The following is a 92,165-nucleotide window of genomic DNA, read 5'->3' as shown; positions in this document are numbered from 1 at the left end:
GACCGGCTGCACGGCGCACCCGAGGCCCTCGCCTACATCCGCTCCCTCAACGCCATCACCCCGCCCGACGCCGCCTTCGACGCCGCCTTCTCCTCCGAGAGCTGATCTCTCTCCCCGGCTCTCGCGAGGCCCGGGCCGGGCGCACCCCCCAGGTGCCGCCCGGCCCTCCGGCATGCTGACGGCGTGCTACACGGTACGGCGTGCTACACGGTGCGGCGGGGTGGGAGGAGGGCGTTGACGCGGTCGGAGCCGGGCCAGACGTAGGGGAGGTCGTCGGGGTCGCCGGGGAACTTCGGGCCGTAGAACTCCGGGTCCTTGCGCAGCAGGGCCGAGCGGTGACTGAGGTGGAGGGCGGGGTCGCCGAGCCAGGGCGGCAGCTCGCCCGCCTCCGCGAGGGCCTCCTGGACGCGGGGCGTCTCGATGCCCCGGCAGCCGAGCAGCTCCCTGGTCATGGTCGCGGCGCAGGTGTCGGCGCGGCCCAGGTCGCACCAGGCCGCCACGATCTCCAGGCCGTAGCGGACCAGCGCCTCCTCGTATCCGGCCCACATGTGCGCCACCGGGTGGTGCCGCCAGCCGTACCCCGGAATGGTCAGCGTGCGCAGCACCTGCAGGGCCTCGACCCGCTGTTTGCCGAGGCGGAGCGGGTCGAGGACGCGGGCGGTGGCCGCGAAGCCCGGATAGGGCAGGAACGTCTGCATGTCGCCGCTCGGGTTACCCCGGCCCGCCGGAGATATCCCCCGCGCCGGGGAGATCTCCGGCGGGCCGGTGGCCTCAGTCGAACAGCACGATCTGCCGGAGCACCTCGCCGCCGCGCAGGGCGTCGACCGCGTCGTTCAGATCGCTGATCCTGATGCGAGAGCTGATCATACTGTCGAGATCGAGTTTGCCCGACTTGTAAAGGTTTACGAAGCGCGGGAAGTCCCTGCGGACGTCGGCGTCGCCGTACAGCGAGCTGAGGAGGTTCTTGCCCTCGAACAGCAGGTTGAAGGCGCTCAGCGGCACCATGTCGTCCATGGCGCCCGCGCCGACGACGATGACGTCGCCGCCGCGCCGCGTCGCCTGCCAGGCGGTCATGATGGCGGCCGACTTGCCGACCACCTCGAAGCCGTGGTCGAAGCCCTGGCCGCCGGTCAGCGTGCCGATGGCGTCCATGAGCTGGTCGGGGGTGCAGGCGTGGGTGGCGCCGACCTTCTTCGCGAGCGCGTGCTTGGACTCCAGCGGGTCGATCGCGAGGATCGTGGTCGCGCCGGAGATGCGGGCGCCCTGGATCACCGACAGGCCGACGCCGCCGCAGCCGACGACCGCGACGGTCGCGCCCGGGCGCACCTTCGCGGTGTTGAGCACCGCGCCGACGCCCGTCGTGATGCCGCAGCCGATCAGCGCCGCCGCCTCGTACGGCACGTCGGGGTCGACCTTGATCGCACCCTGCCACGGCACGATGATCTCCTCGGCCCAGGTGCCGCACCCGGCCATGCCGAACGCCGGGGTGTCGCCGCCGAACAGGAAGCGCGGCTCGGTGAAGCTCTTCATCATGTACGTCATGCAGAGATTCGGCTGACCGCCCACGCAGCTCGGGCAGTCGCCGCAGGCGGGCGTCCAGTTGATGATGACGTGGTCGCCCGGCTGCACGGTGGTCACGCCGTCGCCCACCTCGACGACCTCGCCCGCGCCCTCGTGACCGGGGATGATCGGGAGCGGCATGGGGAGCACGCCGTTGAGGACCGAGAGGTCGGAGTGGCAGACGCCGGTGGCCTTCACCCGCACCCGGACGTCACCCGGGCCCACCGGCGTCAGCGTGAAGTCGTCTCTGATGTCGAGCTTTTCGTCGCCGACCGCGTGGAGAAGCGCGCCGCGCATGGGGGACCTCCCGGTCTTTCAGGCTGGTCTTTCAGGGGGGCGCCGCGCGTCACTCGTCTTCGAGCGACAGCGCGGCCTTGGGGCAGGACCGGACCGCATGGCGGACCCGGTCGAGCAGTTCGGCGGGCGGCTCGGGCATCAGCACGTGGAGGTCGTCCTCGTCGTCGACCTCGAAGACCTCGGGCGCCAGGCCCATGCAGACGGCGTTGGCCTCGCACACGTCGTAGTCGACCTTGATCTTCATGGCGCGTCCTCCTCCTGTGCGTCACATCGCGCTGGAGCTCACGTTAGGGCCTGTCCCGCGGATCTTGCGCCTATCGCGGTCGTCCGGAGCCCTCGCCGCCGAGCTTGCGGTGATCCCAGGAGACGACGCGGACCGGCTCGACCAGATAGGCCACGCGCTTGCGCGCGGTGTGCTCGACGTAGGCCCGCGCCTCGGGGCCGTCGACGGGCACGCCGGTCATCCGCCGCGTGACGTCCAGGCCGACCTCCAGGACGGCCGCGGGGTCGTCGATCGGCCGCGCCTTGCCGTAGACGAGCACGCCGCGAAGCCGCGCGTACTCGTCCCCGGTCTCGATCAGGCAGCTCACGCGCGGGTCGCGCTCGATGTTGCGGGCCTTCTGCGACTTGGCGTACGTCCAGAACGTGACGCGGCCGTCGTCGAGTCCGTAGAACATCGTGACCAGGTGGGGCGTGCCGTCGGGGTTGATCGTGCCGAGCTGGAGTTTGCGGGCGTCCCGCAGGAGCTCCGCGACCTCTTCCTCGCTCATCGCGATGCGGGCGCGCTGGTTCACGAAGCAAAGTAGAACACGTTGCATCAGGGTGGACAAGGGGCAGTCCCGAACATCATTCGGCTTGTTGGATAGGGTGCCGGGCATGGTGACCCCGATGCCCGACGACCTGCGCCGCGCCGCCGAGAAGGCGCGTGGTTTCATGCCCTCCGCCGAGGGCGAGGCGCTGTACGAGACCGCCTGCGCGTACGGCTCCCGCGGGCCGATCTGCGAGATCGGCACCTACTGCGGCAAGTCGGCGATCTACCTGGGCGCCGGGGCGCGGCGGGCGGGCACGGTGGTCTTCACGGTGGACCACCACCGGGGTTCGGAGGAGATCCAGCCGGGCTGGCCGCACCACGACCCCGAGCTCGTGGACCCGGAGACCGGGCGGATGGACTCGCTGCCGTTCTTCCGCGCCACGATCGCCGCCGCCGGCCTGGAGGACGAGGTGATCGCGGTCGTGGGCGCGTCGGCCACGGTCGCCCGCCACTGGTCCACTCCGCTGGCCGTGCTGTTCATCGACGGCGGCCACTCGGAGGAACCGGTGACGGCCGACTACGAGGGATGGGCGCCGCACGTGATGAAGGGCGGCGCGCTGGTCTTCCACGACATCTATCCCGATCCCGCGGACGGCGGGCAGGCGCCCTACCGGGTCTACCTACGCGCGCTGGAGTCGGGCGACTTCCGCGAGGTGCGGGTCGTCGGATCGCTGCGCGTGCTCGAAAGAGTGTGATCAGGCGCGGGCGCGCTCGCAGCCGCACTCGCCGGTGATGCGGGCCTCCCGGCCGCCGGCGTCGCGGAAGATCCCCGAGCCGGGGGTGGCGCGGGAGAGGGCGTCCGCGGCGAGCACCACCGCGGCGGCCGTGTAGGCCGACCGCTCGTTGGGGAAGTGCCGCTCGTTCACGAACTGCCACCCGGTCCAGTAGGAGCCGTCCTCGTGGCGCAGGTGCTGCATGTCGGCGAACACCGCCAGCGCGCGCTCCCGCAGCCCGGCCGCGTCGAGCGCCAGCACCAGCTCGCACGACTCCGCGCCGGTGACCCAGGGCTGGTCGGAGACGCAGCGCGCGCCGAGCCCGGGTACGACGAAGGTGTCCCACTCCAGGTCGAACCGCTGTGCCGCCGCGGCCCCGCGTACGGCGCCGCCGAGCACGGGGTAGTACCAGTCCATCGAGAACCGGCTCTTGTCGGCGAACGCCTCCGGGTGGCCGGCGATCACGTGGCCGAGCTGGTCGGCGGCGAGCTCCCAGTCGGGCTGTGGGTCGCCCAGCCGTTCGGCGAGCAGCGCCCCGCACCGCAGGCCCTGGTGGATGGAGGAGCACCCGGTGAGCAGTGCGTAGTCCGCCGGGCTTCCTTCGGCGTCGCGCTGCCAGAGGATCTCGCCGCGCGCGGTCTGCAGGCCGATGACGAAGTCGAGGGCCCGCGTCACCATCGGCCACATCGACCGGGCGAAGTCCTCGTCGCCGGTCACCAGCAGGTCGTGCCAGACCCCCACCGCGACGTACGCCGCGTGGTTGGACTCCCCGGCCGCCTCGGCGGGCTCGCCGTCGCGGACCTTCATCGGCCAGGAGCCGTCCGGGCGCTGGTGCCGTACGAGCCAGTCGTAGCCCCTGCGGGCCTCGTCGCGCAGCCCGGCCACGGTCAGCGCCATCAGGCACTCGATGTGGTTCCACGCGTCGATGTGGCCCTCGGGCCAGGGGACGCCGCCCTGGTCGTCCTGGACCGCGGCGATGCTCTCGGCCGTACGGACGACCTGCTCGGCGGTGATGATCCCCGGAACGTCGGGCACCCGCGTCATGCGGGCTTCCGCACGTAGACCACGACGCTCTTGCCGATCAGGGGGTTGAGCACGGCCTCGGCCAGCCGGGTCGCGAGGGGGCGCTTCATGATGTCCCAGACGAGCAGCTCGTGGTAGGCCTTGGCCAGCGGGTGGTCGTCGTCATTGACCCCGACCGCGCACTTGATCCACCAGTACGGCGAGTGCAGGCCGTGGGCGTAGTGGTGGCCGCCGACCTCGAGCCCGGAGGACTTCAGCTTCGCCTGGAGCTCCGCCAACGTATAAATCCGGATATGTCCGCCGGGGGCGGTGTGGTAGTCCTCCGACAGGGCCCAGCAGATCCGCTCCGGCAGGAAGCTCGGCACCGTGATCGCGGCCCGGCCGCCCGGCTTCAGCACGCGGACGATCTCGCGCATCGCGGCCATGTCGTCGGGGATGTGCTCCAGCACCTCGGCGGCGATGACGCGGTCGAACGACGCGTCGGGGAACGGCATGTGCAGGGCGTCGCCGACGACGGTGTCCCCGGTCGCGCCCGCCGGCACCTCGCCTTCCTTGTCCATCGCCGCGAACATGGCCGCCACGTTCTCCATCTCGGCGGCGTCCATGTCGAAGGCGACCACGTCGGCGCCCCGGCGCAGCACCTCGAAGGCGTGCCGGCCACCGCCGGCCCCGAGGTCGAGGACGCGGTCGCCCGGTCCGACGGGCAGCCGGTTGAAGTCGACGGTCAGCACTCGGTGCCTGCCTTTCGTGGGGTCTGGGGAGTCACCGGGGGACGTTCATCGGGGGACGCCTAGCGGGAGACGCTCATCGGGACAAGCGCCGTGCCGCGATGGCCTCGTGGTAGGCCTCGACCGTGCGCTGGGCGACGACCGGCCAGGCGTACCGCTCCATCACGCGGTCGTAGCCGCGCCGGCCGAACTCCGCGCGTTCCTCGGGGGAGTCGAGCAGGCGGCGCAGCACGGCGGCCAGCTCCTCGGGGTCGCCCGGGGTCACCTGTACGGCCGCGTCGCCGACCACCTCGGGCAGGGCGCCCGTACGGGAGGCGACCAGCGGGGTGCCGCACGCCATGTGCTCGACGGCCGGCAGCGAGAACCCCTCGTAGAGCGAGGGGACCACCGCGACCTCGGAGGTGGCGATCAGCTCGGCCAGCTCCTCGTCAGGGATGCCGTGCACGAACCGCACGCGGTCGTGCAGCGACAGCTCGTTGACGAGCTGTTCTGTGGGGCCTCCGGGGGTGGGCCTGCTCACCACGGTGAGGTCGACCTCGCGCTCGGTGGCGAGCTTGGCAACCGCCCGCAGCAGGGTCGCCACGCCCTTCATGGGCGAGTCGGCGCTGGCCACGGCCACGATCGAGTTCGGCCGCTTCGGCAGCTCGGGCCGGGGGTGGAAGAACCGGGTGTCCACGCCGAGCGGGATCAGCCGCATGTTCGACTGCGGCACGTTGAAGTCGCGGTGGATGTCGGCGAGCGACGACTCGCTGACGGTCAGGATCGGGCTCAGCCGGGGCGCCACGATGCTCTGCATGCGCACGAAGCCGTACCAGCGGCGCATCGACAGCCGCTTCCAGCCCTTGGCGGCCTTCAGCTCGATCCGCCGGTCCACGCTGATCGGGTGATGGATGGTGCCGACCACCGGGAACAGCCGCTGGATGCCGAGCAGGCCGTAGCCCAGGGTCTGGTTGTCCTGGACGACGTCGAAGTCGCCGCGCCGCCTCTTCAGCTCGCGGTAGGCCCGCAGGCTGAACGTCAGCGGCTCGGGGAAGCCGGCCGTCCACATCGTGGCGACTTCGAGCACGTCGATCCAGTCGCGGTATTCGTCGCGCTTCGGCGTGCGGAACGGGTCCTCGTCGCGGTAGAGGTCCAGGCTCGGCACCTTGTTGAGGATCACGCCCTCGTCCAGCTCCGGGTAGGGCTGGCCGGAGAAGACCTCCACGTGGTGGCCCAGGGCGACGAGCTCGCGGCTTATATGGCGCAGGTACACCCCCTGGCCGCCACAGGTGGGCTTGCTGCGGTAGGACAGCAGCGCGACGCGCAGCCTCTCCGCCAAGAGGCACCCCTTTCCAGCCGGTTTCCCGCCGTGCCCCCGTGGGGCTGCTGCCAGGAACACTACCATTTGACCTTAGATGGGGTAGGTGAGGTGGAAAGGGTCCTCGATTGACCCTCACCCTGCCCGACCTGGGCTGTTAGCTTACCCGAACGCGATTCTGTGTAACACGTTCTAGTGGCGCGTCTATAGGCATGGCCGGGCAGGGCGGTACATTCGCCTCTCATAGGCCAAGTTGGGCGCTACGAGGAGGATCCGTTGGCCAGGCGTGCGCTGATCACCGGCATCACCGGTCAGGACGGCTCCTATCTCGCAGAACACCTGCTGAGCGAGGGATACGAGGTCTGGGGCCTCGTCCGCGGGCAGGCCAACCCCCGCGTCCCGCGCGTGCGCCGCCTCCTCCAGGACGTACGGCTGGTCCGCGGCGACCTGCTCGACCAGGGGTCGCTGATCTCGGCGGTGGAGAAGGTGCAGCCCGACGAGGTCTACAACCTCGGGGCCATCTCGTTCGTGCCCATGTCGTGGGAGCAGGCCGAGCTGACCGCCGAGGTGACCGGCATGGGCGTGCTGCGCGTGCTGGAGGCCATCCGCGTCTGCTCGGGGATCACCGCGTCGCGCGGCTCGTCGGCCGGGCAGATCCGCTTCTACCAGGCGTCGTCGTCGGAGATGTTCGGCCAGGTCAGGGAGACGCCGCAGACCGAGCGCACCCCCTTCCACCCCAGGTCGCCGTACGGCGTGGCCAAGGCGTACGGGCACTTCCTCACGCAGAACTACCGCGAGTCGTACGGGATGTTCGCGGTGTCGGGCATCCTGTTCAACCACGAGTCGCCCCGGCGGGGTGCCGAGTTCGTCACCCGCAAGGTCTCGCTCGGCGTCGCGCGGATCAAGCTCGGCATGGCCACGGAGCTGCGCCTGGGCAACCTGGAGGCGCGCCGCGACTGGGGGTACGCCGGCGACTTCGTCCGGGCCATGCACATGATGCTGTCGGCCGACGAGCCCGAGGACTACGTCATCGGCACCGGGCGCACCCACTCGGTGCGCGAGCTGGTCGAGGCGGCGTTCGCCGCCGCCGGGCTGGACTGGGAGCGGCATGTCGTCTGCGACGCGTCCCTGCACCGCCCGGCGGAGGTCGACCTGCTGTGCGCGGACCCGAAGAAGGCCCGCACCCAGCTCGGCTGGGAGCCGACGGTGTCGTTCGAGGAGCTCGTGGCGATGATGGTCGAGGCCGACCTGCGCCTGCTCGCCGACGGCGGCGACCCGGAGCAGGACTCCTCCTGGGCCTGATCGGACAGGGCCTACGGCGGATCGAGCGCCCGTCCGACCGCCTCCGCGACCTTGCCGATGCCGTATTCCAGACGGCGGAAATAGGTGGCCCTGGACAGGTGGAGGCGGTGCGCGAGCAGGTCGTGGCCTCCGGCGCGGCTCAGGTAGTAGAGGCGCAGGATCTCCCCGGCCTCGGCGTCCACGGCGGACGCCGACGACGCGAGCGCCTCCACGGCCCCCCGCAGGAGGACGGCCGGCGCCTGCGGGCCTGAGGCGGCCGCCCGGCCCCGCCTGCGTAGGTCCCGCAGCGCGGTGCGGACGAGTTCGGCCGCCCGGCCCGGTCCCTCGGCGTACGGGTCCCGCATCCGGTGCAGCCACGCGGGCAGGTTGCGTCCGGTGAACGTGCGGGCGTAGAGGGCGCTCGGCCGGCCGCACCGGTAGAGGTCGTGCCGGGTGTCGCCCACGCGGCGCAGGCCGAAGCGCGCCGACATCTCCTGGTAGGGGACCCACGGCGTGGACACGACGAGCCGCCCGCCGGCGATTCCCGTGGTGAGGATGTGGCGGACGAGCGCGGCCTGGGCCCGGGCGGCCCGCGGCTCGACCGCCATCATGCCGACGACCGATCCTCCGAGGTCCAGCAGCGTGTCCGCGTGCTGCTGGAGCAGCGGCTCCAGCGCCGGTGCGCCGACGGGATCCAGCGGCGTGAGGTTGACCATGCCCACCGGGTGATCGTCGGTGTCCACCGCGAGATGGAAACCGTGGTCGGCGCCGGAGAGCCACAGCTCGCGCATCCGCTCGACCTGGCGTTCCGCCAGCCCCTCGTGCTCGCCCCACAACCGCATCAGGCGGCCGATCGCCTCGTCGTCGCCGTCCACGGCGCGCCGGACGGAGAACTCGGCGCGCTCGTCGGCGTACAGGTCGCGGCGCGCGCGCCGGCTCCCCGACAGATAGAGGACCTGGTCGGCGAGCCGGGCCCGCAGCGGCGGATCGGCGGTGCGGGCCAGCTGGCGGTGCCGATGCTCGGCGGCCCGGGCGGCCAGCTCGTCGCGGCGGACCGGATGACGCCAGCGATAGGCGAGATCGAAGAGCGTGCGGTAGGGCTCGGCGACGGTCAGCCCGTGACGATCAGGGCGGATCACGCTCAGCCGTCTCAGCCGCGTGAAGGCCTTGGGCCGCAGCCCGATCAGGGCGGTGAGGAGATCCTCGTCCGCCCCGTCGACGGCGGCCACGATCGGCAGCGCCTCGGGAGGGATGCCCCGGGACTCCGCGCCCAGGCGGCGCAGCACCTCGGTGGCGGCCGCGTCGGCCAGCGCGCCCTCCGGCGGCTCCGGTTCGGCGTCCCTGCGGATCGCCCGGCACAGCGAGTCGGTGACGAGCGGGATCCCGCCGCTGAGCCGTACGACGAGGCCGGCGTGCGCCGGGCCGGTCACGCCGAGCGCGGCGGCCAGCGCGCGGATGCCGGCGGGCGGCCACGGCCCGAGCTCGACGGTGACGAGCGGCCGGTGCGCCCATCCGGGCCGCGTGGCCAGGGGCAGCCGACCGGCGATCACGAACCGGCCGTGCCCGGTGCGGTCGACGAAACGCGCCGCCGCGGCCGCCCGGTGGTCGGTGTCGACCCCGTCGATGGCGAGCGGCCCGCGCCCCCCTGCCGGTGTGCGGTCGAGGTCCACGAAGTCGTACGCCAGCGTCGCGAGCAGCCGGCTCTTGCCGACCCCGAGCGGGCCCACCACGTTGACGATCGCCGCCCCGGGCCCGCCGTCCGCCTCGTCCAGCGCCCTGACGACGCACCGGGCGGGGTCGAGGGGGTTGAGACCCGGTTGAGACTCCGCCGGGGACGAGCGCGGATACGTTCGGATCACATCGAACACGGAGAGGTGACCATGTTCAGTGTCCTCCGCGCACGTGCCGGTGCCGCCGCCGTCGCCATCGGCGCGATGAGCGTCCTCACGGTGACCGCCGGACCCGCCCAGGCCGCCGTGAACCCGGCCAACTGCCAGTTCAGCTACAACCTGTCCATCGGGCGCGTGGCCGCCGACTGCTGGAACCCCACCCAGTCGGGGTGGCAGCTCCAGCTCACCTGCTCGCGCTTCAGGAACGGCAGCCTTTACTACGCCAGGGGATCGATCGTCTACGGCAGCGGCGTGTCGGCCGCGCAGTGCGACGCGCACACCTCGGAGATCGCCGGCGTCGACATCGTCAACCTCTGAGCCGGCGCTCACCGGCGGCTCTCCGGGCGACCAGGAGCCGCGGCGGACGACGTGCGGGAAGAGCGCATGGATTCCCCTTCGGGACGCACACCCGCGATGCGGGAAGATGGGGCGGGAAGGGTGGTTCCAGCGCATCGTGAGCCGCCTGACAGGCGGTGTCAAGATCTCCCGCACGCTCGTCCGGCCACGCTGGGCCGGCCTGCTCAGGAGGGTGGCCGGGCCAGCAGGATTCCGGCGCCGAGGGGAACGGCGACGGATGGGATGCGGATCGGCACCTTGCTCTCGCCGATCTTGAATCCGTCCACTCCCCAGCTCACCGCGACCTCGCAGTCCCCGCCGGGACGGAGAGTCACCAGCCGCCCGTCGCGGATCGCCGCGCTCAGCAGCCCGATCGTGAACGTCAGGTCGACGGAGAACGTGATCGTGAACACCTTGCGCTCGTCGGCGTAGACCTCGACGTACGGGCGGTGCTCCGAGGTGATCGAGTGCGTGGCCAGGGAGACCGGTTCGATCTTCCCCCGGCGGCCGTCCTCGTGACTGCGCACCGCGGCGGCCCGCAGCTCGCGGGATTTCTGCCACCCGGCCGCCAGGACCGTCCCGAGGGTGATCCCGTGGAGCAGGCCGGCGCCGGCCTCGGGCAGCTGGGCGACGAGTTGCCCGGCGAGGGCCGGGGCGTCGCGGCAGATCGTGCTCATCACCTGGGGGTCGCGGACGACGCGTGCCGCCGCCGCCACCGCGCCGCGCGCGCTGTCGTAAAGCGCGAGGGCGGCCGTGCCCGGATTCGGGTTGATGGTCAGGTTCATGACAGGCCTTCCCGGATCTCCTGCCGCCCCGGGTCGGGGACGACGTGAAGACGTACGGCCGGGCGGGGGCCGCGGCTCTCGTGGATCCGCACGCTCGGGGACGGGTCGGCGCGGGAGACGAGACGCACCGCCCGGCGGCGGTCCTGGTCCCGGTCGGGCGCGCGCCGGCCGCCCCGGGCCTTCCACCCGGCGAGGCCGAGGAGTGCGGCGGCGACCGCGACGAGGGCGAGCCCCGGCGGCACATCGAAGCCGGAGCCCGTCTCCTTGCGGGAGAGCTCGGTCGGCACAGCCTCAGGGCTCTCCTCGGGCGACTCCTCCGGCCGCGGCGACTCCGCTGGACTCGGTGAGGGGCTGTCCTCCGGGCTCGCCGGTGGACTCACAGGCGGACTCGCAGGCGGGCTCACCGCTGGGCTCACGAGGGACGCTTCGCTCAGGACGACGTAGATGGCATCGCCGATGGTCAGCTCGCCTCCGCCTGGAGGGCTCTGGTCCTCGACGATCTGGTCGTCGCGCGCGTCGTCCGCTCCGCCGAGCGTCAGCCCCCGGTCCGCCGCCATCTGCCGTGCCTCCTCGACCGTACGGCCGATGAGGTACGGCACCTCGGTGGAGCCGTCGAGGAGCAGGCTGACGGCCTGCCCGTAGGCGAGCCGCCCGCCGGGTGCGGGAGTCTGCTCGGCGACCTTCCACTCGCCGGTGGCCTCCGGCTGCCCGGTGGTCACGCCGAACCCGGCCTTCTCCGCTTCGGCGGTGGCCGTGGTCAGCGTCATCCCGGTCAGGTCGGGCACCTGCCCTTCCAGGTAAACGCGGACCCCCGTGATTTTGAACTCGATGCACGACAGCGTCTCCGCGCCGCTCACGTAACTCGTCCCGGGAGGAACGGGATCGGGCACGGTCACGATCCCATAGCCGAAATGGTTGTGGAGCGTCTCGTACGCCTGCTCGTACGTCTGACCGATCACGTTGGGCGGGGGCGGGCATTTCGCGGCCTGCGCCGGGGTGGCCCAGAACGCGGCGACGGCCAGGGCGAGGGCCGCGATCAGGCGTACCGGCATCATCGTCTCCGGAGCGAGTCGAGGTTGTCCGAGAGGAACGGGGACGGGCTTCCCGAATGATGGGCTTCCCGAATGATGGGCTTCCCGAATGATGGGCTTCTCGAGAAAAGGTGCGAAGAATCGCGGCCGGCTCGCCTGAGTATCCCCCTACTCATATGCGCGAGCGCAATTCCCCGGTCCGTTGAGCGGACCGCAGGACGTCGTGGTCACCGGGCACGTGCCGGGCAGTGCCGGGCGACCGCCCGCCACTCCGCCTCGCGCGGCGCCTCGTCCGTAGTGATCGTCGTGACCAGCACGAGCCGCCATGGACCTCAAATTGACATAAAACCTACCAATTGTGCATGCTTTGGGCATGCGGCAAATCACGCCAGAGGTCGTGCCGCCGGCGCGACGCGGGCACGAGCAGGCCGTGCTGGGCCTGCTGCGCGCGTACGGCCCGCTCAACCGGGGCGAGCTCAGCCGGCGGTGCGGCCTGTCGCGGACGACCCTGCACGACACGCTCAGCGGGCTGCTGGCCGCGGGCGCGGTGGTCACCGCGACGCCGGACGCGACGCCGGACGAGGCGCCGCGCGGCCGGGGCCGTCCCGCCGAGCGGCTGGCACTCAACCCCGCGGCCGGACAGGCACTCGGCATCGACTTCTCCCGCCGCGCGGTGCACGTTGCCGCCGTCGGCGTGACGTACGAGATCGTGGGCACGGCGGGGGAGGCGCACGCGCCCGGCCTGCCGTGGCCCGACCGGGTGGCGCTCGCCGAGCGCCTCGTCCGCGGGCTGCTCGGCGGCGGGTTGTGGCGCATGGCGCTCAAGGGCGTCGGCGTGGGCGTCGTGGGCCCCCTGGCCGGGGACGGAGCGCGGGACGGCGCCCTGTCCGGCGTCGCGGCCCTGCTCGGGGAGCGCTTCGGCGGGCCGGTGCTGCTGGACAACAACACCAGGCTCGCGGCGCTCGCCGAATCGACGTGGGGCGCGGCGGCCGGTGACCAGGACGCGCTCTATCTGCGGCTGTCGTACGGCGTCGGCGGCGGCGTGGTGGCCGGAGGAGTGCTGCACCGCGGGGCCGACGGAGTGTCGGGGGAGATCGGGCACGTTCCGGTGGACCCGGCCGGGAGGCCCTGCGAGTGCGGCGGCACGGGATGCCTGGAGACCGTGGCCTCGATCAGGGCGGTGCTCGACGCGTACCGCGCCAGGGGCGGCAGGGGCGACGACCTGCCCGCGCTGAGGACCGCCGTGGAGGCGCGCGACCCGATCGCCCTCGGTCTGCTGTCCGAGGTGGGCGGCCAGATCGGGCGGGTGCTCGCCACGCTGTCCAACGCGATCGGGCCCAGGGTGATCGTCATCGGTGGCGAGCTGGCCGAGCTCGGCGCCCCGCTCCTGGAGCCCGTGCGGAAGGCCCTGGACGCGGGGGCGGTGCCGATCTCGCGCCATCGGCTGACCCTGCGCCGGGCGGCGCTCGGCGACGTCGCGGGCGCGCTCGGCGGCGTCGCCCTGGCGCTCGGGGAGTCCCCGCTGCTGTCGCGCTACCCGACGGCGGAGCCGGAGCCCCGCCCCGCGGCTACACCCGCCAGCGGTCCTGCCGACTCATTGGCGGGCGGTCCCGCGGATTCACGGGCTGGCGGCCTTGTGGAGTCACCCGCCGACAGACGCGGCGGGCACTCGTCCCGCACCACCCGCGGGCGGGGCACGGCGCAGGCCCGGCCGCGCCTGCCCCTGACTCCGCTGCCGACGCTGCCGGTCAGCCGAGGGCGACGGGCAGCGTCTTGATGCCGTTGATGAAGTAGGACCTCAGCCGGGTGGCCTCGCCGGTCTGCCGGATTCCGGGCAGGCGCTCGGCCAGCACCTCGAACAGCACCCGAAGCTCCAGCTTGGCCAGGTGGTTGCCGAGGCAGAAGTGCGCCCCGCCGCCGCCGAAGCCGATCTGCGGGTTGGGGTCGCGGCCGATGTCGAACTCCTCGGGCCGCTCGAAGACCTCCTCGTCCCGGTTGGCCGACGCGTAGAAGACCACCACCTTGTCGCCCTCGGCGATCTTCCGGCCGCGGATCTCGGTGTCCGCCGTGGCCGTACGCCGGAACAGGTTGACCGGGGACACCCACCGGACGATCTCGTCGGCGGCCGTCCTCGCGAGAGAAGGGTCGTCCACCAGGCGCTTCCACTGGTCCGGGTGCTCGAAGAGGGTCAGCATGCCTCCGGACGCCGCGTTCCGCGTGGTCTCGTTGCCCGCCACGATGAGCAGCAGGACGAACAGGTCGAACTCGTCCTCGGTCAGCGTCTGCCCGTTCTCGTCGGGCTGCAGGAGCCTGGTGACGATGTCGTCGCGCGGCTCCTGCCTGCGCGCCGCGGCCAGCGTGTGGGCGTACGAGTAGACCTCGAAGGCGGCGGCCTGCCCCTCCTCGGGGCTGCCGGCGTAGTCGGGGTCGTCGCTGCCGATCATGCGGTTGGACCACTCGAAGATCTTGTCCCGGTCCTCGACCGGCGCGCCGAGCAGCTCGCAGATCACGTACAGCGGGAGCGGCGCGGCGATGTCCCGCACGAAGTCGACCTCGGGCTTGCCCTGCACCTCGTCCACCAGGGCGTGGCAGATGTCCCTGATGTGCTCCTCCAGCCGCCCGATCTGGCGCGGGGTGAAGCCGCGGTTGACCAGCGAGCGGCGCCGGGTGTGGTCGGGCGGGTCCTGGTTGAGCATCATCAGCCGCTGGAACTGGCGCTGCTCCTCGGGCATCTCGTCGAACAGGGCCAGTTTCCGCGCGGAGGAGAAGAGGTCGGAGTGACGGGAGACGTGGACGACGTCCGCGTGCTTGGTGACCGCCCAGAATCCGGGCCAGTCGCCTTCTCCCTCGTGCCGGTAGACGGGCGCGTTGTCCCTCAGCCAGCGGAGCTGGTCGTGCGGCACCCCGCTGCGCGCGTAGCGGTCCATGTCGACGAGGTTGATTTCCATGGCCTCACCTAATCGGGTTTTGGCTGCCCGTGGTAATAGAGACGGTCGTCCCGGTCGCGCGCTTGCCCGCACTGTTTCTGAAACGTGTTCTATTACGGAGCCGACGGCGCGTCAAGCGACCCTCGGGTGAAGGATCGCTGCCGCGAGGCTAAATGTCGGTGGGCTCTGGTACGACTGGGCGCATGGGTGTGAGCGTCGAGGAGTTCCTCTCCATGCTGGGCCGGTTGCCCGAGGTCAGCCAGGGTGAGGGCGGCGACTGGGTGTCGTTCAAGGTGCGCGGCAAGGGCTTCGGCTACCTGTGGGAGCGCACCGAGACGGTGGGCCTCAAGGCGACGATCGAGGAGCAGATCGCGCTAGTGGCCGAGCGGCCCGAGGTGTTCGAGCCGCAGTTCACCGCCGGGCGTTTCGGCTGGGTCGTGGTCCATCTGGCCAAGATCGACGCTGACGAGCTGTTCGAGCTGGTGACCGAGGCATGGTGCCTGACCGCGCCGAAGACCCTCGTCGAGGCCTACGAAGCCCGGTCATAGCCCAGGTGGTTCACCGCCGCAGCCCGGGCCCTACGCCTCCTGGCCGGGCGATCGGTGCCGGCAGGGTCTTGGTGCGTTGTCCGCCAATGTTCACTGGGGGTGGAGGGAGCGGAGCGGAAGGGAACGAGGACCGCAGCGAAGGCCCAGCGAAGCGGGTTTCGCGAGGACCGGAGTTTCCTTGCGGCGCAGTGACCGACTTGCTCAAGGTCCGCCGACCTGTCCGCCAGGCATCACCGAGGACTTCCGGTGCGGTGACCGACGTACTCAAGGCTTGTGGACACGTCCGCCAGGCGTCCTATCCGAGACCCGTGGCCTAAGCGTCCTGGTCGGGCCATTCCTCCTGGTCGGGGCCGTGGACGTGGCCGTGACCAGGGGCGGGGCGAGGCTCGGCCGGGTGTTCGCGGAGCCGTCTGACGACCTCCGCGAGCTCGGCGCGGGTGTGGATGCCGAGCTTGCGGTAGATGCGGGCGAGATGAGTGTCCACGGTCCGCTTGCTGATGGACAGCTCGTTCGCGACCTGGAGGTTGCTCATGCCGCGCAGGACCAGGTCGGTGACCCGCATCTCCCCGGCGGTCAGGGGTGACGGGCCGTCGGACTGCGCGCCGCGGGCCCGGCTGCCGATCGTGGCGAGGTTGCGCTCGGCGAGCGCGGCGAGCCGTACGGCGCCGCAGCCGTCGGCCAGGTCGTACGCCTCGCTGAGGGTGTCGTGGGCGCGGCGTGTCTCCCCGGCGGCCCGGAGGGCGATGCCCAGGCGCACCATCGCCCGGATGCGTTCGATGCCGCCGGGCCCGTCGAGCACCGACAGCGCCTCGCTGAGCAGGTCGAGGCGGCGGGTGCCCTCGGTGGTCGTGCTCGCGGTGCTCAGCGCGCGGCCGACGCAGTCGGGAGCGCCCCAGGCCCGGGCGAGTTCGAGCTCCTCCTCGGCCAGGCGGTGGGCCGGCCCGCGCTGGCCGATCCGCAGGTAGGCGAGGGCAGCCTGGCCGCGCCAGCCCGCGCACGCCGGGTTGACCACCCCCGCCGACAGGAGCTGCCGCCCGGCCTCCAGCAGGGCCGGCAGTCCCTCGCGTACGTCGCCCCTGGCGATCGCCACGCGGCCCTGGGTCTCAAGCAGGGCCGCCTGCAGCAGGGGGTGCACCGGTTCGCGTGTGGTGACCTCGTCGAACAACGCGTGGGCGACGTCGAGTTCGTCGCGTTCGAGGTGCACGCGGGCCATGCACGACACGGCGGCGACGTGCAGCCCGGAGGCGTGCGAGCCGCGGGCGAAGTGGACGGCCTCGCGGGCGTGCGCCAGTGACGCGCGCAGCTCGCCTCTGCGGTAGGCGATGTCCGACTGCAGTGTGACGGCGAGGGCCTGCCCGGTCATCGAGGCGCGCGCTCGCGCCTCGGCGGCCACCTGTTCCGACCAGTACGCCGCCTCGTCCACGCGGCCCGCCCACACCAGCGCCATGACCAGCGTCGGCGGGATCGAGCCGCCACCGTCGAGGCAGCGCCGGGCCAGGGCCAGCGTGCGGCCGCGGTTCCTGCCCCTGGCCGCGCCGGACAGCGCGGCGGAGGCGAGGTAGTCCTGCGCTCCCGCACCGGTGGCGGCGCCGGGCTCGGCGTTGAGCTGCCGCATCGCCGCGCGCGAGCCGTACGACTGGCCGGTCAGCAGCGCCTGCGCGCTGAGCCGCAGCAGCACCTCGCGGTCGGGGAGCCCGCCGGGCGGGTCCTCGTCGAAGCCCCGGGCGATGTCGCAGAAGGCGGCGGCGGCCTCGGAGGAGTTGAGCGTGAGCAGGGCGGTGGCGAAGGGCGCCAGGGAGTCCGCCCGCTCACCGGCGTCGCCGGCGAGCGCGGTCACGGTGCGCAGGTGCCGCAGGCAGGCGGGGATGTCGAGGTGCACCTCGACGGCGCCCAGCTCGGCCGTCACCTGGAGGACGGTGTGGTCCTTGGCCGTGGCGAGCGCGCGGTGGAGATAGCGGGTCGCGTCCTCCCAGGCGTTCTCGGAGACCGCCTCCCGCGCCGCCTCGCGCAGCACCGACACGGCCCACGGGTCGCCGGTGGGGCTGGCCGACAGCAGGTGCCGGGCCGACCGTTTGGGGGGCGAGCCGAGGCGGTGCAGCAGCGAGGCGGCCCGCCGGTGCATCTCGTCGCGCGTCCGGGGGTCCATGCGGGCGAGGATCGTCGACTGGACGAGGTCGTGCGTGAACCGTTGCGGCGGGCTGCCCTCGAGCAGGCCCGCCCCCGCGAGCGCGTGGCCCGCCTCCTCGGCCGCGACCGCGCCGTAGCCGGCCAGCATCGCCGCCGTCTCAAGCCCGGCGTACGGCGCGATGATGGCCAGGCTCTGCAGCAGGGCGAGCAGGGACGGATATCGGCCGCTGAGCCATTCCAGGACGGTCTCCGACAGGGCCGTCGCGCCGATCCGCATCACCCGGGGCAGCTCGGACCGCTGGGGCAGGACGTCGGCGGCGGCCAGCCGTCCGGCCGTCTCCAGCAGGAGCAGCGGGTTTCCCTTGGTCAGGCGGTGACAGGCGGCGACGATCTCGTCGTCCACCGGGGCGCCGAGCGCCGACTCCAGGAGCGTGGCGGCGCATCTGCGGCACAGCGCCGAGGGCCGCAGCGAGCGCGCGTACGGCAACGCCAGGATGTCGCGTACCGCGTCGCCGCCGGTGCGGTCCTCCACGTCGCAGGTCAGGATCATCGCGATGGGCAGGCCGTCGAGCCGCCTGGCGATGTAGGAGCACCACTGCGCCGACTGCGGGTCGGCGTGGTTGAGGTCGTCGACCGCGATGATCAGCGGCTGTCCCGCGGTCAGCGAGCGGGTGGCCCGATAGAGGTCGTCGAGCAGCGTGGCGGGCACGGCGGGCGCGCTCCCGTCGTACGGCACCGCCGTCAGCGCCGGCGCGCGCGCACCGCCGTCGAGGACGGCGGCGGGGGCGCCGGGCTCGGCCCGTCCCGAGCCGCTCATCATCGGGTCGAACAGCTGCCGGACGATGCCGAACGCGAAGGAGCGCTCGTCGGTGTGGCCGCGGGCGCTCAGCACGACGCCGCCCGGCCTGCGCGCCAGTGCCGCGTGCAGCAGCCGGGTCTTCCCGATCCCTCGCGTGCCCTGAATGACCAGTACGGCCGGTCTTCCTTCTTGAAGCCCGGCCAGCACCTCGTCGACGACCCCTAGCTCCTTGTCTCGGTGCAGTAGTACCGGTCGCCCTGAGGCCATCCCTACCCCCGGACCATGTACTGATTTTTCTCGACATAGGGATCATGCCGGACAGGGCCAGCGGGTTGTCAATACTTGAAATCGCGACTAGTAAACATAATGATACTGACCGCTTAAGTGACATGGCGTCAGGATTTCCGGTCAATCGGATGGGGATTTCCGCCCCACTGTGTCAAAACCCCTATGGCGTAGGCAATCCGGGCGGCCGAATCATAGCGGCAGGTCGGCGGGCGCGGCCCTGAGGGGTGGTGCGCATACGTATTCCGCCGTGCCGCCGGCGATACGCATCATCGTACGCACAGGTCCGGATCGCGCTTTGTGCGCGCCGGTTGTACGTATGCGTCCGTGAACCGACAAATACGTCTTTACTTTTTCCACAAGTCAATGGAATTCTCCGCTCATCGGCTAATCGCGGAGTGAATGGCGGAGGGCATGGAACGGCCACGGCTCAAGGCGCACTTCACCACCGAAGTCCTCGACGACGCGAAAGTCTTCCTATTGGCGGAAGGCCAGCACTATCTCGTACGCGGCGCGGGCTCGGGCCGCGTCCTCCCCTATCTCGACGGCCGGCACACGGTGATGGACATCGTCCAGGCCCTCGCCGGTGAGCTGTCCCCGGCCCAGGCGGTGCTCGCCGTACGGCGTTATGAGGCCGCCGGCCATCTGACCGAGGGCAGGCCGCCCCTGGCCGATCCGGTGCTCGCCTTCTGGGACGCGCAGGGCATCGACCCCGCGGCCGTCGTCGCGGCCCTGGAGCGGACGTCCTTCCGGCTGTTCGCGGGCGAGGGCGTCGACCCCCGCCCGATCGAGGCGCTTCTGCACGAGCACGGGCTGCGCACCGCCCCGGACGGCGACGGCCCGGTCGTGGCGGTGGTCCACGACTACCTCGACCCGGGCCTGGCGGAGCTCAACGCCGAGTGCCTGGCGGCCGGGCGGCCCTGGGTGCTGGTGAGGCCGGCCGGCACCGTGGCCTGGCTGGGGCCGCTGTTCCAGCCGGGGGAGACGGGCTGCTGGGCCTGCATGTCCCAGCGGATCGAGGGCAACCGGCAGGTCGAGCGCTATCTCGCGGGCAAGCGGGGCGACGGGCGGCCGACGCATCCGGTCCGCGAGGCCCTGCCGGGCGGTGCGGCGGCGGTGGGCGGGCTGCTCGCGGCCGAGCTCGCCCGTACGGCGGCCACCGGCAGGCCCTCGACCCTCCAGGGCAAGATGATCACGCTCGACCTGCGCACGCTCACCAGCGCCGAGCACCAGCTCGTCCGGCTGCCGCAGTGCCCGTCGTGCGGCGACCCCTCGCTGATCCGCGACCGCGAGCCGAAGGTGGCGCTGGCCGCGCGGACCGCCCGCCACGCGACCGACGGCGGCTACCGGGTCGAGCAGCCCTCGGCGACGTACGCCCGGCTGGAGCGGCACATCAGCCCCTACCTGGGCGCGGTCACCCGGCTGCGGCCGTGGGCCGACGAGGACAACGGCGTGACCTACAGCTTCACCGCCGGTCACAACTTCGCCATGCTGGGCGACAACATGGACCTGCTGCGCCGCAACCTGCGCGGGCAGAGCGGCGGCAAGGGCCGCACCGAGATCCAGGCCAAGGTCAGCGCCGTGTGCGAGGCGATCGAGCGTTACTCGGGCGTGTGGCGCGGCGAGGAGCCGGTGATCAAGGCGGCCTACGCCGACCTCGACGAGGGTCTCGCGGTGCACCCGGCCGACCTGCTGCTGTTCTCCGACAAGCAGTACGGCGACAGGGACGCCTGGAACAGTGACCCGTCCCCCCGGCTGCACCTGGTGCCCGAGAGGTTCCGTACGGACCTGCCGCTCGACTGGTCGCGGGCCTGGTCGCTGACCGCCGACGAGGAGCGGCTGGTCCCCGCCGGCTACGCCTGGTATGGCCATCCCGACCTCGAACGCCACTTCTACTGCGTCGGCGACTCCAACGGCAGCGCCTCGGGCAACACGCTGGAGGAGGCGATCCTCCAGGGGTTCTGCGAGGTCGTGGAGCGGGACGCGGTCGCGCTGTGGTGGTACAACCGGGTCCGGCGGCCCGCCTTCGACCTCGACTCGCTCAACGACCCGTACGTTGACACGCTGCGCGAGTTCTACGCCGACATGGGCCGGAGCCTGTGGCTGCTCGACCTGACCAGCGACCTCGGCGTCCCGGCCTTCGCCGGTGTCTCCCATCGGCTCGACCACCCGGTGCAGGACATCATCGTGGGGTTCGGCGCCCACCTCGATCCCCGGATCGCCGCGCTGCGCACGCTTACCGAGGTCAACCAGTTCCTCCCGTCCGTACGCCGCAGGGACGAGAACGGCGAGACGATCTATCACGACGACGACATCGCGACGCTCCGCTGGTGGAAGGAGACCACGCTCGACAGCGACCCCTGGCTGCTGCCCGACCCCGCGCAGCGGGCCCGCACGCTCGCGGACTATCGGCTGCCCGAGGGGGCAGACCTCGCGGCCGACGTCGAGACCTGCGTCGCCAGGGCCGCCGCCTGCGGCCTTGAGGTGATCGTCCTCGACCAGACGCGGCCGGATCTGGAGCTCAACGTCGCCCGGGTGCTGGTCCCCGGCATGCGGCACTTCTGGCGACGGCTCGGCCCGGGCCGCCTGTACGACGTGCCGGTGGCCCTCGGCTGGCGGACGGAACCGGCTCTGGAGGAGGAGCTCAACCCCACCAGCGTCTTCTTCTGACCCGATAGGGGGAGCAATGCACACCGTTCAGGTGCGGCTGCGCCGCGACGCCGGCCTGTCCGAACCGGAGGAGACGCCGGGGGTGGTCACCCTGGCCACGCCGTTCGGCCCCGCCACGCTGCGGGGCCTGCCGCCCGGCGCGGTCGCCGCGCTGCGCGCGCTGGCCCGCGGCGGCACGAGCGAGGACGAGCTGGCCAGGACCGTCACCGAGCACGACGGCGAGGGCGGGCTGCTGCGCTGGCACCTGCTGCTGCGCAAGCTGTCGGCCGGCGCGCTGCTGGAGCGGGCCGTCCTGTTGGTGCCGTCCGGCGGAGAGGCCGTGGTGCCGTCCGGCGGAGAAACGGTGCCGTCCGGCGGAGAGATGGCGACAGCCGGGGCCGAGCCGGTGGCCGTGCTGCGCCCCTTCGGCGGCGGCCCGCTGCGCCCGGCCGCGCCGCTCGCAGCCGACGCCCGGGTCCGCCTGTCGAGGTTCGCCATCGCGGTGCCGGAGGACGGCAGGCTCGTGGTGCGCGTGCCCCGCAGCCCCCTCGGGGTCGAGCTAGCCCCGGCCGCCGCGCCGCTGCTCGGCCTGCTCGCGGACTGGACGACCCCGGCCGGTCTCGCCTGCCCCGGGCTGCCGGCCGAGACGACGGCGGCGGTGCTCGGTCTGTTCGCCGACGCCGGGCTGCTGGTGCGGCCGACGCCGGAGGGGGAGGACCCCGAGCGCGGCGCCGCCCCGCTCGCCCAGTGGTCGCCGGCCGACCTGTGGCTGCACACCCGCACCCGGGAGCCGCGTACGACCGGGCGCTACGGCGGCACCTATCCGCTCCGGGGCGTGCAGGATCCGCTGCCGGTGGCGCCGCCCGCCTTCGCCGGCCCCCGGAGCGCCCTGGAGCCGCCGGACCTGGACGCGATAGCGAAGACCGAGGCGAGCCTGACCGACGTGCTGGAGGCCCGCCGCTCGATCCGCGAGCACGACGCCGCCGCCCCGATCACCCTCGACCGCCTGGGCGAGCTGCTCTACCGCACGATGCGCCAGCGGCGCACCTTCACCGGGGAGGACGGCCAGGAGCTGGCCGACCGGCCCTACCCGTCCGGCGGCGCGGTCCACGAGCTGGAGGTCTATCCCCTCGTCGTCTCCTGCGAGGGCCTGGAGCCCGGCCTGTGGCACTACGCCGCCCACGCGCACGCGCTGGAACGGGTGGCCGATCCCGGCCCGGCGACCCGTACGCTGCTCGACCGGGCCAGGTCGGCGGCCATGATGACCGAGGACCCGCAGGTCCTGCTGATCGTGACGGCCCGCTTCGGGCGGGTGATGTGGAAGTACGAGACCATCGCCTACTCGCTGATCCTCAAGCACGTGGGCGTGCTCTACCAGACCTTCTACCTGGTGGCCACGGCCATGGGCCTGGCGGTCTGCGGGCTCGGCGGCGGTGACGCGGCGGAGTTCGCCGCGGCCAGCGGGCTCGACCCCCACGCGGAGGGCAGCGTGGGCGAGCTGCTGCTCGGCAGCAGGAAGGGCGGTGTGGCGGGGACGCCGCCGGGATGGTCCCCGGAGGTGCCGTCATGAAGTTCCGGTTGAAGGCACTGCAGCGGATGCGGGAGCCCGACGAGCTCGACTCCCCGACCCTGCTCGCCTCCCCGCGCGGCTGGATCGCCACGTTCGTCGTGCTCATCGTGGTCGTCGCCGCGGGGGTGTGGTCGTTCGTCGGCAGGCTGCCGGTCACCGTCACCGCCAAGGGGCTGCTGACCCATCCGGCGGGCACCGCCCAGTTGCAGAGCCCGTACACCGGGACCGTGCGGACGATGATGGTGAGCCCCGGCCTGCGGGTGGTGCGCGGGCAGGCGGTGGCGGAGGTCCTGCGGGCCGACGGCACCGTGCGCACCGTGAGCAGCCCGTTCTCCGGCGAGGTCGTGACCACCTCGGCGAGCGAGGGCGCGATGGTCCGCGAGGGCGACGGGCTGCTCGCGATGGAGCGGACCGACGCCCCCCGCGACCGCCTGGTCGCGATGCTGTTCGTGCCGGGCGACCACGCGCTCGGCATCGCCCCCGGCCGTACGGTGGACCTCGCGGTCTCCGACGCCCCGCCCGGCGTGTTCGGGCTGCTGCGCGGCAGGGTGACCTCGATCAGCCCCTATCCGCTGATGGCGGAGGGCGTCGCCGCCCTGGTCGGCGGCGACCTCGCGGCTCGCGGCTATCTCACCGCGGAGCCGCCCCGCCTGGTGGTCGTCGATCTCCTGCCCGACCCCCGCACGATCTCCGGATACTCCTGGACGACCGAGACCGGTCCCCCGATGGAGCTGCGGTCGCAGGTCACGGTGACGGGCACCGTCACGCTCGGCAGCCAGACGCCTTTCAACCTGCTCCTCGGACGTTGAGAAGGAGACGGATGAGCCAGGTCACGGCCTCTCGCGCCGACGCCCCGCCGCCCGACGCCCCGCGCCGGCGCGAACCCCGCAGACGGGGGCGCGTGAGCACGCCGACCGTGATCCAGATGGAGGCCGTCGAGTGCGGGGCCGCCGCCCTCGCCATGGTCCTCGGCCATTACGGCAGGTTCGTGCCCCTTGAGGAGCTGCGGGCCGCGTGCGCGGTGTCCCGGGACGGCGCGAAGGCGTCCAGCGTGATCGCCGCCGCCCGCAAGTACGGCCTGAACGCCAAGGGCTTCCAGATGGAGCTGGAGGACCTGCGCGACGTCGTCAAACCGGCGATCATCTTCTGGGCGTTCCAGCACTTCATGGTCGTCGAGGGCATCCGCACCCGTTTCGGCAGGCCGGTGGTGGCGGTCAACGACCCCGCGAGCGGCCCGCGCCTGGTCGACTGGGACGAGTTCGACTCGGGCTTCACCGGCATCGTGCTGACCTTCGAGCCCGGGCCCGGGTTCCGGCCCGGCGGCCGGCCCACCCGGGTGGCCGAGGCGCTGCTGTCGCGCCGCATGCCCTCCGGCCGGGCGCTGCCGCTGGTGCTGCTGGCCAGCCTGCTGCTGGTCGTGCCCGGGATCATCGCGCCGGCGTTCAGCCGGGTGTTCATCGACCACATCCTCACCGGCCGCGATCCCGGTTTCATCCTGCCGCTGCTGGTGGCGATGTCGGTGACCGCCCTGGCGATGTTCGTGCTGACCTCGGTGCAGCGGCACTACCTGCTGCGGATGGAAATACGGATGGGGCTGGTCAGCTCCGCCCGTTTCTTCCGGCATCTGCTGCGCCTGCCGGTGGAGTTCTTCCTGCAACGCAGGCCCGCCGAGGTCGCCAGGCGGGTGTCGGCCAACGACATGGTCGCCGAGATCCTGTCCAGGGACCTGGCGGTCACCGTCGTCAACCTCGTGCTGGTGCTCTTCTACGCGGTCGTCCTGATCCGCTACGACGTGCTGCTCGGCCTCATCGGTGTGGGCATGGCGCTGCTCAACATCCTCGTGCTGCGGCAGGTGTCCAGGGCGAGGACCGACGCCGTGGCCGCGCTGCGGGCCGATCTCGGCAACCTCACGTCGGCCACCTTCAACACGCTGCAGCTCGTGGAGACCGTCAAGGCCACCGGCGCCGAGCCCAGCGCGTTCCAGCGGTGGGCGGGCTTCCTGGCCAAGGCCGTGACCGCCCGGCAGCGGCTGGGCGTGCCCAGCGCGGTCATCACGGTCGTGCCCCCGCTGCTCGCCGGGGTCAACAGCGGGCTCATCCTGCTCGTCGGCGGCCTGCGGGTGGTGGACGGCGCGGTCAGCGTCGGCCTGCTGGTGGCCTTCCAGAGCCTGCTCGGCGCGCTCTCGCGGCCGGTCACCCAGCTCACCAACCTCGGCGGGCGGCTGCAGGACATCTCGGCCGACATCACCCGGCTGTACGACGTGGAACGCCACCCCCGCTCGCCCGTCTTCGACCGCCCGGACCGGCCGTCCGGAAGCCGGCTCGACGGGTCGATCACCTTCGAGGACGTGACGTTCGGCTACAACCCGCTGGCCAAGCCGGTCATCAAGAACGTGTCGTTCTCGGTGGTGCCGGGCCGGCGGGTGGCGATCGTCGGGGGCTCGGGAAGCGGGAAATCGACCATCGGCCGCCTCGTGGCGGGGCTCTACCGGCCGGCGTCGGGCCGGGTGCTGCTCGACGGGCGCGACCGCGAGGAGATCTCCAGGACCGAGCTGGCGGCCTCGGTCGCGTACGTGGACCAGGACATCTCGCTGTTCGAGGGCACGGTGCGCGACAACCTCACGCTGTGGAGCGACGACATCTCCGACGAGGTCGTCACCGCCGCGCTGCACGACGCGGCCATCTTCGACGTCATCTCCGCCCGCCCCGGCGGCCTCAACAGCCGGGTGCGCGAGGGCGGGCGCAACTTCAGCGGCGGGCAGCGCCAGCGGCTTGAGCTGGCCAGGGCGCTGGCCGGGCAGCCGACCCTGCTCGTGCTCGACGAGGCGACCAGCGCCCTCGACCCGGAGACCGAACGGGTCATCGCCGACAACCTGCGCCGCCGGGGATGCGCCTGCCTGATCATCGCCCACCGGCTGTCGACCGTACGCGACGCCGACGAGATTCTCGTGCTGCACCAGGGCGAGGTGGTGGAACGCGGCACGCACGACGACCTCATGCGCCTGGGCGGCCACTACGCCCGCCTGATCGAGAACGCCCGGCCGGGCGGTGAGGGGATGGACCGATGAGCGTCTCGACCGCGACGCCGTCCTCGACGTTCTCGGCGTTCTTCACCGACGCGGCCACACCCATCGACTACTCGGCCGACCGGCTGCTCGTGCTGGCCGACCTGCGCGAGGTGCTGCTGGTCGAGCGCGGCGCGGTCGACCTGTTCGCCGTACGCCTGGAGAACGGCAGGCCGGTCGGCAGGTGGAACTACCTGTGCCGGGTGCGGCAGGGCGCGCTGGTGCTCGGCTCGCCGCGCGGCCCCAGGCACAGCATCGTCGGGCGGCCGGTGCTCGGCGCCCGCGTGTCGAGCCTGCCGCTGGCCCGGCTTGAGGGCCTGTCGGCCCGGCGCGTCGACGGCCCGTCCGCGTCGGGCAAGGCGGTCCGCGCCCTGCCCACCCGCGAGTACGGCATGGCGGTGCGCGAGTTCGTCCAGGGCCTGGAGGCCGGCGTGGTGGCGCTCGCCGCGTCGATGCGCGACACGCTGCCCCCGCGTGACTTCGTCCCCCTGTCACCGGACGAGCCGACCGTCGTCCGCGAGGGCGAGGCCGTACGGTCGGTCGACGGACTGCGGTGGATCACCGTCGAGGACGGCGTGGTCGAGATGCCGGACGGCGTCGCCGGTCAGCTCAGCGCGGGCGCCGAGGTGTGCGTCACCGAGCGGGACTGGCTGGTGGCGCTCGGCCCGGCCCGGCTGCGCGCCCGCTCGACCCTCGACCTGCTGGGCGCGGGCGAGCTGTGGCACCGGTGGGTCGAATACACCACCCGCTTCCTCTACATGATCGACCGGCGGATCGAGCGCCGGAACTCGACCGAGCTGAGGGCGCTGACGAGCCGGGCCGAGCGGGGCGGCGACGTGCTGCGCGCCACCGCCCGGGGGTTCGACACGCTGGTGCGCGACACCGAGGCGCGGGTGCGCCTCACCGATGTGGCCGGGGACCCGCCCATGCTGGCCGCCGCGCGCCTGGTGGCCTCGCACGCCGGGTTCTCGGGGGTCGCGCCCCCGCCGGGAACGGCGCACGGCGGCCGGATCGACCCGCTGCAGGCCATCGCGCTCGCCTCGGGCGTACGCACCCGCCGGATCAGGCTGGAGGATCGCTGGTGGCGGCGGGACATCGGGCCGATGGTGGGCTACCGCTCCTCCGACGGTGAGCCGGTGGCGCTGCTGCCCATCGGGTCGCGCTATGTCATGGCCGCGCCGGGGGAGGAGCGCGTCACCCCGGTCACCGCGGCGGTCGCCGGCACGCTGACCCGGCACGCGGACGTGCTGTACGAGCCGCTGCCGCCGGCCGTCACCGGGGTGGGCGGGCTGCTGCGCTTCGGCCTGGCCAAGAACCGCAAGGACCTGTGGACCCTGCTCAGCCTCGGGACGCTGGTGGCCTGCATCGGCCTGCTGGTGCCGGCCATGACCGGCCTCGTGCTCGGCACGTACGTGGCCAGGGCCGAGCGCGAGATGATCGTGCAGGGCGCGCTGCTGGTGATCGCGGGCTCGCTCGTGGCGGCCGCGCTGTCCGTGGTGCAGAACTTCGCCGCGCTGCGCATCGAGGGCAGATCGTCGGCCCGACTGCAGGCGGGCGCCTGGATGCGGCTGCTGTCGCTGCCCGCGACGTTCTTCACCGACTACTCCACGGCCGAGCTGGGCACCACGGTCCTCGGCGTCAGCGTGGTGCAGGAGACGCTGTCCGGTGTGATGACGACGGCGGCCCTCGGCCTGTTCGCCGGCCTGGCCAACCTGGTGCTCGTCTACTTCTACGACGTACGGCTCGCGCTGATCGCGACGACGCTCGTGCTGGTAGGGGTGCTCGTGTGCGCGGTCGCGGGCTACTTCGAGGTGCGGCTGCAACGCCGGCTCTACACCCAGGAGCAGCGGCTGTCGTCGCGGGTCTTCCAGCTTCTGACGGCCGTGCCGAAGCTGCGGGTGGCGGCGGCCGAGGAGCGGGGCTTCGGGGTCTGGGCGGCGGAGTTCCTCAAGGCGCGCAGCATCGGCGTGTCCGCACGCCGGGTGCAGAACCTCGTCACGACCTTCAACGCCGGCTTCCCACTGGTCGCCTCGGTCATCGTCTTCGCCGTGGTGGCCGGGCCGATGCTCGGGGACGTGTCCGTCTCCGCGTTCCTGGCGTTCTTCGCCGCGTTCAACCTGCTGCTGGCCTCGGTGCTGCAGTTCACCGGCGCGGCGATCACCGCGATGAGCGTGGTGCCCATGCTGGAGCGGCTGCGGCCGATCCTGGCGGCCGAGCCGGAGGAGCACGCGGGCAAGGCCGACCCGGGCGAGCTGTCGGGCCGGATCGAGCTGTCGCGGGTGTCGTTCCGCTATGGCGAGGACGGCCCGCTCGTCCTGGACGGGGTGGACCTGTCGGTCGAGCCCGGCGAGTTCGTCGCGATCGTCGGCCCGACCGGCAGCGGCAAGTCGACGATCCTGCGGCTGCTGCTCGGCTTCGAGTCGCCGAGCTCGGGAACGGTGCTGTACGACGGCCAGGACCTGGGCGAGCTCGACATCGGCGCGGTGCGCCGCCAGTGCGGGGTGGTCCTGCAGAACAGCTCGCTGCTCGCCGGCGACATCAAGGCCAACATCATCGGCAGCACCGACCACACGATCGACGACGCCTGGGACGCGGCCGCCATGGCGGGCATCGCCGACGACATCGCGAACATGCCGATGGGCATGCACACGGTGCTGTCGGAGGGCACCAACACGCTGTCGGGCGGTCAGCGGCAGCGCATCATGATCGCCCGTGCCCTCGTCTCGCATCCCCGCATCGTGCTGTTCGACGAGGCGACCAGCGCATTGGACAACCCCACCCAGAAGATCGTCACGGAGAGCACCCGCCAGCTCAACGCCACCCGCATCGTTATCGCCCACCGGCTGTCCACGATCACGGACGCCGACAAGATCGTGGTGCTCGATCGCGGGCGCATCGTCCAGCAGGGCCGATATCAGGAGCTGCTCGAGGACTCCGACGGCCTGTTCGCCCGCCTCGCCCGCCGCCAGATCTGAGCCCGCCGCCAGATCTGAGCCCACGGAAACGATCAGTTCCAGCACGTAACCTCGGTGCCATGACGGCTGCCGCCCCTGAAGAGTACGAGGACATGCACCGGCTGGTCGACCAGCTAACCGGAGACCAGCTCCGGGAGATCCGCGCGCACACGCTGCGGCTGGTGCACTCCTGCCCTCCGGGTTCGTGCGGCCTCGTCGGCTGCGGGGGCCAGGAAGGCAGAAGAGGCCCCGGAGGGCCTCTCAGCTGCTGTTCTGCTGGTGGCAGGTCCAGGGTGCGAACCTGCGTTGGTGTCGCCGGCGGTTGGTGTGCGGTCAGTAGCGGGGCCTGCGGCTGAGCACGGTTCCGGCGATGAGGAACACCACGCCGAGCCCGCCGTACACGAAGGCGTGGGTGGTGGCGGGCGGCTTCACGCTGGCGTTGGCGACGGCCAGCCCGAGGCCCACGATGCCGCTGATGTAGCAGAAGATCGCGACGAAGATCTTCCAGAAGGGGCTCATGACGTACTCCGTTCGGATGCGGCGGGACCACCCGGTGCGGTCCCGGCGACGACGAGGCCGAGCAGCATGACCCAGGCGTCGGGGTCGGCGCGGAAACGCCGCCACCGGTCGGCCGCCAGGGCGAGCTCGGGCAGGGTCAGGGCACCGGAGGCGACCAGCGGCGCCAGCCGCTCCGGGCCCAGGTGAGGGGCGAACGCCTCGGTGGGGCGGTCGTCGTTGGTGGTGGCGAACGGGCGCAGCACCACGCCGCCGAAGCCCGCACGGCGCAGGAGCCGGGTGAGCTTGCGCCCGATCAGCCGGTCGCCGCCGGCCTGCCGCTGCGCGCCGGTCATGCGGTTGTGCACGCCGGCCATCTCGGGATACATCGGGTCGGCCAGGCCCCACAGCATCGCGTCCACCTCGACCACGACCAGCCGCCCGCCGGGCCGCAGCACCCGCAGCGCCTCCGCCACCACGGCGGCGGGGTCGGCCACGTGCTGCAGCACGTATCGGAGCAGGACCGTGCCCACGGACGCGTCCGCCAGCGGCAGCCGTACGGCGTCGCAGCCGAGCAGGGGGGCCCGGGCGTCCGCCGCGTGCGCGAGCAGCGCGGTGTCGATGTCGGCGGCCACGACGGGCAGGTCCGGCAGGGCGGCCCGCAGCCGCCGCGTGACCGCGCCCGAGCCCGCCCCGAGCTCCAGCAGGGGCGCCGGGACGCCGACGTCGAGCAGGATCCGCAGCTCCTCGTCGAAGGAGAGCTCGGCCTGGGCCTCCAGGCGGGCCAGCTCGCCGTGCAGCCCCCCGGCGGTCGTCGTGGCCGGGTCGTACGACCCGGCGCCCGTCGCGGCGGTCACGGCTCGCTCCGCCCGTCCCGGGGGCGCGGGACCATGAGCATGCCGTGCCGGGGGCGCAGCGTGACCAGGGCCTCGGGCTCGACCGGGAAGCCGGGGACGAGCTCGGGGCGCACGGCGCGCAGCAGCACGGCCAGCACGAGCGTGGCCTCGACCAGCGCGAAATGGCGGCCGACGCACACCCGCGGGCCGCCGCCGAAGGGGAGGTACTGGTGCCCGGCGTGGGTGTGCTCGGCCGCGAACCGGTCCGGTGCGTACGTCTCCGGGTCGGGCCAGTACCGAGGATCCCGGTGGAGTACGTATGGGCTGACGCACACCAGCGTGCCCGAAGGTATGGCGTATCCGCCGACGACGTCGGCCTCGACGGAGCGCCGGGAGATGAGCCACACGGGCGGATACAGCCGCATGGCCTCCTTGATCGCCCGCTGGCAGGCGGTCAGCCGGGGCAGGTCGGCGGCGGTGGGGGTGCGGCCGCCGCCCAGCACCTCGTCCACCTCCGCGCGTACGGCCCGGGCCGCGCCGGGATGACGGTCGAGGAGGTAGAGCGTCCAGGTCAGGGCCTTGGCCGTGGTCTCGTGGCCGGCCATGACGATCGTCAGCACCTGGTCGCGCAGGTCGGTCGCGGTCATCGCGTGCCCCGAGGCCAGCATCGCGCCGAGCAGGTCGTCGTTCTCCTGGCCGGTGGCCCGGCGGGCGGCCACGATCGTGCGGGTGACGGCGTCGAGGAACGCCTTAGCCCGGCGGAACCCCTCCCGTCCGCCGCCCTCGGAGGCGGGGTCGAAGTGCCCGATGAAGCGGTTGACCTCGTCGACCGCCCGCCCGAAGCCGTCGCCGACGCCCGCGATGTCCGCGCCGAGCATGGCCCGCGCGATGACGGTGAGCGTGAGCGCGGTCAGGTCGTGGTCGACGCGTACGGCCTCGCCGTTCTCGCCGGCCCGCCGCCACCGTTCGGCCAGGTGGGCCGCGGCGTCGGTCATGATCTGGTCGAACCGCTCGACCTCCGTCGGGCGGAAGGCCGGGGCGATCATCTTGCGCTGCCTGGCCCACTCCTCGCCGCCGCTGGTCAGCAGGCCGTTGCCGAGCAGAGGGCGCAGCATGTCGTCGTCGGGCGTGCGGTCCTTGGTGTAGTTGGCGCCGTTGTCCTTCAGCACGTGCCGGGCCAGGTCGGGCCGGTGCAGCATGTAGACGGGCGCGCCCTCGGCCTCGTGTCTCGTCACGTCGCCCCAGGCGGCCATCTCGGTGACGAAGCGCAGCGGGTCCTCCCGCATGCTGCGCAGACTCTGGGCGCCGTCCGGACCCGGCGGCAGGGATACGTAACCGCTGTGCGTATCGGCCATGCCCACCCTCACTTTTTCTGAATACGTATTCGCTTATGAATTGCGCATGCGATCGACTGCGAATACGTACTCGGTGATATTTCCTGATCGGAGCATAGTCCGCGCCGTTCGAGGCCTCAATACTTATGCCGGCGGCGGGAAAATTAAGTCTGTGCCGTTCCCGCATCGCCGTGTAAGACTTCATTTCGAAAGCGGCGGACATCGCCGTAAAGAAAGCCGGGAGGCAGGCAATGTCTTTGGACCCCAGACAGCGCGCGGAATTCGTGAACGCCTACACCCGCGTTCTCATCACCGCGTGGTCGAGTGAGGAATACTCGGCGCGGCTGGACTCCGACCCCCGCGCGGCTCTCGCCGAGTCCGGGCTGGAGCTGCCCGCTGGAGCCGAGGTCGTCCTCGTCCGCAACATTCCCGAAGGCCACCACGACAGCAACATCGAGGTGCAGGTCGCGCTCTGGGAGAGGGGCCTCGAGACGGGCCGCTTCGAGCTGCACATCCCCGAGACGCCTCAGGTCGACATGGCCGAGCTGAGCGAGGGCGACCTCGACTCCATCGCCGCCGGCGCGTCCGCGGTCGAGGCGATCGACATCAACTGCTGCTGCTGCCCCTGCTGCTGCTGCACCTGATCGTCACCTGACCGTCACCACCACCACTCGGAGGGCTAGGCCATGTCCATGGTCGCCGAGCAGGCGAACCCCGTCCACGTGCGCTCCCTGCGCAAGCGGTACGGCCCGGTGAACGCGGTCGAGGAGGTGGACCTCGACGTGCGGAGCGGCGAGGTCTTCGCCCTCCTCGGGCCGAACGGCGCCGGCAAGACCACCACGGTGGAGATCCTGGTGGGGGTTCGCCGGCGGACATCCGGCGACGTGCGCGTCCTCGGCCGCGATCCGGCCGAGGACGCGCCCGAGTGGCGCGCCAGGATCGGCGTCGTCCCCCAGACCACGGGCGCGTACACCGACCTGACCGTGCGCGAGGTGGTCGAGCACTTCGCGGCGTTCTACCCCGCGCCGCTGCCGGTGGCCGAGGTGATCGACATGGTCGGCCTCGGCAAACAGGCGCGCAAGCAGGCGCAGTCGCTCTCCGGCGGGCAGGCGCGGCGGCTCGACGTCGCGGTCGGCGTCGTCGGAGACCCCGATCTCATCTTCCTGGACGAGCCGACGACGGGACTCGACCCCGTCGCCCGCAGGGAGGCGTGGGACCTCGTCCGCTACTTCGCCGACCGTGGCAAGACGACCGTGCTCACCACCCACTACCTGGACGAGGTCGAGGCGCTCGCGCAGCGGGCGGCCGTCATCGTCGGGGGGCGGGTCGTCGAGTCGGGCCCGGTCGCCGAGCTGGGCGGCAGGCGCGCGACACCCGCCGCCGTCAGTTTCACCAGGACGGACGGGCTCGCCGCGAGCCTGCCCACGCTGCCGGACGACGCCGTGGTGGAGGAGGCGGAGGGCCTGGTGGTCGTACGCACGCACCACCCCACCGAGGCCATGGCCGCGCTGCTGCCCTGGGCGGCCGCCTCCGGCGTGCGCGAGCTGCCGGACCTGCGCATCCACCGGCCGTCGCTGGAGGAGATCTACCTGGACCTCATCCGGAGCAACCAGGAAGGCGGTGTCGTGTGATGAACGCTCCCGACGCGGTCCTCACCCAGGAGAGCGGGATGGTGCTGAATCCCGCCCGCTCGATCCTGTGGCGGGCGGCCGTCTCGCGTTCGTCGGTCGAGCTCAAGTCGTTCTTCCGCAACCGGCAGTCGCTGGTCTTCACGCTGCTGCTGCCCATCGTGCTGCTGGTCGTGCTCGGCTCCATCTTCTCGGGGACCGTGCCCGGCACCCACACGGACTTCAAGCAGATGTTCATCGCGGGCATCATCGCCTGCGGCGTGATGAGCGTCAGCTTCAACGGGCTGGCCATCAGCGTCGCCATCGAGCGCGACACCGGGATGATCCGCCGGCTGGCCTCCAGCCCGATGCCGAAGTCGGCCTACTTCGTCGGCAAGGTGGTCAGGGTGGCCGTGACCGGCACCCTGGAGACGGTGCTGCTGCTCGCGGTGGCCGTGCTGGCGTTCGGGCTGCCGCTGCCCTCGACCGCCGCCCGGTGGGAGACGCTCGTGTGGGTGCTGCTGCTCGGCGGGGTGGCCTGCACGCTGCTGGCCGTGGCGTTCAGCTCGGTCATCCCCAACGCCAGGTCGGCCTCGGCCATCGTCACGCTGCCGTTCCTGGTGCTGCAGTTCATCTCGGGGGTGTTCTTCCCCTACAGCCAGTTGCCGGCGTGGATGCAGACGGTCGCGGCGCTGTTCCCGCTCAAGTGGATGACCCAGGGGCTGCGCTCGGTATTCCTGCCCAACGACTTCGCCCACGTCGAGCCGGCGGGCGTCTGGGAGCTCGACCGCGTGGCGCTCGTGCTGGCCGCGTGGTGCCTGGCCGGGCTCGCGCTGAGCTTCCTGACCTTCCGCTGGCGCGGGCCCAACGTCCGCTGACGCTCAGGAGAGCCGGACCCGGAACTCGCCCAGCCGGCGCGGCACGAGCACGGGCGCCCAGGCGGGCGGGGCGCCGTCCGCGCGGATCGCGGGGAAACGTCCGGCCAGGCCGCGCAGCAGCAGCGCGCCGGCCTGCCGGACGAGGGGCGCGCCCAGGCAGAAGTGGGTGCCGGCGCCGAAGGCGAGGTGGGGATTGGGAGACCGGGTCGGCACCAGGTCGTGGGGGTGGTCGAAGACGGCCGGGTCCCGGTTGGCCGCCGCGACCACGGCGAGCACCCGCGCGCCGGCGGGGATGACCGCGTCCCCGAAGGACACCTCCGCCGTCGTCACCCTCGCCGTGAAGGGGATCGGCGCCTCCAGCCGCAGCAGCTCGTCGACCGCCGTACGGGCGACGTCGTCGCCGCCCTCCCGCAGCGCCGCCAGTGCCTCGGGGCGCGGCAGCAGCCAGAACAGCGCGTTGCCCACCATCTCGGCCAGCGGGCGCCAGCCGCCGACGACGGCCAGCGAGAGGATGCCCAGCATCTCGGGCCGCGTCAGCCGTTCGTCCGCGGCCAGCCGCGCGATCGACCCGCCGGGCCCGCGCGCCACGTGCGCGTCGAGAAAACGGGTCAGCTCGCCCATCGCGACGCGGCCCTCCCGCGCGGCCTGGGGCCCCGCCAGCGGGTCGAGGTTGACCGAGGCCCGCCGCGCCAGGTCGGCGAAGGCCGCCTCGTCCTCGCGCGGCACGAGCAGCGTCCGCGCGAGCACGCCGGTCGCGAACGGCTCACCCAGGTCACGGGTGACCTCGATCTCGCCCGCCAGCCCGTCGAGCAGGCCGTCCACGACGGCGGTGATGCCGGTGGCGAGCTCGCGCACCGCGGCGGGGCCGAGCAGGGCCATGCCGGGGGCGCGCAGCCGGTTGTGGTCGGGCGGGTCGGTGGTCAGCATCGAGGCGGGCAGGTCGTCGTCGCGCACCCGCTCGCGCTGCCCCAGCTCGGCCGAGAACCGGGGGTCCTTGAGCGCGCTCGCGACGTGCTCGTGTGCCGTGAGCAGCCACATCCGGGTCGTGACGTCGAAGTGGACCGGATCGTTGGCCCGCAGCCAGTCGTACGCCGGATACGGGTCGGACCTGCCGGCCGGCGAGAACGGATGGGCCAGACCGGCCGGAAGCCGGCGGAAAGCGGTCATCGGCGATCCCCTGGGGCTGAGGTCACAAGATCACGAGTCGCACGATCACAAGTCACAAGATCACGGCACGGCCACGCTACTACAGAGCCGTCGCCGCCGGGATGAATGCGAACAACTGCGGACCGGACGGGCGCATGGGAGGCAGCGATGCGGGTCGATGTAGTGGTTGTGGGCGCGGGCGTCAGCGGCCTGACCGCCGCGCGGCGGCTGCGCGCCGCCGGTCTGACCGTCACGGTGCTGGAAGCCAGAGACCGCGTCGGCGGGCGGGTGCGCACCCACCGGCCCGCCGACGGCGGGCCGGAGATGGAGCTCGGCGCGCAGGTCGTCCACGGCGACCGCAACCCCGTCTGGGACGTGCTCGAACCGGACGCGGCCGAGCCGGTGCGGCCCGGCAAGGCCCTCGTCGCCGCGGAGGGCAGGGTGCTGCCGCTGGGCGTGCTCGCCCGGCGCGGACAGCCGCCGTGGGCCGTCGAGCAGAGCCTGCTGCGCGACCCGGGCGAGGACGTGCCCGTCGCGGGGCGGCTCGTCTCCGGAGACCAGGCCGAATGGCTGCGGCAGAACTGGGCGGCCGACCCCGAGTCGCTCAGCGCGGCGGGCATGGCCGCCGGACGCCTCGCCGACGACGTCGGCGAGGGCCGCTACGCCATACGCGGCGGATTCGACCGGCTGCCCGGCGCGCTCGCCCACGGCCTCGACGTACGGCCCGGCTGCCCGGCCAGGAGCATCGCCTGGTCGCCTGGCCGGGTGGAGGCCCGTCTCGACGACGGCGCGGTGACGGCCGCGGCGGCGGTGGTGACCGTGCCCCCGCCCGTGGTCGCGGACGGGACGCTCACGATCGCGGGCCTGCCGGACCGCAAGCGGGCGGCGGCCGAGTCGCTGCGCCTCGGCGACGCCTGGTGCGGGGTGGTGACGCTGTCGCGGCCCGCCCCCGAGTCGGCCGTCGTGTTCGACGCCGAGGGCGGCCTGGGCTTCGTCACCTGCACCGCGGGCAGCACACGCGTCCTGGTGGTGGCCAAGGCGAGGGCCGCCGCGCGGGCGCGCGAGGCGGCCCGCGAAGGGCCGCCCCCGCTGGGCCGGGTGCTGCCCTGGGCCGGGAACGCCCGGCCCGAGCACGTCGAGGCGGCCGACTGGGGAGCGGACGCCTGGGCGACCGGAGCGTTCACCTATCCCCGGGTCGGCGCGCTGTGGGCGCGGGCGGCGTGGGCGGAGCCGATGGGCGCGACGGTGTTCTTCGCCGGAGAGGCCACGGCCCCCGGCGTCCCGATGGTGCAGGCGGCCATGGCCAGCGGTGACCGCGCGGCCGGAGAGGTGCTGGAGGCGGTAGGGCGATGAAGGTGCACACGGGCTGGTATCTGCTGGCGTTCGAGGAGGAGCTCGCCGAGGGGCTGAACCCCCTGATGCTCGGCGGGCGCAGGCTGCTCGCCGTACGGGAGGGGTCGCGCGTCCGCGTGTTCGACGGGTTGTGCCCGCACCGGGGCGCGGCCCTGGGCCACGGCGGCACCCTGGACGGCGACTGCGTGATCTGTCCCTTCCACGGCAAGCGGGTGTCCCTCGGCGACACGGCGCGGCGCTGGTCGGTCGCCGAATACGCGGTCGAGCGGGCGGGCGCGGCCGTGTTCGTACGGCTGTCCGCGGACGACGACCGCGGTTTCCAGCGGGCCATCAAGGAGGTGGCCGACGGCAACATCGTGGTGAGCGCGGTGATCCAGCCGGTGGCGGTCCCTTCGGAATACGTGGTGGAGAACGCCTTCGACGCCGAGCACTTCCACCAGGTGCACCTCGTGCCCCGGGTGGTCGGCATGCGGGTCTCGCCCGGCCCGGACGGCGAGATGGCGATCGAGGGGGAGTTCCGCACCAAGGCCCCGCCGTGGGAGCGGGAGCGCCGGCTCGACTTCGCCTCCCGGTTCTACGCCCGGGCCTTCAGCCCCAGCCTCGTCATGACCGAGCTGGGCACCGCCGACGCGCCGTACACGATCATCACGGGCGCCGTGCCCACCCGTGAGGGCTGCGTGGGGCGGGTCGCCATCGCCCTGCGGCCGGAGCGCGCGGAGGCGCTCGACGCGCTGGTCCACGGCGCGAAGTACGCCTTCGAGCAGGACCGCGTCGTCTGGGACCACCTCGATCCGGACGCGCCGCAGCGCTACGACGCCGGAGACCGGCCGGTGCTGGCCTTCCGCCGGTTCTGCGCCACCTTCGGCGCCGTCCCGCCGGCCGGAACCCCTTCGGCGACCGGGGAGCCGTCGTGATGCGGGTGCACGCGATCGGGAGCGGCCCGGCCGTGCTGTGGATCCACGGCTACACGATGGACTCCACCACCTGGCGCGACCTGTGGGCGCTGCTGCCCGGACGCCGCCACGTCGGCATCGACCTGCCGGGCCACGGAGGGTCGGGCCCGATGCGGCCCGGCACGACGCTGCCGGGCCTCGCGGCCGAGATCGCGGATGTCGCGCGGGCCGAGGGCGCGCACGACGTCGTCGCCCTGTCGTTCGGGTCGCTGGCGGGCATCCAGCTCGCCGTCGACGCCCCCGACGTCGTACGGCGTCTCGTCGTGGCGGCCCCCACCATCGCGGGCGCCCCCAGCGAGCCGGGGACGGCCCCGCGTTATCGCGAGCTGATGGCGCTGCGGCGGATCGGCGCGGACGGCGCCGCGCTTGCGGACGTCTGGATGTCCTCCCCGCCCGACATCTTCCGCGGCACCGAGGCGCACCCCCGGCTGCGGGCGAGCCTGCGGACCGTCATCGCCCGGCATGGCTGGGACGAGCTGCGCACCGGCGCGATGGCGGCGTTCCACCGGCACACGCACACCGACGAGGCGCTCGCCTCGATCAGGGCCGACACCCTGGTGCTCGTCGGGGACGCCGAGATGCCGACGTTCGCGGCCAACGCCGAGCGGCTGGGCGCGCTCGTCCCCCGCTGCCGGGTGGCCGAGATGGCGGACGCCGGTCACCTGTGCCTGATCGAACGCCCGGAGGCCGCCGCGCGGCTCATCCGGTCGCATCTGGAGAGGAGCCCGGTGGATGCCCAGGCGTGAGACGTACGCGCAGGGCTCGCCCTGCTGGGTGGACTACATGGCGGCCGACCCGGAGGGTGCGCGGGACTTCTACGCGGCCCTGTTCGGCTGGACCTTCGACGAGCCCGAGGAGTACGGCTACCGCCTGGCGCGGCGGGCCGGGGAGGGCGTCGGAGGGTTCGGCCAGGTGCCGCCGGGGCGGGGGCTGACGGCCACCTGGAACACCTACCTGGCGGCCAAGGACGCCGACGCGGTGGCCGCGCGGGTGAAGGAGCTCGGCGGCGCGGTGGTGCTCGGGCCGCTCCCGGCCGGGGAGAACGGGCGGTTCCTGTTCGCCGTCGACACGACGGGCGCGTCGGTCGGCTTCTGGCAGGGGCACTGGGCGGAGGGCATCGTCGTGGTCGACGAGTGCGGCGCGACCTGCGGCCACGAGCTGAGGGTGGCCGATCCCGGCGGCGCCCGCGCGTTCTACGCCGGGCTCTTCGGGGAGGAGGCGGCGCCCGGACGGGAGCTGCGCGGCGTGCCGGCCGGCGCGTCCCCTCAGTGGGTGTCCTACTTCCTCGTGGACGACGTGCACTCGGCGGCCCTGGCCGCGCGACGGGCGGGCGGCGGGGTCGCCGAGGCGGCGGACGACGGGCGGGAGGCGGTGTTGCGCGACCCGTGGGGCGCGCTGTTCGGCGTCAGGGACGGCCGGTGCCGCTCCGGGGACGGAACCAGATGAAGAACGCCGCCACGAGGAGCGCGCCGACGATCACGACGACCGTGCCCACGGTCGTGTCGATCATCAGCGACACGACGACCGCGACCGCGTAGACCAGCGGCACGATGAGGCGGATGTTGCTCAGTCCCATGACGGCTCCCCGGAAAGAAAAGAATGCGCCGAACGCATCATCGGCCATCTTTCCGGGGGCCGTCCAGCGCGGTTCCGGTTATTACGTATTCCGATGCGGGAGCGTACGTATACGTATTGCGGGGGTCAGATATTCAGGCCGGGCCGCAGCACGAGCAGATAAAACGCCACCACGGCGGCGTAGCCGGCGAACGCCCACAGGGGAAGCCGCCAGCCCGCGTCCGTCCGATTCTCGCGTTCGTACGGCCGGCCCGCATTGACCGTCATGAATCCGACCAGCGCCATTCCCGGCCCCCAGCAGCCGAGAATGCCGTAGAAGACCACCTCGGGGTCGCCGCCGAGCCCGGCGGGCACCAGCAGCGCCAGGCCGATCAGGTAGGGGATCCACAGGCGGGTCACGGACGCCTTGCGGTCGCGCGGCGTGTCCAGCGGCACGCTCGCGGGCAGCGAGTCGAGGTACATCCGGCTGAACGGCCGGGTGACCAGATAGAGCAGCCCCATCCCGGCGGCGGTGACGAGGAACTGCACGGCGACGGGCACGTTGTAGAGCCGGGCGATGACGCCGGTGTCGCCCACTGTGAGCAGCGGCATGACCACCAGATAGCCCAGGAACGCCGTGATGCCGGTCATCGCCAGCCACATGAGCAGCAGGCGCGGATAGGAGGGCCCGCGCCGGCGGTAGAGCGCCCAGCAGACGAGGCCCGTGACGAGGCTGCCGATCGGGCCGCCCGCGGCCACGAGGGCCTCGTGCGCCCGTTCCGGCGAGGGCACGTGCAACTCGACGAACTGGCCGATGGCAGGATGGAATCCCAGCGCGCGGGCGGCCAGCGCGTGCGACCCCTCGTGCAGGAACACCTCGACGAGTTGTGCCGTCGCGTACGACAGGGCAAGCGGTCCCCAGGCCGCGCGGACGGAGGGAGTGGGGGGAGCGGCGGCGTCCTGCCGGGCCGCCGGGATGTCAGGGGGGCTCGTCATCCTGTCATGGAACCAGAACCCGCAGACCCGGTCCAAGCGCTTTCGGGCAATTGGAATTTCAATCCAGTTGGAGTGGAACTCGTTCTAGCAGGAGACGACGGCTCACCCTATCGTGCATATCCGTCTTACCCGAGGGCGTGGCCGGTGTATCGCCGGATTTCATCGGGCGACGGAAGGAAATTCTAGAACCCCGCCAGCAGCCGATCGGCCGCGATCTCGATCCGGTGCTGGATCTGCTCGTAGGTGCGCCGCCCGCGCAGCATCTCCAGCAACTCCTGCACCCAGACCCCCGCCAGGGAGCCGGTGAGGGCGAGCTGGTCCTCCGGGGGAAGGCTCACCGTGCGGCCCTCGGTCGCGACCCGCAGCAGCAGGCTCGCCATCCGGTCGCCGAACGGCGCCTCCACCTCCGCCATGATCAGGGAGCGGATGAGCGCGTCGGCGAGCTCCGGCTCGCGCATCAGGCCCCGCGTGGCCCGCATCAGCACGTCGACCGCGCGGCCCGCGGGGTTGGCGGCCTGCGGCGGACGCCGTTCGATGCTGGACTCCAGCAGGTCGATCTCCTCGCCGACCACCGCCACGACCAGGTCCATCTTGGACGGGAAGTAGCGGTAGAGCGTTCCCAGGGCGACGCCCGCGCGCTCGGCGACCGTGCGCATCTGCATCGCCTCGACGCCTCCACGGGAGGCGAGGGCGGCCGCCGCCTGGACGATGCGCCGGCGCCGTTGGTGCTGGCTCCGGGTGCGGACCCCGGGAGCGGCCGGAGCCGGATGGCCGCCGGCAGAGGAGGGGCCCTCGGGAAGTGGTGGTGGAGCGTCGGCGAGTGCATGCGAAGTGCGCATAGGAACACGTTATCTGATTTCCGCCCCTTCCGGATGGTTACCCGCCGGTCACAAAAGGCGCTGGCGGCTTTATGACTTTCTTGTTTCGGCCGTGCGTCGCTACCGGTTCGTGAGCCCTACCCTGGACACAGGTTAGAATCCGTTCTAGTTTGCGGTTCTGGGCGGATTCCCGCCCCGCAGGCAGGTCCGTGGAACACGCGGGAGGTCCGGTGGACTTCGACCTCGACGAGACCCATGCCGAGGTGCGCGCGCTGGCCGCGTCGGTGCTGGACCGGGAGGCGGACCAGGCCAGGATCGAGGCGCACGAGCGCGGCGGCCGGCCGTACGACGCGGGGGCGTGGAAGGCGCTGGCACAGGCGGGCCTGCTCGGGGTGTGCCTGCCGCCAGAGGCGGGTGGCGCCGGGCTCGGCCCGCTCGCGATGGCGGTGATCCTGCGCGAGGCGGGGGCCCGCGTCGCGCCGGTTCCCGCGCTGCCCGGTCTCATCGCCGCGCTGACCGTCGCCGCGCACGGCACGGACGCCCAGCGCCGGGCGCTCGCGCCGTTCGCCGAGGGAGACGAGGTGCTCACCGTCGCCTTCCGCGAGGCCGGGGCGGGCACGGGCGACCCGCCCGCCGCGATCGCCGAGAACGGCAGGATCACCGGGCGGCCCGGTGTCGTCCCGTACGCCGCCGAGGCGTCGGCCGTCCTCGTGCCCGCGCGGTCGGCGGACGGGACCGCGCTGTTCCTGGTGCGGCCCGCGGACGCGCGGCTGCTGCCGGCCTCGACGGCGGCCGGGGAGCCCGCGGCCGCGGTCGTCCTGGAGGACGCGCCGGGCGAGATGGTGGGGGAGCCGGACGGCGCGGCCGTCGCCGCGCTGCGGCTGAACACCCTGGCCGCGGTCACCGCGGCCGCCTCCGGAGTCCTCGCGGGCGCGCTCGCGCTGACCAAGGGGCACATCGCCGCGCGCCGGCAGTTCGACCGGGTGCTCGCCGAGTTCCAGGCCGTGACCATGCAGATCGCCGACGTCTACATCGCCGCACGCGCGCTCGACGTCGCCATGTGGACGGGAGTGTGGCGGCTGGGCGAGGGGCTGCCCGCGGAGCGGGACCTGGCCGTCGCCGCTCACACCGCGGCCGGGGACGCCGTACGCGCGCTCTACACCTGTCAGCACCTGCACGGCGGCATCGGTCTCGACGTGACCTATCCGCTGCACCGCTACTTCGGCCTGGGCAAGCACCTCGCCCACCTGCTGGGCGGTGAGCGGGCCCAGCTCGACCTGATCGGAGCGCTGATCTGATGTTCATAGAGCTGACGGCGGACCAGCGGCGGCTCCGCGACGACCTGCGCGACTACTTCGCGTCGTGCCTGACCCCCGAGCAGCGCGCCGAGATCGCCCGCGACCCGTTCGGCGAGGCGTACCTGGCGCACTGCCGCAGGCTGGGCCGCGACGGCAAGCTCGGCCTCGGCTGGCCGAAGGAGTACGGCGGGGGCGGATACGGCCCGGTGGAGCAGCAGATCTTCGCCAACGAGGTCGCCCGGGCCGAGGTGCCCTACCCGCTGATCACGCTGCAGACGGTCGGTCCGACGCTGATGCGCTACGGCACGGACGCGCAGAAGGAGTTCTTCCTGCCGCGCATCCTCGCCGGGGAGTGCCACTTCGCGATCGGCTACACCGAGCCCGAGGCGGGCACCGACCTCGCCTCGCTGCGGACGACGGCGGTGCGCGACGGCGACCACTACGTGGTCAACGGCCAGAAGGTGTTCACCTCGGGCGCGCACCACGCCGACCACATCTGGCTGGCGGCCCGCACCGATCCGGCGGCGAAGAAACACCGCGGGATCACCATGATGATCGTCGACTGCACCGACCCCGGGTTCTCCTGGACGCCGATCGTCACGATGGACGGCCGCCATCACACCAACGCGACGTACTACTCGGACGTGCGCGTCCCACTCGACATGGTCGTCGGCGAGGTGGACAAGGGCTGGGACCTGATCGTCAGCCAGCTCAACCACGAACGCGTCACGCTCGGGCCCGCCGGCGCCATCGGGCACACCCTCGACCGGTTCGCCCGCTGGGCGAAGACCGGCCGGGGACGCGACGGCGCGCCGCTGTGGGATCACCCCGACGTACGGCGGGCCGTCGCCGGGGTGTACGCGTGCTTCCGCACGAACGAACTGCTCAACTGGCAGGTCGCGGCGTCGATGGATCTCGGCTGGCTGGGCGCCCCCGACGCGTCGGCCACCAAGATCTACGCCTCGGAACGGGTGCAGGAGGTCGGCCGGATCGTCGGCGACACGCTGGCCCGCTTCGGCGACCCGTACGACGAGGAGACGCGCGACCTGATAGAGCGGGTGGACCGGGGCGTCAAGGGCGGCCTCGTGCTCACCTTCGGCGGCGGCGTCAACGAGGTGCAGCGGGAGCTGATCGCCATGCTCGGGCTCGGGCTGCCCAGACCACCCCGCTGAGCACGCGCCCGGCAGCGGTTTTCGGGGGGTGCGCGCGTTCCGGGTGTTCGGGGTGTTCCGGGTGTCCCGGGTGTTGCGGGCGTTCCGGGATCAGGGCGTGAAGACCGTCGGCACGTTGAAGAAGACGATCAGCGCGATGATCAGGCAGATCAGGATGCCGACGGCCTCCCACAGCCAGTCGTAGTGCCGGTCGCCCTTGCCCCGGCGGCTCTTGCGGGTGCCCGTGCCTGTGCCCTTGCTCTTGCGCGTCGCGTTGCCCGTGCTCTTGCCGGTGCTCTTGCTCTTGTTCGCGCCGCTGCCGCCGGACGTCCGGCCGGCGTGCTTGCGGGCGGGACGGCGCGGGGCGGCGGGCCGGGGCACGGAGAGCGCGGCGACGGCCGGGTGGATCAGGACGTCGTTCTCCGTCGAAGACGCCTCGACGGCCCGCGCACCGTACGTCTCCACCGGCTTCACCGGCTCCGCCGTCTCCACCTGCGGCTCCTCGGCCGGTCGCGCGGCCTCCCACGGCGCGGGAGCGAACGCGTCCACAGGGGAAGCGGCAGGGGAGGGAGCGGGGAAGAGCGCCTCGGCGGGCGGCGTCAGCGGAGGTTCGTCGGCCGGCTCCTCGACCCGGGGGAAGCCGGACGACTCCTGGGTCCCAGGGAAGCCTGGCGCCGCCTCGGTCGTCGGGAACGTGCCGGTGGACTCGCCCTGTCGCGACGTGTCCGCGGGATCGGCCGTACGGAACGCGTCGAAGGGCACGGCGAAACGCAGCGTGTCGAACAACGCGTCCAGCGGCTCCGCCGGGCGGGACGGGCCGGCGGCCCCCGAGGCGTCCGAAGGCACCGCGGGACGCGGTGCGGTGCCGAAGGCGTCGAGGGGCTCCGCGTGACGAGGCGTGCCGGACGTCTGCGGCGTGGCTCCGAAGGCGTCGAACGGCTCGGTGGGCCGCGCGGTGCCGAAAGCGTCGAACGGTTCCGCAGGGCGGTGTGCCGTGCCGAAGGGATCGAAAGGTTCCGTGGGCGGCGCGCTGCCGAAAGCGTCGAACGGTTCCACCGGACGGGGCGTGCCGGACGTCCCGAAGGCGTCGAAGGGGCGCGCGCCCGTGCCGAAGGCCTCGAACGGATCCGTACGGGGAGGGGCGGTGCCGAAGGCGTCGAACGGCTCGGGAGCAGGCGCGACGTCCGGAGCGGGCGGCGGTGCGGCGGGTGCGATGGGCGTGATCTGCGTGCTCTGCGGGCTCTGCGCGGCTTCCGGAGGGGAGGTCTGGGGGGACGCCTGCGGCTCCACCGGCGCGGTCAGGGCCGCCGGGCGCTCGGCCGGCCGCTTGTCCGCGCGCTCGTCCGGCCGCTCTGTGGGCGCGGACCGTGCGGCGCGCTTCCTGCGCAGCCGGCCCTCGCCGAGCGAGTTGAGCAGCGCCCCGCGCAGCCGGGGCATGGGCTCGGTGGCCGCCTCGTGCTTCGCCTTGCGCCGGGAGCCCTGCGGCTGCCCGATGGCGTCGGCCTTGACCACGCACGTGTTGGTGACCTGGTCGGGGTCGCTGAGCGGCAGCGGCCAGGTCGGGGTGGTCGGCCACAGCTTCTTGGTGACCAGCCCGGAGGACTTCTCCGTCGTGGCGCTGCCCGGCTCGTCGTACGGCAGCGCCGCCAGCACCCGGTCGCGTACGGACGCGGCCGGGCGGCGCCAGGGCAGCCGGGCCAGCACGTCGCCGAGAGGGGAGACGCCGATGGCGTCGTAGACCTCCGCGACGCCCGGCGGCACGAACGGCGCCGACCTCGCGGCGGTCACCGCGGTCTCCAGCGTCTTGGCGAAGCGGCGCGTCGCGCCCGCGATCAGCTCCTCGGCGGTGTCGGCCGCGACGTCGAGGACCACCGACAGCTCGTGCGCCGTCAGGCCGCACACCTCAGCCAGCAGCAGGACCTCGCGCTGGTGCGGCCGGATGTCACGGAAGACCCGCTCGATCAAGGAGGTGGCGGGGTCGGCGACGGAGTCGACGGCCGGCATCGCGTAGCTGACGTCGCGGCGGTAGATCTCCCGCCGACCCAGCGCGTACAGCGCGGCGCGCGAGGGCGGCTCGGCGGTCGGTACGGTGGTGAAGACGGCCACCACGGCGTCGGCGGCGGACGCCGTCTCACCGAGCTGGTCGTGGCAGTACGCGAACAACCCCGCCGCGTGACGCTCGTAGAGCTCGGCGATGAGCTCGCTCCTGGAGCGCAGACCGGTGAGCGGTGCAGTCACGACCGGCTCCTCTGAGTTTCTTGGCTGGTCCGTTCTGAGGGACGCGGCGGAGGGACGGGAGAGGCGTGAGAGTAATCATGCCAACACATCACCGCGTCACGCATCATGAGATGCCCTATTGATAGATATCTAGGCCCGGATTTCGGGTGATCCCGCCGTAGGCTGACCGGCGGGTGTTGTGTCCGGATCGGGGCGCGTGGGATATCCGAGGGGTTCGGAGGGAAGAGCGAGGGGGCCTCCCGGTGTTGGGTTGATCGCACACTCTTTCGAAGGGCGAGATGGCGTGATCACGTTCGAAGACGTCACCAAGCGCTACCGGGATGGGACGGTGGCCGTGGACGAGCTCAGCCTGGAGGTGCCCACCGGTGCGATCACCGTCTTCGTGGGCCCGTCCGGCTGTGGCAAGACCACGTCGCTGCGGATGATCAATCGCATGATCGACGCCACCTCCGGCCGCATCACCCTGGATGGTCAGGACGTGCGCGAGATCGACCCGCCGACGCTCCGGCGCGGCATCGGGTACGTGATCCAGCAGGCCGGCCTGTTCCCGCACCGCAAGATCGTGGACAACGTCGCGACGGTGCCGTACCTGCTGGGCTGGAACAAGAAGAAGGCGCGCGCCCGCGCGATGGAGCTGCTCGACCTGGTCGGGCTCGATCCCGGCCTGGCCGGCCGCTATCCCTTCCAGCTCTCGGGCGGGCAGCAGCAGCGCGTCGGCGTGGCCCGGGCGCTCGCGGCCGATCCTCCGGTGCTGCTCATGGACGAGCCGTTCAGCGCCGTCGACCCGATCGTGCGGGCCAGTCTCCAGGACGAGCTGCTGCGGCTGCAGTCGGAGCTGCGCAAGACGATCGTGTTCGTCACCCACGACATCGACGAGGCGGTCAAGCTCGGCGACACGGTGGCCGTCATGCGCGTCGGCGGGCGGCTGGCCCAGATGGCCGGCCCGGCCACGCTGCTCACCGAGCCCGCCGACGACTTCGTCCGCGAGTTCCTCGGCCGCGACCGCGGCATCCGGCGGCTGTCGTTCATCTCGGCCAAGGAGGTGCGCCTCCGCCCGGCGCCGCCCGATCTGGTGACCGACGAGGACGGCAGGCCGCTCGGCTGGCGTACCGCGGAGGGGCTCGCCGCCCACGGAACTTTCAACCCGGAGACCGACTCGCTGCGCGCGGCGCTCGACGCGGCGCTGCTGTCCCCCAACGGCACCGCGATCGCCGTGGACGAGGAGGGCCGCGTGCGCGGCGTGGCCGGCCGGGACGCGATCGACGAACTGCTCGCCGAGTACGCGCCGCCCGCCTCAGGCCCCGCACCCGGAGCTTCGAGCGGCGGCGCCTCCGAGGGGGCGCCCACGTGACCGACGAGCCCCTGGTCCGCTGGGACTGGATCGCGCGCAACTGGGACAACGGCGGCCCCACCGCGATCAGCGCCCTGCTGGAGAACCACGTCGTCATGGCCTTCCTGCCCGTGCTGTTCGGGCTGGTCGTGGCGCTGCCGCTGGGCCTGGCCTGCGTACGCTGGCGCTGGCTCTACCAGCCGACCGCCGCGCTGATGAACGTCACCTACTCGCTGCCGTCCCTCGTCCTGTTCTCGATCTTCCTGTCGATCACCGGGCTCACCCGGTCGACCGTCGTCATCCCGCTGACGTTCTTCGCGCTCGCGGTGCTGATCCCCGCCGTGGTGGACGGCCTGGCCTCGGTGCCCGACTCCGTACGGCAGTCGGCGGTGGCGATGGGGTTCCGGCCCGCGCGCCGGCTGCTGCGGGTCGAGCTGCCGGTCGCGGCGCCGGTGGTGCTGGCCGGGCTGCGGGTCGCGACCGTGTCCAGCATCAGCCTGGTCAGCGTGGGCGCGCTCATCGGCCAGGGCGGGCTGGGCAACCTGTTCATCGACGGCTGGCAGCGGCAGTTCTACACGCCGATCGTGGTCGGGATCGCGCTCATCGTCCTGCTCGCCGTGCTCGCCGACGGGCTGCTCGTGCTCGCCCAGCGGCTGCTGACTCCCTGGTCCCGGGCGAGGAGGACGGCGTGAACTGGCTGGCCGACTTCTTCGGCGACGCGGGGCACTGGTCGGGCCCGGACGGCATCCCGGTCCGGCTGCTCGAACACCTGGAGTTCTCGGCCGCGGCCTTCCTCATCGCGGCGCTGATCGCCGTGCCGCTCGGCATGCTCATCGGCCACACGGGCCGCGGCGCGCTGCTCGTCGTGGTCGCGGCGAACGCCGCCCGGGCGCTGCCGACGCTCGGCCTGCTCGTGCTCGTGGTGCTGCTGGCGGGCGTGGGGACCGTCCTGCCGGTGCTGATCCCGCTGGTCGTGCTGGCGGTGCCGCCCATCCTGGTGAACACCTACGAGGGCGTGCGGGGGGTGGACGCCGACCTGCGCGACGCGGCGTACGGCATGGGCCTGCGCGGGCGTCAGGTGCTGTTCCGCACGCTGACCCCGGTCGCGCTGCCGCTCATCCTGCTGGGCCTGCGCCTCGCCGCCATCCAGGTCGTCTCGACCGCCACCGTGGCGGCGTTCGTCGGGCTGGGTGGTCTCGGCCGGTTCATCATCGACGGCCTGGCGACCAAGACCTACGCGGACGTGGTCGGGGGAGCGGTCCTGGTGGCCGCGCTCGCCCTGGCCGTCCAGTTCGCCTTCGTCCTGCTCGACCGGGTGATCGTCTCGCCCGGTGTCCGCCAGGTCCGCTAATCTCGATTTTATCCCCCTATAATGAAGGGATTTTCTGTTATGAGGCGTATCTTCGGCGTCGCGGCGGTCGCTCTGACCGCGGCGCTCACGTTATCGGCCTGCGGGAGCTCCGACCCGCTCTCCACGACCGCGTCCGCCGCCCCGTCGGAGTCGGGCTCGGGCGACGCCGCCGCCACGAAGGTCGTCGTCGGCTCGTTCAACTTCCCCGAGAGCGTCCTGCTCGCCTCGATGTACGCCCAGGCCCTCCAGGCCAAGGGGGTCACGGTCGAGGAGAAGCCCAACATCGGCAGCCGCGAGGTCGTCTACGACCAGGTCAAGAGCGGCGGCCTGACCGTGCTGCCCGAGTACGCCGGGTCGCTGCTGGCCTTCGTCGACAAGTCGAGCACGGCCAGGACCAAGGACGAGATCCTCGCGGGCCTGAAGGCCAAGCTGCCCCCGGAGCTGGAGATCCTGGAGCCGGCGGCGGCCGAGGACAACAACTCGCTCACGGTCACCAAGGCCACGGCCGACAAATACCAGCTCACCACCATCGAAGACCTCGCCAAGGTGGCGAAGGACTTCGTGGTCGGCGGGCCGCCGGAGTTCAAGCAGCGTCAGGAGGAGAACTTCAAGAACGTCTACGGCCTGGAGTTCAAGCAGTGGAAGCCCACCGGCGACACCACCGCTGACGCGATCAAGAGCGGCACGGTCCAGGTGGGCAACGTGTTCACCACCGACCCCAAGATCGTGCTGAACGACCTCGTGCCGCTGCAGGACAACAAGAACGCCTTCGGCTCCGAGAACGTGACGCCCCTCGTCTACAAGGCCGGGGTCAACGACACCGTGACCTCCACGCTGAACGCGGTCTCCGCCAAGCTGGACACCGAGACGCTGGTCACCCTGATGAAGCGCATCGCCGTCGACAAGGACGACCCGCCCGTGGTGGCCAAGGACTGGCTCACCCAGAACGGCCTGGTCTGACGGCGGCCACGTAGCCGAACGCCTCCCGGCCGGAGCATGCTCATGCTCCCCGCCGGGAGGCGTTCGTCTGTCCGCACCCCGACGGCGCTCGGCCCGGCGCGGTCTCCACTGGCCGGTGCCGGTGCCGGTGCCGGTGGTGTCGGCCGGCTTTGCCGAGCCAGGCCACCGTCGGCTGTGCCGAGCCAGGCCACTGTCGGCCGTGCCGAGCCAGGTCACCGTCCGGCAGTAACGACCTGTCACAGTGGGGGTCACGCCTGACCCGGCCGCCTGCCTTCGCCCCGGCTACCGGTTTCGTCCACAGTGCTCCGGCCTTCGGGCCGGGGAGCGCGTCAATCGGGGTCGGAGATCTCCGTCACCTGCACGCCGTCCAGGTCGAGCCCTGCCCACCGGCCCGCGTCCAGTGTGAGGATGTCGGCCCCCTCCAGCCGGGCGAGCATCACCGTGTGCGCGTCCTCCCACGACGGCCTGCCGTCGCCGGTCAGCCGCGCGGCTGCCTGCCCGAGTTCGAGCGCGTCGTCGAAGTCGCCCAGCGGGCCGTACGCCCCGTGGTCGAGGCGGGCGATTCCGCGCACCGCCGGCAGGAACCCCGTCTTGTCGCTGCCGCCCATCTCCGCGGCCACGGCGGCGACGACCAGTGCGGGCACCGTCAGGCGCAGGCCCTGCTGGTCCAGCTCCAGCAGCAATGTGATCAGCGGCATGTCCCCGCGGGCGACCTCCGACACCACGGTGGTGTCCAGGACGAAGCCGCGCTCACTCATCGGCTGCCTGTGCCAGGTGCCGCTCCCGCTGCGCGAGCACGTGGGCGGTCATCCGGGCCACCTTGGCCGACGCGGCGGGGTCCGACCGCACCGCCTGGGCGGCGGCGCGCACCGCGGCGTCGGCCTCGCGGTCCGCCTCGGCCCGCCGCGCCAACGCGGCGTTGATCACCGCCGACACCGACCGGGCCCGCCCGGCGGCGACCTCCGCGTTGGCGTACTCGAGCAGGTGCTCCTCGATCGTCACGCTGACAGCCCTCGTCGTCATGCGATAACCATACGATGACCCCGGGCCGGTCGCCCGCCATTCCCGCCACGGCGGGTTCCGCTGCCCCGGTCGGGCGCTGGTGGTCGGGCGCTGGTGGTCAGGCGGTGGTGGTCAGGCGATGGCGGTCAGAGCGGCGGAGCGGGCAGTGACGAGGGTGCGCAGGGCGTTCTCGGTGGCCTGGTCGGCCGGGGTGAGGACGAACAGGCGCTGGTCGGAGCTGTCGACCGCGTGGAACGTGTCATAGGCCAGAGTCATCAGGCCGACGTCGTGGCGCAGGATGCGTTTGGTGCCGCGGGAGCGTTCCTCGACGTGCTGGTCGGCCCACCAGGCGGCGAACTGCGGGCTCTCGGCACGCAGATCGGCCACGAGCCTGGCCAGCACCGGGTCGCCGGGGTGGCGGGTGCGGTTGGCGCGCAGATTGCCCACGGTCTCGCGGGCGAAACGTTCCCAGTCGAGCTGCCCCTCCCGCAGGTCCGGTTCGCAGAACAGGATGCGGGCGGTGTTGCCCAGCCGCCCGGCCCCGAACTCGTCACCGAACAGCGCCTTGGCGGCGTTGTTGCAGGCCAGGATGTCGAAGCGGAAGTCCATGACGTACGCGGGCAGCAACGGCATGCCGTCCAGCAGCGCGCGCAGCGACGGCGAGAGCGGGGCGGGAACGTACTCCGGCGGCGGCGCCTCGCCCCGCGCGACCAGGTAGAGATGCCTCCGCTCGGCAGGGCTGAGCCGCAGCGCGGTGGCGACGGCGTCCAGCACGGCGGATCCGGGCATGCCGACGCGGCCCTGCTCCAGCCGGATGTACCACTCCACGCTGACCGCGGCGAGCTCGGCCACCTCCTGGCGGCGCAGCCCCGGTGTGCGCCGTCGCCCACGGACGGGCAGCCCGGCCTCCTGAGGGGTCAGCCGTTCCCTGGCCGCCCGCAGGAACGCGCCCAGTTCGTCACGTCGCATGCCGACAAGCGTGGCAGAAGGGGCGTGTCCCCAGGGAGGTACGCCGGATACCAGGCTCCCGAGCGCCTGGTCACGCGCCGAGCCGGGGCGGAAGGGTGACGAGCACATCCCGACACGTTGAGGAGAGCAGTCATGAAGCGCACGTTCACCGCCCTGGCCGTCGCCGCCGTCACCGTGGCCGTCACCGTGGCCACCACAGCGGCCACCACAGCGGCCACCACAGCGGCCGCCGGCACCCAGACCGCCTCGGCGGCCCCCACCGGGACGCCCGTCTTCGGCTACCACAAGGTGCGCGCCGGCGTCCCCGCCCACGTCGCCAGGTTCCATGTGGAAAGCCCGGACCTGGCCGCCGGCACGTTCCCGGCCAAGGCATTCTCCGACGGCTTCGGCTGCACCGGCAAAAACGTCGCTCCCCGGCTGAGATGGTCAGGCGCCCCGGCCGGGACCAAGAGCTTCGCGGTGACCATGTTCGACCGGGACGCTCCGACCGGCAGCGGCTTCTGGCATTGGGCGGTCCGCGGCATTCCGGCCTCCGCCACGTCGATCCCCAAGGGCGTCGCCGCCGGGGCCAACGACACCGGCGAGAGGGGCTACCTGGGCCCGTGCCCGCCCGCGGGCGACCGCCCGCACCGCTACGAGGTGACCGTCCTGGCGCTGGACGTGGCCGACGCGGAAGTCCCGCGGAACGCCACCCCCGCCCTGGCCTCCTTCGCCCTGTCCTCCCACGTCATCGGCTACGCCCGCATCACCGCGACCGCCAAGCGCTGAGAACGGCCTCGGCTCCGTTCACGGCGTCTCGGGGCGTCTCGGGGCGTCTCGGGGCGTCCGGGATCGCCGAGCGCCCAGCCCGCAGAGACACCCGGGCCCGCAGAGACACCCGGGTCCTCAGAGGTAGGGCCGCTGGTCGCGCTTGGCCTCCTCGTAGCGTTCGCGCGCGGCGCGCGCCTCGGGGAGCCCGGACACCTCGGCCACCGGCACGTCCCACCACGCCTCGGCGGCAGGTGCGGGGCCGGGGACCGTCTCGACGTAGACCACGGTCGTACGGGGGGAGGCGACCGCCTTGGCGAGCGCGGCCCGCAGGGTCTGTGGGTCGGTGGCCGTCAGCACGTCGGCGCCGAGGCTGGCCGCGTTGGCGGCGAGGTCCACCGGCAGCCGCTCCCCGTCGAGCAGGCCGCCGGGGCCGCGCCTGCGATAGGCGGTGCCGAGCCGGAGCGCGCCGACCGACTCGCTCAGCGCGCCGATCGAGGCGAAGCCCTGGTTGTCCACCAGGACGATGACGAGCTTGACGCCCTCCTGCACGGCGGTGGCGATCTCCTGGGCCATCATCAGGTAGGACCCGTCGCCGACGAGCACGAAAACCTCGCGCTCGGGGGCGGCGAGCTTCACCCCAAGGCCCCCGGCGATCTCGTAGCCCATGCAGGAGTAGCCGTATTCGACGTGATACTGCCCGGGGTCGGAGGCCCGCCAGAGCCGGTGCAGGTCGCCCGGCATCGACCCTGCGGCGTTGACCACCACCCCGCCCGCGGCGACCTCGTTCAGCACGCCGAGCACGACCGGCTGGGTCAGCTCGGTGCCGCTGCGGAACCGGTCGATCTCCGCCTGCCAGGCGGCGGCCAGCTCGGCCGCGCGGGCCGTCCAGCCGGGGTCGGCCCGCCAGTCCACGTCGCCGAAGGCCGCGTCGAGCGCCGTCAGAGCCTCCCGCGCGTCGGCGACGAGCATCTCGGCCGCGTGCTTGGCCGCGTCGAACGCCGCCACGTTGACGTTGAGGAACCGGGCCCGCCGGAACAGCGTCCGCGAGGCGGTGGTGAAGTCGCTGTAGCGGGTGCCGATCCCGATGACCAGGTCGGCCTCACGGGCCAGGGTGTCGGCCGCGCGGGTGCCGGTGTGCCCGATCGCGCCCACCGCGCACGGATGGTCGTACGGCAGCGCGCCCTTGCCGGCCTGGGTCTCGGCCACCGGCACGCCGTGGCGTTCGGCGAAGCGGGCCAGCTCGGCGCAGGCGTCGCTGTACCCGACCCCGCCCCCGGCGATGATCAGCGGGCGGCGCGAGCCGCGCAGCAGCGCGACGGCCCTGGCCAGGGCGGCGGGCTCGGGGACCGGCCGGGCCACGTGCCACACCCTGCGGGCGAACAGCTCCTCGGGCCAGTCGTACGCCTCGGCCTGCACGTCCTGCGGCAGCGCCAGCGTCACCGCGCCGGTCTCGGCGGGGTCGGTGAGCACCCGCATGGCTCCCATCAGGGCCGCCGGAAGCTGCTCGGGCCGGTTGATCCGGTCCCAGAAGCGGCTGACGGGCCTGAGGCAGTCGTTGACGCTGACGTCGTACGACCGGGGGTCCTCCAGCTCCTGCAGCACGGGTGTGGCGGCCCGGGTGGCGAACAGGTCGCCGGGCAGCAGCAGCACCGGCAGCCGGTTGATCGTGGCCAGCGCGGCCCCGGTGACCATGTTGGTCGCGCCCGGCCCGATCGAGCCGGTGCAGGCGAGCGTGGACAGCCGGCCGGACTGCCGGGCATAACCGGCGGCCGTGTGCACCATCGCCTGCTCGTTGCGGGCCAGGTAATAGGGCAGCGGGTCGCGCGTGCCCGCGCCCTGCTCGGCCAGGGCCTGCCCGACGCCCGCGACGTTGCCGTGCCCGAAGATGCCGAAGCACCCGGCGATCAGCCGGTGCTCGACGCCGTCGCGCTCGGTCCATTGCCGCGCGAGGAACCGCACCAGCGCCTGCGCGACCGTGAGCCTCGTCGTGTCCGTCATGAGACACCTCCCAGCCGGGGATCGACGGGCTGACCGGCCCACGTGCCGCGGATCCACGCGTGCCTCGGGTCGTCGGAGAAGGCCATCGACCGCTTGTCCGCCGGGCCGGCCAGGACGTTCAGGTAGTAGAGGTCGTAGCCGGGTGCGGCCATCGACGGGCCGTGATAGCCGTGCGGCACGAGCACGACGTCGCCCGCCGACACCTCGGCCAGCGTCTCGTGGGTGCCGTAGACCCGCTGGTAGCCGGGGCCGCCCTCGAAGTAGTAGATCTCCTCGAGCACGGACTCGTGCTCCGACGCCGTGTCGTGCTTGTGGGGCGGATAGGACGACCAGTTGCCGCCCGGCGTGATCACCTCGACCGCCACGAGCTTGTCGCAGCCGAACGCCTCGGGGGAGCAGAAGTTGTTCACCTGCCGGGTCGCCTGCCCCGCGCCCCGGATCTCGACCGGCACGGCCTCGGCCGGGCCATACCTGACGGGCAGGCGGCGGGTGGCCCGGGCGGCCGGAAACGCGATCCTGCCCCTGCCGGTGACGGTGACCCGCGTGTCGATCGGCAGGTACGCGAAGTCGGTCGGCCCGGAGAACACCGAGGGGCGTCCGGTGAGCGACAGCCGCAGGCCGTCGGCGACGACCTCGCACGCGCCCGCCAGCGGCAGGACGAGCATCTCCTCCTCACCCGTCGACAGCTCCACCGGCCGGTCCGTCAGGTTCACGACCCGCAGCCCGGCGTACGTCCAGCCCGCGGCCTCGGGGGTGATCTCGACGTCCCAGGGGCCGGAGGCGGCCGTGCCGTACGGAACGTGGGTCATGTGGCCTCCAGCAGGGCGACCGCGGCGTCCACGGCCGCGGCGACGTCGTCGTCCGGTGGGCAGAGCAGCGCCCGCTCCGGGTGCCAGGCCCGGTCGTCCAGCAGGCGGCGGCGGTCCTCCTCACGCATGCCCGGCGTCCCCCCTTTCCTGCCCCTCCATCAGGGACGTTCCCCGGGTGCGGGGGCAGTCCCCGCGCGGAACCCCGCGTCATGACGGTCTCGACATTCGCGCAGCGCGTCGTGCACGAACTCGCCGAACGGGTCGGCGCCGGTGCGAGTGATCACGGCGCTGCGGCGGCCCAGGCGGGCGGCGGCCGCGGCCACGTTGGCCGGGCTGCCGCCCAGGTATTCGCCGAAGGACGTCACCTGCCGCAGGGAGACCCCGACCTGCAGGGGATAGAGGTCCGCCCCGACCCGCCCCATGGATGAGGAAAGGGTGATTCAGCGCTCGACGAGGGTGACCTCAAGGGAATAGTGCGAGGCGCGGTACACGTGCGAGCCGTGCTCGACCGCACGGCCCTGGTCGTCGTACGTCGTGCGGACCATCGTGAGCAGCGGGCAGCCGCGCCGCTCCTCCAGCAGCCGCGCCTCCGATGCGGTGGCGGCGCGGGCGCCGATGCGCTGGTGCGCCACCCGCATCCGGATGCCGGTCTGGCGCAGCAACTCGTAGAGCCCGCGCTCCTGCAGCGACTCGGCGGACAGCGGGGCCAGCCCGACCGGCAGCCAGTTGTGCAGCAGGGCGAGCGGCTCTCCCATGGCGAACCTGATCCGTTCCAGCCGCAGCACCTCGGCGCCCGGCTCGACGCCCAGCGCCGCGGCGGCCTCCTCCCCGGCAGGCACGGTTTCGAGGGACGACACCCGGGTCTCGGGCTTCTGCCCGGCCCTGCGCAGGTCGTCGTACAGGCTGGTCAGCTCGACCGAGCGCTTCACCTGGCCGTGCACGACCTGGGTGCCGACGCCGCGCTTGCGGACGACCAGGCCCTTGTCGACGAGGAACTGGATCGCCTGGCGGATGGTGGGGCGGGACAGACCGAGCCGCTCGGCGAGCTGGATCTCGTTGTCCAGCCGGGAGCCGGGGGGCAGCGTGCCGGCCTTGATGGCCTCGGAGATCCGCTCGGCCACCTGGAAATAGAGGGGCACGGGACTCGACCGGTCGATGTCGATGTCCAATCGGGTGACGGTCACGATTCGACGGTAGCTGACATCAGAATGTCCGGACCAATGCCCTCGGGCCTGGTAAGGAGGGGGATTCCGGCCTTTTCCGCAGGGCGTCGCCCGGACGCGGGCGCTCGCTGGCGCCGAAGGCCGGGACCCGTGCACAGCCGGGAGCTCGGTTGCGCGTCCCGGTCCCCGGTGGCACAGTCGCACGCCGGAGGGGAAGGAGCCGGGGCGTGGGACCTGCACAGGGACTGTTCACCGAGGCCATGGCGCAGGTGGCCGCGGGCGTGGCCGTCGTGACGGTCAAGGACGACCGCGACGACCTGGGCACGACGGTCGCGACCCTGATGTCGGTGTCGCTCGACCCGCCGCTCGTGCTGATCAGCCTCGATTCGGCCGGATATCTCGCCGAGGTGCTGCTGCGCAGGGACCGCTGGGCCGCGAGCGTCCTCGCGGACGGCCAGCAGACGATCGCCTCCAGGTTCGCCACGGCCGGACGGCCGGGCGCCCGGCTCCTGCTGGCCGGGGTCGCCCACCATCGCGGCCCGCACAGCGAGGCGCTCGTCGTGGAGCAGGGGGTGGCGGCGATCGAGGCCGAGACGGCCCGGGTCGTCCCGGCCGGCGATCACACGCTGTTCATCGGCGAGGTCCTCGGCGTCGACTACGTCGACGCGTCCAGGGCCCCGCTCGTACGGCTGCGCTCCCGCTACCGCGCGATCACCTGATCGTCCACCAGCCCGGCAGCACCAGCGGGCCGTACGCCGGGAGACCGAGCTGCCCGGCCATCCGCGCCAGCGGCCCCCACGCCTCCAGGCGCACCCGGGCGAGCGCGGCCGACCTGTCCTCGCTCGACTCCGGCGGGCGCAGCCGCTCCAGGGGGTGCATGCGGGGATAGGTCCGTACGGGTGCGTCGCCGGGCAGCCCGGCCCGGCGGCGGGCCAGGGCGAGGGCGTCCTCCAGACCGCCGAGCTCGTCGGCGAGACCGGCCGTCCTGGCGTCGGCGCCGGTCCACACCCGGCCCCTGGCCAGCTCGTGCGCCCGCTCCTTGCTCAGGCCACGGCCCTGCGCCACCTTGCCCACGAAGTCGTCGTAGATGCGGTCGAGCCAGGCGTTCACCCGCTGCCACTGCTCGTCGGAGAACGCGGTGGACGGCGAGAACATCCCGGCGTTGGCGCCCTCGGTCACCGACTCGGTCACCACGCCGAGCTTGCCGAGCAGCTCCCCGACCACGGGCTTGCCGCCGAACACCCCGATCGAGCCGGTCAGCGTGCCCGGCTGGGCCACGATCACGTCGGCGGCCATCGACACGAAGTAGCCGCCGGAGGCCGCGAGGTCGCCCATCGACACGATGACCGGCTTGCCCGCCTGGCGCGCCAGCACGACCTCCCGCCAGATCGCGTCGGAGGCGACGTACGATCCGCCGGGGCTGTCCACGCGGAACACGATGGCCTTGACCTTCTCGTCCCGGCGGGCCGAGCGCAGGGCGGCGCAGATGGTGTCGGAGCCCATGGCGCCCCCGCCGCCCAGCGGCGAGCGGCCGCTGCGGCCGAGACGGATCATGCCGGTGCCGTGGACCAGGGCGACCGTGGCCGCCCCGGGGTGGGGGAGCCTGCCCGACAGCGCGCTCTTGGCGTACCGCGACACGTAGAGCAGGTGCGCGCCCTCGTCGACGGTCTCGGCGTAGACCTCGTCGCGATACTTCAGCTCGTCCACGAGCCCGGCCTCGACGGCCTCCGACCCGATGAACGGGCCCTGGTCGATCAGCTCGCGCACCCGCTTGGGGTCGAGGCCGCGTCCCTCGGCGATGCCCGCGACGATCTGCTCGGTGACCGACTCGGCGATGCGCCCCGTCGACTCGCGGTGGGCGTCGGTCATGTGGTTCTGGGTGAAGGTGTTGGCCGCGGTCTTGTACTCGTGCCGCTGGCCGAGCTGATACTCCACCCCGGCCTTGGCGAGCGCGTCGCGGAGGAACCGCTGCTCCAGCGCCACGCCGGTCAGACCCACGTCGCCGGAGGGCTGGAGGTAGACCCGCTCGAAGGCGCTGGCCAGGTAGTAGGGGACGGTGCCCGCGCCGAACTCGCCGAACGTCTCGGCGAACGCGACGGTGCGCTTGCCCGCGGCGCGCAGCTTCACCACGGCCGTACGCAGCTCCTGCACCATGCCGAGGCCGAGGGGGTTGCCGCCGATCTTGACGATCAGCGCGGTGACGCGGGGGTCCTTGCGGGCGCGGCGCAGGCCCGACAGCACCTCGGTGAGGCGCGCCTTGCGCATGGACAGCAGGGCGGTGACGGGGTCGGAGGGCGGGCCTTCCGACAAACCCTCGGTCAGGTCCAGTTCCAGCACGAGCGGCGCGGTACGGCGCTGCCGCAGCTTGCCGACCGTTTCTACGATCGTCCTCGTCGCGTCCATAAATGCCACCATAAGCGAAGGTTTCGCCGGGGTGGCCGGATGATCAGGGCCCCCGCGCGAGACGCGCGAGGGCCCATGACGGTGCGAGGCGCTTACTTCGGTTACTTCAATCCGTTGGACATCGCGGTGATCAGCTCACCGTTGGAGGTGTCGCCGCTGAACTCCCAGAAGAACGCTCCGCCGAGACCCTGGTTCTTGGCGTAGGTCATCTTGCCGCCGATCGTGGCGGGGGTGTCGTAGCTCCACCAGTTCGAGCCGCACTTGGCGTAGGCGGTGCCGGCGACCGTGCCGGTGGCCGGGCAGGTGTTCTTGAGGACCTTGTAGTCCTCGATGCCCGCCTCGTACGTGCCGGGCGCGGCGCCGGTGGCGCTGCCGCCGGGCGCGGCCTGGGTGACGCCGGTCCAGCCGCGGCCGTAGAAACCGATGCCCAGCAGGAGCTTGCTCGCCGGCACGCCCTTGCTCTTGAGCTTCTGGATGGCCGCGTCGGAGTAGAACCCTGCGGTGGGGATGCCGGAGTAGGACGTGAGCGGCGAGTGGGGCGCCGTCGGGCCCTGTGGGGCGAAGGCGCCGAAGTAGTCGTAGGTCATCACGTTGTACCAGTCGACGTACTGCGCCGCGCCGCCGTAGTCGGCCGCGTCGATCTTGCCGCCGTTCGTGCCGTCCGCGGTGATCGCGGCGGTGACGAGGTAGCTGGAGCCGAACTTGGCCCGCAGGGCCGCCATCAGGTTCTTGAACGCCGCCGCACCGCTGGAGTCACAGCTCAGGCCGCAGGCGTTCGGGTACTCCCAGTCGATGTCGATGCCGTCGAACACGTCGGCCCAGCGCGGGTCCTTCAGCAGGTTGTAGCAGGAGTTCGCGAACGCGGTGGGGTTGGCCGCCGCCTGCCCGAAGCCGCCCGACCAGCTCCACCCGCCGAAGGAGTAGAGGACCTTGATGTTCGGATACATCGCCTTGAGCTTGCGCAACTGGTTGAACGCGCCGCGCAGCGCGTTGGGGTTGTCCCAGGTGTCGGCCTTGGCGTCCACGCTGTTGGCCGCGGTGTAGGCCATGTCGTAGTCGGCGTAGGAGTCGCCGATCGCGCACTGGCCGTTGGTCACGTTGCCGAAGGCGTAGTTGATGTGGGTGAGCTTGGCGGCCGAGCCGCTGCTCACGATGTTCTTCACGAAGTACTGCCGGGCGTAGACGCCCCAGTCGGCGAAGTAGCCCAGCACCTTCCTGCCGCCGGGCGGCGGAGGCGTGCTCGGGCTCGCCGAGGGCGATGCGGAGGGCGACGCCGAGGGGGACGCGGACGGCGAGGCCGAGGGCGAGGCGGACGGGCTGGGGCTCGGGCTCTTGCTCGGGCTGGCCGAGGGGGAGCTGGTGGGCCCGCCGGTGCAGGGCGCGCCGTTCAGCGTGCAGTTCAGCGGGGTCGAGCCGCCGGGCGCTCCGATGAAGCCGAAGGTCGCCGTCGCGCCCGCCGCGAGGCCGCCGCTCCAGGAGGGGTTCTTGAACGTGTAGTGGTTGCCGCTCTTGGTCATGGTGGTGTCCCAGGCCGAGCTGATCGACGCGCCCGAGGGCATGTCGATCTCGACGGTCCAGCTCGGCAGGGCGTCCGACCCGGCCTTCACGGTGAACTTGCCCTGGAAGCCGGTGCCCCAGTCGGAGTCGACGGAGTACGTGGCGGTGGCGGGGGTGGCGGCGGTCGCGGTCCCGAGCGCGAGCGGCGCGAGTAACGCCGCGCCCGCGATCAGGGAGCCGAGGAGGATCTTTCGCACCGGAGCTCCTGCTCTTGGGGGGTAAAGGACAGGAAAGTTTCCTATTAGTTAGGAGAGTAAGCGCAGACAGGGAGGGGGTCAACGCCCTCGTTCGCCGCTAAGGGTCGTTTAAGCCTCCGCTAAGGTCGGAGCGCCGTCTTGGGGGAAATCCGGCCCGCCCTGGCCGGGCTAGGCGGTGGTCTCCTGCCTGCAAGAAGCGCCGGTGACCATGTTGTTGCCGGCGGCGGTGATGACGGAGTCGAGCCGGTCCCGGGCGTGCATGAGATCGGTGATGCGCCGGTCGACATGCTCGCGCTCCGCCGCCAGCCGCTTGAGCAGGGCGGGAGTGGCGCGGCCGTCGATGACGCACGGCATGAGCTCGACGATTGTCTTGCTGGACAGCCCGGCGGCATACAACTGCTGGATCAGCCGGACCCGGTCGACCGCGCTCTCGGGATAGTGGCGCTGGCCGCTGGGGCTGCGCTCGGCGCTGAGCAGATTCTGCTCCTCGTAGTAACGCAGGGCCCGGACGCTGACGCCGGTCCGGGCTGCGAGCTCTCCGACGCGCATCTCGTCTCCTGGTGACATCCATCACGTGACTTGCCTCTGACGTCAACGTCAGCTTTTAGCGTAACCGCCGTGCGCCTCCGCGGGGGACCTTCTCCTGGCCGGCCTCCCGGCGCACAAGGGCGTGAGCGAGAGGGGCGCCTCGAACGCGTCCTCCACGAGAAGACAGCCCGACCTCACCCATCCGCACGACACCTGAAAGAAGCACACGCATGACCACGTACAAGACGACCGGCCTCACCGGCCCCGCGTCCACCCCGACCGTATCGGTGAAACCGGTCGTGCTGCCCGCGCCGCGGCGCGGCGAGGACCTGCACGTACGCGTCTCCGCACCGGTCGTCGGCACTGAGCTGCCGATCGTGCTGTTCGCACATGGATTCGGCTCGAACCTGGACGGCTACGCCCCTCTGGTCGACCACTGGGCCTCCCACGGCTTCGTGGTGATCCAGGCCACTCACCTCGACTCCAGGCGCCTCGACATCGCCGCGGACGATCCCCGCAAGCCCGACGTGTGGCGCTACCGCGTGCAGGACATGAAGCAGATCCTCGACGAACTCGACACCCTGGAGGCATCCGTGCCCGGCCTGGCCGGCCGGGTGGACCGCAGTCGAATCGTCGCGGCCGGACACTCCTTCGGCGGCCAGACCGCGGGTATCCTCGTGGGTCTGCGCGTCACGGACCCCAGGACCGGAACCGCGCAGGACATGTCCGACTCCCGGGTCATGGCCAGCATCCAGCTGGCCACAGCCGGCAAGGGCGGCGACGAACTGACCCCCTTCGCCCACGAGAGCGCTCCCTGGCTGCGCGACCAGGACTTCTCCCATATCACCGCGCCCGGACTCGTCGTCGCCGGCGACAAGGACGAGCTTCCGCTCTCCACCCGGGGACCGTCCTGGACGACCGACCCCTACACCCTCAGCCGGGGCGGCAAGAGCCTGCTGACGGTCTACGGCGGCCGGCACTCCCTCGGCGGCATCTCCGGCTACGAGGCGGCGGAGACCACCGACGAAGATCCCGGCCGAGTCGCCCTCGTCCAGCAGGTCACCCTCGCCTACCTGCGCCACGTCACGGGCATCGACCACGCCGACTGGGAAAGGGCGCAGGCCGCCCTCGCCGGTGACTCCCACCCGCTGGGACGACTGGAATCGAAGTAACCACCCGCGCCGAACCCGGCTTCCACACCCACCTGCGGAGCGGAAGCCGGGCTCGGTGCCGAGGGGCGGGCGGGCAAAGCCGTGAGAACGGCTGCCCGAGCGAGATCAGGCCAGTCGAGCCGGCCGGGCGACAGGACAGTCTCCACACGGGGGCGGCGCGGCGGACGCCGGCTCTCGTACCATGATTCGGTGCACGGCTTCGTCCGCTCCGTGTGGTCCGAGCCCCGTCCCCCCGATCCACCCGTACGCGTGTGGCGGGACTGGGCGCTCGTCGGGGGGCTCCTGCCGCTCGCGGTGCTCGAAGGGGTGCTGCGGCCGGACCTTCCCTGGCGGCTGTTCGCGGTGGCCGTGACCGCCGGACTGGCGCCCACCCTGCTGTGGCGGCGCACCCGGCCGCTGGCGATGCTCGCGATCTGCTTCGTCGTCACCGGGGTGATCCCGATCATCGCGACCGGCACGACGCTCGATACGTACACGCTGGGATACATGCTGCTCCTGCCGTACGCGGTGGTCCGATGGGGGTCGGGCAGGGAGATCGTGGCCGGCCTGGGGATCATGCTCACCGCCGCCGGACTGTCCGTGCTCGCCGACCACGCCGCGCTGCCCGACGCGGTCGGGCCGTTCGCCGTCATGCTCGCGACCACCAGCCTGGGCGGCGCGTTCCGCTATCGGGCCGGGGCGAGGATGCGCGAGCTCGACCAGGTCAAGCTGCTGATGCGCGAGCAGCTCGCCCGCGACCTGCACGACACCGTCGCGCACCACGTCTCCGCGATGGCCATCCGCGCACAGGCCGGGCTCGCCACGGCGGCGTCACGGCCGGACGCCGCGGCCGAGGCCCTCCGCGTGATCGAGGCCGAGGCGGCCCGGGCCCTCGACGAGATGCGCGCCATCGTCCGCGTCCTGCGCCGCGACCGTCCGGCGGAGCTGACCCCCGGCCCGCGCATCGCCGAGATCGAACGGCTCGCCGGCCGGGGCGGCTCCCACCATCCGGCGGTCGAGGTGGAGATAACGGGAGACCTCGACGGTCTGTCGCCGTCGGTCGAGTCCGCGGTCTACCGCATCGCCCAGGAGGCGGTGACCAACGCCGTACGGCACGCGCGCCGCGCCACCCGGGTCGAGGTGCGCGTCGCGGCGGACGAGACGGCGGTGCGCCTGTGCGTGCGCGACGACGGCGACGGGGGCGCCACGCGCCCGGCCGCGCCGCCGGGATACGGGCTCATCGGCATGAGCGAGCGCGCGAACCTGCTCGGCGGCACGTGCGTGGCCGGCCCGGACCGCGATCGGGGGTGGGCGGTGACCGCGGTGCTTCCCCGGGCCGGGGCCACATGAGCGAGCGAGCCGATGGGCACGGCGTCCGCGTGCTGATCGCCGACGACCAGGAGATCGTCCGCACCGGGCTCTCGATGATCCTCGACGCCCAGCCGGGCATCGAGGTCGTCGGCACCGCAGCCGATGGTCGCCGGGCCGTCGAGCTGGCCCGGCGCCTGCGGCCCGACGTGTGCCTGTTCGACATCCGCATGCCCGGCACCGACGGCATCGAGGCGACCCGGTCGCTCGCCGGTCCTGACGTCGCCGATCCGCTCGCCGTCGTCGTGATCACCACGTTCGACCTCGACGAGTACGTCTACGCGGCGCTGCGGGCGGGGGCCCGGGGGTTCCTGCTGAAGAACGCCGGTGCCGACATGCTCGCGCAGGCCGTGCACGCCGCCGCCGGAGGCGACGCGCTCATCGCCCCGAGCGTCACCGCGCGGCTGCTCGGGGCGTTCGCCCGCACCGGTCCCGCCGCGTCGCCCGCGCAGCCTGTCGAGGCGCTCACCTATCGGGAGGAGGAGATCCTCGCCGCCGTGGCGCGTGGCCGGACCAACGGCGAGATCTCCGCCGAGCTGCACATCTCGCTCAGCACGGTCAAGACGCACGTCGCCAGCCTGATGGCGAAGCTGGGCGCCCGCAACCGGGTGGAGATCGCCATCTGGGCGTACGAGACCGGCCGCGCCGGAAGCTGACCGGGACCCCGGCGGGGAGTCGCGGCGTTCAGCGGGGGATCGCCCACCGGGGTGTCCAGGTCCCGGCCGCGTCCTGCCCGGCCGTGGCGGCGGCGAGGTGGGCGCGGAGGGTCGCCAGCGCGGGGTGGGGGTTGTCGCGGCGCCACAGGAGCGCGTGCGGATAGACGGGAGTGGGGTCGGTCACCGGGATGCGGCGCAGGTCGTATCCGGCGGGCCAGACGAGGCGGGTCTGCGCGCCCATGAACGTGGCCAGGGACGGGGTGTCGGCGATGGTGTCGAGGAGCGCGTCGGAGCCGAAGTTGGGACCGGTCGCCTCGATGGTGAGGCCGAACTCGGCGTAGAGGTCGTCGTAGTAGGCGGCCCACTCGGTGCCGGGGACGATGCCGGGCATCCAGATCCGGTGCCCGGCGAGCTGGGCGAGCGTCACCGACCGGGCGCCCGCCAGCGCGTGGGCGGGGCCGGTGACGAGCTGGAGCGCCTCGTCGGTCACCCGTACGGCCTCGATGTCATCGGGCAGCGGCCGGCCGGGCTCGGCGACGGCGCGGAAGGACGCGTCGATCGCGCCGGACCGGATGGCGGCGACGGCCCTGTCGATGTCGAACAGCATCACCACGTCGAGCTCGATCTCGGGGTGCGCGCGGTGGAAGCCGCGCATGAGGCTCGACGCCGCGCCGCGCGAGTTGAGCACGTCGACGCGCAGCGCACGGCTGCCGGCGCGCACCGAGGCGACGGCCCGCTCGGCGGCGCGCAGCAGCTCGCGGGCGTGGGGCAGGAACGCCTGCCCGTCGATGGTGAGCTCGGCGCCGCGCGGCCTGCGGAGGAAGAGCCGCACGCCGAGGTCGCGCTCCAGCGCCGCGATGCGCTTGGAGACGGCCTGCTGGGTCACCGCCAGATCGGCGGCGGCCTCCTGGAACTGCCCCGCGTCGGCGACGGCGACGAAGGTCCGGACGGCGTCGAGGTCCATCCGGACACCTTAGGTCGTGGCCGGCACACCATGGCCCGGCTGCGTCCTGCTGCGTCCTGCTTGTGCCCTGCTGTGCGGGGCCCGGGCGGAGTCTCTTCGCTCCGTCGCCCTCGCGACGGGCGGCGTTCGTCCGGTGCTCCCTGGGCGTACAACCGGTGGTTGTCATGGAAGGGCCTAGCGGTTGTTTGATCCCTGGTCATCGGGCTCGCTTTGATGCTGCCGATCGCGAATCGGTTGTGCGGCATCGGTCGTACGGGATCGGGTTGTACGGGATCGGGTTGTGCGGGCGAGTGACGAGGGGACGTCGGACATTGCGGAACGGACACCGGCCGGGGCACCGGCTGGGGCGGCGGTTCGGGTGGCTCTGGGCGGCGTACGGCACCAGCGCGCTCGGCACGTGGCTCGCCTTCGGCGCGTTCCCGCTGATCGCGGTCCAGGTGCTGCACTCCGGGCCGGCGGAGGTCGCGGCGCTGTCCGCCGTGGGGGCCGCGGTGGGCGCGGCCGTGGCGGTGCCGCTCGGCCCGTGGGTGGAGTTCCGCCGCAAGCGGCCGGTGCTGATCGGGACGGACCTGGTGCGGTGCGCGGCGCTGCTGACGATCCCCGCCGCGTACGCGCTGGGCGTGCTGTCCTTCGTCCAGCTCCTGCTGGTCTCGGTCGTCGTCGCGGCGGCCGACATCACCTTCCGCGCCGCCTCCGGGGCGTACCTGAAGACGCTGGTGCCGGCCGGGCACCTGCTCGTCGCCAACGCCCGGTTCGAGTCCACGGCCTGGACGAGCGCGATCATCGGACCGCCGCTGGGCGGCGCCCTGATCGGGCTCCTCGGCCCGGTGGCGACGGTGGTGGCCGACGCGGTCAGCTACCTGCTCTCGGCTCTGGGCATCCGTGCGACGGGCGGCGGGGAGCGGCGCCCCGAGCGCAGGCAGGCCGCTCGCATGCGCATCGGGGACCTGCTCGACGGCTGGCGCTACATCCTGGCCGACGCGACGCTGCGTCCGCTGTTCTTCAACGCCGCCGTGTTCAACGGCCTGGTGATGGCCGCCGATGCGCTGCTGGCCGTCCTGATGCTCGGCCGGCTCGGGTTCGCGCCGTGGCAGTACGGCCTCGCGTTCGCCGCGCCCTCGATCGGCGGGCTGCTCGGCTCGCGGCTGGCCCGGCCGCTCGTCACCCGGTTCGGGCAGCACCGGGTGCTGGTCGCGAGCGGGGCGCTGCGCGCGCTCTGGCTCGTGGGCCTGGCCTTCGTGGGGCCGGGCACCGGAGGGATGCTGCTGGTGATGGGCCTCGAACTCGGGCTCGTCTTCTGCTGCGGGGTCTTCAATCCCGTCTGCGCCACCTATCGCCTCGAACGCACCGCGCCCGGCCGGATCGCCCGCATGCTGTCCGCCTGGACGGTGACCACCAAGGCGTCGATCGCGCTGCTGACGGCCGTCTGGGGTGTGCTGGGCGGCCTGCTCGGCCCGCGTACGGCCATCGGCCTGGCGGGTGTGCTCCTGCTGGCGACCCCGCTGCTGCTTCCCCGCCGCGCCGCGACGACTCCCGAGCACGCTGCCGAACTGCCTGCCGAACTTCCCGCCGAGCACCCTGCCGACTCCACAGCCGACTCCACGGCCGACTCCACGGCCGACTCCACGGCCGACTCCACGGCCGAACCCCCTCCCGAGCCCCACACCGAGCCCGAGCCCCACACCGAGCCCGAGCCCCACGCCGAGCCCGAGCCCCACGCCGAGCCCGAGCGCGAGCGCGAGCCCGAGCCGGGGCCCGCGCCGAGCCGCGCCTGACGGCGGGGACACGGGCCGCCTACCTCACCCTCCGGTACGGGAGCCGGGAGCCTCTGCGTACGGCCCACTCCGCGACGGCGAGGTTGATCACCCAGCCGGCGCCCATGAGCAGCGCCCGGGGGAGCGGGCCGGGCTCGCCGGCCAGCGCCACCCAGGGACCGACGGTCAGCAACTGGGTGCCCGCGCCCATGCCGATCGCGTAGCCCCGCGTCATCCAGGCCCGGTGCCGGGTGACGTCCCGCCGCCGGATCGCCGCGAAGCCGAGGACGAGAGACACGATCATGAGGGTGCCGAACACCAGCCGCAGGCCGACGAGCAGGGCGCTGTCGTTCTGCAACGGGGGATAGAACAGCGTCATCCACAGCCCCGAGACCGCGCTGACGAGCCCGGACGGCACCACGAGCCGCCCGGCGGTGCGGTGCCAGGCGGGCCTGCGGCGGCGCAGTCCATGGGCGAACTGGAGCGCCCCCAGGATGCTGAAGAGCGTGACGGAGACGATGTGCGCGACGACGGGCGCGGGCGTCGCGAAATAGCGGACGCTGTCGTGGGTGATCGGCCCGCCCCCGGCCAGTTGCCCCAGCCGGGTGGAGCCGGCGATCACCGGGACGGCGCTGAGCGCGATCAGCGCGGCGGGCACGAGCCGTCCCGCCCTGCGGTTCCGGCCCGGCAAGCTGCCGAGCGCGGGGCGTTCCATGGATTCGGTCATGGGGCGATCGTCGTTCGCGCGGGGGCGGCGTTTCATCGGCGGAACGGCCGGACTCGCGCCACCCGATCGGCTGCCGATCGGGCGTACTTTCGGCCGATACGCCCCGCATGCGGCGCTTCTTACGCTGGCCCTCCCACCGCCGAGGTGACGAGGAGAATGCGATGAAGGCGTACGTCATCCGCTCGTACGGTCCGCCCGACGTCCTGGAGCTCACCGACGTGGACACGCCCGCGCCCGGCCCCGGTGAGGTGCTGGTGCGGGTGCGCGCCACCTCCGTCCAGCCGTACGACTGGCACCACATGAGAGGCGAGCCGTACGTCGCGCGCCTGATGGGCGGCACGGTCGGCCCGCGCAGGCCGCGCATCGGCATCCTGGGCGCCGACGTGGCGGGAGAGGTCGAGGCGGTCGGCGCCGGCGTCACCGCGTTCCGTCCGGGCGACGGGGTGTTCGCGCTGCTCACGCAGGGCGGCTTCGCCGAGTATGTGTGCGTGCCGGAGGGCGCGCTGGCCCGCAAGCCGGGGAACCTGTCGTTCGAGCAGGCGGCCGCGGTGCCGATGGCGGCCGTCACCGCGCTGATAGCGCTCGACCTGGGACGCGTCCAGGCGGGGCACGAGGTCCTCGTCAACGGCGCCTCGGGCGGCGTGGGCACCTTCGCGGTGCAGCTCGCGAAGGCGTTCGGCGCCGAGGTCACCGCGGTGTGCAGCGGGCGCAACGCGGACCTGGTGCGGTCGATCGGCGCGGATGAGGTCGTCGACTACACGAAGGAGGACTTCACCCGGCGCGGACGGCGTCACGACCTGCTGATCGACATCGCGGGCACCCGCGCGCTGCCGGCCTGCGCGCGGGTGCTGAAGCCCCGGGGGACGCACGTCGTCGTCGGCGGGCCTGCCGGGCGGTGGCTGCAGCCGGTCCGTCACATCATGGGGACGCTCGCGGCGTCGCCGTTCGTGTCCCAGCGTGTGGTCACCGCCCAGGTGGCGTACGGCGAGAAGGCCCGGGGCGACCTGATGCGGCTGACCGACCTCGTCGAGGACGGCGACGTCACCCCCGTCATCGGCCGCACCTACGCGTTCGGCGAGCTCCCCACGGCCGTCGCGTACGTGGAGCGGGGCCACGCCGCCGGAAAGGTCGTCGTCACGATCTGACCGGCCTTGCGGGGCTCTCCACGGCCGCGGTCGGACGACGCCGAGCGGCGGCAGTTCTACCTGGGGCAGCGCTCCTGGTTCCTGCTCGTCGGCGAACGCGGCTGGGACTTCGAACGCGCGGAGAGATGGCTCGCCGCCGCGGCCAAGGAGGCGCTGCTGAAAGAGCCGTAAGCCGCCGGCGGGGCTCAGGACCCGGCGACCGCGCCCCCGGGCTCGGAGTCCGCCTCCTCCGCGCCGGCCTTCCCGGTGTCCGCCTTCCCGGTGTCCGCCTTCCCGGTCGTCTCCGCGCGCGCGTCCATCTCCGGGCTCACGGCCGTCGGGCTCTCCACCGGGCGCAGCCACACCACGCCGAGCGGCGGCACGCGCAGCCGGGTCGAGCAGGGCAGCCCGTGCCACGGCGTCTCGACCGACTCGACCGAGCCCATGTTGCCGACGCCGCTCCCGGCGTACTCGTACGCGTCGGTGTTGAGGATCTCCTCCCACCGCCCGGGAGTGGGCAGGCCGAGGTGGTAGTCCTCGTGCGGGGCGCCGGAGAAGTTGGCGACGCAGGCCAGCACCGAGCCGTCCGCGCCGTAGCGCAGGAACGACAGCACGTTGCCCGAGGCGTCGTCGGCGTCGATCCAGCGGAAGCCCTCGTGGGTGTGGTCGCGCGTGTACAGCGCGGGCGACTCCCGGTAGAGGTGGTTGAGATCCTTCACCAGGCGGCGTACGCCCTGGTGGTAGTCGAAGTCGAGCACCCACCAGTCGAGGCCGTTGGCCTCCGACCACTCGGCGCCCTGGCCGAACTCGCCGCCCATGAACAGCAGCTGCTTGCCGGGGTGGGCCCACATGAAGCCGAACAACGCGCGGAGGTTGGCGAAGCGCTGCCACTCGTCGCCCGGCATCTTGCCCAGCAGCGACCCCTTGAGGTGGACGACCTCGTCGTGCGACAGCGGCAGCACGAAGTTCTCCGAGAAGGCGTACATGAGGGAGAACGTCATCTGGTGGTGGTGATACTGCCGATAGATCGGCTCGCGGGACATGTAGCTGAGCGAGTCGTGCATCCAGCCCATGTTCCACTTGAAGCCGAAGCCGAGCCCGCCGAGGTGGACGGGCCGCGACACGCCGGGCCAGGCGGTCGACTCCTCCGCGATCGTCATGATTCCCGGCTCCTCGCGGTAGACGACGGAGTTCATCTCCTTGAGGAACTCGATCGCGTCGAGGTTCTCCCTGCCGCCGTACACGTTGGGCGTCCACTCGCCCTCGCGCCGCGAGTAGTCGAGGTAGAGCATCGAGGCCACGGCGTCCACCCGCAGGCCGTCGACGTGGAACTCCTTGAGCCAGTAGAGCGCGTTGGCCACGAGGAAGTTGCGCACCTCGTTGCGGCCGAAGTCGAAGACGTACGTGCCCCAGTCGGGGTGGGTGCCGCGGGCGGGGTCGGCGTGCTCGTAGAGCGGGGTGCCGTCGAAGCGGGCCAGCGCCCATTCGTCCATCGGGAAGTGCGCGGGCACCCAGTCGACGATCACGCCGATGCCGGCCCGGTGCAGCTCGTCGACGAGGTGGCGGAAGTCGTCGGGGGAGCCGAACCGCGAGGTCGGGGCGTAGTAGGAGGTCACCTGGTATCCCCACGAGCCGCCGAACGGGTGCTCGGCGACCGGCAGGAACTCCACGTGGGTGAATTCCATGTCCTTGACATACTCGACCAGCTCGCGGGCGAGGTCGCGGTAGGACAGGCCGGGGCGCCAGGAGCCCAGGTGCACCTCGTAGATGCTCATCGGCTCGGTGAGGGCGTCGTGCGACGGCCGGGCGGTCATCCACTCCTCGTCGCGCCACTCGTACGCGGAGCTCTCGACGATGCTGGCCGTCGCCGGGGGCACCTCGGTGCGGCGGGCCATCGGGTCGGCCTTCTCCCGCCAGATGCCGTCGAGGCCGAGAATCTGGAACTTGTAGCGCGTGCCCTCGCCGATCTCGGGGAGGAACAGCTCCCACACGCCCGACCGGCCGAGCGAGCGCATGGGGTGGGCGGCGCCGTTCCAGTGGTTGAAGTCGCCGATCACCCGCACGCCCTGCGCGTTCGGCGCCCAGACCGAGAAGGCCGTCCCGTCGACGTCCTCGTGACGCATCACGCGCGCCCCGAGCACCTCCCACAGCCGCTCGTGCCGTCCCTCGCTGATCAGGTGCAGGTCGAGCTCGCCCAGCGTCGGCCAGTGCCGGTAGGGGTCGTCCGTCTCGTACGGCGGAGCGTCGGGATAGGTGATGCGCAGGCGATAGTCGGGGACCTTGTCGACGCCGGGCAGCGTCACCTCGAACACCCCGAACGCGCGATGGCTCATCGTGTGCGCCGATCCGTCGGCCAGCACCTCGACCTTCTCCGCGAAGGGGCGCAGGGCCCTGATCGTGACGCCGTCGGGCCCGGGATGGGCCCCCAAGATCGAGTGGGGGTCGTGATGCGCGCCCCCGGCCAGCCGGTCCAAGTCCATGTCGCCCAACCTGCCCTAGATATATCCCTCCGAACACCCCGATCTTGTCAGCGAAAGGCCGCGAGCGGGATGGGCAGCCACGAGGGGCGGTTGCGCGCCTCGTAGACGACCTCGTAGACCGCCTTGCTCAGTTCGAGCGCGCGCAGCAGCACCGCGTCGTCGCCTCGGATGTGCCCGCCGCCTTCGGAGTAGCCGGCCAGGAAGGCGGCCCGGTTGCGCTCGGACCACTCCCGGGCCCGGCACTCCAGCGCCTCGGCGTTGGGATGCCCGGCCAGCAGATGCCGCGCCGCGTATTCGAAGGAGCGCAGCATGCCCGCCACGTCGCGCAGCGGCGAGTCGAGCGCCCGCCGCTCGGCCAGCGGCTGGCCCGGCTCGCCCTCGAAGTCGAGCACCACCCAGTCGGTCATCGTGCGCATGACCTGGCCGAGGTGGTAGTCGCCGTGCACGCGCTGCACCGGGATCTCGTGACCGAGGTCGGCCAGCCGGTCGAACGCCTCGGCGGCCACGGCGGCGTGCTCGCCGAGAGGCGGCACTTCGGCGACCGCCTTGTCGAGGCGGCGGCGGAACCGCTCGGTCATCCGCTTGATCTCGGGAGGCTCGATCGTCCCGGCGGGGAAGGCCCGCGCGAGCTCCCGGTGCACCCGCGCGGTGGCCAGCCCGAGCCGCCGCGCCTCGGCGGCGAAGTCGCCTCCCGCGTCCTCCGCCGGCATGCCCTCGGGGCTGGCGTAGAAGTCGCGCACGCTGGTCAGCGCCATCGACCAGCCCTCGTTTGCGTTCTGCAGATACTCCTGCATGATCGCCAGGGTGGTGGGCTCGCCCTGGAGCTCGGTCTCGATCCAGCCGTACGGCTTGGCCACGTGGGCCGAGCCCGCGTCCGCGAGCGCCGTGATGATCTCCAGCTCGGGGTTGACTCCCGGGTTGAGCTGGCGGAACAGCTTGAATATGTATTTGTCGCCGTACACCAGCGAGGTGTTCGACTGCTCGGCGGTCAGCACGAGGCTGCGCTGCGAGGTGTCGATCTCCACCCCGTGCGCGGGGTGGAAACCGAGGCCGTCGAACCGGCGGTCGCCGGCCATCCCCTCCAGCAGGTGCGCCGTCAGGACGGAGTCGTGCAGCGCGTCGTACATCTCGACCTCGCGGCCGTCGCCCCGGCGGCAGGTGCCGATCCGGACGTGACCGAGCCGGTCGGGCAGGTGCTCGCGCAGCCCGACCGGGATCTGGTAGCGCGTGTGGCGCTCCCCCTGCCGCACGCACACGATCAGATGGACCAGCGCCGGGTCGCCGGAGGCGATCTCGATCTCGGAGTCGATGGACAGGTCGTCGATGGCGCGCCCCTTGCCGGCGAACCACCGTTGTCCGGTGATCCAGCCGGCCAGGAGTCCCTGAAGTGAAGTCGTCACTCCTCCTTCGTGCCGGCCGTCCTGTTCGTGACGGGCAGTGTGAACCAATAGAACCCATGCCCGGGGAGCGTCAAAAGATACGGAAGCTCGCCGATCGGGGGAAACGGAACTCCGCCCATGCACTCGACCGGCGTGGACCCCTCGAACCTGCGCAGGTCGAGCTCGACCGGCTGGGGGAAGCGCGACAGGTTGTTGACGCACAGCACCCGGTCGTCGCCCAGCTCGCGCACGAACGCGAGCACGCTCGGGTTGGACGAGTTCAGCTCGGTGAACTCACCGAGGCCGAACACCGGGTGACGCTTGCGGATCTCGATCATCCGCTTGGTGAAGTGGAGCAGTGAGCTGGCGCTCTTCTGCTGCGCCTCGACGTTGATCGCCTGATATCCGTAGATCGGGTCCATGATCACCGGCAGGTAGAGCCGGCCGGGGTCGCAGCTCGAAAAGCCCGCGTTGCGGTCGGGCGTCCACTGCATCGGCGTGCGGACGCCGTCCCGGTCGCCGAGCCAGATGTTGTCGCCCATGCCGATCTCGTCGCCGTAGTACATGACCGGCGAGCCGGGCAGGCTGAGCAGCAGCGCGGTGAACAGCTCGATCTGGTTGCGGTCGTTGTCCAGCAGCGTCGCCAGCCGGCGGCGGATGCCGACGTTGGCCCGCATGCGGGGGTCCTTGGCGTACTCGGAGTACATGTAGTCGCGCTCTTCGTCGGTGACCATCTCGAGCGTGAGCTCGTCGTGGTTGCGCAGGAAGATGCCCCACTGGCAGTTCTCAGGGATCTTGGGCGTCTGGGCCAGGATCTCCGAGATGGGGTAGCGCGACTCCCGCCGCACCGCCATGAAGATGCGCGGCATCAGCGGGAAGTGGAAGGCCATGTGGCACTCGTCGCCGCCGGTGACCGGGTCGCCGAAATACTCCACCACGTCGGCCGGCCACTGGTTGGCCTCGGCCAGCAGCACCCGGTCGGGGTAGAGCCGGTCGACCTCGGCCCGCACCCGCTTGAGGTACGCGTGGGTCGCCGGCAGGTTCTCGCAGTTGGTGTCCTCCTGCTCGAACAGGTAGGGGATCGCGTCGAGCCGGAACCCGTCGATGCCGAGGTCGAGCCAGAAGCGGATGACCTCCAGCATCGCGTCCTGCACGGCCGGGTTCTCGAAGTTGAGGTCCGGCTGGTGGTGGAAGAACCGGTGCCAGTAGTACTGCCCGCGGACCGGGTCGAAGGTCCAGTTGGACGCCTCGGTGTCGATGAAGATGATCCGGGCGTCCTTGTACTTCTCGTCCGTGTCGCTCCAGACGTAGAAGTCGCCGTACGGGCCCTCGGGGTCGGTGCGGGACGCCTGGAACCAGGGGTGCTGGTCGCTGGTGTGGTTCATGACCAGGTCGGCGATGACCCGGATGCCGCGCTTGTGCGCCTCGTCCACCAGCTTGATGAAGTCCCCCAGATCACCGAAATCCGGGAGGATCTTCATGTAGTCCGAGATGTCATACCCGCCGTCCTTGAGGGGGGACTCGTACAGCGGGAGCAGCCAAAGACAGTCGATGCCGAGCCACTGGAGATAGTCCAGCTTCTCGATGAGGCCACGGATGTCGCCGGTGCCGTCGCCGTTCGAGTCGGCGAAGCCCCGGATCAGCACCTCGTAGAAGACAGCCCGCTTGTACCAGTACTTGTCCCGCGGCTCCTCCTCGGTGAAGGTGTTGGGGACCGGCTGCGTGTGGCTGGGCTGGGTGTGACTGGGCTGAGGTGTCGTCGAGCTCACCTTTTGACTCCCCGGATGTGCCGAGCTGCGCTCACGGGCGGTGCGCTGACCCGTGGCGGAGCGTGAGAATGTGTGCGGGATGGACGTGCGGGTCGAGGCGCACGTAGTTCGCCTGCCCCCAGCGGTACGACTCGCCCGACAGTTGGTCGTCCACGACGAACTCGGCATGCCAGTCGAGACCGAGGGCCGGCATGTCGAGCCGGACCGTCGCCTCGTGTGTGTTGTGTGGATCCAGATTGACGACGGCCAGCACGACATCGCCTAGTCCGTGCCGTCGTGAGGCCGTGTCATAGGCGCCGGGCAGCCGCTTGGAGAAGCAGATCACGTCCGGCTGGTCGACGTTGTGAAACCGTAGGTTACGCAATTCCTGGAGCGCCGGGTGCGCTCTTCTCAACAAATTGAGCTGGGTAATGAGCGGGGCAAGGCTGCGGCCCTCACGCTCCGCTTCGGCCCAGTCACGCGGCCTGTACTGGTATTTCTCGCTGTCCAGGTACTCCTCGCTGCCGGGACGCACCGGGACGTTCTCGGCCAGCTCATACCCGGAGTACACACCCCACGTAGGAGCCATCAACGCGGCCAGAATCGCCCGGATCTTGAACGCCGGAACGCCTCCGTGCTGGAGATACTCGTGCAGGATGTCGGGCGTGTTGACGAACAGGTTCGGCCGCAGGTAGTGCGAGGTCTCGTGGGACAGCTCCCACAGATACTCCTCCAGCTCGGGCTTGGAGTTGCGCCAGGTGAAGTAGGTGTACGACTGGTGGAACCCGACCTTGGCGAGCGTGCGCAGCATGGCCGGGCGGGTGAACGCCTCGGCGAGGAACAGCACGTCGGGGTCGGTCGTGTTGATGTCGGAGATCAGCCGCTCCCAGAACCGGACCGGCTTGGTGTGCGGGTTGTCCACCCGGAAGATCCGCACGCCGTGGTCCATCCAGTGCCGGACCACCCGCTTGACCTCCGCGTAGATCCCCTCGGGGTCCTTGTCGAAGTTCAGCGGATAGATGTCCTGGTATTTCTTCGGCGGGTTCTCGGCGTACGCGATCGAGCCGTCGGCCCGGATGTTGAACCACTCCGGGTGCTCCTTGACCCAGGGATGGTCGGGGGAGCACTGGAGCGCGAGATCGAGGGCGACCTCCATGCCCAGCTCGCGGGCCTTGGCGACGAACGCGTCGAAGTCCTCGATCGTGCCCAGATCGGGGTGGATCGCGTCGTGCCCGCCCTCCTGGGAACCGATGGCCCAGGGCGACCCGGGGTCGTACTGGTCGGGGGTCAGGGTGTTGTTGCGGCCCTTGCGGAACTGCGTCCCGATCGGGTGGATCGGCGGCAGGTAGACCACGTCGAAGCCCATCTGGGCGATCGCGGGGAGCCGCCTGGCCGCCGTACGGAACGTGCCCGACTTGGGGGCGACGCCCTCCTGCCCCACCACGGCGCCCTCGGAGCGGGGGAAGAACTCATACCAGGAGCCGAACAGCGCCCGCCGCCGGTCCACCCGCACGCGGTTGCGGCCCGAACGGGTGAGCAGGTCGCGCAGCGGGTGCGCGGCGATCAGCGCGGCGGTCTCGGGCAGCTGGGTCACCGCGAAGCGCGCCCTGGGGTCCACCGCGTCGTCGCGCAGCCGGGCCGCGAGGGCCAGCAGCGCGGCCCGGTGCCCGCAGGTGCCGCCCGCCTCCGCCGCCGTGCAGTCCGCCGCCCGCACGCCCTTGGCCGCCCGCTCGAACAGCCGGGCGCCCTCCTCGCACATGAGGTCGGCGTCCAGGTCGCGCGGGATCTTGATGCCCGCGTCGTGCATCCACGTGGCGATCGGATCACTCCACGCCTCCACCCGGAACTGCCACAGGCCCTCGGCGGGGAGCGTGACCTCCACGCTCCACCGGTCGGTGCCGGGCGCGACCTCGCGCATGGGCAGCATCCGGCCCGGCGTGCCGCTCGGGTCGGTCAGCACCACGCCGGCGGCGACCGCGTCGTGCCCTTCGCGGAACACCGTCGCACTGATCTCGAAGGTCTCTCCCGCGGCCGCCTTGGCGGGCCACTGGCCGCAGTCGACGACGGGCTGGATGTCCAGGATGGGAATGCGTCCGATCATCGTCACTTCGTACTCGGGGGCGGCACACCGGGTGCCGCCGGGGTCAGCGGGGCAGGAACAGCTCTGGTCAGGCGGCAGCACGAGACACGGACCACTGGCCGCGGTCCTTTCTCGTCATACAGGGGTTGCCCTAATAGTCCACTCTTACCCCTGCGGAACGAAAGACCGCTCGCGTGTTTGGGATGACTCCGCGGGGAGATCGATCATTGCGTGCCGGCCGCCGCAGTCCGGCACGCACATCACCAGGTCAAGGGTACTTTGGTGAGGTTTGAACCGGTCTGATGGTGGTGAAAGCGTTCGAGAACTGGCTTCGCAGTACGGCAAGGTTGATTCGGTCGCGCGTCGTGGCGCTGAGTAACTAGGGTCTGGCCCCGTGAGAGCTATCCGCAGGTTCACTGTCCGAACCGTCCTTCCCTCACAGCTCGCACCTTTGGGCGAGTTGGTCCAAAATCTCAGATGGTCGTGGCACCCCGAGACCACGGACCTGTTCGCCGAGGTGGATCCCGAGGTCTGGGAGCGCGTCGATCACGACCCCGTCGCGCTGCTCGGCGCGGTCGAGGCCGAAAGACTGCGCGAGCTCGCCCAGGACCGGCGCTTCCTGCGCCGCCTCGCCGACGCCGCCGACGACCTGCGCGAGTACATGACCGCCCCCCGGTGGTACCAGTCGCTGGAGGACGCGCCGAAGGCGATCGGCTACTTCTCGCCCGAGTACGGCATCTCCGCCGCCCTGCCGCAGTATTCGGGCGGCCTCGGCATCCTCGCCGGCGACCACCTGAAGGCCGCCAGCGACCTCGGTGTCCCGATCCTCGGCGTCGGCCTGCTCTACCGGCACGGCTACTTCACCCAGTCCCTTTCCGCCGAGGGCTGGCAGCTTGAGCACTACCCCTCCCTCGACCCCGGCGGCCTGCCGCTCACCCTGCTCAAGGAGGAGGACGGCGCCCCGGCGCGCATCAAGATCGGCCTCCCCGAGGGGCGCGTGCTGCACGCCCAGATCTGGGTGGCCCAGGTCGGCCGGGTGCCGCTGCTCCTGCTCGACTCCGACGTCGCCGAGAACGACGCGGTCGCCAGGGACGTGACCGACCGCCTGTACGGCGGGGGCGGCGACCACCGCCTGATGCAGGAGCTGCTGCTCGGCATCGGCGGCGTGCGGGCCATCCGGGCCTACTGCCGGATCACCGGCCACCCCGAGCCCGAGGTGTTCCACACCAACGAGGGCCACGCCGGCTTCCTCGGCCTTGAGCGCATCCGCGAGCTGACCGAGGCCCGGCTGTCGTTCGAGGAGGCCCTTGAGGCCGTACGCGCCGGGACCGTGTTCACCACCCACACCCCGGTCCCCGCGGGCATCGACCGGTTCCCGGCCGAGATGATCGCCCGGCAGTTCGGCGGGTCGAACGCCTGGCCGACGGTGTCGGTCGACCGCATCCTGGAGCTCGGCGCCGAGCCCGACGGCCCCGACGCCGACAAGTCGGTCTTCAACATGGCCGTCATGGGCATGCGGCTGGCCCAGCGGGTCAACGGCGTGTCCGAGCTGCACGGCCGCGTCAGCCGGGAGATGTTCCAGGGCCTGTGGCCGGGCTTCGACGTCGACGAGGTGCCGATCGGCTCGATCACCAACGGCGTCCACGCCCCGACCTGGGTCGGCCGGGAGATGATGGAGCTCGCCGGCGCGGAGCTGCCCTCGCTGATCGACAAGGCGCAGGGCTGGGAGGGCGCGCACAAGCTGTCCGAGGCCGATATCTGGGGCATCCGGGGCACGCTGCGGGCCCGCCTGGTCGTGGAGGCGCGGCGGCGGCTGCGCAAGTCGTGGCGCCAGCGCGGCGCCAGCGAGGCCGAGCTGGGCTGGGTGGACGAGGCGCTCGACCCGAACGTCCTGACGATCGGCTTCGCCCGGCGGGTGCCGTCGTACAAGCGGCTGACTCTCATGCTGAACCAGCCCGACCGGCTGCGCAGGCTGCTGCTCGATCCGGACAAGCCGGTGCAGATCGTCATCGCCGGCAAGGCGCATCCGGCCGACGAGGGCGGCAAGAAGCTCATCCAGCAGATCGTCCGCTTCGCCGACTCGGAGGACGTGCGGCACCGCATCGTCTTCCTGCCCGACTACGACATGGCGCTCGGGCAGCTCATGGTGACGGGCTCGGACGTGTGGATGAACAACCCGCTGCGCCCGCTGGAGGCGTGCGGCACGTCCGGCATGAAGGCGGCGCTCAACGGCGGCCTCAACCTGTCCATCCGCGACGGATGGTGGGACGAGTGGTACGACGGCAACAACGGCTGGGCGATCCCCAGCGCCGACGGCGTGGACGACCCCGAGCGCCGCGACGAGCTGGAGGCCACGGCGCTGTACGACCTCATCGAGCGCGAGGTGGCCGACCGCTTCTACGACCGGGCCGCCGACGGCCTGCCGCGGCGCTGGCTGGAGATGGTCAAGCACACGCTGAGCTCGCTCGGGCCGAAGGTGCTGGCCGGGCGCATGCTGCGCGACTACGTGACCGACCTGTACACCCCGGCGGCCGTCTCCGCCCGGTCGCTCGCGGCCGACGGCTACAGCAACGCCCGGCTGTTCGCGGCGTGGAAGCTGCGCGTGGCCAAGGCCTGGCCGGGTGTACGCGTCGAGCACGTCGAGGCGACCGGCGTCGGGGACACCCCCGAGCTGGGGGCCCGGCTGGAGCTGGGGGCCACGATCGCCCTCGGCGAGCTGTCGCCGGATGACGTCCAGGTCCAGGCCGCCTACGGCCGGGTGGGCGCGCACGACGAGCTGCTGTCACCGAGCTACGTCACGCTGAAGGTCGACTCGGTGGGCGACGACGGCCGGGCGCACTACACCGGCGTCGTGCCGCTCGACCGCACCGGCGCGTTCGGCTACACCGTGCGCGTGGTCCCGTTCCACCCGCTGATGGCGTCCGTGGCCGAGCTCGGCCTCATCGCCGTACCGGAGGAGCCGGTCGGCATGACCAACGGCACCCTGCGCTGATCGATCACCCCTCCCTCCTGCTTTCTTCGCAGGTGGGAGGGGTAAGACCAGCACCATGGCACAGGCCCTGCACATCGGGATGATCGCCCCGCCGTGGTATGACGTGCCGCCCCGCGCGTACGGCGGCATCGAGGCGGTGACCGCCACGCTGGTCCGTGGTCTGCGGGCGCGCGGGCACCGGGTCACCGTCATCGGGGCCGGCCGCGAGGTGGATCTGCGGACCTACGACGAGCCGCCCTCGGACCGGATCGGCGAGCCCTTCCCCGAGGTGGTGCACGCGGCCGAGGCGGCCCGCCTCCTGCGGGGCCTGGAGGTGGACGTCGTCCACGACCACTCGCTGGCCGGGCCGCTCACCGCCGGGGGGCGGCTCGTGCCGACGGTCGTCACCTGCCACAGCGACGTGAGCGGGGAGCTGGGCGACTACTACCGGAGCCTCGGCACGGACGTGTCCCTGGTGGCCATCTCCTCGGCCCAGCGCGCCCAGGCGCCCGGCCTCAACTGGGTGGGGCGGGTGCACAACGCGGTGGACGTCGCCGCGTGGCCGTTCCGGGAGCGCAAGGACGACTGGGTGCTGTGGCTGGGGCGGCTCAGCCCCGACAAGGGCGCGCACCTCGCGATCGAGGCGGCGCGGGCGGCGGGCCGCCGCATCCTGCTGGTCGGCAGGCGCACCGAGCCGGCGGAGCGGGCCTACTTCCGCGAACGGATCGAGCCGCTGCTCGGGCCCGGCGTCGAATACCTGGGGGAGGCGGACGAGCGGCTCAAGAGCGACCTGTTCTCCCGGGCCCGGTGCCTGGTGTTCCCGCTGCTCTGGGACGAGCCCTTCGGCATGGTCATGATCGAGGCGATGGCCTGCGGCACCCCGGTGGTGGCGCTGCGGCGGGGCGCGGCGCCCGAGATCGTGGTGGACGGCGTGACCGGCTACATCCGCGACACGCCCGAGGAGCTGCCCGCCGCGATCGAGGCGGTCTCCGCGCTGGACCCGCACGCGGTGCGCGACCGCGTCGTCCGGCACTTCGACGTGCCCGTGATGATCAGAGGATACGAGCGCGTCTACCACGAGGTCACCGCCGCGATGGCGGCCACGCCCTCGCGGCCCCTCCCACTCGGCCGCTGATCTCCCCCTTATGGTGGGGGCCATGGGTGAATTCGTCAGGGTCGAGATCTCCGAGCACGTCGCCACGATCCGGCTCGACCGGCCGAAGATGAACGCGCTGAACCGGCAGGTCCAGGAGGAGATCGCGGAGGCCGCGCGCCTCGTGGACGCCGATCCGAACACGCACGCGGTCATCGTCTACGGCGGCGAACGGGTCTTCGCGGCCGGCGCCGACATCAAGGAGATGGCGGTCATGTCCTACGCCGACATGGCCGTGCACTCGCGCACTCTGCAGGACTGCTTCACCGCGGTCGCGCGGATCGGCAAGCCGGTCATCGCGGCGATCACCGGATATGCCCTGGGCGGCGGCTGCGAGCTCGCGCTGTGCGCCGACTTCCGGGTGGCCGGGCAGAGCGCGAAGCTCGGCCAGCCGGAGATCACCCTCGGGATCATCCCCGGCGCGGGCGGCACCCAGCGCCTGCCCCGGCTCGTCGGGCCCGCCCGGGCCAAGGACCTGATCTTCACAGGGCGGCACGTGGACGCCGCCGAGGCGCTCGCCATCGGCCTGGTCGACAGGGTGGTGCCCGACGGCGAGGTCTACACCGCGGCGCTCGAACTCGCCGCGACCTTCGCCCAGGGGCCGGTCGCCGCGGTGCGGGCGGCCAAGCTCGCGATCGACCATGGTCTCGAGACCGACCTCGACACCGGCCTGGAGATCGAGCGCCTCCAGTTCTCCGGCCTGTTCGCGACCCAGGACGCCCGGGAGGGCATGACGGCCTTCGCCGAGAAGCGCCGCCCCAAATTCACCGGCCGCTGACGGGTCATGCCGTGTGGGCGAGGACGGCGCCGGCCAGCTCGGCGTGCACCTCGGGCGGCAGGGTGTGGCCCATTCCCTTGACCGTCATCAGCCGGGCGCCGGGGATCCGCTCGGCGATGACGGCCCCGTGGCCCGGCTTGGCGGGCTCGTGCGTGCCCTCGACGACCAGGGTGGGCGCCTCGATCCGGTGCAGGACGCCCACCGGCTCGAAGCCGGGCTTGGCCGCCGCCGCGAGCCGGTGGTTGGCCGCCGCGTCGAGGTCCCGCGCCCGGTCGTACACGCGCTCGGCCAGCCTGCGCGAGGCGTCCTCGTCGAACGGCAGGCCGGTGCCGTGCAGCACGCGGTCCTCCGCGATCATGCGCTCGATGCGCTCCCGCCGGTCGCGCGGCGGCGGCGCGGCGATCACCTCGCGGTAGAACGCGACGAACTCCGGCGTGGGCTCGGGCAGGCTGCCCTCGGGCTGCGGCTCGCCCATCAGCGCCCGCATGAGCACCGCGCCCTCACCACCGCCGAGCGGCGACGAGGCGATGACGGTGAGCGTCCGCACGCGCTCCGGCCGCTCCACCGCGATCAGCTGCCCGAGCAGCCCGCCCGCCGAGTGGCAGACCAGATGCGCGCTGTCCAATCCGTGCGCGTCCATCACCCGCAGCACGTCGTCCTTGATGTCATCCCATGTGTACGGATCCTTCGAGAAGTCGACGACGTCGGACATCCCGGTGTCGCGGTGGTCGTAGCGGATCACGCGCCGGCCGCCCGCGACGAGCCGGCCCACGAACGCGTCCGGCCACAGGATCCCCTGCGACATCGACCCCATCACCAGCACGATCGGCGCGTCGGCCGCGGCCCCGAACTCTTCACTCCAGATGTTTGGCATGGGCTAAAGCATGCTGCGCGGGGCCGCCGGCGCCTTCCGTAGAACTACTAGCCGCGCCAGCTCCGTACGCGAGGTGATGCCGAGCTTCGGATAGATCTTGTACAGGTGATATTCGACCGTGCGCGGGCTCAGGAACAGCCGGGCGGCGATCTCCTTGCTGGTCGCGCCGTCCGCCACCAGGGTGGCGATGCGCAGCTCCTGCGGGGTGAGCGCGTCGAGCGCCGTCCCCCGCACGTCCGGCACCGCCACGGGCGTCTCCGGCCCGTTCTCCTCCGGCCCGTTCTCTTCCGGCCGGACGCTCTCGCCCGCCGCGCGCAGCTCGCCGTACGCGCGCCGCGCCCACGGATCGGCTCCCGCCCGCCGGAACGTCTCCAGCGCCGCTCGCAGGTGCGCCCTGGCCTCTCCCGGCCGGTGCGTACGGCGCAGCCGCTCGCCCAGCAGCAGTCCCGTCCTGGCCGCCTCGAACGGGTTGGCGTGCAGGCGCGACGCCTCGCCGAGCGCCTCGACCGCCTGGTCGTCCGGCAGGACCAGGCCGCGGCACCGGGCGAGCAGCGCCCGCGACTCGGCCGTCCCCGCATGGGACGACCAGCGCTCGTACGCCTCCAGGGCCGCACGGGCGGCGTCGGCGTCGCCCGCGCCGACGGCGGCCTCGATCCGGTCGGGCGTGCTCCGCCAGACCACGGTGGGATGACCGGCTCCCGGGCCCGCGGCGGCGATCGCGGTGAACCGGTCGTGGGCGGCGGCGAACCGGCCGAGGCACAGGTCGAGCATGGCCAGGGCGTACGCCGCGAGCCCGGCGCGCAGGCCCACCCGGTGGGGGACGGCGATGGCGAGCGCCTCCCCGGCATGCCGGGCGCAGGCCTCCTCCTCGCCGCGCAGGGCCGCCACGGCCGCGAGGTTGGCCAGGTGGGCCGCCACGGTGTTCGCATATCCGGCCTCGCGCGCCAGCTCCAGGCCCTCCTCCGAGACGGCCCGGCTCTCGGCGAGGCGCCCGGCGAGCCGCTCCGCGGTGGCGACGAACTCCAGCACCACGGGAAGCTGGCCGGCCATCCCCGAGACCCTGGCCACGCGCCCGGCCCGCTCGGCCAGCTCGGCGGACAGGTCCACCTCGCCCAGATGGCTGGCCGCCGCCGTCGCCCACAGGAAATCGGCCGCCTCGCGCAGCTCACCCGTACGGCCGAGCGCCCGCCTGAGCAGGTCGTGCCCGCCGTCGCCCGCGAGCGTCGCGCCGATGCCGGCGACCACGTCGCGCAGGAACCCTTCGGGGAAGGCCGCCGCCCGCCGCCCGATCTCGATCATGGCCGCCGTGTCGCCGACGTACGACGCCGCCTCCGAGGCGTCGGCCAGCATGTCCAGGGTGTCGCCCGCCGCGAGGATCCGTACGGCCTCCGCGGCGTTGCCGGAGTTGAGCTCGAAGCGTCCGCGGAGCCGGGCGATCTCCATGGTCAGCGCGGTGTCCGCCCCGGCGAGCTCGCGCGCCTCGGCCAGCAGCGACTCGGCCTGGCCGGGACGGCCCCCGAGCCACGCGGCCTCGGCGGCGTCCGTGAGCCGCCGGGCGCGCACGAGCGGTGCGGGGGTGAGCTCGGCGGCCCTGGTCAGGGCGGTGGCGGCGGCGCCATAGCCGCCTCGGTCCCGGGCCCGCTCCGCGGCCCGCGCGAGGGCGGCGGCGACCGATTCGTCCTGACCGAGCGCGGCCCCGGCCAGATGCCAGGCCCGCCGGTCTCCCTCAGATATCTCGGACGCATCCGACACCTCGGCCAGTGCCGCGTGCGCCTCGCGGCGTGCGGCGGGGGAGGCCGCCTCGTACACCGCCGACCGGATCAGCGGATGGCGGAACCGCACGCGCGTCCCGGACACGCCCGCGAGCCCGGCCGACTCCAGCTCGGGCAGCGCCGCCTCGTCCGCGCCCAGCCGCTCGGCGGCCCGCAGCACCAGGCCGAGATCGCTCTCGACCGCCGCCAGTAGGGCGGTCAGCCGTGCCCCCGCGGACAACGCGGCCACCCGGTCGCCGAAGAGCCGGCTTCCACCGGGCAGGGGGTCGGGCAGCGGTTCCCGACCGGCCCGCTGGGCGTCCGTGAGCAGCCGCGCCGTCTCGCGCAGCGCCAGCGGGTTGCCCCCGGTCAGCGCCACGAGCTCGCGCCTGACCGGCGGCGCGAGCGTGAAGCCGGCGTCGAGCAGCTCGGCGGCCGCAGGTTCGGCCAGCCCGGCGATCTCCAGCGAGGGCAGGCCCGGCACCGGCGTGTCGCCGCGTACGGCCAGCGGCATCGCGATCGGTTCGGTGCGCAGCCGCCTGGCGGCGAACAGCAGGGCGTCGGCCGACGGCCGGTCCACCCACTGGAAGTCGTCCACGACGCAGATGAGCCCGTCCGGCGCGGCGGCCTCGGCCAGCAGCGACAGCACCCCGGCCGCCAGCAGGAACCGGTCGCCCGAACCGGCGGGGCCAGCCCGAGCGCGCCGCGTACGGCCTCGGCCTGCGGTTCCGGCAGCGCGTCGAGCAGCCCGGTCACCGGCAGCAGCAACTGGTGGAGGGCGGCGAACGCCAGGTCGGCCTCCGCCTCGACCCCCGTGGTGCGCAGCACGCGCATGGGCGCGCCGCGGGAGGCCGCCAGGTCGAGCAGCGCCGTCTTGCCCGCACCGGCCTCGCCGCGCAGCACGAGCGCGCCGCCCTGACCCTTCCCGGCCCGGGCGATCAGGTCGTCTATCGCGGCCGTCTCCGCCGATCTGCCGTAAAGCACAACCGCCGACTGTATTGCGTGGTGAGAGGCGCGACCGACGCGAACCGGCCTTATCGCGGCTTCCCAGGGTCCTTTGAGCGACTTCAAATTTTGCGTCAAGAAACGCTCCAAAATGCCACTATCGTGGCGGTCCATGATGCGGTTGCGAGTGCTGGGCCTGTCACGGCTGCGCCGGGCGCTGCTGTCCCGGCTCGACTCTCGATACGTCACCAAACCCGATCACCGGCAGGACCTGAAGGACGCCATCTGGGAGGTCCAGATGCTCCGCCGCGAGGTCGTGGGGCTGCGTGAGGAGGTCGACCGGCTGCGGCGGATCTCCACGGCGCCGGTGAAACCGGCCGCCGCGCCCACCCCGGCCGCCGACCCCAAGGCGGCCGAGGCGCACCGGCTGGCCACCGAGATCGCTGCGGCGGTGGACACGCTGCTGCAGAACGAGATGCGCATCTGGCAGGCGATCGACGACCTGTCGGCGCGGGTGGGCGCTCCCGGGCGGGCGGGGTGACCGGTCGTGCGGGTGCGATGGACGCGTGACGCGGACGTGTGGCGGCTGGTCTTCCGGCTCGACCCGGAGGACGAGACGACGGGGGCCTGCACCGACGGCCACCCCGTCGAACTGCGGACCAACTCCTGCCACGTCCGGACAGGGGACGCCGGCGCGTCCCCCCATCCCGACCTGCTCGCGGTCGCGGCGTGGACCGTCGTCGCGCCGTGGACCAGGCGGCGGGTGACCTTCGACCGGCCGATCTCCGCCGGGCTCGCCGAGGCGTTCCGTACGGCGTGGGGCGTGGACGCCGGGCCGGTCGGGGCGGACGCCAGGCGCGGCACCCGCCTCGCCATCTCCTACAGCGGGGGCGCCGACTCGATGGCGGTGGCCGCGATGTTCCCCGACGCGCCGTTCGTGCACTTCCAGCGGGTCAGTCACCCCCGGGTGCCCAACCGGTGGACGCACTACCGCTCGGACGTGCTGGCCCAGCTCGCCCGGCAGACCGGCCGCGAACTCCACATCGCCCAGTCGGACCTGGAGTTCCTGCTGAGCCGTCCCCGGCCCGGCTTCCCCGAGCACCACGCCGTCACGGTGGGGGCGCTGCTCCTCGCCGACCTCCTCGACCTCGGCGGCGTCGCGCTGGGCTACGAGATCGGGTCGCGCTGGCTCGGCAGCGACCGCTACGTCAACCGCTACACCCCGGACAACCCCATGTGGGCGCCGCAGGGGAAATGGGCCCCGCTGTACGCGGCCGCGGGGCTCCCGCTGGTGCTCCCGGTCGGGGGCGTGAGCGAGCCCGTGACCATGCGCATGGCGCTGGGCTCCGATCTCGCGCACCTGGTGCGCTGGTGCCTGCGGGGCGACGCCTCGGGACCATGCCGGAAGTGCGGCAAGTGCCTGCGCAAGGAGCTGATCCTCGCCGCCGTCGAGGGGCGGCCGATCACGACGACGCTCACCGCCCGGTCGGTCCCCGCACGCGCCTGGCAGCAGCCGCCGCCGTACTCTGGCCAGGAGACGATCGAGTACGGCTGCGCGCGGGTGCCGGGGATCGAGGACACACCGTTCGCGAAGGCGGCGGAGTACCTTAAGGCGACTGTCGAGTCCACCCGCTGGATGGACCGCTGTTACCCGCCCTCGATCGACGAGACGCCGGAGCCCTGGCGCGAACGAGTCGGCGCGTACATGCGGGAGCAGGTCGGGCTCATGACCGCGGACGAGCAGCGCCAGGTGGAGGCATGGGCGGCGATATGAAGATCTACCTGTCGGTGGACATGGAGGGGGTCACCGGGCTGACCGACCCCGAGGAGATGCACCTCGGGGGCCGCGGATACGAGCGCGGCTGCGAGCTGATGACCGGCGACGCCAACGCGGTGATCCAGGGCGCCTTCGACGCGGGCGCCGCGTCCGTGCTGGTGAACGACGCCCACGGGTCCACCAAGAACCTCAGGATCGACCTGCTGGACGAGCGCGCCACGCTGATCAGGGGGCCGGGCAAGCCGCACCGCATGGGTCAGGGCCTCGTCGCCGGCATGGACGCCGCCTGCTTCGCGGGTTATCACGCACGGGCCGGGGTGCCGCACGGGGTGCTCAACCACACGTGGATGGGCAAGGAGATCCAGAACGTCTACCTGAACGGCGAGGTCTGCGGCGAGACCCGGATCGTGGCCGGCTTCGCGGGCTCGCTGGGCGTGCCGGTCGCCCTCGTCACCGGTGACGAGGCGGTGTGCGAGGAGGCCAGGGAACTGCTCGGCGACGTCGAGACGGTCGCCGTGAAGAAGGGCATCGACAAGTTCTCCGCCGAGCTGCTGCCCCCGGCCGTCGCCTCGCGGCGCATTCGCGAGGCCGCGGCCCGTGCCCTGGGCAGGCTGTCCGATTTCCGGCCCTACGTGGTCGAGCCGCCGTACACGCTCGGTGTGGAGTGGAACTCCACCGCCATCGCCGCGGCCTGCTCGATCGTGCCCGGCGTACGGCTCGCCGGAACTCGGCACACCGAGTTCACCACCGACGACTACCACGAGATCATGGCGGTGTTCGGGCTCTTCTCCATGATCGGAGGCCAGGTCGCCTGCGGCAGCGGCCGGTACGGCTGACGCCCGCCCTGCTCGGAGCTGCCTCTAGGGTGGTCACCCGACTGCACGAGCGCGCCGTCAAGGAGGGCTGAATGCCGCTCGAATGGGTTCCCGCGTCCGACCGGCCGGACCTGCTCGCCGATCCCGTCGCCAAGGCCGTGGCCTCGCTCGACGTCACGGTGAAGGTCGCCGAGATCGATCCCGCGCTGTCCGACACCGCCGCGTTCTGCGAGCGGTACGGCGTGGCGATGGAGGACTCGGCCAACTGCGTCATCGTCGCCGCCAAGCGGGGCGGGCAGACGCGGTACGCCGCCGTCATGGTGCTCGCCACCGACCGGGCCGACGTCAACGGAATCGTCCGTCGCCACCTGGACGCGCGGAAGGCGTCCTTCGCTCCGCAGACGGAGGCCGTCGAACTGACCGCGATGGAGTATGGAGGGATCACTCCGATCGGCCTTCCCGAGGGCTGGCCGGTGCTCGTTGACGAAAACGTGACCCGGCGGCCTTTCGTGGTGATCGGCAGCGGTGTGCGCCGCTCCAAGCTGGCGCTTTCCGGCGAGGCGCTGGTCGCGGCGACGCGTGGGGAGGTTCTCGCGCTCACCATTTGACCGACTGCCGGGAAACCGTCGGCGTCTTTTCTCCGTTGTGCTGACTGGAGATGTGGCGCGATGGTTCACTCATGGGCGTTCTTTTAGTCGGTATGGTGCTTAGGCAATGAATCAGGACGACCGACTGGGCCCGTACCGGCTGCTGAGGCGGCTCGGTGAGGGCGGCATGGGCGTGGTGCACCTCGCCCTCGACCCGCAGGGCAGACAGGTGGCCGTCAAGGTCCTGCGCTCGGAGGTCGCGGGCGACGACGTCGCGCGCAGACGCCTGTCGCGCGAGGTCGAGACCATGCGGCGGGTGCGCGGGCCGAACATCGCGGAGGTCGTCGACGCCGACGTCACGGGACGCAGGCCGTACATCGTCACCCGCTACGTGCCGGGCCGGCCGCTCGACGAGATCGTCAAGAACGACGGCCCGCTGCCCCTGGACGCCCTGCTCAAGGTCGCCGTCGGGGTGGCCGAGGCGCTCGCCGCCGTGCACGCGGCCGGGGTCATCCACCGCGACCTCAAGCCCGGCAACGTGCTGATGCTGGACGGCCAGCCGGTGCTGATCGACTTCGGCATCGCCCAGGCGGTCGACGCCACCCGGCTCACCCAGACCGGCATGTTCATCGGCACGCCCGGCTATCTCGCCCCGGAGATCATCGAGGGGCACGAGGCCGGGCCGCAGGTGGACGTGCACGCCTGGGCCGGCACCGTGCTCTACGCCGCCACCGGCCAGCCGCCGTTCGGCAAGGGCACGCTGGAGATGATCTTCTTCAACATCACCTCCGGCCGGGCCAACGTCGAGGCCGCCCCCGGGCCGATCCAGCCGATGCTGCGTGCCGCGTTCCACCGCGACCCGGCCCGGCGGCCGACCGCGGCCGAGCTCGTACGGCAGCTCTCGCGGCTCCTGCCCCAGTCGCCGGGCGGCAGGCCCCGCGTGCCCGACGAGATCACGACGGTGCCCAATGTGGACGACACCGGCGGTCAGCAGGTCCCCGGGCCAGGCCGCCCGGGAGGGCCGGTCAGAGGGTCGGTCACAGGGTCGGTCACAGGGCCGGTCACAGGGCCGCCGCCGGGCGGGTCGCCGGTGCCGCCGGTCGGCCCGCCGGTCGTGCCCGTGGCGACGCCGCCGGTCACGCCGTCCCAGCCGGGCGGCAAGGCCGAGGAGTTCGTCTCGCTGCTGCGCGAGACCCCGGCGGCGGGCCAGGGCGGCGACCCCTTCCCGACCGTCCGTGTGACCGGAGAGGACCTGCGCCGGGCGGGCCTCGGGCCGAACGGCCCGGCGACCAGTCCGGCGAGCGGCCCGAGTGGTCCGAACGGCCCGAGCGGTCCGAGCGCGCCGCACGGCCCGGCCGAGGGCGACATCCCCACCCGGATGGCTCCGCCCCGCCCCTCGCCGACCGGCCCGTCCGGTCCCTCTGGTCCGTCCGGGCCGCCCGCGTTCCCGGGCACGCCCGTGGCGGGCCCCGGGGTCGCGACCGGCGGGCCGTCCGCAGCGCCGCCTGTCCGGCCGGCGGACGAGTGGCCCACGCCGATGCTGCACCCTGAGGGCGACATCCCCACCCGGCGGGTGACCTCCGAGGAGGTGCGCCAGGCCGTCGCCGGCGACCCCACGGGAGCACGCGCGGCATCCCCCGGGCCCGCCCAGCACGGGACGGCCCAGCACGGGACGGCCCAGCACGGGACGGCACAGCACGGGACGGCACAGCAGGGATCCGCACAGCACGGGTCCTACGAGCAGGGGGACGTGGCGGCGCGTGACCACGCGATCTTCGGGCACGCGCCCGAGATCTACGAGCGGACTCCGCAGGTCCACCAGCCGAACCCCACGCCGTTCATGCCGACGGTGCGGGTGCCGCCCCCGCCGCCCATGCCGTTCTCGCCCGGCGGGCTGTTCCAGCGCTCCAAGACGTACGGGATCGCGAGCGCGCTGCTGCTCGTCGTGATGACGTCGCTCGCGGTCGTGGCGCCGCTGCTGGTGTGCCTGGTGGCCGTGCCGGCCGTGGTGCTGCTGCGGGCCGCCGACCTGGCCCAGCCGCACCTCAACTCCCGCCGTCCCGCGGGCGCCGCGGCGGCCGACGTGCTGCGGGTGCTGAGCCGCCCGGCGGAGCTCGTGAAGTCGATCGGCATCACGATCGCGCTCGTGCCGTACGCGCTGATCCTGGGGCTGCCGGTGACGCTGCTGCTCACGATCCTGCTCGGCGACACGTCCGCGCTCCGGCTCGCGGCGCTGAGCTGGGGGGTCGCGACGGCGCTGTGGACGATCTGCGCGGGGCCCGGAGTGGTGGGCCCGGGCAGGCAGATGCGGCGGACCCTGGCCTCCCTGGTGCCGGGGGAGGGGGCGGCGAGGGGGCTCGCCTGGGGGATCGGCGCCCTCGCGGTGCTGACGGCGGCGGTCGCGCTCTCCAGCCTTCTGGGTAATCAGACAGCAGGGCACTTCTGGGGCCCAATCGACGTTGTGTCATTACTGGAACGACTGGAAGACCTGCGTAACCAGGCGGGGAACGGGTGACGGGGGACGACATGTCGGCTACTGAGGCTCCGGAGAGGATCGGGCCCTACCGGCTGCTGCGGCAGCTCGGCGAGGGCGGCATGGGGGTGGTCCATCTCGGCCTTGACGCGGAGGGGCGCGAGGTCGCGGTCAAGGTGCTGCACCCGCACGTCGCCACCGACCTCAAGGCGCGCGACCGGCTCACCCGCGAGGTCGAGACCATGCGGCGGGTGCGCAGCAAGCGGGTCGCCGAGGTCCTCGACGCCGACCTGACCGGCGCCGCTCCCTACATCGTGACGCGGTACGCCCCCGGGCGGACCTTAGAGCAGACGGTGCTGGAAGACGGGCCGCTCGGCGACGACGGCGTGATCCGGCTCGCGGTGGGCCTGTGCGAGGCCCTGGTCGCCATCCACGCGGCCGACGTCATCCACCGCGACCTCAAGCCGGCCAACGTGATGCTCGTGGACGGCGAGCCGCTCGTGATCGACTTCGGCATCGCCCACCTGGTGAACGCCACCCGGCTGACCCAGACGGGCATGTTCGTCGGCACGCCCGGCTATCTCGCCCCGGAGATCATCCGGGACACCGAGATCACCCAGGCCGCCGACGTGCACGCGCTGGCGGCCACGGTCTTCTTCGCGGCCACGGGGAAGGCGCCGTTCGGCTCGGGCACGTTCGAGTCGATCTGCTACAACATCCTCGAAGGCAAGGCGCAGGTGGACCTCGCGCCGGCCTGGATGCGGAACTGGCTCCGCCTCGCTATGGCGCCCGAGGCGACGTCGCGCCCCACGGCCGCGTCGCTGCTCAGGCTCACCCGTCAGCTCGACCCCTCGGTCACCGTGCTCAGGGAGACCGCCCACGAGCCGCCGCGCGACGGCGGGACGCGGATCCTGGACGGCACGCGCGTGCTCGACGAAGTGGCGCGGAGGGACGGCGGCCCGGTGAACGGGTCCGGCACGCTGAACGGCGCCGGCGGGAGCCGCACCGGCATGTTGCCGGCCGACGACGACAGCTACTCCGACCTGCTGCCGCCGGTGAACTACGTGGAGCCGGAGCGGCCCCGCCGGGAGCCCAGGGAGTCGCGGGCGCCCAGGCAGCGCCGTCCCGAGTCCGCGCCGCCCCCGGCGCACCCGCAGGCCCTGCCGTACGGCCAGGCGCCGCCGCCCTACCAGCCCGCGCCCTACGAGCCGCCGGTCTACCAGCCGTACACCGACCAGCGGGTGGCGGGCTACCCGGAGCCCCGGGTCGCGCCGCCTCCTGCCACGCCGTACGAGCCCGAGGCGAGGCGGGCCCCCTACCGGGCCCCGCATCCCGTGCTCGCGGCCCTGCTGCTGGCCACGATCGTGGCGCTGGCCTGCCTGCTGCCGGTCGTGGTGAGCCTGTTCGCCGTCGTGGCGGCGCTGTGCCTGCGGGTGGGGCAGTATCTGCTCGGCGACCTCGCCGACCGCCGGGCGGCGCGGGGCAGCAGCGGGGCCGACCCGCTCCTCGCGGTGCTCGGCACGCCGTGGGCGCTGATCAAGGCCGGGCTGGCGACGGTGGTGCAGGTGCCGCTGGCCCTGATGTTCGCGATGTGCGTTTGGGGCGGATTCCACTACCTCGGCGGGGTCAGGCCCGACCCCGCCGCGGCGTACGCCGCGGGCGCCTTCGTGGCCGGGCTGTTCCTCCTGCCCGGCGGGAAGGCCCCCCGCAAGGCGGTGTCCCGGACGCTGAGCGCGGTGATCCGGAGCCCCGGCGCGGGAATGATCGTGACGATCGCGGTCGGCACGGTCGCGCTGTTCGCGGTCATGACGGCGCTGTCGGCGGACGCCTCGTGGATCCCCTGGCGGCCGCCGTCGGTGGCGGTGGACCACATCGTCGCCGACCTCAAACAGAGGGGTCAGAACACGGTCGTCAACCTGATCGGCGGCGTGATCGGCGACATCATGGACAGGATCGGCCTGGGCTTCCTGACCTTCTGGACCTGACCGGCCCGATCCCGATAGTGAACCGCAAGGCATGGAGCGAAACGGCACCGGCACGCCGGAGGGGCGCGCCCGGTGCCCGGACTGAGGAGCGAGTGGAGCGAGGGACGACCGACTCCGAGCGGCGAGGGAAGTGTTCGACGCGCGCTTTCGGCGCGACCATCGGATGAGAGCGTCCCGACGAGCGAAGCGGGAGACACAGTTTGGGCACGCCGGAACAGCTTGGTCCCTATCGCCTGGTCTCCGCCCTCGGCTCCGGGGGGTTCGGTGAGGTCCACCT

The 92,165-nt window shown here is 72.4% G+C and carries 79 protein-coding genes and 2 pseudogenes (1 of these 81 only partly in view); 41 read left to right on the top strand and 40 right to left on the bottom strand.

Annotation, left to right across the window (positions count from 1 at the left end; translation table 11 throughout):
* Positions 1-203: 203 nt before the first annotated feature.
* The 4 genes from FLV34_RS10485 to FLV34_RS10470 form a co-directional block, all read right to left on the bottom strand.
* Positions 204-698 (bottom strand): MSMEG_6728 family protein, encoded by a 495-nt coding sequence (locus tag FLV34_RS10485; protein WP_147942991.1) that lies wholly within the window; start codon positions 696-698, stop codon positions 204-206.
* 73 nt (positions 699-771) lie between these two features.
* Complete coding sequence (locus FLV34_RS10480; RefSeq protein ID WP_142646297.1) at positions 772-1,857, bottom strand: alcohol dehydrogenase catalytic domain-containing protein; 1,086 nt, start codon at positions 1,855-1,857, stop codon at positions 772-774.
* A gap of 49 nt (positions 1,858-1,906) precedes the next feature.
* On the bottom strand, positions 1,907-2,101 hold the full coding sequence (locus FLV34_RS10475; RefSeq protein ID WP_147942990.1) for a ferredoxin: 195 nt from the start codon (positions 2,099-2,101) through the stop codon (positions 1,907-1,909).
* 70 nt (positions 2,102-2,171) lie between these two features.
* Positions 2,172-2,651, bottom strand: a complete 480-nt coding sequence (locus FLV34_RS10470) for a pyridoxamine 5'-phosphate oxidase family protein (RefSeq protein WP_147942989.1) — start codon at positions 2,649-2,651, stop codon at positions 2,172-2,174.
* An 82-nt stretch (positions 2,652-2,733) separates the two neighbouring features.
* On the opposite strand from FLV34_RS10470, the gene FLV34_RS10465 reads away from it, so the two are divergent.
* The gene (locus tag FLV34_RS10465) at positions 2,734-3,363 is read left to right on the top strand and encodes a class I SAM-dependent methyltransferase (RefSeq protein ID WP_205829952.1); all 630 of its coding nucleotides are present in this window, start codon (positions 2,734-2,736) and stop codon (positions 3,361-3,363) included.
* Here FLV34_RS10465 and FLV34_RS10460 read toward each other — a convergent pair whose 3' ends face one another.
* The 3 genes from FLV34_RS10460 to FLV34_RS10450 all read right to left on the bottom strand — a co-directional run bounded on the left by FLV34_RS10460 (position 3,364) and on the right by FLV34_RS10450 (position 6,450).
* On the bottom strand, positions 3,364-4,425 hold the full coding sequence (locus tag FLV34_RS10460; protein WP_142646291.1) for a prenyltransferase: 1,062 nt from the start codon (positions 4,423-4,425) through the stop codon (positions 3,364-3,366).
* Positions 4,422-5,135, bottom strand: a complete 714-nt coding sequence (locus FLV34_RS10455) for a class I SAM-dependent methyltransferase (protein ID WP_142646288.1) — start codon at positions 5,133-5,135, stop codon at positions 4,422-4,424. The genes FLV34_RS10460 and FLV34_RS10455 overlap by 4 nt, the downstream gene beginning before the upstream one ends.
* A gap of 73 nt (positions 5,136-5,208) precedes the next feature.
* Positions 5,209-6,450 (bottom strand): glycosyltransferase family 4 protein, encoded by a 1,242-nt coding sequence (locus FLV34_RS10450; RefSeq protein WP_240971098.1) that lies wholly within the window; start codon positions 6,448-6,450, stop codon positions 5,209-5,211.
* Positions 6,451-6,705: 255 nt separating this feature from the next.
* Between FLV34_RS10450 and FLV34_RS10445 the strand changes: the two genes are divergently transcribed.
* Positions 6,706-7,731: a GDP-mannose 4,6-dehydratase gene (locus FLV34_RS10445; RefSeq protein WP_142646284.1), complete on the top strand. Its 1,026-nt coding sequence runs from the start codon at positions 6,706-6,708 to the stop codon at positions 7,729-7,731.
* Positions 7,732-7,742: 11 nt separating this feature from the next.
* On the opposite strand, the gene FLV34_RS10440 is transcribed toward FLV34_RS10445, so the two are convergent.
* The gene (locus tag FLV34_RS10440) at positions 7,743-9,569 is read right to left on the bottom strand and encodes a hypothetical protein (protein ID WP_147942988.1); all 1,827 of its coding nucleotides are present in this window, start codon (positions 9,567-9,569) and stop codon (positions 7,743-7,745) included.
* A gap of 21 nt (positions 9,570-9,590) precedes the next feature.
* Between FLV34_RS10440 and FLV34_RS10435 the strand changes: the two genes are divergently transcribed.
* Positions 9,591-9,917 carry a hypothetical protein gene (locus tag FLV34_RS10435; protein ID WP_142646280.1) on the top strand — a complete coding sequence of 109 codons (327 nt, stop codon included), beginning with the start codon at positions 9,591-9,593 and terminating at the stop codon, positions 9,915-9,917.
* Between the two features lie 203 nt (positions 9,918-10,120).
* Here the strand turns inward: FLV34_RS10435 and FLV34_RS10430 are convergent, their stop codons facing one another.
* Positions 10,121-10,720, bottom strand: coding sequence for a hypothetical protein (locus FLV34_RS10430; RefSeq protein WP_142646278.1), 600 nt, complete (start codon positions 10,718-10,720; stop codon positions 10,121-10,123).
* Positions 10,717-11,775 carry a PASTA domain-containing protein gene (locus tag FLV34_RS10425; RefSeq protein WP_147942987.1) on the bottom strand — a complete coding sequence of 353 codons (1,059 nt, stop codon included), beginning with the start codon at positions 11,773-11,775 and terminating at the stop codon, positions 10,717-10,719. The genes FLV34_RS10430 and FLV34_RS10425 overlap by 4 nt, the downstream gene beginning before the upstream one ends.
* Before the next feature lie 349 nt (positions 11,776-12,124).
* Between FLV34_RS10425 and FLV34_RS10420 the strand changes: the two genes are divergently transcribed.
* Positions 12,125-13,528: an ROK family transcriptional regulator gene (locus FLV34_RS10420; protein WP_147942986.1), complete on the top strand. Its 1,404-nt coding sequence runs from the start codon at positions 12,125-12,127 to the stop codon at positions 13,526-13,528.
* Here FLV34_RS10420 and FLV34_RS10415 read toward each other — a convergent pair.
* Positions 13,500-14,699: a cytochrome P450 gene (locus FLV34_RS10415; RefSeq protein WP_142646272.1), complete on the bottom strand. Its 1,200-nt coding sequence runs from the start codon at positions 14,697-14,699 to the stop codon at positions 13,500-13,502. The two genes, FLV34_RS10420 and FLV34_RS10415, sit on opposite strands and share 29 nt — an antisense overlap.
* Positions 14,700-14,881: 182 nt before the next feature.
* Between FLV34_RS10415 and FLV34_RS10410 the strand changes: the two genes are divergently transcribed.
* A complete protein-coding gene (locus tag FLV34_RS10410) occupies positions 14,882-15,226 on the top strand; it encodes an MmcQ/YjbR family DNA-binding protein (RefSeq protein ID WP_142646270.1) in 345 nt (114 codons plus the stop codon).
* Positions 15,227-15,539: 313 nt separating this feature from the next.
* Here FLV34_RS10410 and FLV34_RS10405 read toward each other — a convergent pair whose 3' ends face one another.
* Positions 15,540-18,419 carry an AAA family ATPase gene (locus tag FLV34_RS10405; protein ID WP_147942985.1) on the bottom strand — a complete coding sequence of 960 codons (2,880 nt, stop codon included), beginning with the start codon at positions 18,417-18,419 and terminating at the stop codon, positions 15,540-15,542.
* Positions 18,420-18,851: 432 nt separating this feature from the next.
* Here FLV34_RS10405 and FLV34_RS10400 point away from each other — a divergent pair, with 432 nt between their 5' ends.
* From FLV34_RS10400 to FLV34_RS10380, 5 genes are all read left to right on the top strand, one after another.
* Positions 18,852-21,107 carry a TOMM precursor leader peptide-binding protein gene (locus tag FLV34_RS10400; protein ID WP_187280593.1) on the top strand — a complete coding sequence of 752 codons (2,256 nt, stop codon included), beginning with the start codon at positions 18,852-18,854 and terminating at the stop codon, positions 21,105-21,107.
* 16 nt (positions 21,108-21,123) lie between these two features.
* Complete coding sequence (locus tag FLV34_RS10395; RefSeq protein ID WP_147942983.1) at positions 21,124-22,656, top strand: SagB family peptide dehydrogenase; 1,533 nt, start codon at positions 21,124-21,126, stop codon at positions 22,654-22,656.
* Complete coding sequence (locus FLV34_RS10390) at positions 22,653-23,465, top strand: HlyD family efflux transporter periplasmic adaptor subunit (RefSeq protein WP_168065718.1); 813 nt, start codon at positions 22,653-22,655, stop codon at positions 23,463-23,465. The genes FLV34_RS10395 and FLV34_RS10390 overlap by 4 nt, the downstream gene beginning before the upstream one ends.
* 92 nt (positions 23,466-23,557) lie before the next feature.
* A complete protein-coding gene (locus FLV34_RS10385; RefSeq protein WP_205829951.1) occupies positions 23,558-25,723 on the top strand; it encodes an NHLP family bacteriocin export ABC transporter peptidase/permease/ATPase subunit in 2,166 nt (721 codons plus the stop codon).
* Complete coding sequence (locus tag FLV34_RS10380; protein WP_147942982.1) at positions 25,720-28,695, top strand: NHLP bacteriocin export ABC transporter permease/ATPase subunit; 2,976 nt, start codon at positions 25,720-25,722, stop codon at positions 28,693-28,695. The genes FLV34_RS10385 and FLV34_RS10380 overlap by 4 nt, the downstream gene beginning before the upstream one ends.
* A 312-nt stretch (positions 28,696-29,007) precedes the next feature.
* On the opposite strand, the gene FLV34_RS10370 is transcribed toward FLV34_RS10380, so the two are convergent.
* The 3 genes from FLV34_RS10370 to FLV34_RS10360 are packed head-to-tail and all read right to left on the bottom strand — an operon-like array spanning position 29,008 to position 31,360.
* Entirely contained in the window at positions 29,008-29,193 is a 186-nt protein-coding gene (locus FLV34_RS10370) for a hypothetical protein (RefSeq protein ID WP_147942980.1), read from the bottom strand.
* Entirely contained in the window at positions 29,190-30,026 is an 837-nt protein-coding gene (locus FLV34_RS10365; protein WP_168065716.1) for a class I SAM-dependent methyltransferase, read from the bottom strand. The genes FLV34_RS10370 and FLV34_RS10365 overlap by 4 nt, the downstream gene beginning before the upstream one ends.
* On the bottom strand, positions 30,023-31,360 hold the full coding sequence (locus tag FLV34_RS10360; RefSeq protein ID WP_147942979.1) for a cytochrome P450: 1,338 nt from the start codon (positions 31,358-31,360) through the stop codon (positions 30,023-30,025). Before FLV34_RS10360 ends, FLV34_RS10365 begins: the two co-directional genes overlap by 4 nt.
* Before the next feature lie 230 nt (positions 31,361-31,590).
* On the opposite strand from FLV34_RS10360, the gene FLV34_RS10355 reads away from it, so the two are divergent.
* The 3 genes from FLV34_RS10355 to FLV34_RS10345 are packed head-to-tail and all read left to right on the top strand — an operon-like array spanning position 31,591 to position 33,824.
* Positions 31,591-31,983: a hypothetical protein gene (locus tag FLV34_RS10355; protein WP_205829950.1), complete on the top strand. Its 393-nt coding sequence runs from the start codon at positions 31,591-31,593 to the stop codon at positions 31,981-31,983.
* A 42-nt stretch (positions 31,984-32,025) separates the two neighbouring features.
* A complete protein-coding gene (locus FLV34_RS10350; protein ID WP_261985726.1) occupies positions 32,026-32,970 on the top strand; it encodes an ABC transporter ATP-binding protein in 945 nt (314 codons plus the stop codon).
* Positions 32,970-33,824, top strand: coding sequence for an ABC transporter permease (locus FLV34_RS10345; RefSeq protein ID WP_240971095.1), 855 nt, complete (start codon positions 32,970-32,972; stop codon positions 33,822-33,824). Before FLV34_RS10350 ends, FLV34_RS10345 begins: the two co-directional genes overlap by 1 nt.
* Before the next feature lie 3 nt (positions 33,825-33,827).
* Here the strand turns inward: FLV34_RS10345 and FLV34_RS10340 are convergent, their stop codons facing one another.
* On the bottom strand, positions 33,828-34,991 hold the full coding sequence (locus FLV34_RS10340; protein WP_142646250.1) for a cytochrome P450: 1,164 nt from the start codon (positions 34,989-34,991) through the stop codon (positions 33,828-33,830).
* Positions 34,992-35,096: 105 nt separating this feature from the next.
* Between FLV34_RS10340 and FLV34_RS10335 the strand changes: the two genes are divergently transcribed.
* The 4 genes from FLV34_RS10335 to FLV34_RS10320 are packed head-to-tail and all read left to right on the top strand — an operon-like array spanning position 35,097 to position 38,722.
* Positions 35,097-36,323 carry an FAD-dependent oxidoreductase gene (locus FLV34_RS10335; protein WP_142646249.1) on the top strand — a complete coding sequence of 409 codons (1,227 nt, stop codon included), beginning with the start codon at positions 35,097-35,099 and terminating at the stop codon, positions 36,321-36,323.
* Positions 36,320-37,237 carry a Rieske 2Fe-2S domain-containing protein gene (locus tag FLV34_RS10330; protein ID WP_142646246.1) on the top strand — a complete coding sequence of 306 codons (918 nt, stop codon included), beginning with the start codon at positions 36,320-36,322 and terminating at the stop codon, positions 37,235-37,237. Before FLV34_RS10335 ends, FLV34_RS10330 begins: the two co-directional genes overlap by 4 nt.
* Entirely contained in the window at positions 37,237-38,022 is a 786-nt protein-coding gene (locus FLV34_RS10325) for an alpha/beta fold hydrolase (RefSeq protein WP_261985727.1), read from the top strand. The genes FLV34_RS10330 and FLV34_RS10325 overlap by 1 nt, the downstream gene beginning before the upstream one ends.
* Positions 38,009-38,722, top strand: coding sequence for a VOC family protein (locus tag FLV34_RS10320; RefSeq protein WP_147942977.1), 714 nt, complete (start codon positions 38,009-38,011; stop codon positions 38,720-38,722). Before FLV34_RS10325 ends, FLV34_RS10320 begins: the two co-directional genes overlap by 14 nt.
* Here FLV34_RS10320 and FLV34_RS40325 read toward each other — a convergent pair.
* The 3 genes from FLV34_RS40325 to FLV34_RS10310 all read right to left on the bottom strand — a co-directional run bounded on the left by FLV34_RS40325 (position 38,682) and on the right by FLV34_RS10310 (position 40,665).
* Positions 38,682-38,852 (bottom strand): hypothetical protein, encoded by a 171-nt coding sequence (locus FLV34_RS40325; protein ID WP_168065714.1) that lies wholly within the window; start codon positions 38,850-38,852, stop codon positions 38,682-38,684. The two genes, FLV34_RS10320 and FLV34_RS40325, sit on opposite strands and share 41 nt — an antisense overlap.
* Before the next feature lie 125 nt (positions 38,853-38,977).
* Positions 38,978-39,826: a hypothetical protein gene (locus FLV34_RS10315; RefSeq protein ID WP_142646240.1), complete on the bottom strand. Its 849-nt coding sequence runs from the start codon at positions 39,824-39,826 to the stop codon at positions 38,978-38,980.
* Positions 39,827-40,008: 182 nt separating this feature from the next.
* Positions 40,009-40,665, bottom strand: coding sequence for a TetR family transcriptional regulator (locus tag FLV34_RS10310; protein ID WP_142646239.1), 657 nt, complete (start codon positions 40,663-40,665; stop codon positions 40,009-40,011).
* A gap of 209 nt (positions 40,666-40,874) precedes the next feature.
* Here FLV34_RS10310 and FLV34_RS10305 point away from each other — a divergent pair, with 209 nt between their 5' ends.
* Together FLV34_RS10305 and FLV34_RS10300 are read left to right on the top strand one after the other, a co-directional pair.
* Positions 40,875-41,942: an acyl-CoA dehydrogenase family protein gene (locus FLV34_RS10305; RefSeq protein ID WP_142646237.1), complete on the top strand. Its 1,068-nt coding sequence runs from the start codon at positions 40,875-40,877 to the stop codon at positions 41,940-41,942.
* A complete protein-coding gene (locus FLV34_RS10300) occupies positions 41,942-43,114 on the top strand; it encodes an acyl-CoA dehydrogenase family protein (protein ID WP_142646235.1) in 1,173 nt (390 codons plus the stop codon). Before FLV34_RS10305 ends, FLV34_RS10300 begins: the two co-directional genes overlap by 1 nt.
* 90 nt (positions 43,115-43,204) lie before the next feature.
* On the opposite strand, the gene FLV34_RS10295 is transcribed toward FLV34_RS10300, so the two are convergent.
* A complete protein-coding gene (locus FLV34_RS10295) occupies positions 43,205-45,331 on the bottom strand; it encodes an RNA polymerase sigma factor (protein ID WP_147942976.1) in 2,127 nt (708 codons plus the stop codon).
* A 283-nt stretch (positions 45,332-45,614) separates the two neighbouring features.
* On the opposite strand from FLV34_RS10295, the gene FLV34_RS10290 reads away from it, so the two are divergent.
* Genes FLV34_RS10290 through FLV34_RS10275 form a run of 4 tightly spaced genes read left to right on the top strand, consistent with a single transcriptional unit; the run spans position 45,615 to position 48,972 of the window.
* Complete coding sequence (locus FLV34_RS10290; RefSeq protein WP_147942975.1) at positions 45,615-46,682, top strand: ABC transporter ATP-binding protein; 1,068 nt, start codon at positions 45,615-45,617, stop codon at positions 46,680-46,682.
* Positions 46,679-47,353, top strand: coding sequence for an ABC transporter permease (locus tag FLV34_RS10285; RefSeq protein ID WP_142646230.1), 675 nt, complete (start codon positions 46,679-46,681; stop codon positions 47,351-47,353). The genes FLV34_RS10290 and FLV34_RS10285 overlap by 4 nt, the downstream gene beginning before the upstream one ends.
* The gene (locus FLV34_RS10280) at positions 47,350-48,012 is read left to right on the top strand and encodes an ABC transporter permease (protein WP_142646228.1); all 663 of its coding nucleotides are present in this window, start codon (positions 47,350-47,352) and stop codon (positions 48,010-48,012) included. Before FLV34_RS10285 ends, FLV34_RS10280 begins: the two co-directional genes overlap by 4 nt.
* A 39-nt stretch (positions 48,013-48,051) precedes the next feature.
* The gene (locus FLV34_RS10275) at positions 48,052-48,972 is read left to right on the top strand and encodes an ABC transporter substrate-binding protein (protein WP_142646226.1); all 921 of its coding nucleotides are present in this window, start codon (positions 48,052-48,054) and stop codon (positions 48,970-48,972) included.
* A gap of 329 nt (positions 48,973-49,301) precedes the next feature.
* Here FLV34_RS10275 and FLV34_RS10270 read toward each other — a convergent pair whose 3' ends face one another.
* The 3 genes from FLV34_RS10270 to FLV34_RS10260 all read right to left on the bottom strand — a co-directional run bounded on the left by FLV34_RS10270 (position 49,302) and on the right by FLV34_RS10260 (position 50,943).
* Entirely contained in the window at positions 49,302-49,730 is a 429-nt protein-coding gene (locus FLV34_RS10270) for a hypothetical protein (RefSeq protein WP_142646224.1), read from the bottom strand.
* Positions 49,723-49,995 carry a type II toxin-antitoxin system ParD family antitoxin gene (locus FLV34_RS10265; protein WP_147942974.1) on the bottom strand — a complete coding sequence of 91 codons (273 nt, stop codon included), beginning with the start codon at positions 49,993-49,995 and terminating at the stop codon, positions 49,723-49,725. Before FLV34_RS10265 ends, FLV34_RS10270 begins: the two co-directional genes overlap by 8 nt.
* A gap of 111 nt (positions 49,996-50,106) precedes the next feature.
* Entirely contained in the window at positions 50,107-50,943 is an 837-nt protein-coding gene (locus FLV34_RS10260) for a helix-turn-helix transcriptional regulator (protein ID WP_142646220.1), read from the bottom strand.
* A 132-nt stretch (positions 50,944-51,075) separates the two neighbouring features.
* On the opposite strand from FLV34_RS10260, the gene FLV34_RS10255 reads away from it, so the two are divergent.
* Positions 51,076-51,711 (top strand): YbhB/YbcL family Raf kinase inhibitor-like protein, encoded by a 636-nt coding sequence (locus FLV34_RS10255; protein WP_187280592.1) that lies wholly within the window; start codon positions 51,076-51,078, stop codon positions 51,709-51,711.
* Between the two features lie 117 nt (positions 51,712-51,828).
* Here FLV34_RS10255 and iolD read toward each other — a convergent pair whose 3' ends face one another.
* The 5 genes and pseudogenes from iolD to FLV34_RS10235 all read right to left on the bottom strand — a co-directional run bounded on the left by iolD (position 51,829) and on the right by FLV34_RS10235 (position 55,684).
* Positions 51,829-53,691, bottom strand: coding sequence for a 3D-(3,5/4)-trihydroxycyclohexane-1,2-dione acylhydrolase (decyclizing) (gene iolD / locus FLV34_RS10250; protein WP_147942973.1), 1,863 nt, complete (start codon positions 53,689-53,691; stop codon positions 51,829-51,831).
* Positions 53,688-54,500: a 5-deoxy-glucuronate isomerase gene (gene iolB / locus FLV34_RS10245; protein ID WP_142646214.1), complete on the bottom strand. Its 813-nt coding sequence runs from the start codon at positions 54,498-54,500 to the stop codon at positions 53,688-53,690. Before iolB ends, iolD begins: the two co-directional genes overlap by 4 nt.
* The gene (locus tag FLV34_RS42295; RefSeq protein ID WP_260617156.1) at positions 54,497-54,628 is read right to left on the bottom strand and encodes a hypothetical protein; all 132 of its coding nucleotides are present in this window, start codon (positions 54,626-54,628) and stop codon (positions 54,497-54,499) included. The genes iolB and FLV34_RS42295 overlap by 4 nt, the downstream gene beginning before the upstream one ends.
* 99 nt (positions 54,629-54,727) lie before the next feature.
* A pseudogene (locus tag FLV34_RS10240) lies at positions 54,728-54,922 on the bottom strand (PfkB family carbohydrate kinase); the annotation flags it as partial.
* 18 nt (positions 54,923-54,940) lie between these two features.
* Positions 54,941-55,684, bottom strand: a complete 744-nt coding sequence (locus FLV34_RS10235) for a GntR family transcriptional regulator (RefSeq protein WP_142646213.1) — start codon at positions 55,682-55,684, stop codon at positions 54,941-54,943.
* A gap of 206 nt (positions 55,685-55,890) precedes the next feature.
* On the opposite strand from FLV34_RS10235, the gene FLV34_RS10230 reads away from it, so the two are divergent.
* Positions 55,891-56,382: a flavin reductase family protein gene (locus tag FLV34_RS10230; RefSeq protein WP_260617155.1), complete on the top strand. Its 492-nt coding sequence runs from the start codon at positions 55,891-55,893 to the stop codon at positions 56,380-56,382.
* Here the strand turns inward: FLV34_RS10230 and sppA are convergent.
* The 3 genes from sppA to FLV34_RS10215 all read right to left on the bottom strand — a co-directional run bounded on the left by sppA (position 56,375) and on the right by FLV34_RS10215 (position 60,369).
* On the bottom strand, positions 56,375-58,066 hold the full coding sequence (sppA, locus tag FLV34_RS10225) for a signal peptide peptidase SppA (protein WP_147942972.1): 1,692 nt from the start codon (positions 58,064-58,066) through the stop codon (positions 56,375-56,377). The two genes, FLV34_RS10230 and sppA, sit on opposite strands and share 8 nt — an antisense overlap.
* Positions 58,067-58,167: 101 nt before the next feature.
* Positions 58,168-59,820, bottom strand: coding sequence for a glycosyl hydrolase family 18 protein (locus tag FLV34_RS10220; protein WP_147942971.1), 1,653 nt, complete (start codon positions 59,818-59,820; stop codon positions 58,168-58,170).
* A gap of 168 nt (positions 59,821-59,988) precedes the next feature.
* A complete protein-coding gene (locus FLV34_RS10215; RefSeq protein WP_147942970.1) occupies positions 59,989-60,369 on the bottom strand; it encodes a MerR family transcriptional regulator in 381 nt (126 codons plus the stop codon).
* Positions 60,370-60,578: 209 nt separating this feature from the next.
* Between FLV34_RS10215 and FLV34_RS10210 the strand changes: the two genes are divergently transcribed.
* From FLV34_RS10210 to FLV34_RS10200, 3 genes are all read left to right on the top strand, one after another.
* Positions 60,579-61,520 carry a chlorophyllase gene (locus FLV34_RS10210; RefSeq protein WP_030506152.1) on the top strand — a complete coding sequence of 314 codons (942 nt, stop codon included), beginning with the start codon at positions 60,579-60,581 and terminating at the stop codon, positions 61,518-61,520.
* Positions 61,521-61,709: 189 nt separating this feature from the next.
* The gene (locus FLV34_RS10205) at positions 61,710-62,849 is read left to right on the top strand and encodes a sensor histidine kinase (protein WP_147942969.1); all 1,140 of its coding nucleotides are present in this window, start codon (positions 61,710-61,712) and stop codon (positions 62,847-62,849) included.
* Positions 62,846-63,523 (top strand): response regulator transcription factor, encoded by a 678-nt coding sequence (locus FLV34_RS10200; protein ID WP_142646206.1) that lies wholly within the window; start codon positions 62,846-62,848, stop codon positions 63,521-63,523. Before FLV34_RS10205 ends, FLV34_RS10200 begins: the two co-directional genes overlap by 4 nt.
* A gap of 28 nt (positions 63,524-63,551) precedes the next feature.
* Here the strand turns inward: FLV34_RS10200 and FLV34_RS10195 are convergent, their stop codons facing one another.
* Entirely contained in the window at positions 63,552-64,487 is a 936-nt protein-coding gene (locus FLV34_RS10195; RefSeq protein WP_147942968.1) for a LysR family transcriptional regulator, read from the bottom strand.
* Positions 64,488-64,798: 311 nt separating this feature from the next.
* On the opposite strand from FLV34_RS10195, the gene FLV34_RS10190 reads away from it, so the two are divergent.
* A complete protein-coding gene (locus tag FLV34_RS10190) occupies positions 64,799-66,262 on the top strand; it encodes an MFS transporter (protein WP_261985725.1) in 1,464 nt (487 codons plus the stop codon).
* A 19-nt stretch (positions 66,263-66,281) separates the two neighbouring features.
* Here FLV34_RS10190 and FLV34_RS10185 read toward each other — a convergent pair whose 3' ends face one another.
* Positions 66,282-66,968 (bottom strand): DUF2306 domain-containing protein, encoded by a 687-nt coding sequence (locus FLV34_RS10185; protein WP_240971093.1) that lies wholly within the window; start codon positions 66,966-66,968, stop codon positions 66,282-66,284.
* A gap of 161 nt (positions 66,969-67,129) precedes the next feature.
* Between FLV34_RS10185 and FLV34_RS10180 the strand changes: the two genes are divergently transcribed.
* Complete coding sequence (locus FLV34_RS10180; RefSeq protein WP_147942967.1) at positions 67,130-68,113, top strand: NAD(P)-dependent alcohol dehydrogenase; 984 nt, start codon at positions 67,130-67,132, stop codon at positions 68,111-68,113.
* Between the two features lie 6 nt (positions 68,114-68,119).
* On the top strand, positions 68,120-68,284 hold the full coding sequence (locus tag FLV34_RS40320; protein WP_168065712.1) for a hypothetical protein: 165 nt from the start codon (positions 68,120-68,122) through the stop codon (positions 68,282-68,284).
* Positions 68,285-68,298: 14 nt separating this feature from the next.
* On the opposite strand, the gene glgB is transcribed toward FLV34_RS40320, so the two are convergent.
* From glgB to FLV34_RS10160, 4 genes are read right to left on the bottom strand one after another with little or no spacing between them, the layout of a single operon-like run.
* Positions 68,299-70,572 (bottom strand): 1,4-alpha-glucan branching protein GlgB, encoded by a 2,274-nt coding sequence (glgB, locus tag FLV34_RS10175; protein ID WP_147942966.1) that lies wholly within the window; start codon positions 70,570-70,572, stop codon positions 68,299-68,301.
* A gap of 47 nt (positions 70,573-70,619) precedes the next feature.
* Positions 70,620-71,972, bottom strand: coding sequence for a phosphotransferase (locus tag FLV34_RS10170; RefSeq protein WP_147942965.1), 1,353 nt, complete (start codon positions 71,970-71,972; stop codon positions 70,620-70,622).
* Positions 71,969-73,720: a maltose alpha-D-glucosyltransferase gene (gene treS, locus FLV34_RS10165; RefSeq protein WP_142646195.1), complete on the bottom strand. Its 1,752-nt coding sequence runs from the start codon at positions 73,718-73,720 to the stop codon at positions 71,969-71,971. Before treS ends, FLV34_RS10170 begins: the two co-directional genes overlap by 4 nt.
* Before the next feature lie 31 nt (positions 73,721-73,751).
* Complete coding sequence (locus tag FLV34_RS10160; RefSeq protein WP_142646193.1) at positions 73,752-75,800, bottom strand: alpha-1,4-glucan--maltose-1-phosphate maltosyltransferase; 2,049 nt, start codon at positions 75,798-75,800, stop codon at positions 73,752-73,754.
* 373 nt (positions 75,801-76,173) lie between these two features.
* On the opposite strand from FLV34_RS10160, the gene glgP reads away from it, so the two are divergent.
* From glgP to FLV34_RS10145, 3 genes are read left to right on the top strand one after another with little or no spacing between them, the layout of a single operon-like run.
* Complete coding sequence (gene glgP / locus FLV34_RS10155; protein WP_142646191.1) at positions 76,174-78,771, top strand: alpha-glucan family phosphorylase; 2,598 nt, start codon at positions 76,174-76,176, stop codon at positions 78,769-78,771.
* 55 nt (positions 78,772-78,826) lie between these two features.
* On the top strand, positions 78,827-79,885 hold the full coding sequence (locus tag FLV34_RS10150; RefSeq protein WP_142646189.1) for a glycosyltransferase family 4 protein: 1,059 nt from the start codon (positions 78,827-78,829) through the stop codon (positions 79,883-79,885).
* A gap of 22 nt (positions 79,886-79,907) precedes the next feature.
* Positions 79,908-80,681, top strand: a complete 774-nt coding sequence (locus tag FLV34_RS10145; protein WP_147942964.1) for an enoyl-CoA hydratase/isomerase family protein — start codon at positions 79,908-79,910, stop codon at positions 80,679-80,681.
* Positions 80,682-80,685: 4 nt separating this feature from the next.
* Here FLV34_RS10145 and FLV34_RS10140 read toward each other — a convergent pair whose 3' ends face one another.
* From FLV34_RS10140 to FLV34_RS42290, 3 genes and pseudogenes are all read right to left on the bottom strand, one after another.
* On the bottom strand, positions 80,686-81,555 hold the full coding sequence (locus FLV34_RS10140) for an alpha/beta fold hydrolase (protein ID WP_142646185.1): 870 nt from the start codon (positions 81,553-81,555) through the stop codon (positions 80,686-80,688).
* A 3-nt stretch (positions 81,556-81,558) separates the two neighbouring features.
* On the bottom strand, positions 81,559-83,955 hold the full coding sequence (locus FLV34_RS10135; RefSeq protein ID WP_261985724.1) for a helix-turn-helix transcriptional regulator: 2,397 nt from the start codon (positions 83,953-83,955) through the stop codon (positions 81,559-81,561).
* 128 nt (positions 83,956-84,083) lie between these two features.
* A pseudogene (locus FLV34_RS42290) lies at positions 84,084-84,425 on the bottom strand (ATP-binding protein); the annotation flags it as partial.
* Between FLV34_RS42290 and FLV34_RS10130 the strand changes: the two are divergent.
* From FLV34_RS10130 to FLV34_RS10100, 7 genes are all read left to right on the top strand, one after another.
* On the top strand, positions 84,424-84,792 hold the full coding sequence (locus FLV34_RS10130) for a hypothetical protein (protein WP_240971091.1): 369 nt from the start codon (positions 84,424-84,426) through the stop codon (positions 84,790-84,792). The pseudogene FLV34_RS42290 and the gene FLV34_RS10130 overlap by 2 nt on opposite strands.
* Positions 84,793-84,798: 6 nt before the next feature.
* On the top strand, positions 84,799-86,025 hold the full coding sequence (locus FLV34_RS10125; RefSeq protein ID WP_147942963.1) for a DUF6395 domain-containing protein: 1,227 nt from the start codon (positions 84,799-84,801) through the stop codon (positions 86,023-86,025).
* A complete protein-coding gene (locus FLV34_RS10120; protein WP_240971089.1) occupies positions 86,010-86,864 on the top strand; it encodes a M55 family metallopeptidase in 855 nt (284 codons plus the stop codon). The genes FLV34_RS10125 and FLV34_RS10120 overlap by 16 nt, the downstream gene beginning before the upstream one ends.
* Before the next feature lie 71 nt (positions 86,865-86,935).
* Complete coding sequence (locus FLV34_RS10115) at positions 86,936-87,451, top strand: YbaK/EbsC family protein (RefSeq protein ID WP_142646179.1); 516 nt, start codon at positions 86,936-86,938, stop codon at positions 87,449-87,451.
* Between the two features lie 106 nt (positions 87,452-87,557).
* Entirely contained in the window at positions 87,558-89,945 is a 2,388-nt protein-coding gene (locus FLV34_RS42285) for a serine/threonine-protein kinase (protein ID WP_261985723.1), read from the top strand.
* Between the two features lie 11 nt (positions 89,946-89,956).
* The gene (locus tag FLV34_RS10105; protein WP_147942962.1) at positions 89,957-91,888 is read left to right on the top strand and encodes a bifunctional serine/threonine protein kinase/MFS transporter; all 1,932 of its coding nucleotides are present in this window, start codon (positions 89,957-89,959) and stop codon (positions 91,886-91,888) included.
* 200 nt (positions 91,889-92,088) lie between these two features.
* Positions 92,089-92,165: the 5' portion of a serine/threonine-protein kinase gene (locus FLV34_RS10100; RefSeq protein ID WP_142646176.1), read on the top strand. Its footprint extends 1,159 nt past the window's final position; the window shows 77 of its 1,236 coding nt (coding positions 1-77); its start codon is at positions 92,089-92,091; its stop codon lies off the right edge, out of view.

The organism is Microbispora sp. CSR-4, from assembly GCF_008033685.1.
Lineage (GTDB): Bacteria > Actinomycetota > Actinomycetes > Streptosporangiales > Streptosporangiaceae > Microbispora.
The sequence above is the reverse complement of the archived record's forward strand: the minus strand, read 5'-3'. Positions and strand labels throughout refer to the sequence as shown.

Excerpts from the sequence above, each read along its gene's own strand:
- FLV34_RS10430 (WP_142646278.1), bottom strand. The coding sequence starts at position 10,720 with ATGAACCTGACCATCAACCCGAATCCGGGCACGGCCGCCCTCGCGCTT.
- FLV34_RS10415 (WP_142646272.1), bottom strand. The coding sequence starts at position 14,699 with ATGGAAATCAACCTCGTCGACATGGACCGCTACGCGCGCAGCGGGGTG.
- iolB (WP_142646214.1), bottom strand. The coding sequence starts at position 54,500 with ATGACCCACGTTCCGTACGGCACGGCCGCCTCCGGCCCCTGGGACGTC.
- FLV34_RS10480 (WP_142646297.1), bottom strand. The coding sequence starts at position 1,857 with ATGCGCGGCGCGCTTCTCCACGCGGTCGGCGACGAAAAGCTCGACATC.
- FLV34_RS10425 (WP_147942987.1), bottom strand. The coding sequence starts at position 11,775 with ATGATGCCGGTACGCCTGATCGCGGCCCTCGCCCTGGCCGTCGCCGCG.
- FLV34_RS10340 (WP_142646250.1), bottom strand. The coding sequence starts at position 34,991 with ATGACCGCTTTCCGCCGGCTTCCGGCCGGTCTGGCCCATCCGTTCTCG.
- FLV34_RS10390 (WP_168065718.1), top strand. The coding sequence starts at position 22,653 with ATGAAGTTCCGGTTGAAGGCACTGCAGCGGATGCGGGAGCCCGACGAG.
- FLV34_RS10260 (WP_142646220.1), bottom strand. The coding sequence starts at position 50,943 with ATGCGACGTGACGAACTGGGCGCGTTCCTGCGGGCGGCCAGGGAACGG.
- FLV34_RS10370 (WP_147942980.1), bottom strand. The coding sequence starts at position 29,193 with ATGAGCCCCTTCTGGAAGATCTTCGTCGCGATCTTCTGCTACATCAGC.
- FLV34_RS10350 (WP_261985726.1), top strand. The coding sequence starts at position 32,026 with ATGTCCATGGTCGCCGAGCAGGCGAACCCCGTCCACGTGCGCTCCCTG.
- FLV34_RS10150 (WP_142646189.1), top strand. The coding sequence starts at position 78,827 with ATGGCACAGGCCCTGCACATCGGGATGATCGCCCCGCCGTGGTATGAC.
- FLV34_RS10120 (WP_240971089.1), top strand. The coding sequence starts at position 86,010 with ATGGGCGGCGATATGAAGATCTACCTGTCGGTGGACATGGAGGGGGTC.
- FLV34_RS10435 (WP_142646280.1), top strand. The coding sequence starts at position 9,591 with ATGTTCAGTGTCCTCCGCGCACGTGCCGGTGCCGCCGCCGTCGCCATC.
- glgB (WP_147942966.1), bottom strand. The coding sequence starts at position 70,572 with ATGGACTTGGACCGGCTGGCCGGGGGCGCGCATCACGACCCCCACTCG.
- FLV34_RS10315 (WP_142646240.1), bottom strand. The coding sequence starts at position 39,826 with ATGACGAGCCCCCCTGACATCCCGGCGGCCCGGCAGGACGCCGCCGCT.
- FLV34_RS10335 (WP_142646249.1), top strand. The coding sequence starts at position 35,097 with ATGCGAACAACTGCGGACCGGACGGGCGCATGGGAGGCAGCGATGCGG.
- FLV34_RS42285 (WP_261985723.1), top strand. The coding sequence starts at position 87,558 with ATGAATCAGGACGACCGACTGGGCCCGTACCGGCTGCTGAGGCGGCTC.
- FLV34_RS10405 (WP_147942985.1), bottom strand. The coding sequence starts at position 18,419 with ATGGCCTCAGGGCGACCGGTACTACTGCACCGAGACAAGGAGCTAGGG.
- FLV34_RS10300 (WP_142646235.1), top strand. The coding sequence starts at position 41,942 with ATGTTCATAGAGCTGACGGCGGACCAGCGGCGGCTCCGCGACGACCTG.
- FLV34_RS10115 (WP_142646179.1), top strand. The coding sequence starts at position 86,936 with ATGCCGCTCGAATGGGTTCCCGCGTCCGACCGGCCGGACCTGCTCGCC.
- sppA (WP_147942972.1), bottom strand. The coding sequence starts at position 58,066 with ATGGACGCGACGAGGACGATCGTAGAAACGGTCGGCAAGCTGCGGCAG.
- FLV34_RS10185 (WP_240971093.1), bottom strand. The coding sequence starts at position 66,968 with ATGACCGAATCCATGGAACGCCCCGCGCTCGGCAGCTTGCCGGGCCGG.
- FLV34_RS10275 (WP_142646226.1), top strand. The coding sequence starts at position 48,052 with ATGAGGCGTATCTTCGGCGTCGCGGCGGTCGCTCTGACCGCGGCGCTC.
- FLV34_RS10180 (WP_147942967.1), top strand. The coding sequence starts at position 67,130 with ATGAAGGCGTACGTCATCCGCTCGTACGGTCCGCCCGACGTCCTGGAG.
- FLV34_RS10330 (WP_142646246.1), top strand. The coding sequence starts at position 36,320 with ATGAAGGTGCACACGGGCTGGTATCTGCTGGCGTTCGAGGAGGAGCTC.
- FLV34_RS10395 (WP_147942983.1), top strand. The coding sequence starts at position 21,124 with ATGCACACCGTTCAGGTGCGGCTGCGCCGCGACGCCGGCCTGTCCGAA.
- FLV34_RS10145 (WP_147942964.1), top strand. The coding sequence starts at position 79,908 with ATGGGTGAATTCGTCAGGGTCGAGATCTCCGAGCACGTCGCCACGATC.
- FLV34_RS10200 (WP_142646206.1), top strand. The coding sequence starts at position 62,846 with ATGAGCGAGCGAGCCGATGGGCACGGCGTCCGCGTGCTGATCGCCGAC.
- FLV34_RS10485 (WP_147942991.1), bottom strand. The coding sequence starts at position 698 with ATGCAGACGTTCCTGCCCTATCCGGGCTTCGCGGCCACCGCCCGCGTC.
- FLV34_RS10355 (WP_205829950.1), top strand. The coding sequence starts at position 31,591 with ATGTCTTTGGACCCCAGACAGCGCGCGGAATTCGTGAACGCCTACACC.
- FLV34_RS10195 (WP_147942968.1), bottom strand. The coding sequence starts at position 64,487 with ATGGACCTCGACGCCGTCCGGACCTTCGTCGCCGTCGCCGACGCGGGG.
- FLV34_RS10310 (WP_142646239.1), bottom strand. The coding sequence starts at position 40,665 with ATGCGCACTTCGCATGCACTCGCCGACGCTCCACCACCACTTCCCGAG.
- FLV34_RS10210 (WP_030506152.1), top strand. The coding sequence starts at position 60,579 with ATGACCACGTACAAGACGACCGGCCTCACCGGCCCCGCGTCCACCCCG.
- FLV34_RS10460 (WP_142646291.1), bottom strand. The coding sequence starts at position 4,425 with ATGACGCGGGTGCCCGACGTTCCGGGGATCATCACCGCCGAGCAGGTC.
- FLV34_RS10475 (WP_147942990.1), bottom strand. The coding sequence starts at position 2,101 with ATGAAGATCAAGGTCGACTACGACGTGTGCGAGGCCAACGCCGTCTGC.
- FLV34_RS10410 (WP_142646270.1), top strand. The coding sequence starts at position 14,882 with ATGGGTGTGAGCGTCGAGGAGTTCCTCTCCATGCTGGGCCGGTTGCCC.
- FLV34_RS10325 (WP_261985727.1), top strand. The coding sequence starts at position 37,237 with ATGCGGGTGCACGCGATCGGGAGCGGCCCGGCCGTGCTGTGGATCCAC.
- FLV34_RS10270 (WP_142646224.1), bottom strand. The coding sequence starts at position 49,730 with ATGAGTGAGCGCGGCTTCGTCCTGGACACCACCGTGGTGTCGGAGGTC.
- FLV34_RS42295 (WP_260617156.1), bottom strand. The coding sequence starts at position 54,628 with ATGCGTGAGGAGGACCGCCGCCGCCTGCTGGACGACCGGGCCTGGCAC.
- iolD (WP_147942973.1), bottom strand. The coding sequence starts at position 53,691 with ATGACGGACACGACGAGGCTCACGGTCGCGCAGGCGCTGGTGCGGTTC.
- FLV34_RS10465 (WP_205829952.1), top strand. The coding sequence starts at position 2,734 with ATGGTGACCCCGATGCCCGACGACCTGCGCCGCGCCGCCGAGAAGGCG.
- FLV34_RS10320 (WP_147942977.1), top strand. The coding sequence starts at position 38,009 with ATGCCCAGGCGTGAGACGTACGCGCAGGGCTCGCCCTGCTGGGTGGAC.
- FLV34_RS10265 (WP_147942974.1), bottom strand. The coding sequence starts at position 49,995 with ATGACGACGAGGGCTGTCAGCGTGACGATCGAGGAGCACCTGCTCGAG.
- FLV34_RS10255 (WP_187280592.1), top strand. The coding sequence starts at position 51,076 with ATGAAGCGCACGTTCACCGCCCTGGCCGTCGCCGCCGTCACCGTGGCC.
- FLV34_RS10215 (WP_147942970.1), bottom strand. The coding sequence starts at position 60,369 with ATGCGCGTCGGAGAGCTCGCAGCCCGGACCGGCGTCAGCGTCCGGGCC.
- FLV34_RS40325 (WP_168065714.1), bottom strand. The coding sequence starts at position 38,852 with ATGGGACTGAGCAACATCCGCCTCATCGTGCCGCTGGTCTACGCGGTC.
- FLV34_RS10160 (WP_142646193.1), bottom strand. The coding sequence starts at position 75,800 with ATGATCGGACGCATTCCCATCCTGGACATCCAGCCCGTCGTCGACTGC.
- FLV34_RS10420 (WP_147942986.1), top strand. The coding sequence starts at position 12,125 with ATGCGGCAAATCACGCCAGAGGTCGTGCCGCCGGCGCGACGCGGGCAC.
- FLV34_RS10380 (WP_147942982.1), top strand. The coding sequence starts at position 25,720 with ATGAGCGTCTCGACCGCGACGCCGTCCTCGACGTTCTCGGCGTTCTTC.
- FLV34_RS10105 (WP_147942962.1), top strand. The coding sequence starts at position 89,957 with ATGTCGGCTACTGAGGCTCCGGAGAGGATCGGGCCCTACCGGCTGCTG.
- FLV34_RS10130 (WP_240971091.1), top strand. The coding sequence starts at position 84,424 with ATGATGCGGTTGCGAGTGCTGGGCCTGTCACGGCTGCGCCGGGCGCTG.
- FLV34_RS10400 (WP_187280593.1), top strand. The coding sequence starts at position 18,852 with ATGGAACGGCCACGGCTCAAGGCGCACTTCACCACCGAAGTCCTCGAC.
- FLV34_RS10345 (WP_240971095.1), top strand. The coding sequence starts at position 32,970 with ATGAACGCTCCCGACGCGGTCCTCACCCAGGAGAGCGGGATGGTGCTG.
- FLV34_RS10360 (WP_147942979.1), bottom strand. The coding sequence starts at position 31,360 with ATGGCCGATACGCACAGCGGTTACGTATCCCTGCCGCCGGGTCCGGAC.
- FLV34_RS10140 (WP_142646185.1), bottom strand. The coding sequence starts at position 81,555 with ATGCCAAACATCTGGAGTGAAGAGTTCGGGGCCGCGGCCGACGCGCCG.